Origin of the sequence: Proteiniclasticum ruminis (assembly GCF_900115135.1) — a bacterium.
In the GTDB taxonomy this organism is placed as follows: domain Bacteria; phylum Bacillota; class Clostridia; order Clostridiales; family Clostridiaceae; genus Proteiniclasticum; species Proteiniclasticum ruminis_A.
The window spans coordinates 62,974-178,316 of the sequence record NZ_FOVK01000002.1 but is presented as its reverse complement, the minus strand read 5'-3'; the positions used below and the strand labels follow the sequence as shown (position 1 = coordinate 178,316).

The window sequence follows — 115,343 nt, the reverse complement described above, 5'->3', positions numbered from 1 at the left end:
GCACAGTGGTCTGGTGATATAATGCATGCAGATTCATGGGCAAAAAATCTCCTTTTTTCTGTCTGTACGGTTCGTGATGCTTACAAAAAAAGGGCCATAGACATTGCTACGGCACCTTATACATTCTACTTGGCCTCTCCCTCCGTGGACTGTCTTTTGACAATCTCATAGGGGATGATAAGCTTTCTGCCCTTTACCCCCTCATTGATGGCTTTTGCCAGAAGATCCACGGAATAGTATCCAAGATCAAAGGAATTGATGTCCACACTGGTCAGTGGAATATCAGAGTACCTGGAAAGGATACTGTTGTTGAAGCTGGCGATGGCCAGATCCTTGGGAATGGAGATTCCGGCGGTCTTGAAGACCTTGGTGGCACCAAAAGCAATGAGATCATCGGTGATGATGAGAGCGTCCGGCATGGGCGTAAGGTTCAGGATATCCACCCCATAGGTGTACCCTGTTTCCTCATCAAACTTCCCTGTATAGAGCAGCGTCTCATCAAAGGGAAGGTTACTTTCCTGCAGAGCTTTCTTGTACCCTTCTATTCTTTTCATGGTCACCATCTGTCCCACTTCACCGGCGATGAGGGCAATGCGTTTTCTGCCGATCATACTGAGATAAGTGGTGAGTTCATAAGCTGCCATATAGTTGTCGTTGTCCACATGATTGACCTTTTCCTTATGGTCATAGGGAGATCCGATGAGCGAGAAGGGAAACTCAATGCTTGAAAGATACTCCTGGCACTCGTCATTGACTTTACTGCTCATGAGGATGATGCCATCCACTTTGGAGCTTCTGATGAAGGTTTTGACGATTTCCAGTTCACTTTTCCCTTCGGTGGAGCTGGAGAGGAGCACATCATAGGAAGCGGATGCCGCGCCTTTGATGATGCCTCTCAGGGCTTCTGGGAAAAAGGGATTCAGAAGAAGGTCCTCAGAACGGTTCGGCAGAATCACCCCTAAAGTACCTGTTTTTTTGGATGCCAAAGAACGGGCGATGGCATTGGGATAATATCCCAGATCGTCCATGACTTTCAATACTCTTTTTCTCGTCTCCTCACTGATTTTCGGATGATTGGAAATCACCCGGGATACCGTGGAAGGCGAAACCTTTGCCTTTAGGGCCACATCTTTGACCGTGGTCTGATTCGTCTTAATCAAGGTCTTCTCCTCTCCCTTTCCTCTAGCTGTTACATATTGATTCTGTTTCCTGTCTCTGTATCAAAGAAGTGCAGGGATCCATGGTCGATGCCAAAGGTGTAGCTGACACCTTCATGGAACTCCAAATGCCCTGGAACAGAAATGACGACTTCATCTCCCGATGGCAGGTTGGTGTAAAGAATCTTCTCTTTACCCAGCATTTCCATCACATCCACTTTCACTTCGATCTTTTCGTCTGCTTCCCCGGTGAGGAATCTTTCCGAACGGATTCCAAGGGATACCTTCTTTCCTTCAAAAGCCTTCACATTGGCCTCATCCTGGGCACTTGGGGAAGCTTTGATGGATCCATCGTTGGAGATGAATCTTCCCCCTTCAATCTTCCCTTCAAAGACGTTCATGGTTGGGGAACCGATGAATCTTGCCACAAAAAGATTGGCAGGCTTATTGTAGAACTCATCAGGCTTACCCGCCTGCTGAATCTTTCCTTCGTTCATAAGAACGATCTTTGTAGCCATGGTCATGGCTTCTGTCTGGTCATGGGTCACATAGATGGACGTGGTCTCCAGGGATTTATGAAGACGCACCAGCTCCACTCTCATATGTTCACGAAGCTTCGCATCGAGGTTTGACAAAGGCTCATCCATGAGGAACACTCTTGGTTTTCTCACCATGGCACGGCCCAGGGCAACTCTCTGTCTCTGACCGCCGGAAATATCCGATGGTTTGGAGTGGAGATAATTGGTGATCTGAAGAAGCTCTGCCGCTTCTCTTACGCGTTCATCAATGACAGTCTTTCTCTCTTTTCTCATGGCGAGGGAAAAGGCCATATTGTCATAGACAGTCATATGAGGATAGAGGGCATAGCTCTGGAACACCATGGCAATGTCTCTGTCCTTGGATGGCACTTTATTCATTCTCTTGTCATTGAAAAGAAGATCTCCCTCTGTGATGGAGTTGAGGCCTGCAATCATTCTCAACAGGGTGGTCTTTCCGCAGCCTGAGGGTCCCAGGATAACGCAGAAATCTTTATCTTCTATTTCCAGGTCGATATTTCTTAAGGTAAACTCTTCCCGGCCTTCATATTTCTTGCCGATATTTTTTAACGATACTTTCATTTACTTCTACCTCCATGTTCCTTTTATTAACCCTTCACTGAGCCCTGGGCCAGTCCTGAAATCAGCTGCTTCTGGAGCACTGCAAACAGGATGACGATCGGTACAGCGGTGAGGAGCCCTCCAGCGGCAAAAGCCGGCTGGTTCAGTGTTTCTCTATTGTTCATGAGTGTGTAGAGCCCCTGGGCCAGCGTATAGTCATTGGCATTTGTCAGGAGCACCCTTGGCAGCAGATAGTCCATGAAAGGTCCGATGAAAGACCAGAGGGCAATGATCGAAAGCATTGGCCGCACAATGGGCATAATGATGAGTCTGTACACTTTCATGTTGGAACATCCGTCGATTTTCGCCGCATCATCCAGCTCCGTGGAGATGGAATCCATATATCCTTTCAGGATAAAGGTGTTGGCGGCAATACCACCACCGGCGTAAATGAGGATCAGCATCATCTGCCTGGTAAACACTGGGGCCACCGAAGAGATGATGGAGTGCATGGTGTAGTAAGCAGTGATTCCTGCGAAGGAAGGAATGGTTTGAATCAGCATGATGGCCATGAGGCTCGCTTTTCTTCCCTTGAATCGGAATCTGGAGTAAGCGTATCCTGTGAAGGAAACGATGAGGATGGTCAGAACCGCTGTCGCGATGGCGATGACCAGTGTATTTTTCACCCATAAAAGATACTTGGTTTCTGTGAACAGGAACTCAAAGTGCTTTAGGGAGAACATATAGCTATCATCTGTGATTTTATTGAGGATCAGATATCTGCCCTGATTGCCGTTAAAAGCTGAGATGATCATCTGGGACAGAGGCCACACAATGACAAAGGCCCATCCAATCAAAATAGCGTAGCTGACAAATAGAAGCAGTTTCCCCACCACGGTGAGAGGCTGTCTGTCTGACAGATACAGTTCTTGTTTTTTCTTGAAAATGCTCATTACAGTCTCTCCTCCTTAAAGGCTTTTGAATTCTTGAATCCAATGAATGCGAAGACCATAAGTCCTAGGGAGATGGCAATGGAGATCGAGGCACCGATGGCCTGATACTGGTTGTCCATGGTCAGCTTGTAGATATAGGAAATGAGGATATCCGAAGATCCCGCCAGGTTTCCGTACTTCGATGGATTAAAGGGTCCTCCACCATTAAAGAGATAGATGATGGAGAAGTTATTGAAGTTAAAGGTATACTGGTTCACCAGCAGCGGTGCTGTCTGGAAAAGCACCATGGGTAGGGTGATTCTTCTGATCTTCTGCCAGGTGTTGGCACCGTCGATGTCCGCCGCTTCATAAAGGTCTTCTGGGATTGCCTGAAGAACCCCCGTGGAGAGAAGGAACACATAAGAGCTTCCCAGCCACCCTTGCAGCATCACCAGAATGAATCTGGACCAGAAGGTGCTGTTCTTGAAGTCAATGGCAACGCCAAAGACATTCTGCACCACCTCCGTCAGAGCTCCCTGGGTTGAGAACATGATACTGAAGAACATGATGGTGATAAAAGCAGGTACTGCCCAAGGCAGAAGATAGATCATACGAAGAATGCCTTTTCCCTTGATTCTTGGATTGTTGGCAAGAAGCGCCAGTCCAAATCCGATGAAAATGGCTAAGGTGGTGGAGGTTAACGTCCAAATCACCGTCCATCCGAAGATCTGCCAGAAAACTGACCCGGCAAGTCCTTCTCCCAGAGCGATGAGCTTATAGTTCTGGATGCCCACCCAAGGGAACTTGCTCTGATTCTTTGGATCCATTCCAGTAAAGGAAAGGAGAATCGCTGTGAAAATCGGCACCAGAACGATGAAGGAAATGACAATAAGGGCAGGTATGGACACAAGATATGGGAATCCATCCTCTTCAATGGTCTGGGTGGTCTCAAACCAGTTTCTCTCCCGGATGCCTTTCATGACGCCTTTTTCCACGCCATAAACATCTCTGAAGTTCGCCACCATGATGCCCGCTGCAAAAAGAAGGAACACGATGGCCACTATGCCCTCAATCATGAAGATGAGAGACTTGTCAATTCTTCTGGCTCCTTCCGCAAGGCTTATGAGACCCGCGATGCCTTCGCCCTGGTAGTTTCCATAGCCTAAGGCGTACGGAATGGCCACCACATAGACAAAAATGAGACCAAGAAAGAACAGAGCTGCCTTCACCGGCTGTTTGTTCAAGAGCTGTCCAAGTCCCGGAATCAGTGCACCAGCGGCTGTGTTGACATGCAGCGTTTTCATGGTTTCAGAAGGTGTGTTTCTTCTGGCATCGGCCACGTCCGCATTGAGGACTCTTTTCTGAACCTTGATGTAGTCTTTCAGTTCAAACTTCTTGCTCTTAATGAGCTCTCGTTTCATTTTGTCCGGATCTTCGTATTCTTTTACACGGACGGCATACTGATAGTTTTTCTTCAGTTCCTTCTTTCCGTTCTTCAGTGCTTTATCAGAAATCAGGCCTTCTTTTCTTTTTTCTTTCAGTTCTGAAAGTCTTTTCTCGTAGACCGCATTCTGTTCACTCTTGAACCGGGCAATTTCCCTGCCGATGGCTTCCTTGTTTTCTTCTCCATGGTAGTTCTCGGCTTTTCGCAGGTCCTCTTCCAGTTTCTTGATGTTATAGATGATGTTTGGTATGAGCTTCTGATGAATGGACGCTTCTTTATAGAAATACTCCGCATCATAAGTCAGTCCTGTGTAGTCCTTGTAGAACTCCATTTTCGCCTTGCTTTCAAAATGCAGATGCTCCAGATGCTCCACATCTTTTGACAGTCCCTTTTCAAGAGATGCTTTATGCTGCACAGCTTTCTTTTTGAGATCCTCCAGGAATCTCTTTTCTTTGTGCTGGTATTCCTTCAGTTCCTTGAGATAAGGATGATCATTTTTCTTGCTTATCAATTCTTTCAGCTGAGTTTTCAAGGATTCTTTCTCTTTTGGAGAGCCTTCCCGGATTTTATCCTGGAGCAAGGCGACTTCCTTGAGATACAGGTTCTTTCTTTCATAGGTTCGTCCAATATAGTCATAAAGGACTTTACTGTATTTCGCCACGATCTCTTCCCACCTTTACAATTTTTTACTCTTGTTCAGCTCTTCAAATAGAGAGAGAACCGTCAGTATGAGGATCAGGTATCCTGCTATCACCAGATAGTAGAACACCGAATAAAAATTCAGTTCAAAGAATGTATAAGCCAGGCCTCCCACAAGAAGCACAGACCAGATGAAAATATAGATTTTGGTCAAGGTCAGTTTCTGATAGGTCAGAAACGTCAGAAGCGCAAACCCGACTGGGATGGCAATCTTAAAAAGATATCTGAACAGCTCCACCCCTACATAATCATTGAGGGTCGGAGGATTCTCTTTTGAAAAGGTCCCAAATGCTATGGCACTTTCTTTCCATGCTTCAAAAAGTGATGCGTCTTTTACCCGCATCAGCACATCCAGTGAACTGGCAAAGATGACCAGCGCCGCTGCGGCCAGGATGATATACAACTGTTTTTTGGGAAACTTCTGATAGGTGTTCATGCTTCTTCCTTTCTATGTTCTTCACATCTGTCTTGTTTCGGACTTCTCTTTTTGTCTTTGGTTTTTTGTCCATTCACTCTTATATCATTCTACCATCAAAACATCTTATAAGGTATAGAAAGAGAGGCCTAAGCCTCTCTTTCCCCCAAAAATCTATTCTGTCTATTCTAGAAGTTCAGCATCATTGCATCGAATGCTGCCTTGATTTCCTTATAAGCTGCCTCAGCATCTGCAGGCTTTACAGATGACCAGGACAGTACTGCGTTCTTCCATGTATCCCATACAGATCCCCATTCCTGGAACAGAGGTCTTGCAGGTGCATCCTGGTAGGAAGCAAGTACGTTCTCAATGATAGCCTTTTCCTGATCGGAAAGGTCAGAGCTCAGGTATACATCAGCAGGAACGTTTTCCATGATCTTGCCAGTACCCTTGAAGAAGTCTACAGCGTAGTCTGTGTTCATCAGTTCTACGATGAATGCTTCAGCAAGCGCCATTTTTTCGTCGTCGCCTTCATTTCTGGAGTTGATGGCAAGTCCCCATCCGCCCTTCCAGTGCTTCATTGGCTTTCCAGCAACAGTAACAGTTCCGATTGGCATGATTTCCAGGTTTTCTCCAGCCTGGGTTGTGAATGTGCCAGCATCCCATGGACCGGAAATTCTAGCTACGCCTGTTCCACCAGTGGTGAATTCGGTATCCAGGATACCCCAAGCAGCTTCAGCATCCCAAAGGGAAGCGTTGGTTTCCTGTGTCTTCTTCCAGTATTCAAAAATCGCTGTAACTGTAGCCTGCTTTTCTGGAGCAAGGTCAGCCCATTCAGCGGTGAAATCGGAGAAGAGTGTGCCGTCGTCGTTCTTTCCAAGAAGCTCGATGTCGGAGGAGTTCAGAACACCTACGCCAAACCAAGCATCAAACATTGGAATCAGAAGGTTCAGACCAGCTTCGTTCATTTCGATGCTCTTGGTCAGATCAATGCCTTCTGCTTCTGCGTTTGCCTTGTTTGCATAAACAACCAGTGTTTCAATGTTCATTGGGAATGCGAGGTAGTCGCCGTCCACGTTGAAGTTTCCGCCTAGACCTGCATCATAGTTTGCAAATCCGCCGATTTTCTCTGCCATTGCCTTTGCATCCATTGGTGCAAGAGCTTCGTTCTGGTTAAGACCAGCAAGTCTGTCCGCAGGGATAGCATATACGTCAGCGATGTCTTCATTGGATGGGTCTGTGCTGTCCAGAATGTCCAGCATATCAAATGCTCCAGTAATCTTCAGCTCAACGGAAGCGTCTGGGTTCTTTTCTAGGAATCTAGCAACAGCAGCTTCATAGTAAGCCTTCCAACCTTCTTCAGCCTGAACAGTAATGGAACCTGTAAGTCCTTCTTCGCCAGGCTCTTCACCTGGGGTCTCTACAGGAGTTTCTCCTGGGGTCTCTGGGGTTTCTGGTTCATCCTTGGATCCGCATGCAGCTACTGAAAGTGACAGCATCAGCGCAAGTACGAGTGAAGTGATTTTCTTCATTTTTTATCCTCCTAATACAGTTGTATTTTGATATATTGAATCAAACCGTAACCGTTTTCTTTCAAGTGAAAAGTAAAAGGTATATCCCGGAACACAGCCTGCTTGAATGGACACAGCCGCTCTGTCTCGGTGCATACGCTTGCACAAAAACTCAAATGAAAACGCTTTACTCTTTGATTATACCCTCTTATTTTGGAAAAATCTACCCTATTTTGTGAAAAAAGAGCAGATTTTGGCAAAATCTTCGTGCTAGCGGTTGCACAGCATATATCACTTTGCCAAAATCCTTGATTCCCATAAGAAATCCACTCTTGTCACATCTCTTTGATTTTCCCTTGTTTTGTTCTAGAACACGTTAGACTTCACGGGTTGTGATGCTCTCAATATTCCAGATTTCCTTGGCATATTCCTCAATGGTTCTGTCTGAGGAGAACTTTCCTGCAGAAGCCATATTGATGAATGCTTTTCTATAGAACTCCAGCTCATTTTTAAAATCTTCGCCAACTTTCTCCTGGGCTTCCACATAAGCATCAAAGTCCTTGATGACAAAGTAGTTGTCTGGAGTATGCCAGGAAGCACCCTTCAGAAGTGAGTTCTTCAGCTCTTCAAAGGTCTCTTGAGGCTTCAGGTCAAAGGTGCCGTCGGTGAGGGCATCCACTACCTTCTGCAGTCTCTTGTTCTTCTTCAGTTCCTTCACAGGATCATAACTGTCCTTGATTTCTTCAATCTGCTCTACTGTGAGCCCGAAGATATAGTTGTTCTCAAGTCCTGCTTCTTCTACGATCTCCACATTGGCTCCATCAAAGGTACCGATGGTGGGTGCACCGTTCAGCATGAACTTCATGTTTCCAGTACCGGAAGCTTCCTTGCCAGCTGTAGAAATCTGCTCGGAGATGTCCGCTGCGGGGAAGAGCCTCTGAGCGTAAGAAACGCCGTAGTTTTCCACAAAGACCACCTTGATTTTGCCCTTAATGCTCTCATCATTGTTCACAAGTTCTGCAATGGCATTGATGAACTTGATGATGGCTTTCGCTCTGTCATATCCTGGAGCTGCTTTAGCGCCAAAGATGAAGGTTCTTGGGGTGATGTCAAAGGTCTCGTCTTCCTTCAGCCTGTTGTAGAGATACAGGATATGGAAGGCATTTAAAATCTGTCTCTTGTATTCATGAAGACGCTTGATCTGGATGTCGAAAATCGAATTCTCATCAATGTCCACGCCTTCTTTTGCAAGGATATACTCCTTCAGCTCTTTCTTCTTGCTCTTTTTGATCTCAATGAATCTTCCGATGATTTCATCATCTGATGCAAACTTCTTCAGCTCTTTCAGATTGTCAAGGTTTGTGATCCACTCCTCATTTCCAAGAAGGTCTGTGATGAACTCTGCAAGACGAGGGTTCGCTTCCACAAGCCATCTTCTCTGGGTGATTCCATTGGTCTTGTTGTTGAACCGCTCTGGGTAAAGAAGATACCATTCACGAAGCTCGGTCTCCTTCAGGATGTTTGTATGAAGCTGAGCCACTCCGTTGGTGGAATGGGTGCCATAAATGGACAGCCACGCCATCTTGATGTTGCCGTCTGCGATGATGGCAAATTCAGAAAGCTTTTCTTCGGAAACCCCTTTCTCCAGAAGCTCCTTCTTCATCATGTTGTCGATCTTCACAATGATCTTGTACACATCCGGAAGAATCTTCTTGTAAAGCTTCACGGACCACTGCTCCAGAGCTTCCTTCAGAATGGTGTGGTTGGTGTATGCGAAGGTATCCACCGCAATGGACATGGCCTTCTTGAAGCTCACGCCTTCCAGTCCCAGAAGTCTTACAAGCTCAGGTACTGCCACCGCTGGATGGGTGTCATTCAGCTGCACTGCATGAAGCTTTGCAAAGTTCTTGAAATCATTATGGTTTTTCTTATGCTCCCGGATGAGGTCCTGCAGAGAAGCGGATACAAAGAAGTACTGCTGCTTCAGTCTCAGGATCTTTCCTTTTTCCATGGAGTCATTAGGATAAAGAACCTTGGAGATGTTCTCCGCATCGTTCTTCTCCTTTACCGCTTTATCGTAGTCCTGATTGTTGAAGGCACCAAAATCAAATACATTCACTGCTTCTGACTGCCAGAGTCTTAAAGTGTTGATGGTGTCTCCCCCAAATCCGATGATGGGTGTGTCGTAAGGCACTGCCACCACAGTCTGATCCTTGAAAGTCACAAGCACTTTTTTGTCCTCTCTTCTGACAGACCAGGAATCTCCCTGGGAAAGCCATTCATCGCCTTTTTCCACCTGATATCCGTTGATGAACTGCTGCTCAAAGATACCATAGTTATAGCGGATCCCATACCCTGTGAGGGAATAGTTCAAGGTCGCAGCAGAATCCAGGAAGCAGGCAGCCAGTCTTCCAAGACCGCCATTTCCAAGTCCTGCATCACTTTCCGCCTCTTCCAGAGCATTGTAGTCGATGCCCAGACCTTCCAGCATTTCCTTCATCTCTTCGAGCTTTCTCAGATTGATGAGGTTGTTGGAAAGAGCACGCCCCATGAGAAATTCTGCAGAAAGATAGTACGCCTTTTTCTTTCCGTCAAACTTCTTCAGAGATGCCTGCCACTGGGGCAGGATGTCTTCCATGATGGCCTTGGAAAATACAGTGTACTTTTCCTTGTTGCCAAGATCTTCAAAGTTCATTCCAAATGTTGTGAGGGCATATCCCTGCATTCTCGATGTAATCAATTCTCTATTCATTCTTATCTCCCGTATAATCTAGTAAGTCCAGCGATTTTTTCCGCCAGTCCTTCCGTCAGTGCGTCTTCTTTCATTCTCCAGGTCCAGTTGTTTCCAAGGGTGGATGGAATATTCATTCTTGCTTCTTCTCCAAGGCCCAGGAAATCCTGCATCGGGATGATGCACATATCTGCCACAGAGCTGAACGCTCCACGGATGAATCCCCAGTTTATGCCTTCTTCAAAGCTCAGCTTGAGATAATTTCCGGCATGCATGAGATCTTCCGACTTCACATTTTTCACCCATCCCATGATGGTGTCATTGTCGTGGGTTCCCGTATAGACCACACAGTTGTTCTTATAGGTGTGCGGCAGATAGTCGGACTCTTCTCTAGGATCGAAGGCAAACTGCAGAATTTTCATCCCAGGATACCCCGTCTCTTCGATGAGTTCATGCACTTCCTCTGTGAGGAATCCCAAGTCCTCTGCAATGATATCAAGATCTCCCAGCTCTTCCTTGACTTTTTTAAAGAGCTTGAAGTTTGGTCCTTTGGTCCATTTTCCTTTTACTGCGTTTTCAGAACCGTTTTTGATCTCCCAGTAGGCTTCAAATCCTCTGAAATGATCAATGCGCACCACATCATAGATGAGGAAGCTTGCACGGATTCTTTCCACCCACCACTGGTATCCATCCTTTTCCATGGCTTCCCAGTCATAAATGGGATTTCCCCAAAGCTGCCCTGTTTCTGAGAAAGCATCTGGAGGACATCCAGCCACAGTCAGGGGCACAAATTTCTCATCTACCTTGAAAAGCTCTTTATGGCCCCATAGATCTGAGCTGTCTTCCGCCACATAGATGGGAATATCTCCGATGATCCGGATGTTCTTGTCGTTGGCATAGCTCTTCAGGGCTTTCCACTGCTTGAAGAAGTAATACTGGACGAACACATGGAAGTACATTTCTTTCTCATGGTTTTTTTCAAACTCCAGCACTGCTTTTGATTTGTTGTCTTTATACTCTTTCGGCCATCTGAGCCAGGAAATCCCCTGATGCTCTGCTTTAATAGCCATAAAGAGGGCAAAATCACGAAGCCAGGACGCTTCTTCCTGATAGAAGGCATCCAGTTCTTTTTTGATGCTTCTTCGGGCTCTTTTATAAGCTCTTCTTAAAAGCTCCATTTTGTTTTTGTAGAGGATCCCATAATCCACCTTCTCTGGATTGTCTCCAAGAGGAAGCAGTCCTATTTCCTCTTCTTCCAGAAAACCTTCTTTCAAAAATTCATGAAGGTCAATGAAGTAAGGATTTCCAGCAAAGGCGGAGAAGTTCTGGTAAGGGGAATCCCCGTATCCCGTGATCCCCAAGGGCAGGATCTGCCATTCCTTCTGATTGGCTCTGTCTAAAAAGTCTACGAAGTCATAGGCACCTTTTCCAAAATCTCCAATCCCATAGGGACCTGGTAAGCTGGAAATGTGCATCAGTATACCGCTGCTGCGTCTTTTCATGCCTGTTCTCATTCAGCGAAGGGTTAACCCCGCTGAACTTTTACCTCCTCGTTCCATATTTCACCTGTGCCGTCCATGAGGGTGAAATTCACCGTCTGAAGGTCTGGATGATTGCTCTTTGCTTCCACTTTCATACCGCCGGTCTCCAGTTTTCTTGCATAGAGTGTTGTTTTGTAAATCTTACCTTGTTCATATCCGAAGCTTTCGCCATCGTCGTCATAAAGCACATAGACCGCTTCTGTATCCACATAACCAAGAACCTTCAGTATTGAAAGATCCTGGTCCTTCACCGTCTGGGAAGGCATGGTGTAAGGCATCAGCCTGTTCCTTCTTAAGAAGAACTTCAGATCCTCCAGTGAATAGGATACATAATGCACCCCATCTTTCAGAAGCGTAAGGGAGGAGTCATATTTTTTGAAGTCCACCAGCACCATGTCCTCAGGAAGATACACATATCTGCCCTTGGCATTTTGCGAAACCACCGGGGCGAGCATCAGCTCTTCTCCCAGCAGCATCTGATCTTCCGCCTGCTGAGCTTCTTCTCCGAAGAACTCGAAGGCTAGAGGGGTAAACATCATCCCGCCCGTTTCATAGGTCTTCAGCATCTCAGAGTACAGATAAGGAATCAGCATGTAGCGTCTTTCGATGTGCTTCTTGTTCGCTCTTGTGAGAACATCCCCAAAGGCATAGGGTTCCTGAACCCTGGTGCCGATGGCGGAGTGGTTTCGCAGAAGCGGTGTGAACACCGACAGCTGAAGCCATCTTGTGAGAAGCTCTCCGCTGACATGACCGCCAAATCCTCCTGTGTCCGCGCCCACATAGTAGAAACCGGACATATTGAGAGAAGGCAGCATACGAAGATTTAAGGAGAGGTGACTCCACCAGGAGCTGTTGTCTCCGGTCCAGAGGCCGCCGTATCGGTGCATCCCGATGGAGGAAGCTCTTGAAATGAGGACATGTCTCTTGCCCAGGTGCTTCTTGAGTCCTAAGGATGCAGACTTTGTCATCATGTATCCGTAAAGATTATGCACTTCCTCATTGGTGAGCCTTCTGTCCCCAATTTCATGGAAGAATCTTCTGTAGTATTCCAGCTTGTTGCCGATGTTCATGAACTTGTCCCGTAAGGAGAAGAACGCATTGACATTCAGGTTCCCGCCCTGGGCAAGGATGGCTGCTTCCACCCCTTCTTGTAGAGATGTCTCATCATAGAAGATGGCGGGTTCATTCATATCGTTCCAGACCCCTTCGATGCCTGCATCTGTAAGAATCTTATATTGGTCTCCAAACCACCTTTGGGTTTCTTCTTTCAGAAAATCCGGGAAGTGCACTTTTCCTGGCCATACGGCTGCCACATAAGGCTTGCCATCTTTATCCTTCACGAAGTGGTCTCCCTTAATGCCTTCTTCATAGACAGGGTATCCTTCTTCGATCTTCACCCCTGCATCAATGATGGGAATGAGCCTTACCCCTTCTTCCTTCATCTTCAAGGCCATATCCTTGAAATTCGGGAACCTTTCCTCAGAAAGGGTGAAGTCTTTAAAGTCCTCCATGTAATCCAGATCCAGATAAATACCATCCAGGGGAATCTCTTCTTCTTTGAAGGTTTCATAAACCTTCTTCACGTCCTCTTCTGTCTGATATCCCCATCTAGACTGGAAATACCCGAGACCCCACTTAGGCGGCATATAAGGCTTACCCGCAAGCTTATGGAAACTTGCTACAATCTCTTTGATGGATGCACCTTCCAGCAGATAAATATCAAAGTCTTGTCCATGGATCTCCACCTGAAGCTCCTCCAGGGTGGTGAATCCCACATCGTACTTTACTCTTCCAGGAAAATCGATGAAAAAGCCCGTGGCCACATCATCATCTTCCAGCACAAAAAAGTTATGAGCGCCATAAAGGGTTGTCTTATCCTCATGATGCAGCGGATCGTCGGTACAGTAGGACTCGTAGATCCTTCCTCTCTTATTGATCCCTCCAAGGTTTGGTCCAAGACCGTAGACCCGGTCATTTTCTGTCAGCTTCAGTGTGAATGAGATTCTTCCGCCCTCTTCCCGCAGTTCAATGGGAAGGTTCACTTCTACTTGTGTCTTCTCTCCCTGGATAACCCCAGTCTCCACAGGGTTTCCAAATCGAAAGCCTATGACGTTGTCTGTCATCTTAAATGCTTCCATTTTGACCTCCATCTGATTCAGTGCAACCGCTTGCACTAATTTCTTAAGTCCATTATATTATAAAATCGGCGATTGTAAAGGTTATTATGAAATTTTTATAGTCTCGTATTCTCACGTGGTATTTCAACCCAGTGATATCACCACTTTTTGAAGATCTTTCTTTGTTTCCTTTGAAAAATGTTATAATGGGAAGAACAAGGAATCTGAGAAGTCATCAAAATAACATCAGACCCAAAAAGGAGCACATAGATGTATAATTTTCTGGAAATCATCGCAAAGTCAAGAAGTATCGAATCCCTGCCCTCCCTGAAGTCCATCTATAAAAAAGTGAACAAAAAAATTACAGAAGGTGCCTATGCCCAAGAGGAACTCCAAGCTGTGGATCAGGCCTTCCAGGAAGGTATCACATTCACAATTGAGGATGGTACCGAGGTTCAGCTCATCAGCGGCATCATCTGTGCCGGCCATTCCTACTATGAACAGAAGGAGACCTTCGCCTACAGAATCGGAGAGAACAAATACCAGTGTCTCACCTGCCACAGAACCTTGCGAAAGTATGAGGAGATTGAGGAAAACATCATGTTTCCCTTGGACTGGAACCTTTCTGATGCAGAGTTTTTCACAAGCAACACCTACCCCTGGAAATTTGCAAAGATCATATCTGACGCCAAAAATGTCAGTGAGCTGCCGACACTGCCAAAGCTTTTAGACGAGCTCCGTGAGATGGAGCTCCTCAATGAGTGCATTTTCGACCAGGAGAAGAAGGCACTGGAAAGCAGCTGGCAAGAAGGCATCACCATCACCATCGGGGATGGCACCAAAGTGAAGCTGGTCTTTGGAAAAAGATGTGTTCTTCACCGGTTTAATACCCCACACATCAAGTATGCCTACGCCATCGGAGACAACGAGTATCTCTGCGGCAACTGCCTCTCTAAGGGAGCAGAGCATCCGGATATGATGGCTCTTCATCCTCTGGTGGAGGAGGAGCTGCTCTTCCCCATGGACTGGACGCGCTCTGGCATCGATCTTTGGCTGGAGAATGTGGAGCGAAGAATCGATGCTCTGTCCGAGGTGAAGAAGATTTAAATACAGCAGAACTTTTCTACATAACAAGAAATACGCTGAGAGACAAATTCCATGGGGACTTGTTTCTCAGCGTATTCATTTTATACTTGTATCAATCTAGAATTTGAAAGTGACGGCTTTTTCCGTCCATGGTCCATCTCTTTCCTTTCACCAAATCTATCCCTAGAAGACCTGAGATGGATCCCGGAACACTTCCAGGAATCTCGTAGTTCATGATTTCGATATGTTCCAGAGTCACTTCCTGCCCATATACAAAGAAGGTCAGCCTGTCCGCGATGTGCACCTCTTCCTCCGACCGGGAACCAATACCTTGTACTACTGTACTGGAAGAATGAAGGCCTTGGATCCGGTTCAGCCAGGAATCATCCAGCATGGTTTCAGTATGCCCCGTATCAAAACCCATGGGGTACTTCTCCCCTTGGTAGTCTATCTGAATTTCAGGAAACCTGTCCCATTTCAGAGAATCCTCCTGAGGGCTTACACCACCAGGTTTCACCAGGACCTCTCTCTTCCTCATATCAAAAGCGAACCTTAAATTTCCAATGACATCCCATCCTAAGATGAGATCTGCTGGAAATGCATTACCTTCCGAGTCATGTCCCAAATCCAGGGACTCGTCTGGCACCACGCCTGCAGATAGATTCTCCATCCGCTCCTGCCCTAGAACCAGACTGCCTACCTCGACAGTTCTGAAATCCATCTCCTTTCCTTGGTTGTTTCCTCCCCGAAGCTGAGACTGCTCCTTAAGACCCATTTCTTTTGCAAGAGAGGATCTGATGAAAGTTATTCCGGCCCCAGTATCAAAGAATGCAATGATTCCTCGTCCATTGAGGATCACCGGCAGAAAGATCAGCCCTGCGAACTGTTCCTTGGAGAAGCCCAGCTTACAGCCACTCTTGTCTTCCTCCTCTACCTTGTTATCTCTCTCAACATGATACTTTTCCACCGTTACTCCACCCCCAGCCTGAAATATTCTTTGCTGATGAGAAGATCCGTCAGCATGATCCCTGTCCGCTCCATTTTCTTCACATTGACATTCTTCAGCGTATCTTTCTTTGTACCCATGGCATTTCTGTAGGCATTACCTACACCAATGGCGATATGGGCATTGGCTCTGAACTCTAGTATTGAAGGCGAGGTGGTATCCAGGACTCCCCTGCTTTGTAAAGCACCTTCTGTAGGCAGCAGGTTCTGGGTCCTCAGGTAAGGCACCTTTTCCTCTTTCAAGATCTTTTCCATCTGCAGAATGCTTCTAAAGGAATTCTCCTTATCCAGCTGACCGAAATAGGCCACAAGATCCACCACTTTATTTCCTTTGAGACCAGTACCCATGAGCTCCAGGTAGGAATATCCGCCATTGGCAGAAAGTTCCGTACGCCTCATATAATAATTCCCGCTGCCTTTGGTGTAGGCAGATAAAAGTGGATCGATTTCTTTATCAAAGAATAAAAACAGGATGGGTTTCTCGTAGGTTCTGCCTCCCTCCGTTATGGCCCTTGCCAGTTCCAGCGCCATGGCTACAGGAACAGTGCTCTCTACAGAAGATCCGCCATCTTTTTGATACACCCCGTCATAGGGCACCCCAATGATGAGAATCTCTCCCTGGTCTTCCATGCTTCTGCCTTCAGGAAGCAGCCATGCTTCCATGGTTCTTCCAGAATGCTTTGTATAACTTGGGATGGTGTATTCGATGATCACCTTTTGATTTCCCTTAGAAAGCTTCTCGGAAAGCTCCCCAAAGGGCATGATTTTCAGCTGATATCCGCTGTAGGTGTTGGACCTGGCTTCATGACCAGTGACGTTCTGAAATGTCGCTACAGCTTCTATTCCATCAGGGAGACCCCCTCCCTCTACGCCAAACCCGTAGGAAAAAAGCACCGTCTCATCGAGACCGGAGGTCACCACAGGCATCAGGCTCTTGTCTTCCCCCTCATAGCCTTCCTCTTGAATGAAGGTTGTCCCTTCTACCGTGACTTTCTCCCCTGGAAGACGATCCTCCATGGGCAGTGAAAGAATACTGAAATCCTCATGAACCTGATACACTTCCTTCTGTCCCTTCTCATCGGTGACAGTCACAGTGGCCTCTTTCAAAATGAGTGGGGTTCCCTCTGTGAGCACATAGTCCTTCTCCATGCCAGGCAGCACCACCGGCTCTTCCCCTTCGTAATTGTACTCCGTATTTCCCAGAAGCTCCTGTTTCTTATACGCATACCGGAGGGGCAGCTCTTCTATGCTGAACCCCAAGGACTTCATCTGGTCTTTGATATACTCTCCAGCTAGGCGGTGCCCCTCACTGCCGGAGACTCTCCCCTCATACTTTGCCGATGAGAGCTCCTCCAAATGCGCCATGGCTTTTTCCACCTGGAAATCTCCCAGGGGCTGATATCTTGGCAAAAAGAAAAGAAGAAGAGCTGAAGCTACCACAGTGAACTTTAAAACCACAGGTTTCCAGTATTTTTTAAACTGCTTCATCTCAAGAAACAGCACTCTAGGTGAAAGGACATAATAGGCTTTTCTCATATAGCTGACAAACCTGGAGTTTCTTTTCATAAACTCCAGCCGAAGCCCCTCGCCCAAGAGATTCAGTGAAAGCACTGCGAAAGAGAACACCGCCACAGGGAAGACCACCAGCCACCACTGCGCCTCCATTCTCTGCATATCTTTGGTAAGGTTCATGAGCATGGACCCCCATTCCGGCTCCAAGCTCATCTCGTACCCAGAACGGAAGGCCATGGCCTTCACCTCCCGGATGGTGCCCACAAAAATCCCAAGGACCGCCAGCTGGGCAATGAGAAAGAGTCCCTGGGCTGCTTCTTTAAAGAAGGTGCTGATGGCCACAGGCATCACATGGGGAAAGATGTTCTGCCGGATGATCTCTGGCCAGGTTTTTCCAATGGCCACCTGACCTTCGATGAACTCTTCATTCATGATCCGCTTCACCGCATCAGAAATGATCACCGCCGCTTTGGAAAAACCAAGAAGAGCGAGGATCACAGAAAACCATAGGATGGACGTATCCATCTGAAGGCTTCTGAAAAAGTTCAGCCTGAAGATCAGATAGGAGAGAATGAGGATGGGTACGGCACTGAAATAAGTGCTGAAAAAAAGAAGAAGCCTTTGAAAAAACTTCTTGCCCATGCCAGACAAGATCCCCACGGGCAGTGCCAGAAGAAGCCTGAAAAAAGCAATCATGAATCCAAGCTTCAGGGTGTTTCGGGTGCCATATACGAGTCTGGTGTACACATCCCGGCCCGCATCATCGGTGCCCATGAGATTCTCCTTATTGGGGAAAATGGGATGCATGGTGAACACATCTTTCATTTCCCCTTCCACTAGGATTTCCATGTTTTTATGGGGTTCTTCAAACATCGGATCTTTTCCTGTAAAAGTCTCCGGGGAAACATACGCAAACATCAGGATCAAAAAAAGGAGTCCACCGAGGATCAGCGGATAATTGAGCTTTTTCATATCTTCCTCCATTTCATCTATACTGCACATTCATAATTATATGCAGTATACCACTTTATACTATTAAAAAAAAGAACAATGAAATGACAATTCTCCCGATGACTCAAAAGAAAACTCCCCAGGTCTTCCAAACAGTTTTGGAGACCCAGGGAGTTTTCCTATACGATACTTAATTTGCTGAGGTGATCTCTGTCCAGATTCTGTCATAGATGCTGAGAACATCAGAAGGATCTCTGAAGATCTCTGTGTTTTCCAGCACTTCGTCAGAAGGATACGCAATGGGGCTGTTCCTGATTTCTTCAGGGAGCATTTCCACTGCTTCTGTGATCGGAGTAGAGTAGCCGATGTAATCCACATTCTGGATGGCGATGTCCGGTCTTAGCATGAAGTTTATGAACTTCTCTGCGCCGTCTTTGTTTGCGACACTCTTTGGGATCACCATATTGTCAAACCAGATGTTGGTGCCTTCCTCCGGAATGGCGTAGTCCAGGTTCGGATTTTCTTCAATCATATACATGGCATCACCAGACCATACCACCCCCAGGGCTGCATCTTCTGCAATGAGGGCATCCTTGATGTCGTCTCCCAGGTACGCATAGACGATGGATTTCTGCTTGATGAGTTCATCTCTTGCTTCTTCCAGCTCCTTCACGTCTCTTGTGTTCATGGAGTAGCCCAGTCTCAGAAGAGATACCCCGATGGTGTCTCTTTGGCTGTTCAGCATGAGGATATTGTCCTTGTACTTCTCATCCCACAGGATGTTCCAGGAAGTCACAGGATCACTCACCATGGTTTTGTTGTAAAGAATCCCGAAGGTTCCCCACATATAAGGAGCAGAGTATTCATTGCCTGGATCAAAGACAAGATCCATAAAATCCGGATCCACTTTTTCTCTGTTTGGCACATTGTCCCAGTTGATGGTGGTGAGAAGATCTTCCTTGATGGCACGCTCGATGGCGTAGTCGGAGAGGAAAATCACATCATAAGAGCTTCCACCCTGCTTCAGCTTCGTGTAGATGTCCTCGTTGTTTGCATAGGTGTCATAGTTCACCTTGATGCCGGTCTCTTCCTCAAACTGCTCCAGCACATCAAAGTTGATGTAGTCGCCAAAGTTATAGACATTGATGGTTTCCTTCTTCTCACCGCAGGCGGCAAGGGAAAGGACGGATGCGCCCACAAGGGCTGCAGCCAGTAGCTTCTTTATATTTTTCATACATGTTTCCTCCCGTAGTTTTAGAGTTTCGTCACGGCTATAAGCGTCAAATTATTAGTATTCTTCCTGCTCGTCCTCTTTCTTGCTGATTTTATTGATGATGAGAAGCAGCGCGAAAAATCCGATGAGCATGAACGTGGACAGGGCGTTGATCACAGGGTTGATGCCTCTTCTGGCCATGGAGAAGATGAGAATGCTGAGATTCTGAACCCCATGTCCTGTGGTGAAGAAGCTGATGACAAAATCATCCACAGAAAGGGTAAAGGCCAATAGAGCGCCAGTGACGATGCCTGGCATGATCTCCGGAATCACCACTTTTCTTAGTGCATACATGGGTTTCGCCCCCAAGTCCATGGCAGCTTCCGCCAGATGGATGTTCATCTGCTTCAGTTTCGGCAGCACCGCCAGCACCACGTAAGGCGTGCAGAAGGTGATGTGGGAAAGAAGAATGGTGGCAAGACCAAAATCCAGTCCCATGAAACGGTACAGCGCAATGAGAGACACCGCAATGACCACGTCAGGATTTAAGATCGGCAGATAATTAAGGTTCATCACCATCTGCTTGAAAGGCCCTTTCTTGGAAAAATGAATGCCGATGGCGGCAAAGGTGCCAAGAAGGGTAGCGACGATGGTGGTGAGCACCGCAATGATCATGGTATTGGACAGAGCCTTCATGACCTCACGGTTCCTGAAGAGATCCTCATACCACTTCAGGGTAAACCCTGAAAAGACACCTCTTGATTTGGACTCGTTAAAAGAGTACACAATGAGGATGATGATGGGCGCATAGAGAAAGAGGAAAATCAGTGCTGTATAAAGTTTTTTCAGTCCTTTTCCTACCATAGGGCACCCCTTCCTCCTTCCAGGTCTCCGCCGCTCTTATTGGAGATGGCCATGACGATGAGGATGATGATCATCAAAATGATGGACATGGCAGAACCAAAATGCCAGTCTCCGGTATAAATAAACTGCTGCTCGATGACATTACCAATGAGGGTGGTTTTGTTTCCGCCCAAAAGATTGGAAATGATAAATGTGGAGACCGCTGGTGTGAATACCATGGTGAACCCGGTCATGACACCTGGAACAGACAGCGGGAATATCACTCGCTTGAAAATGGTTCTTTTATTGGCACCCAGATCCTCTGCTGCTTCAATAAGCTTCTTGTCCATCTTCACCAGCACGGAATAGATGGGCAGAACCATGAATGGAAGGAAATTATAGACCATACCAAGAATCACCGCGCCATCGTTATAAAGGAGCTCCAGAGACTGGAATCCTAGAAAGTTCAGGAAAGTGTTGATGATGCCGTTTTTACCTAAGATGGTCAGCCAGGCGTAGGTTCTAAGAAGAAAGTTCATCCACATGGGAATGACAAAGAGAAGAATCATATTGTTTCTGGTCTTTGCTTTCTTCTGAGTGGCAATGATATAAGCAATGGGATACCCCAAGAGAAAACAGATGAAGGTGGAGACCACAGAAAGCATCAGAGATCTTCGGAGCACTCCTAGGTAGATGGGATCCAGAAATCTTCTGAAGTTTTCTAAACTTAAGGTGAAGGTTTCATAGTCATTGCTGTTGCCTGTGGTGAACGCAAAATACACCACAAGGAACAGAGGCACCAGGATGAAGATCAGCATCCACAGCACATAGGGAAAGGATACTTTCCGCATTTTCAAGAGTGATCCCCCCTCTTCATGATATGGATGGCATCCGGGAGAATCTTCATGCCGATTTCTTCTCCCACAGGCGCCATGGCAGTGCTCTGAATGAGGTAATGGAATCCTTGGCAGTTCACCACCATCTCATAATGGACACCCTTGAAGGTCACTTCTTCCACGGTTCCCGTGAGCTGTCCATCTTCTTTCTTTGTCATGATGATGTCTTCCGGACGGATGACCACTTCCACAGGTTCCATAGGACCAAAACCACCATCCACGCAAGGGAAGGTGACCCCCTGGAACTCCACTTCCAGATCCTTATGCATGATGCCGTCCACAATGTTGGATTCCCCGATGAACTTTGCCACAAAAGCATTCTTGGGTTCATTATAAATATCTACAGGAGTGCCGATCTGCTGAATGAGACCTTCGTTCATCACCACGATGGTATCGCTCATGGTGAGGGCTTCCTCCTGGTCATGGGTCACATAGATGAACGTGATGCCCACTCTCTTCTGTATATTTTTCAGTTCGATCTGCATTTCTTTGCGAAGCTTTAAATCCAGCGCTCCCAGAGGTTCGTCGAGAAGAAGCACCTTAGGTTCATTTACAAGGGCTCTTGCAATGGCGATTCTCTGCTGCTGTCCGCCAGAAAGTGAATCGATGTCTCTTTTCTCAAAGCCTGACAGGTTCACAAGCTTCAGTACTTCTGTCACTTTCTTCTCGATGACATCTTTGGGAAGCTTTTTGATTTTGAGGCCAAAAGCGATGTTCTCAAAGACATTCAGGTGGGGAAACAGGGCATACTTCTGGAATACGGTGTTCACCGCTCTCTGATAAGGCGGCACTTCAGTGATGTCTTTTCCGCTGAAAAGAACCTTCCCTTCTGTGGGGGTTTCAAAACCCGCGATGATTCTAAGGGTCGTGGTCTTGCCGCATCCCGATGGACCAAGCAGCGTCAGGAACTCATTCTCCCTGATGTAGAGGTTCATATTGTCCAGCACCGTATTTGTGCCAAACCGCTTGGTGATGTTTTTCAGATCAATCATAATATTGCTTGTCATAATTCCTGTCCCCTTTCTAGAATATCGGTGGTGTGCTCACCCAGATTACGGTGGCAGTGGTTTTCCCCTCATTGGAGAGATAATGACTTTTTCCCGGTTTCAGATAAAAGGATTCCCCTTTTTTCACTTTGTGCTTCTCCAGCCCCACGTGAAGAAGGATGCTTCCGTTCATCACATAACCGAACTCTTCCCCTTCGTGTGGGGGTACATCTTTGGTTCGTCCACCGGGTTTGATCTCCACATGGATGGGTTCCATGGCATTTTTCTGAGCATTGGGGATGATCCAGTTGACGATATTCTGAAGTTCCTCGTTTTCTTTCTCAAAGGCGTCTTCCTTGCTGAACACAATCTTCTCATCAGTGGTTTCATTGAAGAAATCCTTGAGATTGGTGCCCAGTCCTTCCAAGATGTCCACCAGGGTTGCAATGGAAGGAGAAGTGAGATCTCTCTCCAGCTGAGAGATGAATCCCTTGGTCAGTTCGCAGCGGTTTGCCAGTTCTTCCTGGGTCAGCGCGTTCTTGATTCTCAGATTTTTAATTTTTTCACCAATCTTCATAACAACCTCCAATGCAGTTTCTTGAAAAGAGATAAAACTAAACTTTTTGTTTAGTCAAGTTAAACTACCTAGACCATTATATAGAAAACTTTTTTCAAAATCAACGAGTTTTCATGAAAAACTCTGCGCAAAATTCAAAAATCTCCACACACTTCAGATACGCCTTGATATGACTCACTTCCGCAGTTGTTAATATTTCTGGAACAGCAGAGATTTTTGTTGGATTTCAGACAAATGTATCAAATAAACATACCCTGAGTTTACAATGACTAAACTAGCGCATCATTTCCAAACAGCAATTTGTCAAAAAATTTCCAGAATGATAAAATACTGTATATCAGTATATTTTGGAGGTTTTTCCCATGAAGAAAGTGAAAACCAATGCCATGCGCCTTCTGGAGGAAGCGGGCATCCCCTATACACTCCATACCTACAATATGAAGCATCCTGTCCTGACTCCTGAACTTCTTGCAAAGGATATTGACCGGGATGTCCATCTCATCTATAAAACCCTGGTGACCACAAGCCACAGTGGTCAGCACTATGTTTTCTGCCTGCCTCTCACGGAAGAGCTGGACTTAAAAAAAGCAGCCAAAGCTTCCGGAGAAAAAAGCGTGGCGCTCATTGACCAGAAAGATCTTTTGAAGCTTACAGGCTATGAGCGTGGCGGTGTAAGCCCTGTGGGTATGAAAAAACAGCTGCCTACCTTCCTCGAAGAAGGCTGTCTTCATCTTCCCTCTATCATTGTGTCTGCCGGTAAACGGGGTTTTCAGGTAGAAGTGGATCCTAAGGGCATCCTTTCTCTCATCACAGCAGAAACGGCAGATCTTCTGGCAGAAACCAAAAGCATCTTCAAATAACGTCATCGTTTCCTACTGGGAGAAAACGCTGAAAGGACATGTGGAATGAAATCTCTTCTTTCCACATGTCCTTTTTTTCTTTATTCTTACTATGAACTATATCTCTAAAGCTCGATGGATTTTTTATCACTTTTTATGCTTTCAAGAATCTGGTGGAAGACGGTCTTTGGCTGGGCACCGCTGACACCATATTTCCCATCCACCACAAAGAACGGTACTCCGGTGATGCCGAGACTGGAAGCCATCGCTCGATCTTCAGCAATATTCTCCTCATACCGGTCACTTTCAAGAACCTCCAGCACCTCTTCCTCTTTCAGTCCAACATTTTCTGTAATCTTCAGCACCTCATCTCTTTCATTCAGGGCGATGCCATCCACAAAATGAGCCCTATAGAACGCTTCCAGAAGTGCACTGTCTTTCCCTGTTTCCTTGGCAAGATAGATCAGGCGGTGAAGATCGTGGGTACTGGCACCGATGGCAGAAAAGATATTCATCGGAAGGTTTTCTCTCTTTGCCATGTCTTCCACACCACTCATACGGTTTTTTGCTTCTTCCTTTGTAAAGCCATACTTCTTTGCCAGAGCTTCCACAGAGTTCATGGACTCGGTTCTGCTGCTGTTAGGATCCAGCTCATAGCTTCGGTGGATGACTTCAATCTCCTCCCTGGCTTCTTCCTGGAACTTGGCAAAAATGTTCTTTCCTATATAACAGAATGGACAGACGATGTCTGCATAAATTTCAACTTTCATGTTCATACCTCCATGGTTTTTCTCTATTATACCCACTAATTAGATTTTACTCAATTATATTTTATGATAGAGCATAAAGTTCCTGTTAAAATTTCATAATATTCCATCATCAGAAGCAATACCTCATAGAAATATGCTACAATTGTCTTATAGAAACTCAATATTTTGAGTACCTTAGGAGGTTTTTTGATGATCAATATCGTTCTTTTCTGTTCCACCGGTCTCTCCACCACTCTTCTGGTGAAGAAAATGGAGCAAGCAGCAAAAAAGAAAGACCTGATGATCCAGGTGGCATCCTATCCTGAATCTGCTATGAAAAAGTACATCAAAGAGGCGGATGTGGTGCTGGTAGGCCCGCAGGTACGCCATGCTCTTCTGGAGATCAAAGAGGTGTGCGATGCGCACAAGGTACCTCTGGAAGCCATCTCCACCAGAGACTACGGAAGCATGGACGGGGAAAAGATCCTCTCACAGGCACTGCGTCTTTTCAGTCTCCATCATCCAGTGGAGGTTTCTGAAGATCTTCAGTGAACCAAAAGACCTCTGGGAAAAAAGCAGCTGCTTTCTTCCCAGAGGTCTTTTCTTTTTTACACTTTCTGAATGCCTTTCCATTTGGCATCTCCATGAAGAATCCCCATCAAGATGGCAATGGCATAAACAATCCTTCCACTCATAAGATAGCTGTCCATGAGCCCCACATAAAGAAGCACCGCCATGGACACAAACACACCCACATAGAGGACCTTCAGCTGAGGCTGTGCCTTATAGCTTTTTGTATAGTTATGGATCCCTCTCATCTTGAAATAAAGAATCACTGCACCTAGAAACAGTCCAAGAAGCCCCAGCTCCAGGATCACCTGAAGCACTGCATTATAAGGCTTGTTCACCTGATCCAGGTTCAGAAGCTCTGGTCTTCCTGCCATGAAGCGTCCCAAGGTATAGTCAATGGTATGAAACCCTCTGCCCAAAAAGATGGATTTCGCATTGGCCTTCAGAATCTCCAGATAAAAGGAAAACCTTCCCATCTCCTTCGACAGAAGAAAAAAGCTCCAATGTCTTCTGGTGAAAAGTGGAATCAAGGCAAAAAAGATGCCCGCAGGGACCAGTGCAATGAGGAACCGGACAGAGTACAGAAGAGACAAAAGAAGAAGTCCAAGGAACACCCCGACAATGGCAATGCGTGACCCTGTCATAAAAATGGAGATGAGAGAAACGCCCACCACAAAAAGGTAAAACCGTGACTCTTTGTTCTTGTCTTTAAAAATATAAAGGGTCAACGCAGGGAAAAGAGCCAGAAGCATGAAATACGCAAGAATCGGTCCATTCTCCATGAAGGAGGTATTGGTCTGAGGATCAAAAGGAATCCCCCGGACAATCTCGTCATAGACCACCTGGCCCACATGATAAAACCCCACAAGGAAAGCGGAGAAGAAATAGGCTCGTGTCAGCGGCACCACATGGTTTGGGCGGTTGATCTCATACTTCAGCACAAAAAACACAATAAATGCGGATAAGTAAAGAAGAATTCCAGAGAGTGTGTCTTCTGGGCTCTCAGAATAGATCAAGGAGACCATCTGAAGCACAAGGAACAAGAACGTGGAAAGACCATAGGCCAGCTTCGTATGCCGTCTGCTTCTTCGGATCTTGTCAAAAACATCTCGATTCTTATATAAATACGCAAGAAAATATCCTCCTAGCGCAATGCCTAGATAAGGAAGATACTCTATGGGAATCAGCGGGTAAAGGACAATGACAGCAAGAACAGCCTTAAAAAGCTGGCCCCGCTCAAATAGCTCCATAATAAACCTCCAGCAGTTCTAAATGACAATTATATATCTATCATACACGATTTCTGCGCATAACAAAAGAGACCTTTCGGTCTCTTTTATATTCACAATTATTCTACTGTGATAGCAGCTACTGGACAGCTTTCTACAGCTTCCTGAGCTAAATCCTCTTCACCTGCTGGAACTTCGTCCACGATAGCGTAAGCCTTTCCATCGTCATTCATATCGAACATTGATGGTGCAACACTTGGGCAAACTCCACAACCGATGCAAAGATCCTGATCTACTGATGGCTTCATATACAACACCCCTTTTATACTTTATAACCTAATTATAATTAAGATTATCACAAAGTCTATGAACAAATTGTAAACTTTTTGTACAACTTGTTAGTATTTAATACGTACAGCTCCGGAAACCGTTGACACATCTACTGTTGGTGAATTGTTAATATTTCTCTTCAAAGATCGGGTGCTCTGGTTTATTCCTTCACGATTCTCCACCGTCAGGCTTCCACTGACGCTTTCCAGGTCATAACTAAGATCCTCCAGCCCTATAAAGTCCAGTTCCACAGATCCGGAGATGGTCTCCACTTCCACTTCTTTCGTGCTGTCCAGAAACTTCAAACTGACACTGCCAGATACACTCTCCACATCCGCGCTGCTTCTTATTCCTGTGGCAGTGATTTTCCCGGATATGCTGTTTCCGGAAAGACGTCCAATGTCTCCATAGCTGATGAACTGCCCGGATACCACATCAAAGTCCACATCCTCTATGGTACCGCTCTCTACAATAAGATCTCCTGAAATATTCTCCAGTGACACCTTTTTCAGATTCAGTCCATCCACAAGGATGTCCCCAGACACATTGGAAACATCAAGGTCCCCCTGATATCCCACAGGCACTTCCAGGGAAAGGGAGATGTCATACCGGTTGAAAAAATTCAGGTTGATGTTTCCCATCCCCTTGTAAAGAGAAATCTTGAGGCTGTCCTTTTCTTCTGTGATCTCCAGGTAGCGGTTGAGATAATTCTCAGGCACCTTTCCTTCCACCAGAAGTTTTATTTCGTCCCCCTCATAGGCTTTGATCTTTACATCTCCGATGGGTACTGAAATCTCGATGTTTCTTTTATCCTCATAGGAAAAGCTCTGCTCTTCCCGCACTTCTTTCGTTTCACCAAGATTGACGTTGATGTCTCCACGCTCCAGGAGCTTGTTTATGGTTTCAGCCAGTTCACCGGTACCCACACCGGACTCATAGACGATATAGGCACCAATGCCGATGGAAACAGATGCAATGATCAGTGTGGCTACCACCACTTTTTTAAATCCGCTCATGATAAAATCCTCCAATTTCTTTATGGAAGCAGTCTTCTCAGAAGCATCAGGGCCGTCTTAAAGACCCACCGGACAATCCTGAAAAAGAGTGCTGTAAACAGTACAAAGATCGAAAGCATGGCAATGCCAAAGAAAAACAGGGCCAAAAGTGGGATCCCGAGGCCCAGGGAAGACGGAAACACAATCATCAGTATGGGGGAAGCCAAAAGAAAGAGAGCCCCCACCAGTAGGACAATGAGAAATCCTGCGAGTCCCACTACTACTGACACTAAAATGCCAAGAGCGGTGGGTCCGATGAAAATAACAAGCAGAATCAGAAGAATCAGCTTCGCTAAAGGTCCTCTGTCATTGCCTCTATAGTTTTGTCCCATGGTCTCCCTCCTTTCCTTTTCTTAAACTATACCTGTCCTGAATTAAAGACAAATTAAAAATCCATCCTCGGCACATCTTCTTTTCGTAAGACTCTCCCAGCTTTCTCCAGAGCAGTTGGAAGGAATGTAAAGGTTTTGTAGAGTATTTCCTTCAAATCATCTATAATTTTAGATAGAAACAATGGGGGGAGAATTTTATGCAAGCAACGGCAAAAACAGTACTCTACGAGATGAAAAAAGCGCTGACACTTTCCAGCTTTCAAAAGAAAGTGACGTATTTGAAGAAAGACCTTCTTCTCTTTTTAGAAGACAAGAAGTTCATCACAGGACTCCAGAAGCTTCTAGCAAAAAAAGACTATCATGGGGGGGCCCTTCTGACGCTGTTGAAGGAAACCTTTCATACGGATAGTACTGTATCAGTGGATTTATCTGCCGTCTATGACTATATGGTAGTACTGGTGGATGAGGATGCCAGAGAAAGGTCCTTCACCAAGGAGGAAGAGAACTTCATTCAGCTGTATATCGCTCTTTATGAGGCGCTTCTTAAGTTTGAAGCTCAGGACCATCCGGAGGAGTTCTATCTGAAACACAGCTTTCAGTTCCTCACAAAAAAAGAGCTGGAGGTACTGGAAGATGATGAGTACAGACGCTTTATGAAAGCGTTCAAAGAGGACCACATCTACGCCCTCATGAAGCTCTCCAGAGACCTCTATGGGTTCAACACCCTGGACCATGTGGCGGGAGTCCATGAGGTGGGCATGTTCATTGGAAGGCAGCTGAAAAACCTGGGCCTTCCCCTGGATCTGGGACGCGTTTCTGGTGCTCTTGCCGGTCATGACATCGGCAAGTACGGGGTGAAACTCTCCGAGATGAGAAGAGTTCCGTATCTTCATTACTACTACTCGGATCTCTGGTTTAAGAAACATGGCATTGACTACATCCGTAACATCGCCGTCAATCACAGCACCTGGGATCTGGAGCTTGAAAACCTCTCTTTGGAGGCTCTTATTCTCATCTACTCGGACTTCCGGGTAAAAAACAAAAACACAGACGGCGTGGAGACCATGCACATCTATCCACTGGATGAATCCTTCCATGTGATTCTTGAAAAGCTGGACAATGTGGATGATGCCAAGAAAAGACGCTATGAAAGGGTCTACGCAAAGCTTCAGGATTTTGAAAAGTACCTCACAGGCCTTGGGGTGGAAGTGGCTCTGGGAAGCCGAGAGGAAAACAGAAAAATCATCGACCAGAAAAAAGCCATCCGGGTTCTGAAAAAACCGGCCATCTGCTTTGGAGACGAAATAGTGGGCAGGCTGAAATACCATGCCATTGATCACAATATTAAGGTGATGCACCTTCTGAGAAACGAGTTCAGTATGGACACACTGCTGGAGGAAGCCCGTTCTTTAAGAGACTGGCGGGACCTTCGGGAGTATATCAGAATTCTGGAAGAGTACTCCACCTATCTCACCCAAGGTCAGAAGCTTCAGGTGGTGAGCTTTCTTCTGGAGTGTCTCATCCATCCGGAAGACGACATCCGTTTCCACAGTGCGGAGCTCCTTGGCAGCATCATGGGACTTTATGATGAGGACTACAGAAAGGAGATTCCTCTAGAGGAAGTGGCACCCTCTTCTAAAGTGTCAGGACTTCGCCTTCTTCAGGAAACCTTGAAAAAAATCCTTTATCCAGGACATAAGGTCATCGACAGCCATAAGATGCAGCTGGGCTACGCCTTTGCCAGCGTAGCCAGGACCCTCTTCAAAAACCTTCCTGAAACAAGAATTCCGGATTATACCAAAGTGGTGTCTGGTTTTTATGAAGAGGTGAATCCTAAAAAAGAAACCAGCATCTTCCTCACAGAAGCCATCCGGTACATCCCTTTCCCTCTGGAAATGAAGGAAGCTTTTTTCCGGACCATCCTCTCGGGAAACCTGGTGGGACGTCTCAGTGTTCTTGAACTTCTCAGTGCCAGCCTCACAGAGGAAACCTACAGTGAGGAGTTCACCAGCGAGCTGAAGGACCGGATCCGTAAAGTCACAAAACGGACGGATCTTACTGAAACCTTTCTTTATATGAAGCTGGCTGGACAGCTCACCATGGAGAAGGAACGGGCGCAGCTTTCAGAAAACCTCAAATCCCGGAAGAAAGAGCGGGAGGAGGTTTTCTTGTCAAACCTTAAAACAGCCACCCACTGGATCGTGAAGAGAAACAGCATCAAACTTCTTTCTTTCTATACCCTGGATGGAGATCTCATCTCCCCCATCAACACCGCACTGCACCTTTGCAACCTCCTGAAGGTTTCAGCCATGGAATCCGTTCGAAGGACCGCTGGGTCCTCCCTTCTGAATCTCATGAGAGAGCTTTCCTCCTACGAGCGCAATGAAGTGGCGGTGGAGCTTCTGCGAGCTCTGGAGATTGAAGGACACCGCTTTACCGAATACATCCCAAAACCTCTGGGCAAGGTGCTTTTGTTTCTGGAGCTGAAAGAATTTGATGAGATCATCGATGATCTTCTGATCAAAGTGAAAACTGCAAATCCTTCGGTAAAGACGCTGGTCATCAAAACTCTGGGCACCACATTAGAGTCTTTCATCCAGTTTGGCATGCGTAAAGTGAAACTCACAGAAGAAGAAAAGGTGGAAAGAATCAAAAACATGCTGAGCGTTCTTCTCTACGGTATGGCAGATTATGAGGATCTTACAGTAAGAGCCGCCTTCACCACCATCGGCAAGGTCCTCTTCGCTTCAGAGGTTCTGACCTTGGAAAGCAAGAAAGAGGTCTTCCTCTTCATCCATAAGAAACTTATTACGCTCCTGACCAACGAAGAGAACAATCTTCTTTTCCTCTGTCAGAGTGTAGGCCTCAACAACATCTACCGATTCATGAACGATTATCTCCATGAAGAAGGAGCTTTCCATCATCAGAAGCCTCAGCGCTATGCTTTTTTCCCAGGCACCTTTGATCCCTTTACCCTCTCCCACCTGTCCATTGCAAAGCTCATCCGGGATGAGGGCTATGAAGTGTATCTGGCCATTGATGAGTTCTCCTGGTCCAAAAAGACCCTTCCGAACAATGTCCGGAGAAGAATCCTTGAAATGAGTACGGCAGGAGAGCTGGGACTATATCTGTTCCCGGAGGATCTGCCCATCAACATCGCCAATGAGGAGGACATCAAAAGCCTGAAGGACATCTTCGGCGACGAGATCTACATGGTCTGCGGCTCTGATGTGGTTATGAATGCCTCCAGCTATAAGAAAGAACGCACCAAGAACAGCATCCATCGTATGAACCATCTGGTCTTTGATCGCACCAGAGTCCGCGGGGCAAGAAAGACCATCGAAGGACTGGTGGACCATGTGGTGTTCATGGATCTTCCAAAAGATCTGAAAGAAGTGAGCTCCACCAAAATCAGAACCAACATCGATGAGAACCGGGATATCTCAACGCTCATCGATCCCATGGCTCAGAACTATATTTACCTCAACGGCTTTTACCAGAAGGCGCCTGTGGAGAAATCCATGGTGAGTCTTACGTTCCTGGAGAAAAAAATCTATAGAGATCTGGAACCAGATCTCATCCACTGCGTAGAAGTGCTCTTTCCCGGCACGAAGAACCAGATGCTGAAAATGCTTCAGGAACTCTTCCAAAAGCCTTCCGGCAGGGTCCTGACCCTCACAGACCGGACGGAGAACGCGCCCATTGGTCTTAGCATTTTCCATTGGGCACGAAGTGAGCATCTAATGGAAGAGCTGAAGTCCCAGGAGTTTGCGGATAAGGTCAGAACGCTGAACCTTGGCAGAATCATGGTGCTGGATGGCCTTTATGTGAAGGCGCCAGACAAATTAAGGAACTATCACCAGATTCTACTCACTGAGACTTTATCCTTCGGCGTTTCCAGAGACTACGAGTGTGCCCTTTTCATGACCAAGAACAAATCATTAAAGGATGACCGCTTCCTGTCTCTTCTAAAGCTGTATAACTTTAAGACCCTCGATGAGCAGGAGACAGTCTATTACACCGACATGAGCACTCCACTGGCCCTGAATCTTGATATGGAAAACATCCTGAAGGATCCTTTTAGAAACAACCAGCGGGTGAAAAATGTCATCCAGGAGACCAGAGAGCGTCTTATGAGAGCCATTGGGGAGCTCTATCCAGGAAACCTCATTCTGCCCTTTGAGCCTCTTATGCTGCAGCAGGGCATCATCGGCCTTGTGCTCCAAGAGAATGGCGTTTCCATGGAGGAGTCTAAGCCCAAGGTCCTGGGACCTCATATGTGTGTTCCGTACGGGGATGTGCTGGACAGGTCTGTGGTGCCCAATACGGTGACCAAAGCTCTCCATACAGAAAAATACTTCAACAGCGATATGAAAGGCTTCAGCATCAAAGAAGTGCCCTTTTATCTCAGCTTAGAGAACCAGGTGAAAACCCTGGCTTCCTTCAAGCGGCCTGTAATTTTAGTGGACACCATCCTTCATAAGGGCTACCGGATGAATGCGCTCAGCCCCCTCTTTAAGACCCATGGTCTTGAAGTACGGAAAATCATCACCGGCATTGTTTCTGCAAAGGGCCTCGACCGGATGTCTTCCAAGGAATACGCAGTGGATGGGGTCTACTATATCCCACGGCTGAAAGCCTGGTTCAATGAGAAGGATCTTTATCCCTTCATGGGGGGAGACGCCCTCTGGAGAGGAAGCTTCCCCAAACGAAACCTCATCGACTCCATCAATCTCATCCTACCCTACACCACTCCGGTGTTCATCATGGATGCAGGAGCAAGGAATGTGTATACACTCTCCAGAATCTCACTGGAGAATGCACTCAAGGTGCTCAAGGTCATTGAGGAGGAGTTCCATAAGGTTTATGAGAGAAAGCTGACCCTATCTTCCTTAGGCCAGGTATTCACCATGCCAAGGGTACCAGACAAGGGGAAGGATGTTTCCTATGATCTTTACAAAGCTCCCTCCCATTACCTGGAGTTTGATCTGGAGGAGCTGAAGCGTCTGGAAAGACTGATACTATAAGGAGTGACTTTATTTGTTTAAAAAAGCAGAACTCATGGCAATCCTCGCACAGCAAATGCCCGCTTCTGAAATGGAAAAAAACGCATTTCTGAAGCTCCTTCCAGAGGGTCTTCTGAAGGAAACAAAAGAAATCCTCGAGGATTCCGCTAAAACAACCGAGCTTGTAGAAACCCTGAACGCAACCCTTCAGGAGAAAAAGCCTGTGTTCATGATCCTTGAAAAGGAAATGAGCCCCGGCAGATTCATTGCTTCCACTTTAGAGGAGCTTCTAGAAAGAGACACCACTGATCTTATTGTAAAGGGCAGCACTTCCCTGCCCTTTCCCGTCTACCTTCTGAAAGAAAACGACTGGAATTTCATGGAAGAGCTCATGAAGAAAGAAAAACCCTTCACCGTCTCCATTCTGGGGCTGGGTGATGTGGGTGGCACTCTTCTCATGGGTCTGCGCCTCCTGGGTCGTGATGTGCTGAAGGAGATCCGGATCTTTGATCTGGATGCGAAGAAAAGACGCAGATATTATCTGGAAATCAACGAAGTCAGTGATGGCACAGACCTTCCTCCAGTAAAAGAGGTTGGTATCGAGGAAGTTTTTGATACTGACGTCTTAGTATTCACAGTATCAGTCTATATTCCGCCTCTGGATACAACGCTTCAGGACGTACGTCTGGTGCAGTTTGACAAAAACAGGAAAATCCTCTTAAGCTATGCCAAGCAAGCGGAGCAGCACGGTTTTAAAGGCTACTACTTTATTGTTTCTGACCCCGTGGATCTGTTATGCATGAACCTTATGGAAGAAGGCGGCATTGGAAGCCATCGAATCAGAGGATTCGGTCTTGGCGTCATGGAAGCCAGAGCCCGGTTCATCGCCAGTGAAAAAGACCAGCTGAAAGAGGATCTCAGAACCTATGGTCCTCATGGAAGAGGGCTCATTGTGGTCAATTCACTGAAATACTATGATGAAGAGATTTCAAAGGAACTGACCCATCTGACAGAGCGTGAGAACTTCCGGGTGCGGGAAACAGGATTCAAGCCTTATATCGCCCCTGCCCTCTCCTCGGGCGCCATTTCCATTGTGAAGGCATTAAAGGGCGAAGAACACCTTTCTACCTTCTATAACGGAAAAGTCTTCATGGGCGCTAGAAACAGGCTCATGGGCAGCTTTACTCTGACAGAGAAAGTATCCTTCGAGCCGCTCAGACCCCTCTTGAAAGAAACAGAAGAACTGCTTCTTTCATTTTATGTAAAAAAAGGTTCCATCGAATAAGAAGGTGAACCTGAAAGGACCCCGGACATCATGTCCGGGGTCCTTGCTCTATGTAAGATTTATGAAACTTTTTTCTTGTCTTTTCTGGAAATATATCCACCTGCTATGAGGGAAATCAGTCCAAGACCATAGAAGGCACCTGAACTTGCTGCACCTGTTGCAGGTAGCGTTGGCTTTTCAGGTTTAGGTTCTTCTGGCTTAGGCTCTTCTGGCTTAGGCTCTTCTGGTGTTGGATTCTCAGATGTTGTATCTTCACCAATGTGCAGGTGTTCCAGGAAGGTATGGGAAATTTCTTCTTCTTCTCGGATCATATCTGCAATCAGATCTCTAACTGGGATATATGTATCTACAACGTCTGTCGCCTTACTGAAGTCGTAGTTGTCTCCACCAGTCAGAAGGAAGTCCAGTGTGGATACGGTATAGGTTGCATCGTCCTTCACCAGGGTTCCATCCAGAAGTCTGATGCTGGAAATTCTTTCGCCTGCTGGCTGATCTTTGTCATACCAAACTTCCACGCCATAGAACTGTCCAGGTCTGAAACTGTCCGGATGCAGACCATGCTCCAGAAGCTTCTTCAGTTCTGCACCTGTAACCTTCATGGTCACAAGAGTATTGTCGAATGGCAGAAGCTCGTACATGAGACCCATGGTGATTTCTCCTGCCTCGAAGCCTCTTCTGATTCCTCCGCCGTTGACGATGGCGATCTGAGTGTTTCCAAGCTCAGCCAGGGATTTTGCAATAAACTGTCCCATTGGGCTTAGCTGCATTGTGTCGGTGTCATGAGGCAGATCATTCTTTAAGGTTCCAAGAACTTCACCAAGAATTGGCTGAAGCTCAGTGTAGTAATTTTTAATGATAGCCGCCACAGCTTCATCTTCGGTAAGACTTGGAATCAGTTCAGTAAGGTTCGTTACAGAAGCGGTAACATCTTCCAGTACTACGTCCTCGTCGATGACGAAGTGCAGTGACACATTAGAGATGCTTCTTCCGTTATATCCGCCTTGAACGATGTCAATTCCATTGACTTCGCCGTTCACAACCTGATGGGTGTGTCCGGTAAATATCGCATCTACACCTTCTATGCCGTTTGCGTACTCTACAATTTCACCGCTGATGACGCCGTCTTTCTGGAAGGATCCCAGATGGGTTAGCGCGATGACTGCATCTACGCCCTTCACTTCACGGAGATATTTGCTCCATTTATTGGTGGCTTCTACAGGATCGGTGAAGGTGAATCCTTCTACATTGGCTGCAGAGGTCTTGAACTTGGTTTCAGGTGTTGCGATACCAATGAATCCAACCTTAACGGTCTGTCCATTGATGATCTGATCCTGAATGATGTATGGTCTCACATAGTCATCCCATTCCACTGGTTTTGCAGAGGTCAGGACATCAATGTTGGATGCCAGATAATAGTATTCTCCGTCCTTCGCCCACTGAGGAATCAGATCACTGCCCCAGTCAAACTCATGATTTCCGATGGCAGAAGCCATCAGGTTCATTTCTTTCAGGACATCGTTCACCACCGCACCATGGGTGAGGTTGGAGATTGCTGTTCCTTGGAAGTGGTCACCGGAAGACAGGAAGTAGGTCAGCGGGTTGGTAGCCATCTTGTTTTTCAGGAAGGTAGCCATTCTAGCCAGACCAGGGTTCTTGCTGCTGCCAGTACTGTCGACGTTTCCATGGAAATCATTGATGGAGAAGTAATCGAGCTTCTTATGGATATCATAAATATTCTCCGCAAAAGTGAAGTCTATTTTTTCCATAGTTCTCAACTCATCTGCAATGAGATCTCTGAGAGGAAGATATGTATCTACAACGTCTGTTGCTCCAGAGAAATTGTACTTGTCTCCACCAGTATAGACAAAGTCAAGTGTTGATACACTATAAACGGTATCATCTTCTATTGGAGTTCCGTCAAGCAAGGTCATTCTTGTAACTCTGCTCTTGTATGGAGCAGTTCCGTCATACCAGACATTAATGCCATAGAACTGTCCTGATCTGAAGTCAGGGGAATTTATTCCATGGTCGATGAGCTCTTTGAGTTTTGCGCCAGTAACTTTTAATGTAACCAAGGTATTGTCAAATGGCAATATTGAATACATATCACCCATGGTTATGGGTCCTGCTTCAAAACCTCCTCGGATTCCACCACCATTAATGATGGCAATCTGAGTCTCTCCAAGATGTGCCATGGTTTTAGCGATGAACTGGCCCATAGGAGACACCTGTCTGTTGGTGAGATCATGAGAAATCTCATTCTCTGTCACAGTAAGTTCCTCGCTGAGGATTGGTTCAAGATCTTCCTTGTATTCATTCAAGATTGCGAGAACACCGGGATCTTCTGCTAAAGAAGCCTTCATATTACGGATATTTGCTGTGGATCCAGTTACAGAAGCCAATGTTACAGTATCGTCAGCTTCTACGTTGAAGGACAAGGAAAGCTTGCTGAGGCTTCTTCCATTATACTGTCCCTGGACAATTGGAATGTTGTTAACTATGCCATTTACCACCTGATGGGTATGTCCACTGAAAATTCCATCTACAGAAACACCATTGGCGTATTCCACGATTTCTCCAGAGATGACACCATCCTTCTGGAAAGAGCCCAGATGGGTAAGTGCAATTACTGCATCTACTTTTTCAACATCTCTTAAATGTGTTGTCCATGTATTTGTTGCTTCCACTGGATCTGTAAATTCGAATCCAACCACATTCTCAGCAGCAACTTTGTAAGAGGTTTCAGGAGTAGCAATACCAATGAAGCCAACCTTAATGGTCTTGCCGTCCACAGTGACATTGTGCACATAGTAAGGCTCTACATAGTCATCCCATTCGGCTGGCTTTTTGTCCGCCTCCACTTCAATGTTAGACGCAACAAATGGGAAACCGCCGCTTTTCGCCCATAGTGGAATCCGCTCTGCACCCCAGTCAAACTCATGGTTACCCACTGCTGAAGTCAGCATCTCCATGTGTGCCAGGATATCATTGACAACTTCTCCATAAGTCAGGTTGGAAATTGGAGATCCTTGGTACTGATCTCCTGCTGACACAAAGAATGTGTTTGGATTCTTTGCTTTCTCTCCAAGCAGATAGGTTTGAATTCTTGCAATGCCAGGATTGCTGCTGCTTGCAGAATCATCCACAGTTCCATGGAAATCGTTGATAGAGATATAATCTAGAACGATGGGTTCATCTACAGCTGACACCTTCTGCATAGGTAGAACAGCAAATGAGAAAAGAAGGAGTAAGCTAACGGACAGGAATTTGGTAAAATTGCGTTTTCTCAAAAAAACACCTCCAAAATTTTTGCTAAGTTTTAGCATCTAATGCTATTATAACCTTAGAAACCGCCTGCGTTAACCGGTAAACAGCCATTTAAAGCAGGTTTAACGCATCGGTTACAAAGTGTTCTGTTTGTCGTTTACATAATAATTAATTTAGTGGATACGATTACACTTCCTCGTGTCCCTAGTTGCTTTAAGCGTTTCATGTCGATAATATTATGTCAACATATTCATGAACAACTTGTTTCTAAATTATGAACAGAGGTGAAATAGATTGAAAATAGAATTACACTGTCATACCACTTGTTCCGATGGAAGACTCACTCCGGAAGAGCTTTATCATCTGGCAAAGAAAGAAACCCTCAGCTACATGGCACTAACAGACCATGATACGGTGGATGGACACTTCCGGATGGAGGAACTCCTGAAAGAAGGATCCTTCCACTACATCCCTGGAATAGAGCTTACCACCTCCCAAAATGGAGAGAGCATCCACATCTTAGGCTATTTCAACAGTGACAGCTACAAAAACCCGGAGTTTCTTAAAGTGCTCCGAGATCTGCACGAAGCAAGAAACGAAAGAATCCGAAAATTCATCGACAATCTTAAAAAGCATTTTGATCTCACAGTGGATTATGACCATATGAGAAGGACGAACCAAGGGGTTCTCACAAGAGCAAACCTCGCCAGGGAAGTGCACCCTCTGGTACCCCATATGACCTACAACGAAGCCTTTGAGACCTATCTGGACAAGAAAAGTCCTTCCTACATCCCAAACATCAAGCTTTCTGTGGAAGACGGTATCTCTCTTCTTAAAAAGCATGGTGCAAAGGTGGTCCTTGCCCATCCTGTCATCTACAAGAAAAACACCTTGGAAGATCTTCTTTCCCATGACTTTGACGGGCTGGAGTGTTACTACTATCTGAATGACAAAGCACTGACTGAAAGGTCACTAAAGCTAGCTGAGGAGAAAAACCTGCTCATCACGGCAGGTTCTGACTACCACGGCATTCCTGGTGATGTGAAGCACGGATACCTGGGATCCATGTCCTATGATGAAAATCATCTGGCTCCATTTCTTTCCTGGTACCAGGATGGCCCCCTCTATAAGAAATAATCGAGTACGCAAAAAAACGCTCAGAGCATTTTAGCCATAGGCTGCATCTTTGAGCGTTTTAATCTATTCTTTTCTACCGTTTACTTCTCTTATAGAAGACTTGCTGCTTCCTGGTCAAGGACCACGGTAACATTAGGATGAAGTTTTAAAAGGGTTGCAGGAATCTTTGTGGTAATCACATCGCTGGCCATCTGCTGCACAGCCCAGGCCTTGTTCTTTCCAGATGCGATGAGGATGATTTTCTTGGACTTCAGAATTGCACCAACTCCCATGGTCACAGCCTTGGTTGGCACTTCTTCCTTAGATTCAAAGAATCTTGCATTGGCTTCAATGGTCTCTTCTTTCAGATCTGCCACATGGGTGTGCACCAGGAGCTCTTCTCCAGGCTCATTAAATCCGATATGCCCATTGGGTCCGATTCCCAGTACCTGAACATCCACAGAGCCCATGGAATCGATGAGTTCATCATATGCTTTCGCACCTTCTAGAAGATCTTCTGCAATACCGTTGGGTACATGGGTATTCTTCTTGTCAATGTTCACATGGTTAAAGAGGTTCACATCCATGAAGTATCGGTAGCTCTGATGATGGCTTCCATCCAGACCCACATACTCATCCAGATTAACGCTCTTCACTTCACTGAAATCAATCTCACCCTTCTTATAGAGTGCGATGAGTTCCTTGTACATGCCTTCTGGGCTGGAACCGGTGGCCAGTCCTAGAACTGCATCTTTCTTCTCTTTCAGAACATCTGCCACAAGATCTGCACTATACTTGCTGGCCTCTTCATAGGTGTCGAAAATTTTAAATTCCATATGCTTACCTCACTTTACTTTTGTTCACCTACCATCCTATCATACTTTCCGGGTAAAGTTAATGACACTCAGCGGAATTAAGAGAATGCTTGTTTTATTGAAGAAAGTATAACAAAAGGACATTTTGAAGTGAAATTAGGAAATAATTTTCAAAAATTATTAATTTCTTCATCGTTTTTGGAAATTATTTCCATATTATCTTTACTGCTTTTGGGATTGCAAAATAAATACTTCCTCATTTCTAAACTTTCTATGAAGCAGTCTCTTCCAAAGATTCTTCCACTTCCTTTTTCTCTGGGAGAATGATGGCGGTGAAAATCACCAGCGCTCCTAAGATCATCCGGAAAGTCACCACTTCTTTCAGAATCAGAATGGAGAACACCATGGCAAAAAGACTCTCCGTGGACATGATCACGGCCGCCCTGGAAGGCTTTGTGTGTTTCTGGGAGATGGTCATCATAAGGAAACAGATGGTGGTGCTGAAAACACCTAGATAAAGCACCGCCAGATATCCTCTGGGATCATGGCCCAGAATGTGGTCTCCCCGGTACAGGACACTGGCAAAGGAAAGGACAAAGGAAGTCCCCATCTGCACAAAGGTCAGTGCAATGGCATCATCCTCTTTCGCATAGGTTCCAGTGTAAAAAATATGTAAAGCAAAGGTGAAGGCACAGAGAAAACTTAGGACATCGCCGAAATTCACTGCACCAGACCACTGGAAGGAGATGAGTCCTACTCCGACCATGGCGATGGATGCCCGGACCACATCTTTTTTATTCAGCACATGCCCATGAAAAAGCACCCCAATGAAAGGGACCACCGCCACATTCACTGCTGTGAGAAAAGCATTTTTCGATGGAGTGGTCAGCTCCAGCCCCAAGGTCTGGAGAAGAAAGGATGCATACAGGAACACGCCCAGAAGCACACCATTTTTCAGTGTACGGAAAGGAATCCTCCGCATCATTTTAAAGGTCATAACCCCCAGAAGAAGTGTTGCCACAAAAAATCTTCCTGCTAAAGTCTCATAAGTTGTCAGATAGCCAAGGCCAATGGCACTGGCAATGAATCCGGATCCCCATATGATGGAGACCAATAGGAGCCCTACTTCTCCCTTCACGTTTCTCAATTCGCTCACCTTACTTTCTCGTTCTAAACTAAAGTATAGTGTATCATTTTTTCTTTCGGTTTGTCAGTGGTCTTTTGAATTTATCCAAAAGAAAAGTCTCTGAAATCCTTTAGATTCCAGAGACCTGAATTATATTTCAATTTTTACAGATTCTCATTTTTCAGTGCATCCACCGGATTGTCTTTGTGCACCTTTTCCATGGCATACCGACTGGTGGCAAACACCACAACAAACACACTGCCCACGGCAATGAAAAGGGCTGTCCAGGGCAAGAAGAACGTAAACTCAATGCCATTGCTCATGGACAGATAAATGAGGTACGTCACTCCAATGGCTACAGGAATGCCATAGAGGATGCTTTTCACACCATACAGCATGCTTTCAAAGCGCATCATCTTATCAAAGGCTTTCCTGGTCATGCCCACGGCTTTCAGCATGGCAAACTCCCGGCGTCTCAGCTGGATGTTTGTGGAAATGGTATTGAACACATTGGCGGCTGCAATGAGGGATATGAGGATGATAAATCCATAGGAGAAGATGTTCACCACAGTGATCATGGAACGTTCCTGCTCCAGGTAAGCACCATGGTTTGTAAGTCTCTGGGTGGGAAGGGAAAGACCTTCCAAAGTCTCTACCATCTCCTCGTAAGCCTCCTTATGGTTTTCAGTCTTAAAGAACAGCTCCATGGGTCTCTTTTCCTCTTCTGTCATGATGGAGCCCATCATATGGAGTGGGAAGAACAGCTTCAGCTCATGGGAATCATTGAAGTAGGCCATGGGGAGGGTTTCGATACGGTCTCCCACAGAAATCTCTTTTACCGTCAGAGCTTCAGTAAGACTCTTCAGCACTTCCTTTTCCTCCTGGTCTCTGTAGACAAGCTGTCCGTCCTTCCTCTCGCCCGTGTAGTAGATGCTGTCTCCAAAGTTCTTCAGTTCATAGAGCTCCATCATAAAGCTGCCCGATTTCAACGGTTCGAAGGTCACATATTTATTGGTGTTGTAATCATAAAAGCTTCCTTCTCCATAATAAAGTGCAGGCACTTCTCCCTCTTTGAGGTACTTCTTCTCATCGAGACCATTGTCTTTAATGAGCGCTTCATAGTTCTCCGGATCGAGGAAAGTGAGATTCACATACATCATGGACTTTCCGCTTTCTGACGTATAAGGCTTGAGCTCCATATCTTTTGTCACGTCAAAATAGCGGTCTGTTACCACTTCTTTAGGAAGAGATGCTTCGATAAAGGATTGGCTGTAGACCAGAGCTTCTTTCTCCACACCTTCCGATGTCCCGAGAAGCTCCCGGAGATCTTCCGCATTGTAATCCTCTGAGAAGATGGTATAGGTAATGTCATAGCCTTTCTCCCTCATCACCTCGCTCATGCCCCGTTCGATATAAGCCGTGAAGCTGGAGGCAGAAATGAAGAGAACGATGCTCATGAAGAGGGAGACCACCGTTGCCCGGTATTTCCGTCTGTTTCTTTTGAAGTTCTTTGCCGCCAGAAGGCCGCTGAATCCAAAAAGTCTATAGGTGACTTTTGATGTCTTCACTTTTTTCGGGTCAATGCGGATGTCATTGGAAAGCCGGATGGCATCGATGGCAGAAACACCCGCTGCTTTCTTTGCAGGGATATAGGCTGAAATCAGAACCGTCATAAGCCCCAGAAGTGATGCCACAAGAAGAGGCATCCATCCGATTCTTAGAACCAGTTCGGTTTTTACGCCAGCCTGCCAAAGATTCAAAAAGAGATGCTTCGAAAAGAAGAAGGTGAGCCCAATCCCCACAATACCAAGAAGGAGCCCCAGAGGGATACCTACAGCGCTTAACACCAGCGCTTCGAAAAACACGCTGTTCATGATCTGTTTCCGGGTTGCTCCCATGGATTTTAACAGACCATACTGCTTTGTCCGCTCGCTGATGGAAATGGAGAAGGCATTATAGATAAGAGACACAGACCCGAACATGATGATGACAGAAAGCACCGCCACCATACTGTAGAGAACAGCGTTCAGCGTGTTCTCATTGGAACTTCCGCTGTATCTTAAAAGATCATTGTTGTAGGTGATGGTCTTAGAAGGAAAGGAGGCTTCCATGAACGTATAGGTGTCTTTCATAGGGTCAATCTGAAAATACGCCTGGAAGGAATCAGGCCCTGCTCCGTCGGGCAGAGTCAGCGCCGTATACCCTGGCGCATCCTGCCGCTCAAAGGAAGGTCTTTCGTAAAACCCTACCACCTTATAAGTTCTCACTTGAAGGTCTGTAAGCTCTTCTCCCACAAGCAGCGCCATGTTCTGATAGGCCTGTTCTCCTTCATACACTCTCTGTCCTAAAGAGAGGGAAAGCACTTCCCCTTCCTTGAATCGGAGACCGCCATTATCGCCCAGATGCTCTGGAAGGAGAATCTCCTTGCTGTTTTCTGGGAGCCTGCCACTGGTCAGATGCACAGGCATGGTTTGAGAAAATCCATCTCCCATGGCCCCTACATAGATATAGGGCTTATACTCATTCCGGATCCCCTCCACCTTGGCATAACCAAGGTTCTGAAGCATCACCGTGTTCTTCACTTTTTCATGGGGTACCACTTTTTCCAGATCTTTGGCGCTGGCTTCATAGACACCGCCATGATAATCCCCCTCCTGTTCCTTCACCACCTCCAAAATATAGGTCTGAAGGCTGTACACAGAGCTTGTGACCGCTGTAAAAAGGGAAACGGATAAAATGATGCCGATGATGGTCACAAAGGTTCGGACTTTATTTTTCTTGAGATTTTCCAGGGTCACCCGGTGAAGGATATTCATTTTCTCACCACCTCATCCCGGACAATCTTTCCATCCTCGATGCTGAGGATTCTGTTGGCCTGCAGCGCGATGTTCTCATCATGGGTGATGAGGATCAGCGTCTGATTGTATTTTTTATTGGATTCCTTCAAGAGAGAGATAATCTCCTGGCTGTTCTTGGAATCCAGATTTCCAGTAGGCTCATCAGCCAGCACCACAGCCGGCGCATTCATCAGAGCTCGACCGATGGACACTCTTTGCTGCTGTCCGCCGGAAAGCTGGTTTGGCAGATGATTCTCACGCCCCTTTAGTCCCAGGGTCTCTGTAAGCTCTGTGAGCCTCTCACCGCTCACCTCTCTCCCATCCATGAGAACGGGAAGCGTCATATTCTCCGTCACATTCAACACAGGAATGAGGTTATAGAACTGGTAGATCAGCCCTACCTGTCTTCTTCGGAAGATGGCAAGCTTCTCGTCGTTCTGGGCATAGACATCCGCCCCATCCATATAGACCGTTCCGGAAGTAGGCTGGTCCACGCCACCCAGAATATGCAAAAGGGTGGATTTACCGGAGCCAGAGGGTCCGATGATGGCGACAAAGTCCCCTTTCTCCACCGAAAATGATACGTCGTCCAGGGCTTTTACCATATTGTTTCCCTCACCATAGGTTTTGGTAAGATGTTCCACTTTTAAAATTTCCATAGGTTCCTCCACTTTTCTTGATACTACCAGTATACAAACTGAACCTTACAGCTTCATGACCCGAAAGTGACACTTCTGTCACTTTCGGGTCATCTCAAGATTTATAAATTCTCAGGGTGAACTTTGCTCCACCCTCCAACGCATTCTCCGCCTTCAGGGTTCCTTTCTGCTTGGTGAGAATCATGCGGGACAGAGCAAGTCCAATGCCCACACTGTTCTCCTTGGCATTCTTCCCTTTATAGAACCGCTCAAAAAGATGCGGCAGGTCTTCTTCCGGAATACCAGGCCCCTCATCTTTTTGAACCACCTCAGTGAACAGCACATTTTCCCGGGCTTCCACAATGATCTTCTTCCCGGGCTCCATATGCTCCATGGCATTTTTGAGAAGGTTTGTCACAGCCTCTGCACTCCAGGAAAGATCGCCCAGGAAAGATGCTCCTGGCTCAAGATGAAGAACCACTTCCTGATTCCTCAGCTCCAAGGGAATCCTAAGTGGATCCAGTGCCTTTAAGAGAAGCTCCTCCACCTGGACGTTTTTTTCCTCAAAAACTGCTGTATCCGCATCCAGCTTAGCCATTTTAAGAAGAGACCCGATGAGCCAGTCAATCTGTCGAAGGTGACGCACCTCTTCCTGCAGAAGACTCCGCCTTCTATGCGCTGGAAGATCCTCTTCTTTCAGCCGCTCTGCCAGGAGAAAAAGAGTCGTCAGCGGTGTCCGCACCTGATGGGAGATGTCCTGGAGAGATTCCACCAGATGGACCTTCTCCTTTTGAAGGGCGCTCTGGTTTTCCTGAAGCTTCAGATTCATTTTGTGGATCTGAGTCCTTAAGATGGAGAGCTCTCCTTCCTCATACTGGGAGATAGGGGTGAACTGGTCCTGAAAAAGCACCTGGTCCACTTCCTTTGTGAGAAGATCGATCTTCTGATATCTTCGCTTCGTGAAGTAGAGATAAAACATCATGGAAGCAGCTCCATAGAGGGCAAGGATCAGAACGGTGTTTTCCTCGAAGAGCACATGAAAGGACAGAAATGCCAGAAGAAGGACACTTTGAAAAAGAAAAAGAAGACGGATTTCTTTGTTCCGAAAAATCCTCATCATTCTTCTCCCACCTTATAGCCAAGGCCCCGCACCGTTTTGATGATTTCCGGATTCTGAGGGTCCTCTTCTATCTTCTCCCGAAGCCTCTTGATGTACACGGTCAGGGTGTTGTCACTGACAAAGTCCCCTGCCGCATCCCAAATCTCCTCCAGAAGTTTTGTCCTTGATAAAATCATGCCTTTGTGGGACAGAAACACCAGAAGAAGACGATACTCCAAAGCCGACAAAAACACATCTTCTCCGCTCTTCTTCACCACACCTTTCACTGTATCCACAGAAAGATGCCGGATCTCCACCACACTTTGGGCTTTCCCGCTTCTTCGGAGCACATTTTTGATTCGGGAGAGAAGCTCCATGGGCCGGAAGGGCTTTTTCACATAGTCATCTGCTCCCATGTCAAAACCAGCCACCACACTGTATTCGTCACCGGATGCCGTAAGAAAGATCACCGGAAGGTCTGGCTCCTTGTCTTTGATGGCTCTGCATAAAGCAAAACCATTGCCTTCTGAAAGGGAAATATCCAGAAGACACAGATCAAAGGAATGAAGCGGCAGAAGATTCAGTGCTTCCTGCTGCCCTTTGGCATTCTCCACCCGGTAACCTTCTCTTTTCAGTATTTCTACGAGGTTCTCTACAATAGCCTTATCATCTTCCACCAGTAGAATTGTATTCATATCTGTCACCTGCGTTTCTTATGATTTTTACACTTTCTCTTACTGTACCACAGGAAGTGGTACTTCCAGCTGAAAAAGTTCTTAGAAAGTCCTGAATTTATAATTTATAAGCAATAAAAACGCCCCCTTCTTTCATTGGGAACGTAAAAAAGCAGAGGAAAAATCTCCTCTGCTTTCACCTTGACTACATGACCTTTTCTTCTTCTGTCTCCAGCGCCATACATTCTTTGCAGGTGCCCCGAAAATTGTAGATTTCCTGATCCACTTTGAACCCATGAAGATCATCAGACAGCTCATCCACATTGACCTTGATGTTCACATCAAAGATCTTGCCGCAGACATCACATTTGAAATGCCCGTGCTCCTTGGGATTATAGACATCATATCTGGCTTCATTGCTGTCAATGGGCAGCACTTCAATGAGTTTATGCTCCAGGAATAGATTCATGGTATTGTACACTGTGGCTTTGCTCAGCGTAGGAATCTCATGAATCAGCGCTTCATAAATGTCGTTTACGGATGGATGATTGTGGTGATGCATCATATATTCAAAAATTCTCTTTCGCTGATAAGAAGGCTTCACACCCTTCTCGCGAAGGTAAACATCTATGTTGTTTACAATCATCTTTTTCACCTCTATTTATAATGAATTTAATTTAGTTTAATTATAGATTAAATTCAGCACAATTACAAGTCTTCCATGACATTCAAGGTCTTAAGAGAGTCTTATTTTTCTTCCTGCTCTGCCATGAGCCTCTGGCTCACTTCTCTCATACGCTCGTCAATGACCTCAGCCGGGGAAACTTTGGAGATTCTGGAGTAGCGGTAGTTGGCCGCTGCCGCTTCGATGATGATGGAGATGTTTCTTCCGCTTCTCACAGGAACCACCAGTTTCTTCACCTTGACCCCTAGAATTTCCTCAAACTCATCCATGCCCAAACGGTCATAATCTCCGTCATCTCTCCAGTGTTCCAGATGGAGAATGAAATCAATCCTCTTGTTGGGAATCATGGTGGAAAGACCATACAGGGCGGACACATCAATGATGCCAAGTCCTCTCACCTCCATCATGCCGAAGGTGATTTCAGGACATCTGCCCCGAAGGACCCCGTCCACTGCGCGGATATCCACCGCATCATCTGCCACCAGCCTATGGCCTCTTTTCAGAAGCTCCAGGGTTGCCTCACTTTTACCGATGCCGCTGACCCCTGTGATAAAGACCCCCATACCATATATGTCTACTAAAGTGCCATGAAGCCTGGTCTCTGGTGCAATCTCGTTGGAGAGATACATGGTCAGTCTGGAAATAAAGATGGTGGAAGAAAGCTTCGTTCTAAGCACCCATCTTTTGTTTCGTCTGGCTGCGGATAAAAGCTCCTCATGGGGCTCCAGATTCCTGGTCATGATGATGCAGGGAATCTCATGGGCCATGAACTTCTCCAGTCTTTTCTCCCGGAGCGCAGGAATCAGTTCATCCAGAAAGCTCCACTCTCCCATGCCGATGACCTGAACACGGTCTTTGGAAAAATAATTGTAGAACCCTGCCAGCTGAAGACCTGGTCGGTTGATGTCATTGATGGTCATTTCACTGTTGATGGTTCCTTCCTGAAGCACCTCCAGGTCAAACTCCTTGATGAGATTTTTCACTTTAACAGACATAACGGCCTCCTACTTCTTTCCTTTGTAATAAACCCCCTGAAGACTGCCTCGCATACTCTGGCGGATCCTCTTCAGATATTCTTCGCGGTACGCCGCGCGTTCTTTCTCTTCTTCTTCTGTCAGGTCTCTTTCTCTTGTCATTGCTGTAAATTCATTGATTTTTGCCACGAGCTCGTCGTGGGGTATCTCATTGTACATTTTATTCCTCCACATATGAAAATTGCTCTGCAGTGAAGCAGAGCAATCATAATCATTTAAGTTCCCGACATGCCGTTCACCTATGAATCCATACCTGCCCTCAGCAGGTGGGTTCGCCTCAAGAAAATTATCTATCTTCTTACGTTCCTAGGAAAAGGTAGCTACCATTTAAGCCTGATATCATTCTCTCTGTTAGCAATCCCGGATCTATAATGTAGGTTGAATATATAGGCTACACGAACACTTCAGGATTTCTTGATTAACTTTATTATAGCACAAATCCTGTATTTTTCAATAAAAGCCCCGGGCCATTTTCTTAATATTCAAATAACATTAAAGCTTTACATCTCCAGTTCGTCCAGAATATCTTCCAGATCCTTATCCAGATCTCCCTTGGAGAACAGCATTGCCACTTGGATGGTGTCTGGCTCTTCCGGATCCATTTCATAGGTCAGGTACTGTGCGTCAATGCCCTCTTCATCGATGAGCTCCTCAAAGACTTCGCCAAGATTATCCACGGCAAGATCCACCAGATAGTTCATCAAATACTCTTCAGAAGCTTCTTCGTCTTCCTCATCTGTGATCTGTCCTTCTGCGTAAGCCTTGGCAGCTTCCATCTCTTCGTCGTCAAAATCATAGAAGGCTGTAGCCACGATGAGCCCTTCTTCTTCTCTGATGATGTCTACGTCTGTGAGTCCGTTGTTTTCCAGATATTCTAAAATATTGTCCTTATTCATTCTTACCACCCTCATTGTACAGTAGATTTTTGTATTCCTTCTTGACCTTCATGAACTCCTCGTCACTTTCAATGGCATTGAGTTCTTCCTGTCCTTCTTTATTCACATCCACACGGTATACATATTCATCGGCACTCTCGTCATCCAGTGGTGCCAGAATAAGATACTTCTGCTCTTCCAGATAGATTTCCGCCACGGCTTCCAGTTCTACAACGTTGCCTTCTACGTCTTTGAATTTTAATATGGTTTTATCTTCCAAGTTCAATCAACTCCTATCACATTTAGATGATACCATTTAGAGCCTCTACTATTCAAGAAATATTTGAAGAACGAAGCTTTCATACAGTCGTGCTTTCTTCCAGTCATGCTCTCTTCCTCTTCTTCTTTTCTTGCATAGGAAAAGAGGAAACTTAGAGAAAAGTTTTCTCTCATCAGTTTCCTCTTTCCTATAAAGCTTACGCCTTCTGGATGATATCCTTCACCTTCATGAGTCTTGTGATGGTACCACGTTCGTTCTCATCCAGCTTCATGCGGATGAACTTGATGGTTTCCTTCAGCTCAGGAATGGTTCTGTATTCCAGGGCATTTACTCTTCTTCTTGTCTTTTCAATTTCGTCTGCCATGAGCTGACAGGACTTTTCCACTTCCGCCAGTTCCAGAAGCTGGGGCATGATGGCATAGAGCCTGGAGATGGCATCGTCAAGCTCTGAAGACGTCTGGGCATATCCGTAAGGATAGATGCTGCCAGGATCATCCTGAAGCTTTCGGACGAAGTTCATCACAGGCACATTGACGCTCATGACGTTCTTCTGACGGATGTCCACGGTGATCTCCTCTTTGGGGATGGCCACCGCTTCTTCCAGAAACTCTGGACTCATGATGGCGGAAGAGACGAGAAACTCTTTGAACACTTCAATAAGCTCCTTCTCCACGTTCTCACGGAGCGCTTTGTTTCTTCGGATCATCTCAATGAATCTTCTCATAAGCTCATCCTGCTTGTCCTTGAGAAGCTTATGACCTCTGGAAGCAGTAACCAGTCTGGCTTTCAGCTTGGTGAGCTCCATACGGGTTGGATTCACGTTCAGTGTAGCCATGATTACTCAACTCCTTCAGCGGCCTTTGGCATATACCTCTCAATATATTCATCACGGATTCTCTTCAGCTCGTTCTTTGGCAGAATGGTGAGAAGTTCCCACCCAAGCTCTAAGGTATCGGTGATTTCTCTGTTGGTTTCATATCCTTGGCTGACATATCTCTTTTCAAAAGCGTCCGCAAAGTTCGCAAAAGCCTTGTCAGATTCAGACAGGGCAGATTCTCCAAGAATAACAGAAAGCTCTTTCGCTTCCTTACCGGTTGCGTAAGCCGCAAACAGCTGATTCATGGTGTCCGCATGGTCTTCTCTGGTCTTGCCGCGGCCGATACCCTTATCCTTCAGACGGGACAGGGATGGGAGCACGTCAATGGGTGGCTCGATGCCTCTCTTGTAGAGATCTCTTGACAGGATGATCTGACCTTCGGTGATATATCCGGTCAGGTCAGGAATCGGATGGGTCTTGTCATCTTCAGGCATGGTAAGAATTGGGATCTGGGTGATGGACCCGGCTCTTCCCTTGATTCTTCCAGCTCTTTCATAGATGGTGGAAAGGTCTGTATAAAGGTATCCAGGATATCCACGTCTTCCTGGTACTTCTTTTCTGGCAGCAGAAGTCTCACGGAGCGCTTCTGCGTAGTTTGTCAGGTCAGTCAGAATAACAAGAACCTGCATGCCCTGCTCAAAAGCAAGATACTCTGCACAGGTCAGCGCCATTCTTGGGGTTGCGATTCTTTCGATGGCAGGGTCATTGGCAAGATTCATAAAGAGCACAGCACGGTCGATGGCGCCGGTCTTTTTAAAGTCGTCAATGAAGAACTCTGCTTCTTCGAAGGTGATACCGATGGCACCAAAGACCACCGCAAACTTATCTCCCTTACCAAGCACTCTCGCCTGTCTTGCAATCTGCGCTGCAAGCTCTGCGTGAGGAAGTCCTGAACCGGAGAAAATTGGCAGCTTCTGTCCTCTTACCAGGGTATTCAGACCATCGATGGCTGAGATACCAGTCTGGATAAACTCAGACGGATAGTCTCTGGAAACTGGGTTAATAGGCACACCATTGATGTCCATACGGGCTTCCGGAATGATCTCTGGTCCACCATCTTTTGGACGGCCAAGACCGTCGAAAATACGGCCGATCATACTCTCGGAAACACCCAGTTCAAGGGGCTTTCCAAGGAATCTTACTTTTGTGCCTTTGAGGTTGATACCGGTGGAGCCTTCAAAGAGCTGAACCATGGCTTTGTCTCCATTGATTTCAAGAACTCTTCCTCTTCTTTTCTCTCCGGTCTGAAGCTCGATTTCCACAAGCTCCTCGTACTTGACGCCTTCAACGCCTTCTACAACCATCAGGGGTCCTACAACTTCTGTAACGGATCTGTATTCTTTAAGCATTTAGGATCCCTCCTTCTGCAATGAGATCATCAATAACCTTGGTCAGTTCCACTTTGATGTCCTTAATCTTTTCAATGTCTTTCTCTTCCAGATACTTGGCTCTTGCAATACGGTCTCTTACTTCAAGATTGATGAGATCATTGAGGTAAATGCCGTTCTTCAAAGCTCTCTGGCCTTCATGGTAGAAATGCAGCACAAGATCCAGCATGAGGTTCTGCTTGTCCAAAGAAGAATAGGTATCCACTTCGTGGAACGCATTCTGCTGAAGGAAGTCTTCTCGGATGGATTTTGCCGCTTCCAGCTTCAGCTGGTCTGCTTCAGAAAGAGAATCACGTCCTACCAGTCTTACGATTTCCTGGAGAGAGGATTCTTCCTGTAGAAGGGCCATGGCCTTGGTTCTGTTTGCAGAGAACTCATTATCCACATTCTTGTCCATCCAACCGTCTACTTTACTCTGATACAAGGAGTAAGAGTTCATCCAGTTGATGGCTGGGAAGTGTCTTCTGTACGCAAGGCTTGCGTCCAGTCCCCAGAACACCTTAACAATTCTTAGGGTTGCCTGGGATACAGGCTCAGAAATATCTCCTCCTGGAGGGGATACAGCACCGATGATGGTGAGGGCACCGATTCTTTCATCAGAACCGTAACACTTCACCTTACCTGCTCTTTCGTAGAATTCCGCTGCACGGGAACCAAGATACGCTGGGTATCCTTCGTCACCAGGCATTTCTTCCAGTCTTCCGGACATTTCTCTTAAAGCTTCTGCCCATCTGGAAGTGGAGTCTGCCATGATGGCTACACTGTAGCCCATGTCTCTGAAATACTCCGCAATGGTGATTCCTGTATAGATGGAAGCTTCTCTCGCTGCCACAGGCATATTGGAAGTGTTTGCAATAAGCACGGTTCTCTTCATGAGAGACTCTCCTGTCTTTGGATCCTTGATTTCAGGGAATTCCAGAAGTACGTCGGTCATCTCATTTCCACGTTCTCCGCAGCCTACATACACTACGATCTCAGAATCTGCCCACTTAGCCAGCTGATGCTGCACAACAGTCTTACCGGAACCAAAAGGTCCTGGAACTGCCGCAGTTCCTCCCTTTGTGATGGGGAAGAAGGTATCGATGACTCTCTGCCCGGTGATGAGCGGAGCATCTGGGTTGATTTTGTTCTGATATCCACGTCCACGTCTTACAGGCCACTTCTGAAGCATGGTGATTTCCTCACCGGACTCCAGTACACAGACTGTATCTAATATTGTGAACTCACCTTCCTTGATTTCCTTCACCACACCACTCTTGCCATAAGGCACCATGATCTTGTGAAGCACAACGGAAGTCTCCTGCACAGTACCCAGCACATCTCCCTGGGAGACAGCATCTCCAGGCTTCACTGCAGGTGTGAAATTCCAAAGTTTTTCTCTGTTCAGGGATGGTACAACCACTCCCTTTTCTAGGAAGTCACCCACTTGTTCCATAATCGCATTAAGAGGTCTCTGGATTCCGTCAAACATGGACTCGATAAGTCCAGGTCCCAGTTCCACTGAAAGTGGCTCTCCTGTGGTGTACACAGGTTCTCCAGGTCCGATTCCGGTGGTTTCTTCGTAAACCTGAATCGAAGCACGGTCTCCTCTCATTTCGATGATTTCACCAATGAGCTTTCTATCTGAAACTTGAACCACGTCATAGACGTTGGCTTCATCCATCCCCTCTGCTACAACAAGGGGGCCGGACACTTTAATTATTTTTCCGACTTTCATTAGAGCGCTCCTTCTATAAAATATTTGAACCGACGGCCTTCTCCACGTTCTCATTGATTCTGTTCAGGCCAATATTAAGACTACCCTGATTGCTGGGGATTAAAATCACCGCAGGCACAGGTTCTCTGTTGTACCGCTCAATGGACTCTGGGATGAGTTCAGCCGACTGTTCAGTGATAAAGACAATACCATATTTATTCTTGGCGAGAGTATCCAAGGTTTTCCTTGTTTCCTCCGCACCGATGACCGGATACACATCCACTCCAAGTGCCTTGAATGGCAGAATGGAGTCTTTGTCTCCGATGACGCCGATTTTATACATACAAATCACGCAACCTTTCCCGGATGGTCTCTGGAGAAAGCTTATTGATCTTGGAGACCATGATGATTCTAAGAGCCTTCACTTCTGCTTCCTTCGCATGAAGGTAAGAGAAGAGAGGTTCCGGTCCGAAGATCACATTTTTGGATCCTTTGTTGAGATTCATCAGCTCATTGTCTGCGATCTTTTCAAACTCACTGAGTCTTCCGGTTTTTCTGAAGGCTTCCAGACCTAGAAGAATGGGCTTTGCAAGCTTTTCATTCTTCAGCTTCACCATGATGGTGTCCAAAGAGTCATGGATGGCATAAAGCAAGGTCTCCCGCTCAATGTTTCCCCCTGGAAGAAGCACTTCCTCCAGGAACTTCAGATCCTTATCCATCTTCTTCACACGGATGAGGGTTCTGACATTGGCAAAATCCACCTGGTTTTTCACATACTCCTCAAAGAGAGGTATCTTTGTATCCTTGGCGATCTGTCCGAGATGCTCATAGTAGGATCTGTCCAGAAGGATATCAATCCTCTGGGGATCTTCAGTTTTTTCATAATCAGAAAGAACCTGAAGCAGCGCTTCTCTTATCGGTTCTTCCAGTTCCCGGTAGTCCCCGGTAGCCAAAGCTGTTTTCACTTTGCCCATGTCCCGCACTCCGTAAGGAACCAGAAGATGGGAAAGTGGTTTTCCTGAGATTTTTTCTTTGACCAGCACTTTCAGATTATGATAGTCATACTTCATGGCCAGAAGATCTTTGATGACGTTCTCCCCGGTGAGTTCATCCATCAGGTGATACACCCTTTTCATCTCAAGGGCCAGGACCTGTTCGTAGTCCTCCACTCTCTTGAGGTTTCCAAGATGCTGCTGATATTCGGTCTCACCAAGGATCTTCATCACTTCTTCCAGATCTTGGGCATCTGCCATTCTTTCCAGTCTTGCACGGGTCAGGAGCCGCTTTTCAAGAACCTTGATTCTGATCACAGCTTGGGAAAAATCCATTCTGTTCATGAAATCCCTCCTATTCCCTGAATAATGTGCTTGCTACATCTTTGACCAATTCTTCTCTGTAAAAATCCACCATATCGTTAAAGTTGTAATTGAGGGAGATTTTCTCATCCTGGATCTCAAACCCGGAAGTTACGGCGTCTTCAGACACCTTCAGGGGCAGACCCAGATTTTTCACGGCTTCTTTATATTCTTCCTTGACCTTCAGAGTTTCAGTACCCTTCAGGTGTAAGGAAGCTACGGTGTTCGTCAGAAAAGCGATGTACTCTTCCTGTGGAAGATGGGCAAGCTTTTCCTTTGCCTTTTCAAACACCTGGTCGATGACCTTTTGTTTTCCATTCAACAGTTCATTCCGGCGGTTCACTTCCGCATTCGAAACGATTCTTTCTTTCAGAAGATTGGCCTCAAATTTGGCCTTATCCAGCATCTTCTCCTTCTTCTCTTCAGCCTCTCTTACTTTCTTGGCAATGACATCTTCCTCAAAAGCCTTGGCGTCACGGAGCTGGAGGTCCGCCTGGATCTTTGCTTCTTCCAGAATCTTTTCTGTCAAATTTTCCAGATTGGACATGAACTCACTTCCTTTTTCTGTTATTTCGCTTTGACAGGCTTTCTTAGAATGTTACAGAAGAAAGCAGAATCAGAGACATAACGAATGCAAGAAGTGCGTAGGTCTCAACCATTACCGCATAGATGATACCCTTTGTGGAGTGCTCTTCGTTCTTTGCAAGAATCGCAAGACCAGCAGCTGCTACCTTCGCCTGGAACACTGCAGAGTAGTATCCTACAAATGCGATGGGAAGACATGCAAAGAGAATGTACATACCATTGGCAAAAGACATACCTGCAGAAAGGCTGCCAAGGGACATCAGACCGATAACGAATCCATACAGACCCTGGGTACCAGGAAGCAGCTGAAGCACAAGGGACTTACCGAATTTTTCTGGTTCTTCAATAACCAGTCCAGTAGCCGCTTCACCCACGATACCAACACCCTTTGCAGACCCCATACCGGATAGGATAACTGCTAAAGCAACCCCAATTACCGCAAAAATAACTCCACCATTTTCAATTAACGCTTGTCCAAAATTCATTTTGATTTCCTCCTAAAATTATTCAACATTAATATATTTTGATTTGTTTCTAAATAGTTTGAAGGGTTTTCCGCCACCATCATAGAACTTTCCGAAGAATTCCACGTAGGTCAGTCTGGATGTGTGCACATAGGCACTTAAGGCAGATAGGAACAGGTTGAAGGCTTGTCCGCCAAGAAAGACGATGACACCAGCAATCATGCCAGGAATTCCCATATCAAAGAGCATTCCTACCATCATGTTGATGGCTGTGGCGATAAATCCTCCGGATAGGCCAAGCGCCATAAGTCTTGAATAAGACACAAAATCTCCAATATAGCCGGATATGCCGTAAAGGCTGTACATGCCTCCAGCAAGCTTACCCACTGCAGTTTCATTCTCCCGTCCTCCGGTGAGAATGATGCCCACCATACCGATGACCATAACCACCAGAGAAACAGTGCCTAATACTTCAGGCAGATTTCCAAGGACCATAGTCAGAAGGAATACGATGGCTCCCATAAGGGCCATATACCAGAATCCCACATCATAGAGCGCATCCAGTGGCTTTCCATCTCTGATGGCCAGATAGGCTTTGATGCCCAGGGCATAGAACAGATGGATTCCTCCAAAGGCGATGGAGACAATAAGAAGCTTCTGATATTCCGTTGACGGATTGATCAGGGCGAATCCTGGGAAGGCAGCTCCGAAGAACGTACCGAACATCAGTCCCCAGGCAATGGTCGAGAAGCTTAGATAGAAGAGGAACCTCATCATGAGTCTCTGTCCCTTTTCAAGGTTTGCAATCTTCAGCGCCACACCTGTCAGCACCATCAGTATGATGCCATAACCCCAGTCTCCAATCATCATGCCGAAGAAGGCAAAGAAGAACGGAGCAAATAAAGGGGTTGGGTCAATACCGTCATAGGTTGGCAGAGAGTACATGGTGGTCAGAGATTCAAAAGCTTCTGCAAACTTTCCGTTCTTCAGGAGAATCGGAACGCTCACATCCTCTTTCTTGGCTTCTGCCAGCTCCAGGTAGTACGCGCCTTCCTGGGTCTTCTCCACCGCTTTTCTGAAAGCATCGGTTTTGTCTGTGGGGATATACCCTTCAATGACATTGACGCTTCCGGTTCTTAAGAAGTTGTTCTCTGCTTGGTAGCGGAGACGGAGATTCAGAAGATACTCATAGACTTCCTCAAATCTTGCCAGATGTCCTGCCATGGATTTGATTTCCGCCTGAAGCTTTTTCTTCTCTTCCTTCATCTTCTCAAGGGATTCTTTTCTCTTTTTCATATCCTCTTCCGGTGTACCGGAAACGGACAGGTTCACTGTGGTAAAGCTATGGTTCCTGAGGATTTCATTGAAGTCCTCTTTCTCCCTTTTACTGGTGAGACCTACCACATAAGCCTCATCTTTCCCTTCGCTGAGGGTTTCCAAATAAGTCTCTTCTAAAGTGCCAAGGGCTTCTTTCAGAGGCTCCATCAGTTTCTTGGGGATGGTGCCTGTGAACACCTCACTGAACTGAAAATCTCTAAAGAGTCTCACATCATAATTGAGATTTCTCCAAGGTCTCAGCTCTTCCATGGCGGCCTTTTCTTTCAACTCCTCCTGACTGATGAGATCAATCTTTCGGGTCAGTTCCCTGAACTTGTCTATGACAGGCTCATAATCAAACTGGGCGACTTTCTTTTCCAGCTCTTCAAAGGTGAAGGAGTTCTTCCCCTTGATCATGGCTTTCATTCCAGTTTCCCGGTCATCGTAGCGTTTCAGAAGATCCATGGCGAACTTGACGCTTTGGATCCTTTCCTCAACTTCACTGACTTCATAAGGAATTTCCAGGGTCTCCAGTCCTTCTTCCAGATACGCGGACTGCTCTTTCAGATCCGTGAAATGAACATATCCGAACTTCTGAAGTTCATGAAGGAGCTTCTCCCTGTCCGAGTCGAAAGTGAAGAGGCCAAAATTTGACATCTTAACGATTGCCATCTGCCTTCACAATCCTCTCTAAAATAATATTGACTGCATCTTCCAGCACTTTGCCATCCAGGGCAGACAGTTCCTCTGCCTTCGCCTTTCCACTTTCAAGGATTGGCTTGGCAACCTGCTCCCCTTCCAGTCTGGCTTTTTCACGTAAAGCCTCTGTTTCTTTCGCAGCCATGTTCATAATCTCTTTGTAACGTTCATCGGCCCGTGCTTCTGCATCACGCCGGATGTCTCTTGCTTTCTGACTTGCCTCTTTGGTGATCTCACGCGCTTTTTCTTCCGCCTGTCTCACTTTTTCCAATGCTTCTTTTGCCATTCTTTCACCCCCATTCTCTGCATGACCTGTATGCAAATCGTTCTCATACTTTATAATTTTACCATGGTATTTCTAAAACATAAAGGAACTGAATTTTGTAACAATTATCCCTTAATAGGTTATGCAATACCACATAAGAATCAGTGTACGACAATTCCCTTATTTTATCAACTGATTTTTGATGATTTTCCCAAGATTTAAATCATAAAATACGGGAGTATCACCTCTCTTCAGCTCTCCTTCCTTGATATAGAGCGGAACATCCAGACTGAAAATTTCCACATGTATTTTCATTCCCTTTTCCTTCTCCATATTCTTTTTATATGCATGATTCTTCTCGTGATTTCGATCTAGAAACTCCGGTACATACTGCTTCTTGTTGTGAAGCAGCCAGTCGTATTTGAGAAGCTCATTGAGTACAAAGGAATCTTTAGCATCCCCGCCATAAATCTTAGAAAAATCCAGAAGAATCTTGTACTGGTCCTTGAGACCGATGGATCTTCCCTGATACTCGGTGCTGATGTATTCTCCCAGAGCTTCATAGAATCTGAAGTAATCGCTTTCCCCCTCCAGCAGATACTGTAGGGTGGTTTCAAATCTTCCAGAGTTATAATACCTTTCCAGAGCGTCCTCTGTCCGATGAAGAGATCTCAGCTCCTCATAGGTCATCCAGCGGGTTTTCAGCACTTCATAGGGTGGAAATGGGCTGTAGACCATTCCAAAGGCTTCTGCATCCCTCTCCATGGGGGTGCCTTTGATGATCTTAAGAAAGCCCATCTGCAGCATATCCGGCAAAAGCGGATACACGTCATTGAAACTGTCCTTGAAGGTCTTCACCGTATCATAAGGAAGACCTGCAATCAGGTCCAAATGACTGTGGATGTTCCGGATCGCAAGGAGGTCTTCCAGTTTCGGGAGCACTTTCCGGAAGCCGATGTATCTGGAGATGGACCGGAGCACCTCATCCTCTGTGCTCTGGATCCCCACTTCAAACTGGATCCTTCCTCTCGGTGCCGTCCGTAGAAGATCCAGATGCTCTTCTTTTATAAGATCTGGAGAAATTTCAAAATGGAAGGTCACATCGGTCTCCAATGATAGGAGAAAGCGCCAGATCTCCAGCGCATCCGGATGGATGTTGAAGGTGCGGTCTATGAACTTCACGACTTGGGTCCCGGTTTCCATCACCAGAAGCACTCTTCTTTTCACTTCTTCCAGGGGCATAAAGCGAAGATCCCGTTCCGAGGAAGAGAGGCAGTAGCTGCACTGATAAGGGCAGCCTCTAGAGGCTTCCAGATACGAAAGCTTTCCCCTGAGATCCTCTTTTTCCTCATAGGGATAGGGCACCTTTGAGAGATCCATTTTTTCTCTGGACGGATTCTCAAAAATATCACCCTCCTCTTTATAGGTCAGCCCCCGGACTTCACTAAGGTTACGTCCAGATAAAAGCGCCTGAAGAAGAGAACGGTAGGTTTCCTCCCCCTCTCCTCGAATGATAAAATCCCCTTTGAACTCCTCCAGATGTTCTTGGCTCTTGTAGGAGACTTCCGGTCCACCATAGAGTATTTTCACAAAAGGCAGCACTTTTTTGAGAAGCACAGACAGATCCCGAACCATTTCCACATTCCAAATATAAACAGAGAAAGCCACGATGTCGGGCTTTCTCTGGATGATTTCTTCGAGAATGGTTTCTTTCTGCTCATTTATGGAAAATTCTGCCCGCATGGTAGTAATCGGTAGATCTTTGGTGTAGTTCTCCAAATATCTCAGACTGATGTTGGTGTGGACATATTTTGAATTGATGGCTGTCAAAAGTATTCTCATTATTCTATTTTCCTTACAAGTTTTTATAATACAGTTCGTAATAATCCAGAAGAAGACCTGCGGTTGTATTTTGGGCCACTTCGATCATTTTTCTGGAAAGAGCTTCATACATGGCATCCCGGTTTTCTATGTCCTTGAACTTCTCTGCATAGAAGTTTGCCACAATAGCATTCTCCCGGATATAATCATCCAAAGCTTCAAACCTTAGGATTCCGTGATCCACAGCGTAGTCGATCTCTGCAAAAATCTTTTTCTTGATCCAGGTCTCATAGGACTTATGGCTGTCCAGGAGCCTGTTTGTCACATGCTGAGGGACGGTCATGTCCTGGGACAGATGACAGAAGACCCCTAAATAGAACACGGATCTTTGGATATTCCCTTTTTCCAGATAGAAGAGGGATTTATCCATATATCTTCTCGCTTCTGTGAGCCCGTCAGAAAACCCATAGAGACCTTTTTTCTTCTCATTATGATAAAAGTGATTGATGGACTTGAAATCCTGGTCCGCCCAGGTGGCTCCCTCATTCAGAGCTTTGATATAGGCTTTATAAAAGTTTGCCGCATCCTCATAGCCCTCATTCTCCAGAATCACCACTGACTGGATATTGATAAAACGGTGCACCATGCATGGCGTCTTAAAGGCCATTTTCTTGAATGGGTTGGCTGCCAGCATCATGCCAGTGAGCACCTTCCCATAGGTATTCTCAAATCCTTTTTTTCTTTTTTCTTCAAAAGTTCCTTCCATTTCTATACCAACTCCTAACCTTCCAATTCTTCCGTACTGCATGGAAAAAACGACTTACTCTAATTGATAATGATTTTCAATCATCTTACTCTTATTATAAGGGTTTTCCTTAAGAAAAACAAAAAAATTAGAAGGAGCAGTCTCTATGAAATTAAGGCCTCATTCTTCGTCTCAAGCCTGAAGGTATGATTCTATAGAGTCTTGGACTGATGTCTGTGACATCCTTTTTGGTGATGCCCCCGATGAGAATCATGGCAACGCCGTAGACCGCAATACCCGCTAAGACCATGATGAGGGTCGATAGAGCTGAGTGCGCAAAGGGCAGATGCACTAGTTTAAACATCAGCGTCATGAGATAGAGCACAACGCCCATGGCAAGAGAGGATAAAGCCGGTCTCCAACCGTTCTTCAGAATCGGCATCTGGAATCCCAACACTCTTGTGAGCAGATAGTGGTTGATGACAAAGGGGATAAAAAAGTTCGCAAAATGGGAGAAGATTCCACCAAAGACATTGATTTCAGGAATCCCCACCAATAGATAATTGATGAGAATTCTGGCTCCGATACCAAAGCTCATGGCAATGGTCCCCCAGTAGAATTTACCGATTCCCTGATAAAGACTGTTCTGTATCTGGATAAAGCCCAGAAAAATCACCGTGATGGAGCCATACTTCAGTAGATGCACGCCACCGGATTCTGGATAGAGAAAAGCGAAGATTGGTTCCGCCAGCACCGTCATCCCCACAAAAGCCGGAATGGAAATCATCAGCACCATCTTGGTGGCAAAGGAGGCTTTCCGGTCGATGTCATCCTGATTCTTCAGCGCATTGGCTGAGGCGATACCCGGAAGCATCACTGCCGCCAAAGAGACAATGATGGTATTGGGCACAACCAGAAGGCTCTTGAACACCACCAGATCGCTGAACACCGCATCCAAAGCGTCCCCAAAGAATCCTGCCACCACCAAGCGGTTCTTCACGATGAACGTATCGATGATGCCGCCGATGTGCATGAGTCCTGCGGTTAGGGTAATGGGAAACGCATAGGTCCAAAGCTTTCTTAAAAGCTCTTTGCTGGTATGATGATAGGCTTCTGGAGACTGTTCACTTTTTCTTACTCTATGGAACTTTCCTTTTCTGAACTCATGGATCAGCAGAAGTACAGAAACCAGAGCGCCCACACTGGTACCTAACGTACCGCCGGCGACGCCCATGGCAGTTCCTGCCTTCATGAGAAGAAATGCACCAAGAAGAGATACCGCCACATTCACAACCTGCTCCACAATCTTAGAGAGGGCATTGGCGGTGATGAAGCTTCTTCCCAGGAAATAACCCCGGTATGCTGACAGCACTGCTGTGATGAGCACCGTTGGCGCCAAAGCCTGAATGGAAAGGGCCGCCTGAGGCGACTTTGCTATCACTGCAATGAAAGGCGCCATGAAGTAAAGAAGAAGAGATGCAAATAATCCACCCAGAATCAGAATGGTTCTGGAGAGCCTGAAGGCTTTTAACGCATCCCTGGGATTGTCCTCGGCGTAGAGCTCTGCCACAAGCTTCGCCACACCTCTTTGAATCCCTTCATTGGTCAGCACATAAATCAGGGTGAACGCTTCATAGGCAACCGCATAAATGCCATGGCCCACCTTCCCGATGATTCTGTACAAAAGAGGCATATAGACCACAGACATGATTTTCACAAGAAGCTCTGCCATGGAAAGGTAGGCAAAGCCTCTACCAGTGGATTGTTTCTTCATAAGATCCTCCGACTACAAGTCAAACTTGAACAGGTCATTCTTCACTTTCTTTAAGATTGGCGGCAGTTTTTCCGCCACCACCTTGTTGCCCAGATATTCAAGAACACCGTCCGGATTCTTGAATGTCACCTTAAAGGCATACAGGTACTGGAAATTGAGATCATATTTGTTGGAAAGGAAGTTGTTGATTTCCTTCACCCCATATTTTTTGTCTCCAATGATGGGATTTCCAAGAGACGCCAGATGAGCCCTCAGCTGATGGCTTCTGCCTGTAAGAAGATTCAGCTCCACCAAAGAGTACTGTCCAGTAGATTCCATGGTCTTCACCGTCATGGCGATTTCCTTCTTCATGGGTCCTGGAGTATCTGAGACACTGCTGACATTATTGTCTTCACGCTTCTCGATATAGGCGCGGTACTCCCCGTCAGCGATTCTTCCTTTCACGATGGCAATATAGTTCTTCACAATTCTGCCGTCCCTCATCATTTCATTGAGGGTTTTCAAGGCCTCATAATTCTTCGCATAGATGACGATCCCAGAAGTGTTTCTGTCCAGTCTGTTCACCGGAGAAGGGGAAAACGTCTTTTCCACCTTCGGGTCATAAGCACCTTTACGGAAGAGATAAGAGAGCACCTGATCGGTTAAGGTCGGGTCTTTTCCTTCCTGGTCCTTATGCACCAGGATGCCAGGCCACTTCTCCACCATGAGGATGTTGTCATCCTCAAAGGTCACTTTAAACTCCGGCTCCACATCAAAGACAACCTTCTTCTCCTCTGGAGATTTGGAGTAGAGATATTTGATTTCCAGAACATCTCCTTCCTGAAGAAACATCTTCTCTTTTCCCTTGGCGCCATTCACCCGGACATCTCCTTTCCGGAGGGCTTTGAAGATGGCGGACAGCGGCACATCTTTCAGGTATTTTCGAAGGAACTTGTCCAATCGTTGTCCTTGTTCGTTCGGTCCTATTTCTATTCTCATAATTTACTCCTAAATGTTCTATTTTTTCTTTACCCTTTATTATAGTACGAATCTGCTTCTTTTTCTCTCTTTTCCATGAATAAATCTTGGGCTGTAAATGGTCAGTTCCTCTTTTGCTCTGGTGATGGCCACGTAGAAGATTCGGCGCTCCTCTTCCAGATTCCCAAGAGATGCACTGTGCGGCATAAATCCTTCCACAGCATTGATCACATACACCTTGTCAAACTCCAGCCCCTTGACCCCATGTATGGTGGATAAGCTCACCTTGGCCTCTTTGACCTCTGGCTCTTTTTCTGAGGCGAAGAGAAGATCCAGAGGATTGTCATAATAAGCTGCCACTTCCTTCATCTCTTCCAGTTCTTCCAGAAGCGCTTCCTCATCCCGTCCCGTCTTTTCCGCGTAGCTGGACAGATACTCTCCGTAGCCCAGCACCTGCTCGATGTAGGAGATCATTCTCGTTGTCTTCATCCCTTTTAGTTTACTGAGGTCTTTCAGGAACTCTCCATGCTTCTGGAGGGTATAGTTTTTCTTCTTGGGATCCAGAAGCACTTTCTCCCGATCTTCCCCCAGGGAGATTTTTCTCAGCTCCTCCTTGGAGATATATCGGAAGGGTTTATTGGCGATCCGAAGAAATGCTTCCCGGTCTCCCTGGCAGGAGGCTCTTATAAAGTCGAGCACATCCTTGGCGATGAATCCCTTAAAGAAATTATAGGCATCTCGGGACATGAACGGAATCTTCTCTTTCCGAAGATACTCCTTTACTCTCAGGCCCTCCTGATTGGTCCTGTAAAGCACCGCGTAGCTGCCATAAGCATTTTTCTTTATTTCTGAGACCATATGCTGCAGCATGAGCTCCTGATTTTCCGGAAACACCTTCAGGATCTTCGTCTCCTCTTTCCGGCTGGAAAGAAGCTCTTTATTGTTTCTCTGGGCGTTGTGCCGGATGACTTCTCCTGCGTACTGCACGATATTCTCTTTGCTTCTGTAATTGTATTTAAGATAGAGCTTCTTCCCTTGAAACATGGGTTCAAAATCTATCATGCCTCGGGGATCTGATCCCCGGAAGGCATAGATGCACTGATCCTCATCCCCCACACAGAAAAGGCTCTGGTCTTTACTCATGAGTTCCACGATCTTCAGCTGCACCGGATCCAGATCCTGAAACTCATCGATGAGGATGTGGCTGTGCACCGCCTGAAAGCTTCTTAAAAACTTCTCTTCCGAAAGAAGCTTCAGCACTTCAATCTGCAGGTCATCAAAGTCGAGAAGATTCTTCTTTTGCCGCTCTTCCTCATACAGCTCAAAAGCTTTATGGAAGAGCTCTTCCCGGACCCCAAGATCCGGTAGAGGCAAAGACAGAAAGTTCATGACTTTATACTTGGAAATGCCTCTCAGGATGGACTCCACCACTTCATCCTCTATTTTCAGCTGTTTTTTCAGCTTGTTTTTTAGAATAAACTCCTCTTTCCCATAAATGAGATTCAGTTCTCCCCTCTGGCCTCTCAGAATTCTGTAGCAGAGTCCATGGATGGTGCCAAAGAAAGGCTTCACCGGACCTTTGGCGGAAAACCTCGTCTCCATCTCCACGGCAGAAGCCTTAGAAAAGGTCAGCACAATGATTTTTCTTGGAGCAATCTTCTCCTCTTCCAGAAGCAGTTTCAGTCTTTTCAGCATCACAGTGGTCTTCCCCGAACCGGGAGGCGCCACCACCAGCACTTTCTTCTCCTTGGTGAGGTATGCATTTTTCTGATAGGTATCCAGTTCCATCTATATCGTATTCTCCTTTACTTCACACATCCATAAACTCCTATTGTACGACAAAGCGCTTCTCTTTTCAAAAAGACTTTCCCATATCCTATTGTGTGGAGAAAAAGAAAGGTCATTCAAAGAAAAAGATCCACGAAGGATCTCTTTGTCTTTCCACTTCTTAAGTTCAGATTATAAGACCAGGAGAATTTCTTTAGCCAGCTCTGTGAGCCCAACGCGGATGTCCCCTCTGTCCCTCCAGTTTCTCGAATCCCATTTTTCTTTGGACACGTCGTCTCCACCATAAAGAATGGCACCGTATTCCACCTCTCTATAAGCTGCCACGGCCATCAGGGCAGACTGCTCCATCTCCACAAACAGGCAGCCCTCTTCCCGGCGCTTTTTAATCTTTGCTGGTGTTTCCCGATAAAATGCATCGGTGGTCCAGGTCTTCCCCGTGAGGTAGTCGATGCCGCTTTTCTTGAGATACTCAGTGATTTTTGATGCGACGTCAAGATTCGCCTCCACTTCCCTTGCCGGTGGCAGGTAATGGTAGCTGAAGCCTTCATCTCTTACCGCTGAGGTAGGGACCAGAAACTTCCCCACAGCCAGATCTTTTCTCAAAACGCCTGCGCCGCCCACAAAAAGAATCTTCTTTGCTCCCAGGGCAATGAGATCCTCCAGATACCCTCCTGCAGCAGGAGCTCCTAGGCGGCCTTCCACAAGAGTCATGTCCTGATCTTGAAATCTGTAGATTTTCAAGGGATTCTCCCCTCGGAGCACAAAGTGCAGGGAAATTTCCTCTCGCTCCAGAAGTTTTTCAATGGTTTCATGGAAAAAGCAGATGAGAAGCCTCTCAGAGATGGGCTCATATCTGTTTTTCAGAAACTCCGGACGGATCAGAGCTTCTTTGTTTTCATCAAATTCAAGGATTGGATAGTCAGAACTCAGCATAGCTACCTCCAGATGTTTTTGTTTTTTTCGTGGTTTACTCCCTCTGCTAAAAACTTAGCGGTACAGACTCGAGATGATTACCCCTGTGCCGAAAAGAAACACAGGAATGGCCCAGGCACCTTTGGGAGACTTCATTCCAAGAAAGCTGAGGATCACAGACAGAAACCCCAGAGGCACCGGAGCCACAAAAATACCGGCTATGGCAGAAAGAAGTCCAGCCACTATGAGATACAGTCCAGTATCGCTCTTCAGCTTGATTGGCTTGATTATTTCATCAAAACGGATCATCGTCAGTTCATTCCTTTCCTACATTTTCTCTATCATAGCAAAGAATTCCAAATTAATCCTGAAAAACTTCTGAAACCCTTCGTGCACCTTCTGAAAGCGGGCTGAACCCATGAAATATGCCACCTCCGGTTCTTTGTGGGTTCTTTCTCCAAAAATCTGATATAATAGGTATCATCTTATTAATATTGTTAGGGAACGGTGATTATATGGAACGGATAATCGATGTAAGAAATGGCAGAAATCTGACCATGCTGTCTGATTTCTACGAACTTACCATGGGAAATGGCTATTTTGAGAATGGCGTGCAAGATACCATTGCCTACTTTGACATGTACTTCAGAAAAATTCCAGATGGAGGAGGATTCGCTGTCATGGCTGGTGTGGACCAGCTTATTGAGTACCTCGAGAATCTCACCTTCAGCAAGGAAGACATAGAATACTTAAGAAGAAAAAACACCTTCAGTGAAGGGTTCCTATCCTATTTGGAGAACTTCAAGTTTGAGTGTGACGTCTGGGCAGTTCCAGAGGGAACCCCAGTATTTCCAAATGAGCCTTTGGTCACCGTACGGGGACCCATCATCCAGGCGCAGTTTGTGGAAACCATGGTGCTTCTCACTGTGAACCATCAGACCCTCATCGCCACCAAATCAAACCGTATTGTACGTGCAGCCGGTGGACGTAATGTTCTGGAGTTTGGTTCCAGACGTGCCCAAGGCTATGACGGAGCCATCTATGGCGCAAGGGCCGCCATTGTGGGAGGATGCACCAGCTCCTCCAACACCTTGGCGGAAATCATGTTCAATGTCCCCGCCACCGGAACCATGGCCCACAGCTGGGTACAGCTTTTTGATTCCGAGTTTGAAGCCTTCAGAAAATGGGCAGAGATCTATCCGGACAACTGCTCCCTTCTGGTGGATACCTACAATGTGCTGAAATCTGGTATTCCCAACGCCATCAAAATATTCAACGAATATGTGCTGCCCAAGGGCAAAAGGCCAAAGTCCATCCGGATCGATTCTGGAGACATTGCCTATCTAACCAAAGAATCCAGAAAAATGCTGGATGCCGCAGGATTCCATGATGTGAAAATCATTGTTTCCAATTCACTGGACGAATACATCATAAGAGATGTGCTCTCCCAGGGTGCCCCCATTGATATCTTCGGTGTGGGCGAACGACTCATCACTGCCCGAAGCGAACCCGTCTTTGGCGGTGTCTACAAACTGGTGGCTGTAGAAAAAGACGGCGTGGTGCAGCCAAAGATTAAAGTCAGTGAAAACCAGGAGAAGATCACAACCCCGCACTTCAAGAAAATTTACCGTGTTTTCTCTAAAAAGAGCAACTTAGCTGTGGCAGATCTCATCTGCGAACATGATGAAGTCCTCAATGAGGATGAACCACTGACGCTCTTTGACCCTACTTATACCTGGAAAAGAAGAACCTTCACCGAGTATTACCTGAAGCCTCTTCAGGAACAGATTTTCAAATCCGGAGAACTGATCTACAAAAGCCCCTCGGTTCTTGAAATCAGAGCCTATTCCAAGAAGGAAATTGAAAAGCTCTGGCCGGAGGTCCTCCGTCTGGAGTATCCTCATAACTACTATGTGGATCTCTCCCAAAAACTATGGGACACCAGGCAGAACCTTCTCATCGAGCAGTCCCAGCAGTACGCTGAAGATAAATACTAAAGCCAAGTACCGCATTACCCGGACCCTCCGGGTGAGCGGTACTTTTTTTTGCCTATTGCCTTCCACCTGTGCTATAATAATCCAGGTTTTATACTATTTTTAATGATTTATGGAGGATCTTACATTGAACACAAATAAAAACAACTATCAGGAGCTTCTGGTGAAATCCGCGCTCATCGCCGCTCTTTACGCAGCGCTTACCATGCTTCTTCCTTTCAGCTACCTCGGTGTGCAGTTTCGTGTGGCTGAAGTGCTGACACTTCTCGTTTTCATTGACAGACGGTATGTCTATGGGCTCACTTTTGGATGCCTCATTGCGAATCTTGGCAGTCCCCTTGGACCCATTGATGTGATTTTTGGGACCTTGGCAACACTCATCGCACTGCAGCTCATCGCAAGGACCAAGAACCTTCTTCTGGCCACCCTATGGCCAGCCATTGTGAACGGACTCATCATCGGTGCCATTTTATATTATCTCTTGGATCTTCCTTATCTTCTGTCCGCAGCTCAGGTGTTCTTTGGAGAATTTGTGGTGGTCACCCTCATCGGGTACTTCCTCTTCAAAAGAATCCTTCGGGACGAGAAGCTGGTGTCCATGCTGAAGTTCAGTTAATAGAAACCCCGGGAACCATTTTTGGTCTCCGGGGTTTTTCTATGAAATGGATACTTCTTTTCAGTTTACGAGAAGCCAGATACCGAATCCTGCAGAAGCCAGAGCAAAGAGATAGAAAAAAATCTCAGTTCCCCGATCCCCCAGCAGTTTCCGGAATACCCGGATCTTTGCCATATTCCAGATGGCTTCCGGTTTCTTCAGTGTGATGTACACCACAGCTCCTGCATAAACCAGAAGAATTAGACCTAAAAGTGCCAAACCGTCCATTATTAAACCTCCCTTCTATTATCGAAGTCCCCTTCGGATTTTCTTTTTCATGAAGAGCAGCAATGCTGCTGCAATCACAAGTATCATCCCCAAGCTTAAAAAGATATCTCCCCAAACCGCCTCTTTCAGTATGATCTCATTGATGGATTTGAAAGCCCAGTAGAAAGGAGACCAGTAGAGAAGCACATGAAGAGATTCTCTTAAGTAAATGGCCCCAAATACAGAACCTAATATGGGGAGAAAGATCATCTTCATACCGGAAATGGCTGCTAGAATATTCTCACTGTTGACGCCTATGGCAAACCCAATGATCACAGAAATCACCGCAATGGACAACGTCACTGCAGCTGCCATGAGATAATTGATGTCACCATAATCAAGGATGAGAAGAATCCCCATGACATGAATGAGTGGAATGAGAAACCCAAGAAGCGCTTTACCGGTGAGATACTGTGGCCTTGTCACAGGAGACACATTCATGGCGAGCAGTGTGTTCTCCTGCTTTTCCTCCACCAGATTGATCATAATGATCATACCGCCAAACACAGAGATAAATACAGCTAAAAGTCCACCACCAAACTGTTTGATGGGAGAAAGCTTCCATCCCACATCCGTGACAGATACTTCCACCGGTGCTTCCAGATTGCTGTTTTTTAGTCCATCCAGAAGAAGACTCACCGTCTCCTGGAGATTGATCTTTTCATTGCCTTGGGCGACGACTACAAAGTCATCTCCCTTCTTTAAAACTCCATACACATCATCCAGATCCAGCACACGTTCTACCACAGCATCCTCTGTGTCCAGCACAGTGACCTTGGCAAAACGCTCCAGATACTCCATTTCCTCGGAAGCCAGGCTTTCTGGCACAAGAAGGGTCAGTCCGCTTTCGGAGACGGATCCTGTCACAGCGTTGAGAACCACCGCAATGAGAAACGGCACCACCAGGATATAGAGGATCATAGAATCTCTCGTTCCAGACTTCAGATCTCTTTTTAGTATCTCAAAAATCTTTTTCATATCCGTCCTCCTTACACTGTGATGGTTTTCTGGTAGCGCTTCACTGAAACGAGAAATACAAGAGTCCCTATGCCCAGAAACAGCAGAGAGTTCTGAAGCACAAACCCTGTATCCGCGTCCTTAAGAAACACTTCCCGAAAGGCAAAAAGCAGCGGATATGAGGGAAGAATTCTCATAAAGAGCGGAGAGAAACTCGGCATAAAGTATGAAACTGCCCCAAAAGCAAGAATCATGATGGCTACATAAAGTGCTCCCATGGCTTTGATCACCGAATCATAAAAGCTTGCAATGAAAAGCCCCACTGCGGTACCAAAGAAGTTGGAAGCGGTCAGCAGAATCAGAAGAAGTCCATAGTGTACCTGTCCTCCTGCCACCAGCACCGTCGTAAGGAGTCCCGTGAGTAGACCCGTAAAAAGCATCACGCCTGATTTTGCAAGAAGATAGTCCCGTATGGATACCGGCGTCACCGTAAGCGCACGGATGGTCCCTTCTTCCTTGTCCATGAAAATATACGCCGCTACGATGAACAGTCCCATGAAAGCAGAGTTCAGAAGAAGAAGGATGGGCATATAGGAGATTCTGTCAGAAAGGCGTTCCGAGTTTTCCTCCAAAGTTCTCACCGCAGTGCCTGGTTCAAAGGAAGGATCCTCTTTCAGAAGCTCCAGCTTCAACACTTCCTCCAGAAGGTTTCTTACTTTGTCGCTCTCATATCCCTGAAGCACCATGTCATACTGTATTTTCCCACCGTTCAGGGTAATGGATGCCCCTTGGGCTGTCCGGTCTTCCGAAAGGGAGGCTTTCACTTCCTCGAGACTCTCCACCATCGTCACCAGGGTGGATTCATCCTTAGAAAGAGCCTCTTCGATGCCACTATTGGAAAGAGCCGGATCCAGATAAAGATAAAGCTTTCCTTGTCCATTGAAGTTCTCAGGCACCACAAAGAGCAGCACCGCTACGATGATGAGCGCCATGATGAACTCAATATAGATGTAAAAGGAGCGGTATGAAACTTTGAGATCTCTTAAAAAGGTGGCTAAGAGCTTCATACACTCAGCTCCCTTCCCGTGATCTTAATAAAGATTTCTTCCAAGGTTGCCTCTTTCGTATGCATCATCTCAATGTCCTTTCTCAGGATGATGTCATTCAGAAGCAGTCTTTCTGGCTCCTTGGAAAGATCCAAAAGTTTTTTCACTGTATCCCCATTTTCTCTGTACTCCACCTGAACCATCTTGTTTCCATGAAGAAGCTTCAGGTTTCTTGGGGAGTCCATGGCTTTGATTTCGCCATCCACAATAAACGCAACTCTGTCGCAGAGCTCATCTGCGATGAACATATTGTGGGTGGTGAGGAAAACCGTCGTCCCCTCCTGGTTCTTTTCTTTCACAATATCTTTGATGGTTCCTGCAATGGCAGGATCCAAGCCCGTGGTGGGCTCATCCAGAAACCATAAGGATGGCTGGTTGATCATGCTTCTTGCAAAGGTGAGCCGGTGCTTCATGCCCTTGGAGAATGTGCCCGCCTTCTTGTTTTTTACTTCAGAAAGCCCCACCAGCTTTAGAAGCTCTTCCGGTTCCATGGTTTCCACATCAAAGAGTTTTCTGTAGAAATCAAGATTTTCCAGCGCTGTCAGCTTCCCATACACATTGGACTGCTCGAAGGAAACACCGATGCGGTTGAACATCTTTCGGTCCGGATGATGAAGATCATAGCCAGCTACCGTCACTTTTCCTTTCTGAAGAGGCAGGAGCCCCGTGAGGACACCCTGGGTGGTGGATTTTCCGGCACCGGAAGGACCCAGAAATCCAAAGACTTCTCCTTCCTTCACCTCAAAAGAAACATCTTTCACCGCGTACTGCTCGTCTTTTGTATAAGAATAAAACAAATTTTCTACACTAATCATGGTCTCCCTCCTATCTTATGCCTTTCTCCACCATTTCAATAAACACATTCAGTTCTAATAGTATTTCCTTGCTGTACCCTGCTTCCTGATGCTTCTCGAAGAAGTACTCCACAACGGTCATCTGCATGTTCATCAGAAGCCTTGCCACAAGTGGCACGTCGATGTCAGGCCTGATTTCTCCTCTTTCTATGCCTTTCTGAAGAAGCATGCTGAAAAGCGCATCGCTTTGTCCACCGAATTTTTCCTGAAGTTTTCTTACAATACTTCCGCCATCTCGCATCATCCGATTCCCTATGGTGAGATAATCCGGATGCTCCAGGGCGAACTCAATGCCTGCCTCATAGATTTTTCTCAGCGCTTCATAAAATCCGATGTCCATGATCCTTGATATGGTGGGACCCAGATACTGAAGCTTTTTTTCTCCAATGATCTGAAGAAGATAGAAATACACATCCTCCTTATCCTCAAAATACTGGTAAAAACTGCCTTTAGATATACCGCTTCTATCCACGATGCGGTTGATGCTGGCCAAATCATAGGCATTGTCCCGAAATTCCACCATCACCTCCTGCAGGATTTTCTCCCTTTTTTCGTCGGGCAGATTGAAAAACGTCTGTTTGGGCAAGTTCATCCCTCCTTTATGACCACTCGGTCATGTGACTTCTTGGTCACATTATAGCACTGCAGATATTTCACTGTCAACTGACTTTTTCCATCCAGAACTCAAGAAAGCGAGAACAAGCACTGAAGGTTGAAAAAACCGTACAGGAAGACCGTTCCCCCTATGGTTTTCCAAGATGGAATACTGTAAAATACAATCCATAACGATGAAATGCTGGAGAAAACGGATATGAAGAAGAAACTGGAGTTTATGCTCTTCCAAAACAATCAGAACATCAAGTATTATGCGCTAAACGGAATACTGTTCACCATGGTGACGGTTTTAAGCAAAGGCTATGCCATCAAATTTCTGGACAGACTGGGAGGACAGGAGATACATTACAGCCTGTTCAATGCTCTGCCTGGTTTTGTTGCCATCTTTACGACAATACCCGGGATTCTGCTCATCCAAAGAGGACGGTCGAAACGTAAAACTCTGGGGATCTTTTTCTATATCTCAAGAATCATGCCCCTGTTTCTGGCTGCAGTTCCTTTTCTCCCCAAAAATGTGCAGCCTCTTGTTTTTGTGCTCCTTTATGGTCTCATGAATTTTCCAGAGTCCATCTCCGCCACCTCGCTTCAGGATTATACGGGAGACGTGTTTTCCCCATCAGAGCGGGCAGATGCTCTTTCCGTAAGAAACCAGCTGTCTCAGGTCTCTCAAATCACCGTGTCGATTCTCGTGGGCTTTGTCTTATCTCTTTCTTCCGTGAACCAGACGGTGATCCTTATGTACCAGGTGTTCATTGTGATGAGCTTTCTCATTGGACTCAAAGAGATTCACTACATGTACAAAATGGAGCCCAAAGAACCGGAGACAAAATCCGGCCCCATAAAGCACAGTTCTCTGAAAGAAAGCATTCAGGGTGTTTTTTCCCATAAGGAGTATGTTAGATTTCTCCTCTGCTCCCTGGTGTTCCACTTCGGCTGGCAGATGGGCTGGCCCCTTTTCAATGTCTATCAGATTAAAAATCTTGAGGCTACAGAACTGTGGCTGACCATCATCAATGTTCTGTCCAGTCTCTTTATGGTCATTTCCTTCAGCCTCTGGAACAGGCTTATCAAAAAATATGACTATAAGCTGGCCATAACCCTGGCAACTTTCGGTATGGGACTGACCCCCATTTTATATGCCTTATCCAAGAACCTCTTCGTCCTCACACTGATGCAGCCCATCACAGGATTTTTCACAGCAGGGACCACCGTGGCCATTTTAGGCTCACTGCTTCAATCATCCAGTGACAAGTTCCGGACCATGAGTGTGGCCATCCATGCCACTTTAACAAGCATCACTTTGGCGGTGGCTCCTCTTCTCGGCGCCTATATCGTCACAAGAACCAGCATCATTACCGCCCTCATCATCACATCTTTATTAAGACTCCTTGGCAGCAGTGTCTTTTTCCTGCGGTACAGAAAGGATCAGAAGAAGTCCTGATTTATTTTGAATCTCACGGATTCTTATGATATTATTAAGAACAGAATGATTGTTAAGAAAAAGGAGAACTCCATGAGCAGTATTACAAAAACCTTCAAGGACAAAGGATTAAAGCTGACGCCACAAAGAATTGCCGTCTATGAATATCTTCTTGGCACCAAAGAGCATCCGTCCGCAGAGACCATCTATTCTGCGCTCATTGACCGGTTCCCTACCATGAGTCTGGCCACTGTGTATAAATCTCTGAAGACCCTTTGTGAGGTGGATCTCATCAAAGAGCTGAACCTTGGGGAAGGAAACTTCCGCTATGACGCGCTTATGAAAGATCACGCCCATTTCCAGTGCACCAGCTGTGCCAGAGTCTTCGATCTGATGCATATTTCGGCTCACAGCCTGGAAGCTGCCGTGGAAAAAGACGAGGATTTTGATGTGTCCTCCAGCAAGCTCTATTTCTTTGGGCTGTGCAAAACCTGCAAAGAATCAAAACTATAAATTGATCTATAGAAAAAGCGTGAGAGAAGTTTTAAACTTTCCTCACGCTTTTCCATGTAAATGGGTCGGGTTATCTCGTATCAGCATTATTATAGGTGCTGATTCTTTTTTTATGCTTCTTCTGGCAAAAGATCCTTGAACACCAGATCTATGACTTGCTGCAGATTTTCTTTCGAGGTGGAGGAGTAGAGATAAAGAGGCTCTTCTTTCTCCATCTGAAGGGTTTCTCTGATGAGCTTCTCACTCTTTTTTATGTCATTTCTTTTCAGCTTGTCCAGCTTGGTGCCAATGACCACCACATCTTTCTCATAATATCTGAGATAATCCATCATGGCGATGTCATCCTGGGTGGGTTTGTGCCTGGAATCCACAAGAAGCACAAACCTCTTGAGATTCGGACTGTTCACAATATAGTCCTCAATGATTTTCCCCCAGGCGGCTTTGTCTGATTTGGAGATTTTTGCATAGCCATAGCCCGGAAGATCCACCAGCATGGCCTGTCCATTGATCAGAAAAAAGTTCACAAGCCTTGTTCGTCCAGGAGTATTGGACACCTTCGCCAGCTTTCTTCTGTTGGTCAGCGCATTGATGATGGTGGACTTTCCAACATTGGAACGCCCCACAAAGGCCACCTCCGGATGCACTGATTCCGGATACTGGTTCTGCTTCACCGCTGAGGTGATAAACTCCGCATTCTTGATTCTAATCATGAGTTTTCTCCTTTAAGGAGGGCTTTCTCCAGCACTTCATCCACCGTCTTCACCGGTATAAAGGTGAGCTTGGACAAAATGGAGGAAGGCAGCTTCTCCAGGTCGAACTTGTTCTTATCTGGGATGATGATGGTGTCAATGCCTGCTCTTGCAGCAGCCAGAGACTTCTCTTTCAGCCCGCCGATGGGAAGCACTCTGCCCGTCAAAGTCACTTCGCCGGTCATGGCAACATTATGCTTTGCTTTCTTTCCGGTCAGGGCTGAGGTCAGGGCGGTGGTCATGGTGATGCCTGCGGATGGACCGTCTTTAGGAACCGCTCCTTCAGGCACATGGATATGGATGTCCTGATCCTTGTAGAACTTGGATTCAATGCCAAGCTCTTCCCTATGGGCACGGATGTAGGAATAAGCAGCTTTCGCAGACTCTTTCATCACATCTCCCAGCTGGCCTGTGAGTTCCAGCTTTCCTGTTCCTTCCATGACAGTGACCTCTATGGGCAGAATGTCTCCGCCGAACATGGTCCAGGCGAGGCCTGTGACAACACCTACGCGGTCTTCTTTTTCTGCTCTGTCATACATGTGCTTGGGATGACCCAAGAATTTTTCCACCATCTGGGGTGTTAAGCTCACCGCATCCTTTTTCTTTTCCAGCATGTAAGCCACAGACTTTCTTGTTAAAGATGCCAGTGTTCTTTCCAGAGTTCTCACGCCAGATTCCACTGTATAACCTTCAATGATGAACTTCAGAGCGTTGTCTGAAATCTTCAGCTGGTCTTCTGTGAGATTATGCTCTTTCAGCACCTTTGGAAGCAGATGACGCCTTGCGATGTTCAGCTTCTCCTCATAGGTGTAGCCGTTGATCTCAATGACTTCCATTCTGTCCAGAAGCGGTCTTGGAATGGTGTCCAGTGTATTGGCTGTGGTGATGAACATCACCTTGGAAAGATCCATCTCCACTTCCAGATAGTGGTCACGGAAAGTACCGTTCTGCTCCGCATCCAGCACTTCCAGCAGAGCATCCGCTGGGTCTCCTCTAAAATCGTTGGCCATTTTATCAATCTCATCCAAAAGGAAGAGTGGATTCTTGCTCTTGGCCTGGCGCATGCCATAGATGATCCGTCCTGGAATACTGCCCACATAGGTTCTTCTATGTCCTCTGATTTCCGCTTCATCCCGGACTCCGCCAAGGGACATGCGGACAAAGTTTCTGTTCACTGCTCTTGCCACAGATTTGGCGATGGATGTTTTTCCCACTCCAGGTGGGCCCACGAGGCAAAGGATCGGTCCTTTCAGGGTCTGAGCCGTATTTTTCACCGCCAGATACTCAATGATGCGGTCCTTCACATCCTTCAGCCCATAATGGTCCGCTTCCAGAATCTCTCTTGCCTTTACGATATCCAGATTATCCTTGGTCTCTTTCTTCCAGGGCAAACTGATGAGCCAGTCAAGATAGGTCTTGATGATGCCGCCTTCCTGGCTGTAGCTGCCGGAGTTTCTCAGGCGGTCCAGCTCATAGAGGGCTTTCTCTTTGGCTTCTTTGGGCATTTTGGCTTTTTCAATCTTGTCCTTGTAGGCAAAGTATTCCTTGGCATCCTCATCATACTCTCCCAGCTCATCCTGAATGGCTTTCAGCTGTTCACGCAGATAATACTCTTTCTGCACCTTATCGATATTGCTCTTTACTTTGGTGCCAATTTTCTTTTCAATTTTTGCAATCTCCAGTTCCTTGTTGACAATAACCAGAAGCTTCTCCAGACGCTCTGTGACATCCAGGGCCAGCAGAAGGCTTTGCTTGTCTTCTGGTTTCAGCATCAGGTAGGAAGCTACAGTGTCCGCAAACCGTCCAGGCTCCACGATATCATCCAGGGACATCACCGCTTCCTGCGGCATATATCCTGTGTGTCTCACATAGGCATGGAGGCTTTCCTTGACACTTCTTACCAAGGCTTCCTCCTCAACACTGGAAGGCTCTTTTGCCGTTTCTTCCAGAATTTCGATGGTTGCTTTGTAAAAAGGCTCCTCTTTCAGGGTCACCAGTCTGCCACGGGAAATCCCCTCCACAAGAACCCTCACGGTATTGCCGGGAAGCTTCAAGAGCTGACGGATGACACAGAGGGTACCGATGGATAACAGATCCTCCTTGGCAGGATTCTCCAATTTACTCTCTTTTTGAGGAACCAGGAAAATCTCCTGATCTTTCATCATCGCCTCGTCTAAAGATGCAATGGATTTTTCTCTGCCCACATCAAAATGCAGGACCATATAGGGAAATATGGTGATTCCACGCAGGGGAATCATTGGAAGAGTTCTTCTCTTTCTTGCCATAATAAATTACCTCTCTCTCAAAAATGGACAAACCTTTCGGTCTGTCCACTTACTTATGCTGTTTCTTCCGTTTCCTTACGGTAGATGATTTCTGGAGCTTTTGTCTTGATGGTGTCTCCATGGATCACTACCTTTTCGATGGTCTCATCGGAAGGCACATCAAACATCACTTCTTTCATGATGTCTTCCAGAATGGAACGAAGACCTCTGGCTCCTGTATTTCTCTTAATGGCTTCTTCTGCGATGGCAAGAAGAGAAGCCTCTGTAAACTCAAGCTTCACCTGGTCCATCTCAAACAGCTTCTGATACTGCTTCACCAGGGAGTTCTTTGGCTTCAGAAGAATCTCTACGAGCGCTTCCTTATCCAAGCTGTTCAGGGTTACCACGATGGGCACTCTGCCCACAAACTCAGGGATAAGTCCAAACTTCAGAAGGTCTCCAGGGAGAATGTCCTTCAAAAGCTGTCCAACATTTTTCTCATGCTTGGACTGTATCTCTGCACCGAAACCAATGGAGGATTTCTGGGTTCTCTTTTCAATGATCTTGTCGATGCCGTCAAAGGCACCGCCGACGATGAAAAGAATATTGGTGGTATTGATCTGCAGAAGCTCCTGATGAGGATGCTTACGTCCACCCTGGGGTGGCACAGAAGCAACAGTACCTTCCAGAATCTTCAAAAGAGCCTGCTGAACCCCTTCTCCGGACACATCACGGGTGATAGACGGATTCTCGGATTTTCTGGCAATCTTGTCAATCTCATCAATATAGACGATACCACGCTCTGCCTTTTCCACATCATAGTCCGCATTCTGGATGAGCTTTAAAAGAATGTTCTCCACATCCTCACCCACATATCCGGCTTCTGTCAGGGTCGTTGCATCCGCGATGGCGAAAGGCACTTCCAGGAACCTTGCCAGGGTCTGGGCCAGAAGAGTCTTACCGGACCCCGTAGGTCCGAGAAGGAGAATATTGGACTTGGAAAGCTCCACATCACTCTTCTTCGGATAGTTGATTCTTTTGTAGTGGTTATACACCGCCACAGCCATGGATTTCTTGGCATCATCCTGACCAATGACATACTGGTCCAGATGCGCCTTGATTTCATGGGGCTTTGGGACTTTTGTAAAGTCCATTTCATTTTTTTCTGTCAGCTCTTCCTGAACGATCTCGGAGCACAGCTCGATACATTCATCACAGATATATACACCAGGTCCAGCGATGAGTCTTTTCACCTGATCCTGGCTCTTTCCGCAGAAAGAACATTTCAGTAGATTTTTATCTTCAAATTTTGCCATATGATTTCACCTCTTTAAGCTTGAACATACCAGAAAGAATTCTCTTCCCGGAGACTTCCGAAAAACATCCGGAAACCTGTCCCATATCTTTGTCTCACGCATCTACAAAATACAATGGGCGCTTTATCATGGGCTGTTCTTACCCTATTCTACCATTTCCCGGCAAAAAGCACTATTCTTTATTGGCTGCGTGCTTTTCCAGGATGCTGTCGATGAGACCATATGCGATGGCAGCTTCTGCTCCCATGAAATTGTCTCTTTCCACGTCGTTCTTAATGACCTCCAAAGGCTGTCCTGTCTTCTCTGACATGATTCTGTTCATCTTATCCTTGATCTGAAGAATTCTTCTTGCATGGATTTCGATGTCTGTAGCCTGACCCTGATATCCGCCCAAAGGCTGATGGATCATGATCTCACTGTTTGGCAGTGCAAAACGCTTTCCTTTGGCTCCTGCAGTGAGCAGGAATGCACCCATGGATGCTGCCATTCCAACACAGATGGTGGCCACATCCGGTTTGATGTAGTTCATGGTGTCAAAAATCGCCATACCGGAAGTGATGGATCCTCCTGGGCTGTTGATGTACAGATAAATGTCCTTGTCCGGATCTTCACTCTCCAGGAAAAGAAGCTGCGCCACCACAAGGTTTGCAGTGACATCATTGATTTCTCCTGACAGCATGATGATTCTGTCCTTTAACAGTCTTGAGAAAATATCGTAGGATCTTTCTCCTCTATTGGTTTGTTCTACTACCATTGGTACTAAACTCATTTCATTCCCTCCAATTTATACATTCATTTTCTTCTATTGTTATTGTAGCATACAAAAAATCCATTAAAATCAACTTAAATACAAAATTAATTAATTTGAAACAATTTAATTGTATCTCTAATTCTACAACACGTCACTGAAAAAGAAAAGAGAGATTTTGCTTTTCTCCAGAAAGAATCATTGCCAGAGAAGATTTTCCCTGGCAATGCGTCTTCTATTATCTACCGTAGATTCATGGGCGCTTTATTTATAGATTAAAGTACCCCATCCAGTCTTCTTCTTATTCGTGGTCATGCCCTTCGTGGTCATGGTCCTCGTGGTCGTGTCCGTGGTTATGGGCTGTGCTCTTTTCCACTTCAGTAAGAACAGCATGCTCTTCTAAGAGGGCAAACACCTTCGCTGTGGTCACTTCCATTTCCAGTTCTTTCTTGTTGCTGTTTAGAAGCATTTCCTTCAGCTCTTCCATCTGAGCGCCGTACATCTTAGCGATTTCTTCCGCCTTTGCTACAAGCTCTTCTTCTGTGGCTGTGATGCCTTCCTTTTCCATGATGGCTTCGATGAGCAGGTCATTCTTCACAACGTTCATGGCATTGTCTCTGAACATATCACGGATTGTGGTCTTATCCTGACCAGTCATCTGAAGATACATATCCATGGAGATGCCTTGTTGCTGGATTCTCTGTTCGAAATCTCTTACCATTCTGTCAATGCTGGTTTCCACCATGGCATTTGGCACATCAATTTCAGCCTTTTCAGCCAGTGCCTTGATGAGGTTGGAGTTCAGTTCGTTCTTTCCTCTGTTTTCCGCATCCTGGGTAAGTCCTTCACGGATGCTTGCCTTCAGCTCTTCCAGAGTTTCAAACTCAGATACTTCTGATGCGAACTCATCGTCCACTTCTGGGTATTCCTTGGACTTGATGTCCAGGATTTCCACATCAAACTCTGCATCCTTGCCCTTTACTTCTTCTGCCTGATAGTCTTCTGGGAAGGTAACCTTAACAACCTTCTTGTCTCCAGCCTTCAGACCGATGAGCTGATCTTCAAAGTCTCCGATGAACATCTTTGCACCGATGGTCAGTTCAAAGTTTTCACCCTGTCCGCCTTCAAACTGCACGCCATCCACTTTACCGTCAAAGTTGATCACAGCGATGTCATCCATTTCAACCACAGCGCCTTCACCCTTGGATTCGATTCTTCCGTTTCTTTCTACCAGGTGCTCCAGTTCATGGTCCACTTCGTTCTCTGTTACAACGTATACTGGCTTTTCAACTGCAAGACCCTTGTATTCAGGAAGGTCAAACTCTGGATATACTTCCACTTCTGCAGTGTAGATGAATTCCTTGCCTTCTTCCATCTGCTTGATGTCGATCTGTGGATAGTCAATGGCCTTCACATCCGCTTCAGCCAGTGCCTTTGGATAGCTTTCGTTCAGAAGGAAATCTGTGGCATCATCAAAAAGAACCTCCACACCATAGAACTGCTTGATCAGCGCCAGTGGAGCCTTTCCTTTTCTGAATCCCTGAACATTCAGGTTCTTCACATTCTTCTTGTAGGACTTCTGGATGGCTTCGGTAAGCTTTGCAGCCTCGAGGGTCACTTCCAGTTTCACCTTTTTAGCATCTAACTTTTCAACTGTTACGTTCATCGTATTAATATCCTCCTATACCCCGAAGGGTTTCATTTCAAACTTATAATATTATAATGGAAAAACTTCTCTATTTCAATGATTCTGAAAGTATTCTTTCAAGATCCGCTTTACTTTTTGACAAGTCCTTGATGCTGGTATAATTCTCCCGATACACTTCAATGATTCCAGGACCCTTGTAGCCCAGTTCTTCCACTTTGTTTCGAAGGGATCTGAAATCAAAATGTCCATCTCCAGGTAATAGACAGGGACTGTTCTCGTCGTGGTCATTCAGATGCAGGTTCGCCAGGTCCTCTCCATAGATCTCCAGATACTCATAGGGACTGCGCCCTGCTTTCACCGCCTGCTTCACATCCAGGGTAAACTTCAAGGGGCCCTTCACACGCTCCTTGAGCCTCTTCAGGTACTCCAGATTCCCCGACAGGCACCAGGATACATTCTCCTGAGCCAGGGAAATGCCCCGAAGCCCCGCTTCATAGACCATCTTCTCATAGACATAGACCACATCGTCAAAGGTCATCTTCGGATGTGGTTTCTTGATCAGGCCATGGAAGGTATAGACCTTTGCTCCTACTCTTTGGCCAAAATCAAGAAAATCCTGATAAATTCTGAAAAAATCATCCCGTCTCCGCTCATAGGCATCAAAGAGGTACGGCTCAAAGGCAGAACTCACGGTATGTATGGAGTTGATCCGGACATTTTCTTCATCAGCAATCTCCCGAAGAGTTTCACCATAGTCCTTTGTGAATTCAAAAAAACTGTTGGCAAAAACTTCCATGACCCGGAACCCTTCCCTGGCAAGAAGTCTCACCGCATCCTCTGTTCGTTCTTCGGGGTAGAAAATCGCTGTGGATATTCCTATTTCCAAAGGTTCATCACTTCACTTCACTCGCTTTATTATCCGATGAAAAAGAGGCAAAAGAACAATTCTTCTACTGCCCCTCTTTCTTATGGACTCACTACTTTATAATCAGGCGTCAGCACTTCTTCCACTTCTTTGATTCTGAACTTCAGCCCATTCTCTGTTCTTTCCAGAAGCTCCACATCGGTGCCCCCTACTCTTTGGAAGTTTCGATGAGATAAGGGATTCAGTTCCACAATATAGAGGAATCTTCTCTCATCAAACCAGGGGAGCTGAGACATGTAGACCACCGTATCCTCATCCAGGAATTTCGGCTGGCTTGCCCAGTCAAAACCAGGAATCTGCTCGAGGATACTCTCTTTGGATGCCGTATATCCTCTGGTGTTCTTATAGGTTCTGTAGGTGATGTCTGTGACAGCGCCTTCTGTGTCCACCAGATAGAGGTCTTGGGTGGATTCTTCCAGTACCACCAGCATTTTTCTGGAAGGTGAAAGATCCGCCTCCAGGGAAATGGTTCCATCCAGCTCCTCAAAAAGCTTTTCTCCGTTCTCTTCGATGATCTCAGCCGAAAACATCTCTCCCCCAGGCAGGGTCACCGTCACATACACAGGCTCCGGTTCCGCTGGCTCTTCAGGTTCCTCCTCTGCTGGAGTTTCCACCGGAGTGGGAACCTGCTCCAGAATCTCTTCTCTTTGTTTCTCTTCTTCAGCGATATTCTGCCGAACCCGCTCCACCATATTGGTGAGGGGTGTTCTGAACAAAAGGAACAGCGCTGCAAGAATCAGCACCAGAAGCGCTGTCCTTCTGATGAACTTTTTCCGTTTCTGTCTTTTGTGATATTTGCTGCTGAAAATGCTTGTCTTTGCCATTCCTCTTGCTCCTTATTTCTTGATCAGAATGCCGCCTTGGCCACAGCCGCAGCCGCCTTTGCTCCCGTCTTTCCTGTCTTTGCAGCAGGACTTCTTCTCTTCCTCTTGAAAATTCTCCGTGTAGTCTTCGTAGTCATAGCCGTCTTTCAGTAGATCCTCCATCAAAGCTCAAATACCTCCGTTCCTTCCACCGCACGGGCAACGAGCGCATCACTGTCCAGGGCTTTCTCGTGTTCCAGAATATACTTCAGTTTGGGCTTGGTCACAGGGTGCTTCGGCACAAAAATTGTGCAGCAGTCCTCGTAAGGGAGAATAGAGGTTTCATAGGTGCCGATCCACTCGGAGATCTCCATGATATCCACTTTGTCCATGGCCACCAGAGGTCTGAAGACAGGACGGTCTCCTGCATCATCCGAAACCACCAGGGCTTCCATGGTCTGGGAAGCCACCTGCCCGATGCTCTCCCCGGTGGTGACGCTCTGGATGTTGTATTTGTCTGCCAGAGCACAGGCACACTTCATCATGAATCTCCTCATAATGATGGTCAGCTCATTCTCCGGACACTTATCCATGATTTCCATCTGAATCTCAGTGAAAGGCATCACATGGAGATACATCTTGCCAGTGTATCCCGCCAGAATGGAGGCCAGCTCCTTCACCTTGTCTTTCGCTCTTTCCGAGGTGTAGGGATGGCTGTGGTAATACACACTGTGGATCTCTATGCCTCTTTTGGCCATGAGGAATCCTGCCACAGGAGAGTCAATTCCGCCTGAAAGCATCAGCATGGTGCTGCCGTTGATGCCATAGGGCATACCGCCGATGGCTTTTTCCTTGGACACATAGATATACGCTTCTTCACGGATCTCCACTTCCAGTGGAAAATCCGGATGCTTGATGTCCACGGTGATTCCTTCTGTATTTCTTAAGATATGCGCACCCAGAAGACCTGAAAACTCCATGGAATTCATTGGAAACTTCTTGTCCGCCCTCTTGGTGATGACTTTAAAAGTTGTGCCAGAAGCTTTTTCCAGCATGATGGAAAGGGCTGCTTCTTTGATCTTCTCAATGTCTCTTTCCGTCTTCTTCACCACGCAGACTTCATATACACCAAAGACCTTCTTCACCTTCTCCTTCACAGAAGAAAGGTTCTCTGTCTCGATGAACCATCTGTTCTGGTCTGTCTTAAAAGTATACTCTTCACCTTTTAAAACATTCTTGATATTTTCTTTTAATTTCTTCTCAAATCTTCCACGGTTCTGTCCCTTCAAAAAGATTTCAGATGCATATTTGATCAGTAGTAACTCCACGATTATGGCCTCCTCAGAAATTTCACTGCATCCCGTATTTTCTCCGCTCCATAGCGGATCTCCTCCAGGGAGGTCTCTTCCTCAAAACTCAGACGGATGCTTCCCTGAATTTCTTTTTTCTTCATCCCCATGGCCAGAAGCACATGGGAGTCCTTGGTGTCTTTGGCAGTGCAGGCAGATCCTGTGGACACATACACGCCCTGATCGCTGAGATAGTGAAGAGTCACTTCACCACGCATTCCTGGAATGGAAATCCCAAGGATATAAGGAGAACTCAGGTCCTTCTGGGAATTGAACAGGATTCCATCCACCGATGAAAGCTCTTTCACCATTTCCTCCTTCAGATTCTGCACCCTTACAAAATCTGAGAGAATGGCGTCTTTTGTTTTCAGCGCTTCAGAAAAACCCACCACACCCGGCACATTTACCGTTCCGGCCCGAAATCCCCGTTCCTGTTCTCCCCCAAGAAGAAGCCCCTGGGGTTTCTGGCCTTTTTTCACAAATACTGCCCCTACTCCTTTGGGTCCATGGACCTTATGGGAGGAAACTGTCAGATAATCCACATCAAATTCACGGACATCCACAGGATACTTCATGAATCCCTGGACAGCGTCCACATGGAACTTGGCTCTTGAAGACTTTTCCCGGATGACCTTGGAGATTTCTTTGGGATCATGATACGCCCCCATCTCATTGTTCACCATCATGATGGAGACCAGAGCTGTATTTTTAGTCAGCTTCTCTTGAAGCTCTCTAAGATCAATTTGGCCGTAGCGGCTCACCTTAAGATAATCCACCTTCACACCCATCTTCTCTGCATAGGCCATGGCCTGGAGAACACTGGGATGTTCCATGGCAGTGGTGATAAAATGCGCCCCTTCTTTTATATAGGAACGGATAATGTAGTTGTTTCCTTCCGTTGCCCCGGAGGTGAAGACCACTTCCTCAGTCCTGGCCCCCATGGACTCCGCTATTTTTTTTCTTGCGCTCTCCAGGACATCCTCCGCTTTCCGCCCGATGCCATGAATACTGTTTGGATTTCCATAAACCATCTCCATGGCTTCAGATACCGCCAAAATAGAGGATTTACGCATTTTCGTTGTGGCTGCATTATCCAAATATGCTTCCAAAGATATCACCTGTCTTTCAATTTACCTGATATACTTTATCACAATACTCATTAAAGCTCAAGGGAAAGAAGCCTATCGTAGAGTTTTGATACGAAGGGTTTTCTTTCTTCTGCCAGTTCAATAAAGCCCTGGACCATGGTATCTCCCCCGCCGCCTCTGAATCTGAATTCTTCTTTCAGACCCGACAGAAGAAGTTTTGCACTGGTTCTCTTTCCAGTGAAGACGAAAACCCGTCCGTCCTCCCGGTAAAAAACGCCGATCTTGTTTTTCTTCATCATCTCAGCACCAAGGGTTTTCAGAAAATCATCCTCTTCCTCCAGCGCCAGCACCACCACATCTTCCTGGTAGCCTTTCACCATCTCTTCCGCCAGTCTCCTGCTGAAAACTTCAGCTGTTTTTTTGTACTCTTCTTTCTCTTCCTTCAGTCTCCTGACATGAAAGGGCAGTGCATCCAAGTTCACTTCCAGCTCTTCCTTCAGCAGCGACAGAATCTCCTCCTCTTCGTCCAGGTGTCTGAAGGCTCTGTCTCCGGCCTTATAATAGATTCTGCTTCCACCCTTATAGTTCTCCACCTGAATCACTTTAAACAGCCTCAGGTCTTTTAAAGATTCCACATGTGTCCCGCCGCAGCCGCAGTAGTCCAGCTGTCCGATCTGGATGATCCGGATGTCCTCTTCCACAGAAACTGCTTTTCGAAGGGGCAGATCTTTCAGACTGTAGGCATCCCGGTAATAAGCAAGCACTTTCAGGTCCTCACGGATGAGATCGTTGACTTTTCCTTCCACTTCCTTCAATGTCTCCCAAGTGACGGAACGGTCCGTATCGATGGTGGCATGGACAGCGCCCATATGAAAGCTCACCGTATTGACCCCATGCTGATCGGAAAGAACCGCGGTAAGCACATGCTGGGCTGTGTGCTGCACACTGTAATCCCAACGCACCTTCTCCTCGATGACACAGTCCACCGGCATATGGAGTGTCAGTCCGGAATAAGCGCTGAGCTTATGATACATCTCTCCTTCTTCTACAAACACATCCAGAACCTTCTTTCCATTGATGGTTCCCTCATCGTGAGGCTGTCCGCCCCCTTCTGGATAAAACCAGGATTCCTCCAGGGTCACAAGATCGCAGTCTTCCTTCTCCCTGACACTTTTCACACGGCTCGTAAAGCGAACCTTCTCCGGATTTTTCTGATACAGTTTCAAGTTCTTCACTCCAATCACATTCTTCTTTCTCATTGTACCAAAAAAGCCCAGGGATGTTCTGAAAAATATGTGAACCCCCTGGCTCTTTCGATATCGATATGTAAGATGGGTTCTTCTTTCATTGAGGCTCCTCCTTTCAGAGCTCCTTTTAAGAAACTCTTGAAAGATGAGGAAGAAAAAAGAAATTATTAATTCGTTTTTAATGAATCCTTTTTATAATAGGACCATAGACAAAGAAGAAGATTCGTATTGAAGAAGAAAGGGGAAATTATCATGGAAAAAAGATTATATAAAAATACAGAGAGGAAGATGATCTCCGGTGTCCTGGCAGGATTTTCTGATTATCTTGGCGTAGATGTGACCATCCTCCGAGTGATCTATGTTCTGCTGAGTGTATTCACCGACGGCTTCCCAGGACTTGTCTTATACATCATCCTAGCCATTGTCATGCCAGAACGGAAAGAACAGGACAGCCACACCTACAGAAATAAGGACAATGCGTACAAGAGCTACGAGAAAAACAGCGAAAGCAAGACCTATCAGGATGTGGAGTACAAAGAGAATCCTCAGCCCGAGGACATTCAGTCCAGCTACAAAAAATCTGGTGGTGCCTACACCCCTGAAGACCGCGACCGCTAAATGATACTCTGTCTACGAAAGAACCAGGACCTCCTTTGGATGGTGCCGGTTCTTTTTTTGCGGCTTGGAAACTTTGAACCCTTAATATATTTTTCACATTGTTTTAAGATTCTGACGGTATAATGATGAATAAACAGAATATTCCAAAATACAATCTTTAGGAGGAATTCCCATGGAAGAAATGAAAAAACTGCTGCTCTCCACCATAGGCGCCGCTGCCATCAGCATCGAAAAAGCCGATGTCATGCTGCAGGAACTCATCGAGAAAGGAAAACTCAGTGTGAAAGAAGGCAAGGAGCTCCGGGAAGAGCTGCTTCGGAAAAAGAAAGAGAATGAATCTGCTCCCGTTAAGAAAGACGAGCTGCATGAGATCCTCGAAACCATGAACTATGCAGGGCAACGGGAACTGGCGGCTTTGGAGGAGCGGGTAAGAAAGCTGGAGGAGCGCCTCGACGCTATGACCAAAGAATAGAGGCTACATTTCGGACAAAAGGTGGTGCGTCAGATGGCGGAAAAGAAAAGACCTTATACCAAAAAGCGGTTCAGAGAGATCGTCCGGGTCCTTGCAACCTATGGCTTTGGACATATCCTCCATGCCAAACTGGGCAGTGAAAAACTGAAAAAGGACCCGGAGAATCTGAGGCTTGTTTTTGAGGAGCTGGGTCCAACCTTTATTAAAATCGGTCAGATTCTTTCCACAAGACCAGACATTCTACCGGTGGAATATATCACAGAACTGGCAAAGCTTCAGGACAAAGCACCGCCTTTCCCCTACGAAACCCTGTGGGAGATTTTGAAAACTGAGCTTGGTGATCCGACTGAACTCTTTCAGTCCATTGAAAAAGTTCCTTTGGCCTGCGCCTCTGTAGCCCAGGTCCATCGGGGCATCTTAAAGGACGGTACCCGGTGCATCATTAAAGTGCAGCGTCCCGATATCGAAGAAAGGCTCCTGGAAGACATCCATATTCTTATACGCATCGTGGAAACAGCCCCCAACACCCTGCGGGATGTGCTTCTTGATCCCGTGGAAGCCCTGGAGGAGATTCTGGAAACCACCAAGGTGGAACTGGACTTTCTTCATGAAATGCGGGCCATTCACAGATTTGAGAAGGAAAACGCCTCCATTTTATGCGTTGCCATTCCCAAGGTCTATGACCATCTATGCACCAAAAGAGTCATTGTGCAGGAAGAAGTCGAAGGCATCAAGATCACAGAGAAGGATACACTCCTTAAGGAAGGCTATGACCTGGAGGATATTGGCAAAAAGCTTGTGCTGTCTTATCTTTATCAGCTGTTCAACAATGGTTTTTTCCACGGAGATCCCCATCCGGGAAATCTTCTGATCCTGGAGGGAAAAATTTATTATATTGATTTTGGCATCATGGGAGCGCTATCCAAAAGAACGCAGAACGCCATCAATGACCTTCTCTTGGCCATGGTGAAAAAAGACATCTCTGCTCTCACGAATCTTGTGGTGGAGGTGGCCGATCAGAAAGGCCCCTTGAATAAAAATGTTCTCTACGAAGACATCGAATATATTGTTCATTACTATTTGCAGTCCAGTTTAAAAAACATACAGGTCTCAAGGCTTTTCATGGACCTTTTTGAAGCGGCAAGAAAAAATAATCTGAAACTGCCGAAGGAATACACCACCCTTCTGAAGTCCCTTCTGATTCTGGAAGGGGTGCTCAGTGACCTTGCACCGGATCTCAGCATCATGGAGATCGCAAAGGACTATCTCAAAGAAGACCACAAAATCAGTCTCTGGCCGGACTTCAGCCTGGATACTCTGGCCCTCAACGGATATACCCTTGTAAAAGACAGTCTGAAGATTCCCATCAGCATCCAGACCATCTTAGACAATTTCATCAGTGGACGGGGCAAAGTAAAGGTGGACATTGTGAATCTCAGCGACAAATGGGTGGACTTCAACAAGATGGTGAACCGTATGGTCTTTGCGCTCATTGTCTCTGCCATCATCATCGCATCTGCCCTCATCATCAGAACCGGTGCGGGACCAGACATCAACGGCATCAGCATTGTCGGTATGCTGGGGTTTGCACTGGCTGGCTTCTTCGGCTTATGGCTTCTCATCTCCATTCTGAAATCCGGCAATATCTGAAATGTATTTATTTCAGGAATCATCTCTCATAAAAAAGCTTCCGGGAGCCTTCCCTTCACAGGGAATCTCTCGGAAGCTTCTTGTTTATTTAAATATGTCCTTCAATTTGGATACTGAGGGCAAAGTAGCGGATGGCTTCTTCTTTCTTGTCCATCTTGTAATACACCTCAGCAAGGTTATGGTATCTCTTCGCAAGCTCCTGGGTTTTCCCTCTCTTTAACAGCATATCCAGGGAAACGCTGAGATAGGTTTCTGCCATGTTGAAATTGCCGTTTTCCGCCAGCAGGAGACCCTTGAAATAATAGGCCTTCTCCACGCATTGGGCATTTTGGTTTTCAATGGCCGCATTCACCACCAGGTCGATGTACTTGGAGGCTTCCTTGATATGTCCCTTGGTCACAAAGGTATCCATGGCATGCAGCACCAGTTCAATGTTCTCAGCCATGTTCTCTGGTCCAAGCATACGGACCGCCTCTTCCATTTCCTGATAAGAAGCGTCAATTTCTCCTCTGTTCAGAAGACGAATGGACAGCATATACTTGGCTTTTGCATGGAGAACCGGATAATCCGCCATGAAGTCTTTGATTTTCAGACTGCATTCCTTGAGATCATCTTTTGCATTGGCCATGCACATATAAAGCATGATCTGTCCTTTGAGACTTTCATCTTCAGTGACTGTAAGAAGCTCTTCCAGATAATGCAGATATTTTTTAGCCTCTTCAAACTCCTCCAGATACAGGTGGCATTTCACTGTATAGTATGGAATGAGAAGACGCTGCTCCTTTGTGATCTGATCCGGAAGCGTATAGTAGTGGCTCATGAGAAAATTCAGGAACACCAGAGCATTGTCATACTCACTCATGACATCCAGATACTTCGCCATGGTGATGCAGTACAGGTACTGTGTCTCCTGGTTGACGATATTGATGTAGGTCTTGTAGAGCTGAGAGACCTCTATGTTGAGCTCTTCCTGTTTGTTCTTCTCAATGAAATGTTCCACCAGCTGAATTCTGCCGATAAAGGCCTGATAGATGAGATGATTCTCCTCTGACACCTTAATGAGGCTTCTGATGTCCCGTTCATAGTTTTTCGTAAACATATTCTGGGCGAGACGGTGAAGCTCTTCCGTCACTTCTTCCACCAGATCCTTCTTGAGGCTCTCTTTTTCAATACCCAGTCTTTTTGCCACAAGCTCCAGGATCCACTCCTCTGCCTGCACTTTATCATTCTCAATGGTGCTCATCTTGGAAACGGAAATTTCCGATCCGCAGAGGGCTTTCAGGGTCATTCCTTTTTGTACTCTCGCTCGTCTGATCTTTTCACCAGTACTTAAAATCTCCATTAAGCTTCCACCTCTCCCTCTTTCATCATGGACATGGATTTTTCAAGAAGCTTGAAGGAGTCCACTGTCTTGCCTTTGTCCAGATAGAACTTGGCCATGAGGAGCATAATTTCCGCTTCTTCTTTCTTCAGTTTCTTTTCCTTCGCGGTATTGAGGGCGAGGATCAGATTGTTCACCGCACCTCTTGTGTTTTTAAAGAGAGACTCCACTTTGGATTTCACCCGGTACAGCTCAATGTTGCCAAGAAAATCTTCTTCCAGGATCATGCGGTCCAGTCTCTGCAGCATCTCATAAGTGGCTTCCTTCCGATTGAGATTGGCCAGGCATAACGCAAGATGAAGATAGACTTCTGTGATTTTCTTCGGATCCTTTGAGTAGATGGTTTCTGCTTTTCGGTAATGCTCCAGGGCATCTTCATAATTCTCGAAATCCTCATAAAGCTTCCCGAGGTTCAGCTCAATCTCACCCATCTCACTTTCTCCGAGAATATCATGGAAGATCTCCAGAGACATGGCGGAGTACTTGAAGGCTTCCTCAAAATTCCCTTCCACCTCATTTTTCTCTGCCAGGCGGGTGAGAAACTGTCCATAGGCTTTCTTGTCGGACATGATCTCGAATTTCTCAGTGGATTTCAACGTGTACTCTTTGCTCTTTTCCAGATTGCCGCTCTTTTTGTAGGCAATGGCCAGATAAAAATAGACCTTCGCCAGCATGATTTCATCTGTGAGCACCCCTTCCTCAAAAAGCGCTTCCGATTTATGGAAGTAGCTGATGGCCATGGGCAGAGATTCGTCCTGCATGCAGGTTTTTGCCACCAGCATGAAGTTGTCTATATAGGAGCCTTTGAAGTTGTGGGTGGAATAGATGATGTTGCACTGAAAAAGATAGTCGAATGCTTTGGTGAAGTTCTTCTTTCTGATCTCCAGCATCCCTTTCAGATAAAGGTTTTTCGCTTCTGGAAGAATCAGGTTGTACTTCTCAATGTAGCGGTCCCCTTTTTCAATGTATTTGGCTGCCTTGTCCAGTTCTTCCAGCTCGATATGCACTTCTGCCATCTGGGCAAAATACTTGCAGATTCTATCGGCCTGTGTGCTTTCTGATTCCATGAAATACTCCACAGAAACGTCCAGTGTTTCTGCAAGATAATCAAGTAGATCCATGGAAGGATTGGATTTGCTGGATTCCACAAGACTGATCTGACCTGGTGTCACACGATTCCCAGCCACATCTTTCAATGTCATGTTCAGTTCTTTTCGCCGTTTTTTGACCTTTTCCCCTAGGGATAATACTTCCATAAACATCTCTCCCACAACAAATTTTAATATTTTTATTATAACATATAATCACGCTAGAAAAAATCCAGAATATTCATTTGTGACATATTTTTTAGGAGTTTCTCAACAAAAAATGAGTGAGAGTTAACTATTAAGATAAATCACCTTGTAAATTTTCTAGGATGCCGTCCTCTGATCAAGGCATTTAGTAAAAAAAAGAAGGAACCTGTCTAATCACAGGCCCTTCCAAGGATATTCACGTCCATCCCTTTTTCTATATTTATTTAATGACAACTCGTTCCCATCCGTGTATTTCTAGAAGTTTCAAGAATGAAAAGCACTTTTCGCCAGCTCATCCGCGCGGTCATTGAACCGATCTCCACTGTGACCTTTAACCTTCATAAACTTTACAGTGATATCTTTCTTCATGTTCTGATAAAACTCATGATATCCCTGGGTCAACGTATTGTTTCTTTTCCAGGTCCCCAGAGCCCAACTTTCAATGCCCTGATAATCAAAATAAAGGATGAGCTTCTGATATCCATGTTCCTTGGCATAGCTCATGGCCTTCATAGCCCCGAGAACTTCTCCGGCGACATTTCTCATGGCGCTGTATTCTCCCTGCCTTGCTTCTTTGAAAGAGGCCACTTCCTCCCCCTGCTCCACCACCACCATGCCATAGGCATAGCGGCCCGTAGACAGCTCATAGCTCCCGTCCACGTAAATGGTTGCTTCCGAAATGGGAGAGCTTTCCAAAGAGACTTCCGCTGGTTTCTCCTGATTTTTTTCTTTGATTCTATCTGCCTGCTTCAAAGGCACCTCTTTGCCATGAAGTCTCAGAAATTCTCTGGCTTCTTCCTGGGTAGGAAAGCTTTTGAAAATGACTCCTTTTGCACCTGTAACTTCTTTTTTGCAGGCATCCCAGGAGGTGAGAATTCCTTCCTGAATAGTATGACCGTTGATCACTGCGTAATATTTCGCCACGACTCTTCCTCCGACAAAAAGGGACGGCCCGCGTCCCTTTTACTTCTTCTAATTTTATTTTGTAACTGGATCAAAAATAGGGTTCAGATCCATGGGGATGGGCGCTTCCACAAGATAAGCCTCATCCTTCAGATATGATGGTTTTCTTTTCTCTAGATTTTCATCCACAAAGCCATAGACCTGATTTAAGGTCTTGCCCGGGGTGAAGTTCAGAATGGTCTCTATGTTGTCCTTCACAAGCTTCAGTGTGGCAAGATCTCCCTGCCAGTGCTTCACGAGGATTGGCACGGGGATCTTCTTCATGATGTAGTTGGTTCCGAAGAAGAAGATGGCAATGTCATCCACTTTTCCAAGAACAGGCACTTTACTCGGGATGAAATCCACAGGCACCAAAGGATACATAAACGTGAAAGCGATGATGGCTTTATCTCTCTTAGTCACCCGCTGGTCTTTCATGAGCCGCAGTGCAAGGGCATACATATCCGGAAGGATGAATCCGTATTTTGCAAGATTCTTCCGGTCATAGGGAACCTTCTGCATGATCTTGTTTCTGAACTCCGAGTAAGAATCTTCTGTTCTCCTGATCTCCTGAAGCTTCTCATTGAAGATGCGGATCTTCTCCGCTTCCATCTCCTGCTGCTTTCTTTCCTCTGCTTCCTTGTCTTTATTGGCTTCTTTCTGCATGGCCTCGATATCTGCTTCTATGCCTTTCAGCCTCAGAGAAAGCACACCGTTCTCCATGAGAAAATGATCCACTTCCAGATGCACATGAGGCACTTTCTGAAGGGCTTTGTCTATGTTCACCAGGATGGTTTTATTCTCATACCCAAGCCCCATCTCCAGCGCTTTTTTCGCGGCCATTTTGGACGCCATATTGAGTATGAACTTTGGTATACCGATTTTCAGCACTTTCACTCTTTCAATACGCAAAGACATAATGTTCTGGAACACACTGACAATACGGATTCTGGCAAGAAAGGGAATATCCACTATTTTATGGAATGTGCCCGCTACCTCAATATAATTGTCCTCCAGAGTGAGCTTTGTAAAGGTAAGCTCAGGCACCTGAGGCTCCACCAGGGTTTTCAGATCGTACATGATATCTTCTGCACTCATGGTTGTGGTAAAAGATGTAACTCTCATAAAAGGTCTCCTTCCAAGTATTCAATCGCTTTTGAAATCTTAGTCTTATTATATCAATTTCCACAACCAAATGGCTCCAGGTCTCAAAAGATTTCAATTAACTTAACATTTATCATTAGAGAAACGGTGGTCTGTCTTCTTCTGTTTTTTCAGAGAAGAACTGCAAGATGGTAAAGGACACGAGAATTCCCGCAAGAAGCCCGCCGATATGTCCAAAGTTGTCGATGGACGAGGCGGAGAATCCTGAAAAGAGATTGATGAAAAGAAGAAGAAGAATCCTTGGAAACATTCTTCTGTTCACACCGGACTTTCCGAGAAGCGCCATCATCATCACTGCTCCCAGCAGACCAAATATGGCTCCGGATGCACCCACAGAAACATTAGGTGTGAAGAGAAAACTCATGACTCCTCCGCCCAGGGCAGAGATAAAATACACCAGCAGAAACCGCCACGTCCCCATGGCTTCCTCCACTATTTTTCCAAGTGCGAACAGCGCATACATGTTGAAAAGAATATGGGTGAAGTCCCCATGAAGGAATGCAGAGGTCAAGAGCCGGTAAAGCTCCCCCTCCACAATGAGCTCGTTGACCTTGGCCCCATACCGGATGAGCACATCAATGCGGATGTCAAAGCTTCCTGATGCCAGAGCCGTGAGAAGATACACCACCACATTGAGGCCTACCAGGGTCAAGGTCGCCTTCATGGCTTTGGCGCTGAATTTTTTTACTGTGACATTCTTCTTGGAAAGCACGGACAGGGACACATCGTCATGGCCAAAAAACTCTCCATCCCCATTGACATAGACTTCCGAGTAGTTGGGTATGTGATTTTTCAGCGGCACCGGCAAATCCTCTGTAAAGATGATGTTCAGGATATAGACCGGCATATTCTTCCCCCGGGCATGGTTCAGAAAGGCCAGATGGTTCTTCTCTTCTTCTCCGAGCCTAGAAAAAATCACCGCCAGGTATCCATTCCGGATGGTGGTATATAGGTAAAACTGCAGATCCTCTTCTGTGGAAGGAAACTCTTCCAGAAAGAATCCTTTTCCGTCAATGAGAAGATCCATGGTTTCTTTGATGACTTTCTGGATCATGACAGATCCCTCCTTCCCTGTTGAAACTTATCCTCATTCTACTAGAAAAACCATAAATTGAATATAAAAAAGACCCTTCCGAAGAAAGGTCTTTACTAATACTACTGATTGAGGTACTCCTCCAGCATGTCCAGAAGCACATTGAATCTTCTCACGGTTGCTTCCAGAGGTTCTTTGCTGGTCATGTCTACGCCTGCCACCTGTAGGGTTTCTACAGGATAGTTGCTGCCACCGGTCTTCAGGAAGCCCAGGTATCTTTCCACCGCAGGCTCTCCTTCTTTTAGGATGTGCTCCGCGAAGGCACTGGCCGCAGCATACCCTGTGGCATACTGATACACATAGAAATCTCTGTAGAAATGAGGAATCCTCGCCCATTCCATTTCGATTTCCTGATCCAGCACAATGTTTTCTCCAAAGTACTTTTTATTAAGGTCCATCCAAAGGCTGCAGAAGTCTTCTCCTGTCATAGGGGTCCCTTTCTGAATGGTCTCATGGGTGACTTTTTCAAACTCCGCAAACATCAGCTGACGGAACACTGTGGTTCGGATCTGCTCCAGTTCCTGGTTCACCAGGTACAGCTTCTTGATTGGATCCTGTTCCTTTTCGATCTGATGATGGATCAGGAGCTTCTCATTGGTGGTGGATGCTACCTCCGCCACGAACAGTGTGTAGTCTCCATACACAAAAGGCTGATGCTTTCTGGAATAATAGGAGTGGATGGAGTGACCCATCTCATGGACCAGGGTGGACACATCCCGAAGGTCCTCATGATAGTTCAGAAGGATATAGGGCTCTGTGTCATAGGCTCCAGAGGAGTATGCGCCGCTTCTCTTTCCTTTGTTCTCATAAATATCAATCCAACCATTTTCCACACCTTCTTTGAAAATGGAAAGATACTCTTCCCCTAGTGGTTTCAGTCCTTCCAGTGACAGGGCAATCCCTTCTTCAAAAGGAATCTTCTCCTCCGGCACGTCGATGACAGGCACATAAAGATCATACATATGGATCTCATCCAGCTTCAGAAGCTTCTTCTTCAGCTCCACATAACGGTGAAGAGAAGAGACGCTCTCTGAAATGGTCTCCAGAGCGTTGTCATATACCGCCACTGGAATGTTGTTGGGGCTTAAGGAAGCCTCAATGGGTCCACTGTAGTTTCGCACTTTCGCTTTCAGGTTGAACGTCTTCATATTGGAGGAAAGCATGGTGCCGATGGCATTCCTATACTTCCCATAGGTGCCGAACAGCTCCATGAACGCATTCTTTCTCAGCACTCTGTCCTTGGACTGGATGAACATGCTGTAGCTGCCTTCTGTCATAGGATGTTTGGTTCCTTCTCCATCCTCCACATCAGAAAACGTCATGTCCGCATTGGTGAACATGGAGTAGATATCATCCGGTGCGTTCAAGGAATCGGACATCGTTGCCATGAGCTCTTCTTTTTCCTTACTGAGTACATGGGGTTTCTCTTTGACGATGGACTCAATGTAGAACTTGTAGAGGGAAAGATCCTCGTCAGCCAGGTAGCCTTCGATGACGCTTTCAGGCAGTGATAACAGTTCTGGCACAAAGTAGCTCACCATGGCGCTGTACTCTGCAGCGTACTGGGCCACTTTTGATAGAATCACCTGCTGAGCCGTATTGGTGGTATCCTCGTCGCTCTTCATGTGGGCATAGGCATAGAGCTTTTCCAGAACTCTTGTGTACTTTTCAAAGTCCTTCAGATAAGAAAGAAGGCTCTCTTTTTCATGAAGCTTTTCTTTGTAGTTCATGAGCACAGGTGCTTCTTCCTTCAGTTTAGAAAGCTCTTCTTCAAAAGCCTCATTGGACGCGTAGATCTTCTCCAGCTTCCATTTGAATTTAGGGTCGATTTCATTTCTTGGTTTTACAATAGCCATAAAGTACCTCCCGAAATTAACATTCTTCCTCTATTATAAAGGAGAATATTGAGAATTTATACTGATTCCGAAAGGAACTATGAGAAACTCCAAAGATTCTGTACTGCTAAAAAAAAGAAAACTCTGGAAAAAGAAGCTTCTTTCTCCAGAGCCTGTTCTTATGAATCAGCCTTCAAAACTTTCCAGCACTTTTTTGTAGATGTCCTCCAGATTGAGAAGAAGATCTCCTTCTGCTTCCAAAGCATTGATGGTTACGGTCTTTCCTCCGGTCTCTCTTGCCAAAGTTTCAGACACCTTCGGTGAGGCTGCCTCCTCGAGGAAAATGGTGGTGATGTTCTCCGCCTTCACAAAATCAATGAGATCCTGCAGCTTCTTTGGGGTAGGCTCTCCTTCCTGGAAAGGACCCTCGATGGCCTTCTGCTGAAGTCCCATTTCTCTTGTCATATAGCCAAATGCCGCATGTCCTGTGACAAAGGCTTTTCCTTCATGCGCCTTGAATTTCTCCTGATAGGTCTCTTTCAATGTCACAGCCTCTTTCTTAAAAGCCTCAAGATTCGCCTCAAAGGTTTCTGCACCTTCCGGAACAAGCACGGTCAGCTCTTCCTTCACATGTTCTGCCATGGTGATGAGAGCATCAATGGACAGCCAGATATGAGGATCAAACTCTCCATGGTCGTGGCTGTGGTCTTCTTCTTCATGATCGTGGTCATGATCATCGCCTTCGATGGTGATGAGAGAAACGCCTTCTGAAAGATCAATGACAGAGAGATCTTTATTCCCAGAATTCTCTACCGCTTTCTCTACCCAAGGCTCCATGCCAAGGCCATTCATGAAAAGAAACTTCACTGTGGAAAGTTCTCCCATATCTTTGATGGTGGGTTCAAAATCGTGGGCTTCCGCTCCTTCTGGCACAATCTTCCAGGTGTCCACATAGTCTCCGCCGACGATTCGCACCACTTCATTGACAGGATGTATGGTGGTTGCTACTTTAAGCTTCTCGATGGTTGGTTCCTCAGGGTTCTCCACGGCTGGACCTTCTTCTGCTGGTGTTTCAGTTTTGGGCTCTGCCTGGCATCCAGCCATAAAAGCCATGACAGAAACTGCCGCAATCAGTCCGATTAATCTTTTTTTCATCTATTTATCCTCCAGTTGTTGCAAATGATTCGCATCCATGAGTATAATATACTAAGAAATATACATTGTCAACGGCTTTTTTTTGTACTATATTAAGTTGTGAACAAAAACTGGAGTGAATGAAAATGATTGAAATTAGTAACTTATCCTTCTCCTACACCGGAGAAGAGCCTTATCTCATCAAAGACCTCAATATGACTATCCCCGGTGGGCAGCTGATCTCAGTCATCGGAGAAAACGGATCCGCAAAATCCACCATGATCAAGCTGGTGGTGGGTCTTTTAAAGCCCCTGAAAGGTCAGGTGAAGATCCATGCAAAATCCGTAGGCTATGTGCCCCAGAAGATGGAGACTTTCAACAAGCAGTTTCCCATCACCGTGGAAGAGGTCTACAAAACCCACCTTCGTGCCTTAGGAATCAAAGACAACAAAAGAATTGACGAATGCCTGGAGGAAGTCTCCATGCTGGAATACAAAAAATCTCTGGTGGGGAATCTTTCTGGAGGGCAGACCCAAAGAGTGTTCATTGGACGTGCTCTTTTAGGAAACCCCGAGCTTCTCATTCTCGATGAGCCCTCCACTGGGATGGACATCAGAAGCCAGAAAGAAGTGCGGAAGATCCTCAAAGGGCTCCGGGAGAAAGGGGTCACCATTCTCACTGTTGAGCACAACATCTCCGCTGCCATCCACAACTCCGACTTCATCATCCGTATGGGGGACAATATCGGTGTCCTTTATGACATCAAAACCTACAAGAGAAATATTCAGCACGAAGACGTGGACAATATGCTGGTCTTCCGGAAGGAGGAGTTCTGATGCTTTCTTATCCATTTATGCAAAATGCCCTCATGGCAGGCGCCCTGGTGGCCATCTTAAGTCCCATCATCGGCATTTTCCTGGTGCTCCGCCGCTACTCCATGATGGGAGACACCCTGGCCCACTCGTCTCTGGCAGGAGTTGCCATCGGGATTGTAGCTGGCTTAAGCCCCACCCTCTCCTCAGTGATCTTCACAGCTCTGGCTGCTTTACTCATTGAGTTCTTAAGGGACCGCTTCAAGCGGTATGCAGAGATCCTCATGTCTGTGGTGCTGACCTTATCTGTTGGTATTGCCATTGTTCTGGTTTCCAGCGGTCAGGCAAACACCAACATCAACCAGTACCTTTTTGGCAGCATCCTCACGGTCACCCGCCAGGATCTTTATCTTGTGCTTCTTGTGGCTCTAGTCACCGTGGGAACCGTATATTATTACTATCATGAACTGATTTATACCACTTTTGATGAGGACGGTGCTCACATCATCAACATCAAGGTGAAACGGGTCAATTATATTTTTGCCCTTCTCATGGGACTGTCCATTGCGGTGTCCATCCGCATCACCGGTGTGCTCGTAATCTCTTCCCTCATTGTACTGCCCGTGGCCACCGCCATGCAGTTCAAAAAAGGCTTTAAGCATACGCTTTTTCTCAGCATTGCTGTGGGACTCATTGATGTGCTTTTAGGTCTGATTCTTTCTTATACCTTGGACAGTGCTCCCGGAGGAACCATTGCTCTTCTTTCTGTGATCACCATGGTGATTTCATTACTCATCAATCCATTCAATAAATAAAACCATGCAGCCTCCATCTAGAGTATAAAAGCTCAGATGGAGGCTATTTATATAATTCCCATCCTCTGCCCTCTGATAACTTTCTTTACACCGAAAGAAAGATTCCATATAATAGATTTACAATTTAGTAAACTGACTATATTTTAAACACTTTTATCTATGATTATACATAGCATTATTCTAACAAATGGGAGGATTTTCATGAAAAAATATTGGATCATACCTCTGGTTCTACTGATACTTTTCACACTGGTTGGATGCTCTGCCAAGAAGGCTTCCATTGAAACTGATCCTCAAACTTCCTTGTCCTCTGAACAGCAAAAAGCAGTAGAAAACAGTATAGCGTATATAAAAAACTCTGAGCTTGCCTCAAAAGACAGGATCGATAAAAGCCTGATCAAAATAGATACTGCAGAGGAAAACACCTGGCAATCTGTGTATACTGACAGCGGCAAAGCAGAAGAGAGTGCGGTGGACACTACAGACTGGATCATCACCCTTGGGGACAGATCCGGCTTTGACTTTGCAGTAATTGTTTGTGACAGCACCACCTCCGAAGTCATCGGATACATGCCCATGGAGTAGCAGGCCATTTTCTGAATTCATGACCAGAGTCACTATAGGAAAGGATGGACGTCTTTATGACATTACTGAAACAGCTGGCACCTTGGATCAATCTCTTCAGCCTTTTCTGTCTTTTTGACTGGATCAGGCTCTATCAAAGGAGAAGTGTTCCGCCCTTAGCTGAAAAATATCTGTCCGGGGAAACACTGGAAAACTTCATCAAAAGAAGAATGGCCGTACAACTGATCTTTGCGGCTGGGTTTTATTGCACTAACCTATCAAATAATCTGCCGATTTCTGATTTGTATCAGCTCATTGTCAGTCTTTCTGGATCGCTACTTCTTTTCATTGCGATATTTTTCAACATCCAGAACAACCGACGGTATTTGAATCGGTGGACCGCCAGTTTCTAAAACGGAAATGAAAAAGCACAGAACTCAAGAAAACTGAAGTTCTGTGCTTTTGTGTTTTTCTTTATTTATGCTGACGGTGAAGAACCTTATACTCAGGCAGGTCTCCCACTAAAGGTCTGAAATAGCTGAGCGCTTCTTCAGTGATATTCATGCCGTCTTCTGTCACCATGGTCAGTGGCATGTATTTCACGTGGTTTGCGATATTGGATGCATCGGTCTTGGTGTACTCCACTTCATAAGGCACATCAGAGACTCTCTTCAAGATGGAAACCACACCGGTTTCTCCTTCTTTGGCAAGGACGAGAGCTCTTTCTCCCAGGGTAAAGGCTTCTTCCACATCCACAGAAGATGCCAAGTGGAAAGCGGATCTCTGCAGGGTAGACAGTTCCAGCACCTTCACTCTGGATGTGATGCCGCTGTCCTTGATGATATTTTTCAAGGCATTACCCGCACCACCCAGCTGAGCATGACCAAAGGAGTCATGAGCATGGGCTTTGGTCGCAGCCAGGAAGGAACCATCCTTCAGTCGCACACCTTCAGAAGCCACAATATACACATGATTCTTTTCTTTATAGATTTCTTCCACTTTCTTCAGGAACTTCTCCTCATCAAAAGGCACTTCTGGAAGAAGAACGATATCGGCACATCTTTTCCCTTCATGGGTGGCCACAGCCCCAGAAGCTGCCAGCCAGCCAGCATCTCTGCCCATGGTCTCTGTGATGAAGACGCCATTATTGGAGTAGACAAGAGAATCCAGATAACTCTCCAGAACACTCACTGCAATGTATCTTGCTGCAGAACCGAAGCCTGGCGCATGGTCGATGACCTGTAAATCATTATCCACAGTCTTTGGAATGCCAATGAACTGAACTTCATGGCCTCTTTCTCTTGCGTAGGCAGAAAGCTTTCTTACGGTATCTTGGGAGTCGTTGCCCCCTGCATAGAAGAACGCCTTGATTTCATGCTTCTTGAAGATCTCAAAAAGCTTTTCGTACTCCTCTTTGCTGTCCTCATAGTTTTTCAGTTTGTATCTGCAGGACCCCAGTGCTGCAGAGGGGGTATGCTTCACCTTGTCGATGTCTTCTTGGGACAGTTCTGAAAGGTTTATGAAATCCTCTTTCAGAATGCCTTCAATGCCATGAAGCCCACCATACACATGGTCAAAATATCCCACTTCATTATTCTTTGATAACAGTCCCATCACCGATGCATTGATGACGGAAGTTGGCCCGCCGGACTGAGCCACCACACAGTTTCTCATAGTTTTCCCTCACTTTTCTACATGATATACACATATCTTAGCATAGAAACAGCGTGAAATGAACCAAGAGGGCGCCTCCCTCTAAATATTTTGATGTCCAAAGAGCTTCAAAGGGGTTCATTGAATTCTTTTGAAATCCATACTATAATGAGGACAGCCCAAACGATGAAGGAGCGATTTTTAATGAATACCATAGAAATCCTCAAGAAGCATGCCATCAAAGTCACCAAGCCCCGTATGGCCATCTATGAGCTCCTGGAGAAGGAGCATACCGGCATCGGCGCTGACTATATCTACAGCACCTTGCTGAAGGAGAACCTCTCCATCAATCTCAGCACGGTGTATCGTACGCTGGAGCTTTTTGAAGAAAAAAATCTGATACAGAAATATGATCTGGGAGAGAAGAAGTACAACTTCAGCCTCATCCGTCATGGACACCATCACATTGTGGAGTGTGACAGCTGCCATAAAGTGATCAATTTGGATTGTCCCATGAAGCAGATTGAAGATCTTATCACCAAAGAAACAGGCTTTCATCTCACCGAGCATCATCTGGAACTGAAAGGCATCTGCAGGGACTGCCTGGAGAAAAAAAAGCACTGACCCGGTTCTTTCCAAGAGACATTTTGGAAAGAGCCTTTTTTTAATGGTAATGCCTTCTGACTTATTTTTCTTAAGTGGGAGCGAGAAAAACCTTGACCATCCCCCTATAGAAACTTTAAAATAGTAACATATTAGAAAAGGCAGGTGAAGAGGCAATGGGGATACACCTCCAAGCCCGTACCATGGATCATATTGATAAAAAACTTCTGGAACTGCTGCAGGAAAACGGACGGTGCTCTCTGAAAGCTCTGGCCGATGCGGTCTATCTTTCTACGCCCGCAGTTTCCACAAGAATCAGCCGCATGGAAGAGGAAGGCATCATCACCGGGTACTCCTGCTCTGTGAATCCCCATAAACTGGGGTACAACATCAAAGCCTATATCAACCTGGAAATGACCCCAAAACAAAAAGGAGAGTTTTATCCTTTTATCGAAGCCTGCCCCAATGTGCTGGAGTGCGACTGTGTCACTGGGAAATATTCTATGCTGATTAAAGTGGCCTTCCACACCACCATGGAACTGGATGCCTTCATTGGCGCACTCCAGAGGTTTGGAAACACAGATACTCAAATTGTATTCTCCACCCCTGTGGAGCACCGCGGCATCCTCAAATACGAATAGAAGCCAGCTGCCTGAAAGGATTTTGAAGAGAATCCTTTCTTTTTTTATTTACAGGCAGTTCAATGAGCGTCAACAGAGAGGTCAATTTTTACGAGTACAATAAAAGCAGATCGTTGAATGCTTACAAAAAAAAATGGCCAACCAACCTGTTCAAGAAAGGAATGAATACACAAAATTTCTCGTGATGATTCTCACATCCACCTTCATCATGTACTGGCTCATGTATCTCAATCTCTATGAGGCCTCTCATGTGGAAATCAGCCAGACCAGACTGTTCATGGCATTGAACATGGGCTCTTTGATGGCAGTGGTCATGCTGCTGTTCATGTGGAAGATGTACGACGACAAGAAGAAAAACACCATGATCCTTGGAATCAGTGCTGTGGTCTTCTTTCTTTCTCTTTTTTTGTGAGAAGTCAGGCCACGGTGGATGAGATCAGCTGGATGAAAGCCATGATCCCCCATCACTCCAGCGCCATTCTCACCAGCGAACGTGCTGACATCAAGGATGAAAGGGTGAAAGAACTGGCAGAGGAAATCATCCGTGCCCAGGAAAGAGAAATCAAAGAAATGCAGAAACTCATCGAAGATCTTGAATAAGATCTTGCCAGAAGGACTGGTCTTCTCATCGTCTATGAGGGGACTTCTCCACAATACAATAAAAAAGGAGCAAGCCTTTTAGTAGGTTTGCTCCTTTTTTGCTGCTGCCACTCTCTTACAGATCGATTCTTCCTTTTTGCACAAACTGCTCCAGCAGAAGATTCACCATTTCTCCGTAGCTCCGCACACCAGAAACCTGTCCATTGCTTTTAAGGTAGTTGTCATTGACCTTGGTGGCCTGCTCCTGTACCTTCCCTTCATAGGGTTTATAAAAGGCACTGTAGGCTGAAAGATCCCTTTTCACGCCTTCGCTGTAGGTATCATAAAGAGTCCGGTAGGCTTCTTTATCCACCCGGTAAAGAGCATTCATGGAACTGATGAGTGCAAGCATGGTACCGGAGTAGCGGATCTCTTCCTCTTCAGAGTACAGGCTCGTGACATACGCCATATAGTTCGCCTCGTCCTCATAGGCCACTCCCCGCTGATGAGCCATTTCATGAAGCACCGTGGCTGGAAAAAGAAGATCCGGTCCTTTGGTGTTCACATTGGCTTCCCCCGTAAAAGGAAAGAAAATCCCCGTAATTCCTGTATAATTCATATATTCAGAAAGGAGGATCCCTTTTGCAGGTCCATAGGTTCCAGCATAGACTGGATGTTCCCAGGAAAAGGCCTCATAGGTTTCCAGTGCTTTCTCATATAGGATTCCTTCTTCCATACTCAGGGTGAATACGCCTTCCTCATCTTGAGGCACCCGCTCTCTCAGGCTGTTTGCCCGTTCGATAAGGGCTTGATTCATTGTTTCGAGCACTTCTTTCTCATAAAGCGTTTTCTCCAAGGAAAGGTGCGCTCTCACCGAAGGCCTCTGATAGTTGAGTCCAAAGACCATCATAAACACGATGTAGAGAATAGACAGGTAGGCTATAGTTCTTGAAAGAAGGGTCCATGCCCCTCCCTTAAAAAGCCTCACAAGAAAAAGAACAAGAAGAACTGCACCCAAGAACACATGAAAATAAACAAATGCTTCTCCTAAAGAAAAGGGAAACGGTCCTGTGATTCTGCTCAGGAGCCGGATGAGTGCGCGGTTCCATTCTGCGGGATAGACCCGCTCCAGAAGTTCGGGGTTTTTTCTTGCACCCAAGGAGGCGCCATAAATTAGAAGAGCCAGAAGGATCCATAAATATCCTTCACTGAGCAGTCCTTTTTTCTTTTTTCCTAATTTCAATGGCCTTCCTCCTTTCTTTCTTCATAATTTTAATCATTATCACACAGATATTTTAAAAATCCTTTAAAAGTCCCAAGAGAAGCACAGCTCCTCTTGGGACTTTTTTCTACTTCAGCAGGAAATCTTTTTTCAGCTCCTCTATGGCAGCCTTCAGAAACTCCTCATTGACTTTATAGATGTACCGCCCCTCCACCTGATCCAGATACGCTATTTTTGCTGTAACCAGGTTGTTCAGATGGTAGGAGATGGTTGCCGGAGACACATGAAGATTCTTTGCGATAACCTTGGTGGAAGTGACCCCTTTGGCCAGGTTCATGACCACTTCATAGCGGGTTTTGTCCCCCAGGTTCTTAAAGAGGAGGACCCGCTCCTGGATTTTATTCTCTTCCTGCTCCTTGATGGCTTCAAAAATATCATCCAGATACACCCCCCAGGAAATGAATGGATGCACATTTCCCGTATTCAGCATCAGCTGCATGGGATTGGACATGGAAATGAGTATGGGATATTCCTTCCACTCTAAAAGGCTTTCTTTCATGATGCCCCTCGATATCTCCGCCAGTCCGTCCCCTTTTGATTTTAGAAGCTTTTGGGTCAGCTCCTCTCCCTTTTTGATGATCAACGGTTTTTTCGTCTCATACAGTTCCTCAAAAATCGGATGAATTTCCAGAAGAATGTCCACCAGCTTTTCCACCATCATCCGAGGCTGGGTGGAAAAGTGAAGCAGATTCCATCTGGCATCATTGCCGATGGTGAGGTTCTGAAGAAAACCCATGACCTCTTCCGGATGGTCCACAAGCCTTGATGCCACTTCTCTGGACTTCTCCTTATTTTCTTCCGTATCGCTGTCATAATAGTCCAGTGCGAAATAGATACTGAAGAGAAGCTCCATCTCCGTGAGCTTACGTAAATGCTCCAGATACTCCTCCACCTTCTCAAAACCAATGATGGGCTGGGTCATGGAAAGGAGCGCGATGAAATCATGATCCTCCATAGATTCATAGTAGTACGGAAGAAGTCTTTCCTTATAAGGCATAAGAATCTTATGGAACTCCCGGACATTCACCTTGGCCTCTTCCGGTATGAGCTCATCATAGTTCTCATCCATCTTCTGATACACATCTTCTTTATAGTGGATGTGCTGAGGCAAGGTCAAAAGATCAAAAATATAACTTTCTTTTTCATGGAACTGATATTTCAAGAGCATCTCCTCCTGCCGCTACGCAGCGGTCTTCACTTCTTCTTTCGCAAGGAAAGGTTTCTTATAGTATAACACGCCAAGGGCCATGATGGCACCGGCAAGAAGAATGGGATACTGAGGCTTCAAGGTGTCCATTCCGATGCCCATGAGCACCTGCCCCACAGGCTGGATGATGGTCATCATGAGCCCCATCACCGTGCCCACTCTCCCCATGGCCTGTTTGGGCACCAGGGTATCAAAGAGGGTTCCTAAAGAGATGTTCGCCATGGAAACAAAGATCCCGATGATGAAGGACAGGCCAATCAGAAGCACAAAAACCATGTTTCTGTCAAAGAGTCCATCGGAAACGATCATGCCCATGGAAAGGATCACAAAGGATACCGCAAAGAAGCTGTAAATGAGAAGCTTCCCCAGGTCCACTTTCTTGGCAAATCCAGCCAATAAAAGTGGGGTCAGCACCATGGACAAGGAAAGAAGAGACGAGAACATCCCCAGCTCCACATCGCTGGCGGATAGGACTTCTCTCAGAATATAGAAGAGTCCTACGCTGAAGAGTGCCCCCAGGGAAAAATTGAGGATCATGCCCAGTCCAATGATGTTTCGCACAATTTTGAGATCTTTCATAATGGTCAAGCCCTCTTTAAAATCCTGCCAGAAAAACTCCAGACTGATTTTCTGAGGCTTCTTATGAAGTGCAGGCACTTCTATGAAGGTCTCACTGAAAGCAGAAAGGAAAAAGCTTACTGAATTTATCACAAGAATCCCCTGCATCCCAAGTACTCCATAGAGCCCCGCTGCAATCATGGGAGACAGCATGGAGAACAGATTGCTCACGATGCTTTTGAGGCTGTTGGCATCAAAGAGCTCTTCCTTCTTCACGATGCTTGGGGTCACCGCCGCCATGGCGGATCCAAAGAAAATCTCTGTGATCTCTAGAAGCACCACCAGAAGATAGATGCTGGGGACACTGAGACTGCCATTCATAAAAAAGTAGAAGGCATAGGCCCCGATGAGAAGACCATTGATGGTGTCCATGAGAACGATACTTTTTTTCCGGTCAAACCAGTCTCCAAAGACCCCAGCAAAAGGAGTCATGAGGATTCTGGGCAAGATGGAAATGGAAAGCATGGTGGAGAAAATCGTTGCAGATCCAGTCACCGCCAGCACATAAAGAGATAAAGCAAACTGCTGCATATTGCTGCCAAGAAGGGAGACGGCGTTTCCAGCCAGAAGCAGGGTGAAATTTTTATTCTTTAACAAATCTCGTTTCATGGGACCCTCCTAAATTAGTTAGATTGTTTCTTGATTACATAATACTCGCCAAATTTATTAATGTCAATAAAATAATTAGATAATCATCTAATTATTTTATGAATGTTCTATGACATGAATCAAGTCCCTCTTCTCGCTGGTTTTGCCTGTGGAAAACATTCCTTTACACCCTTTCCGCCTTTCCCGTATAATAGTGCTATTGACAAGAGGTGAATAAAAATGATTGTACTGTCTACAAGAGACATAAAACTCAGCTACGGCATCGACGTGATTTTAAAATCCGTCAGCTTCAGCATTCAGGAAGGAGACAAAGTTGCGCTCATCGGCGCCAACGGTGCTGGCAAGTCCAGCCTCTTCAAGATCCTGACCAAAGAAATCACAGAGTATGAGGGAGAGGTCTTTCTGGACCGTCAGAAGTCATTAGGATACCTTTCTCAGAACATCAATCTGGATACAGAAAAGACCATCCATGAGGAAGCACTCAGCGTTTTTCAGCATCTGATGGATATGGAAGACAGAATGCTCCATCTGGAAGAGGAAATGAAAAAACCCTATGAGGAAGCTCAGCACGAAGCCCATGAAGCGGCCATCACAGATTATGTGCACCTTCAGGAAAAGTATGATCTTCTGGGAGGCCGAACCTACAAGGGAGAGGTGCACAAAGTGCTCCGGGGCTTAGGTTTTGAAGAAGAGGAATTCTCGAAAAGAGTTTCCATTCTCTCAGGAGGACAGAAAACACGAGTGGCCCTAGCAAAACTTCTTCTCTCCAATCCGGACATCATCCTACTGGACGAACCCACAAACCATCTGGACCTTCAAGCCATCGAGTGGCTGGAGGAGTATCTGAAGAGCTATAAAGGGACGCTTCTCATCATCTCCCATGACCGATTTTTCTTAGACTCCATCACTTCTCATACCTTTGAGATGATCAGTGGTGAGATCTACACCTACAATGCTCCCTATACGAAATATCTGGAGCTGAAGGAAAAAGATTATGAAATCAAAATGAAGGCCTACCGCCACCAGCAGGAGGAAATCGCCAGACAGGAGAAAATCATCGAGCGCTACAAATCCTTCAACCGGGAGAAAAGCATCAAAGCCGCAGAGTCCAGACAGAAGATGCTGGATAAGATCGAACGGATCGAAGCCCCCCCAAAGGCCAGAAGCCCCTATAAGATCTCCTTTGACAATGAGATTGAAAGCGGCACGGACGTCCTCATTGTAGAGAATCTCAGTAAAGCCTTCGAGGACACCAAGCTTTTTGAAAACCTCTCCTTTCACATCCGAAAAGCAGAGCGCATTGCCCTCATCGGAGAAAACGGCAGAGGAAAAACCACCCTCTTCAAGATGCTGCTGGACCGGGTAAAACCAGACCAGGGAGACATCATTCTTGGAAAGAACGTGACCCTTGGCTACTATGATCAGGAGCAGAGCGATCTTCATCCGGAGAAAACCGTCATGTCGGAGCTCCATGATGAGTTTCCTCATCTCACGGAGCGTGAAGTAAGAACTTATCTTGGCAGTTTCCTCTTCCGGGGAGACGAGGTCTTTAAAGAAGTGAAAAACCTCTCCGGTGGAGAGAAATGCAGAGTGAACCTTTTAAAACTCATGCTGAAAAAATCCAATTTTCTTATCCTGGATGAACCCACAAACCATCTGGACATTCCATCAAGAGAAGCTCTGGAAGATGCTCTTCTTGATTATGACGGAACACTATTTGTCATCTCCCATGACCGTTACTTCCTGAATAAAGTGGTGCACAAGATCTTTGAACTGAAAGAAGACGGGATTGTGGAATATCTTGGCAACTACAGCTACTATACGGAAAAGAAACTGAACCCCAACCGGTTCCAGGGCATTGAGGAGAAAGAAACCAGAAACAAGACCCAATACCAGGAGGAAAAGAAAAAGAAAAAAGGACGGGAAAAGGAAGAACGGGAAAAGAAGAAGCGTCTGAAAACGCTGGAAGAGACCATTGAGAAAATGGAAGCAGAAAAAGAAGATCTCACCTTATCCTTGACCACAGAAGAAGTCTATAAAGACATCAAAAAGTCCATGGAGATTTCCAATAAAATCAAAGAAGTGGACGATAAAATCAAAGATCATTATGAGGAGTGGGAACTGCTTCTCATGGAGGAAGAGGAAGCCTAGGCTTCCCTTTTTTTGCACGAAAACTAAAACTGAAACATCATGGAGGACCCCTTATGAAGCTCATAAAAATCATCGGAAAAACCCTGCTCTTTGTCTTGTCTCTCGTCCTTGCCGTAGTATTGACCCTTCTCTTCCTGCTTCTCCTATCCTATCTGCAACAGAAAATCCTCATGCCAAAGCAGCACCTGTACTGGATCATGAAATCCCCCTACAGCTTTCTGTTCCTGTTCTTTGAAGTGGAGCTCATTGCCATTATGGGGTATATTCTGTCGAAGGACATCAAAGCTGCCTGGCATTACCTTCAGAATAAATTCGAAAGAGTCCTTCCTCACTGGAAGAGGTGGAGAAACGGCTCTCTCCTTTTAGTGAATGTTGTACTTCTCTATCTTCTTTTCATCCATGTCAGTGTGCTGACAGAGGAAGGCATCATAGACCACAGCGCCTTGAACCCCCAAGGGACTTTTCATCCTTATGAGTCCCTCTCTGCCATCGATACCGGCATCCAAGGGGAAAAGAAAAAATCCTTCACTTTCCAAGGAGAGTTCTACTACAAGGTCACCTTGGAAAACGGCAGTGTCCTCAACCTCGCAGACATGGGCGGATCCGCCACAGAAGAAGACTTCCGGTTTGTGCTGAGCCGCCTGGACAAAAGACTTCTTGATCTTGGAATTCCTAAAACTGCTTCTACTGATAATCTGTCTTATCTCTATGAAACACTAGATCCCATCTATGTGGAAGCCATTGAAGAGATGCTTACAAGAAGTGAATAACAACACAAAGCGCCTTATCAGCGCTTTTTTAATGTGATTTTTATTGACATTTCTTCCTGTTCTTTGTATTATTGTATTAATCACTTAGTACAATAATACATGTAAAGGAGGATTTCCTGTGCCATGGAATTTTGACAACAGCATTCCCATCTACCTTCAGATCATGAATGAGATCCAGCGGAAGATTTTCAGCAGTGAGCTTCATCCAGGAGATAAACTGCCATCCATCCGGGACTTAGCCAAAGAAGCGAACGTCAACCCCAATACCATGCAGAAAGCGCTTCAGGAGCTGGAAGCCCTGGGTCTTATCCAAACAGAACGGACATCCGGCAAGTTTGTCACCGAGGAAGAGGCAAAGATCCTGCAGCTGAAAGAAAGCTACATCGAAGACAAACTGAAACCCTTTCTCACAGAAATGAAGAAACTGGGCCTCGCTAAAGCCGATGTCATCGACAGAATCACAAGATGCAAGGAGGAAACCACATGAATGAACCCATGATTGAACTGAAAAATCTTACCAAGTCCTTCGGCAAAAAAAACGCCATAGATAACTTGACGTTGACCCTCCCAAAAGGGAAGATCATTGGCCTCTTGGGACCCAATGGCAGTGGTAAGTCCACCCTCTTCAAGATCCTCAACGGTCTTCTGGAGCCCACAGAAGGAGAAGTCACCATAGAAGGCACGAAGCCTTCCACCGCTACAAAAAATGTCATCTCCTACCTTCCAGAGAGAACCTATCTCAATGAGTGGATGAAAGTGTATGAGATCATGGACTTCTTCGCAGACTTTTATGAGGACTTCCAAAAAGAAAAAGCGTACAGCATGCTGGAAAAGCTCTCCATTGATCCTAAGGCTTCTCTGAAGACCTTATCCAAAGGAAACAAAGAAAAGGTTCAGCTGATCCTTGTTATGAGCAGACGTGCAAAGCTCTACTTATTGGACGAACCCATCGGTGGTGTGGATCCTGCTGCCAGGGACTTCATCTTGTCCACGATCTTAAACAACTATGAAGAAGGCTCTACCCTCATCATCTCCACCCATCTCATCAGTGACATTGAAAAAATCTTTGATGAGGTGATTCTCCTGAAAGATGGTCAGCTGTATGACTATGCTCCTGTGGAGGATTTAAGAGAAAGAAGCGGTAAATCCATTGACGAACTGTTCCGGGAGGTGTTCCGATGCTAAAAAAGCTTATGAAATACGAACTGAAGGCCACAGGCCGATATTTTCTGCCCTTGTATCTGGCCATTCTCATCCTCTCCCTCTTCATGGGGCTTCGAGGATTCGGGGGAAGCTTTCTGCCCATCCTGGATGTGCTGCTCCCAGCGGTTTTAGGCATTACCTTTGTGGGACTCATGGTCATGACTTTTATCCTGATTGTCACACGATTTGATAAGAACCTACTCGGAGACGAAGGGTATCTCATGTTCACGCTGCCTGCTAAAGCCAGCACCCTCATCTCTGCAAAGCTTCTTACCGCCATGCTGTGGCTCTTTGCCACCTTTCTGGTGTTTCTCCTGTCCATCACCTTCATCACCATCAGAGAGCTGAATCTGCCTGAACTCTTTGAAGTTTTCAGATTCATCGATGTGGATCCCCTGCTTGTAGTGCTGTTTCTGCTTGTGATGATCGTTTCGGTGGTGCAGTCGATCCTTCATATTTATGCTTCTTTAAGCATTGCACAGTCCAGAAGCATCACGAAAAACAGAATCCTGGGCGGCATCATCATCTTTATCCTCATTTCTATGGTCTTCAATGTGCTGGAAACTGCAGTGACCTTCAGCGGAGGTTTTCTTCTGCAAAACACCACCTGGTTCCAGATTCTCATAGAAGAAAACTATATGCAGGATTTCCCCGCCATGATGGAAGCATTCAAATCCATGTTCACGGTTCTTCTAGTCTATACAGGAGCCAAAGCAGTGCTCTTTTATTTCCTGACGAAGTACCATCTGGAAAAGAAACTGAATCTGGATTAAGTATAAAAACAAAAGAAAACACCGGCATCCCCTATGACAGGAAAAAGATGCACCGGTGTTTTCTTTTGTTGTCCAATGCTTTTCATCACCTCTTCACCCGAAATTTGACCTGTATCAAATTCTGAAACTTTGTTCAAATTTGATACAGGTCAAATTAATCCCCTCCTATGGGGTGTATGCTTAGCCCATAGAAACACCCCATGTTTTATAAAAGTCTTAGGAGGAAACAGATATGAGAGAAATTACAAAGAACGTATATTGGGTCGGCAAAGTGGACGACAGAAAGGTTCCCTTCCACAGACTGGTCCTGGAAAAAGGAACCAGTTACAATGCCTACCTCATCAAAGATGAGAAAACAGCCCTCATTGATACTGTGGACATACTCTTCGGAAAAGAGTTCACTGACAAAATGGCAGAGGCTATGGACCTTGCCGCTCTCGATTACATTGTCATCAATCACACAGAGCCTGACCACTCTGGCGCACTGGGCTCCATCGCAAGAAAAGCGGTGAACGCCAAGATCCTCTGCACCGCCCCCGCGGTGTATGAACTCATGGAAATGTACAAGATCGGCAAAGAACGCTTCCAGGTGGTGACAAACGGAGAAGAAATCTCCTTGGGAGAAAAGACGCTGGTCTTCTATGAGACCCCCTATCTTCATACTGAAGAAACCATGGTCACTTATCTGAAGGAAGACGAGGTGCTCTTTACCTGTGACATCTTCTCTACTCATGTGGCAGACAAGGAACATCTTCTTGTGTCTGAACTGCCTGAGGATGTTTCCATCATGGAGGACTATGACACCTATTACCAGCTCATCATGGATCCACACAGACGGTACGTGCTGCCCATGATCGACGTGGTGAAACCTCTTTCTTTGAAAATCATTGCTCCCTCCCATGGATATGTGCTGGATCAGAACCTTCCTTCTTACATCAGCGTCTATGAGAACCACGCCCTGGAATCCAAGAAAGACCTGTCTGCCCTCATCCTCTTCAACACCATGAGCGGGAACACCAAAAAAATGGCCCGAATGCTGGAAAACGAACTGGTGAAGGAAGGCATCAAAGTAGAAGCCATCAACACCGAAAAAGCGGATCTTGATGAGATCTACACGAAGATCCAGAAAGCTGACGGTATCCTCTTCGGAACCTCCACCAGATATGCAGATATCCCAGGTAATCTGGAAGTGATCCTCAAAGAGCTGAAGGATCTGGAAGTGGAAGGAAAGCCAGCTGCCGCCTTCGGTTCCTATGGATGGTCCGGAGAAGCGGTGGAAGTGGTGGAAGACTATCTAAGAGCCGCAGACTTAAGAACCCTCCGCTCTTCCGATATCATCAAATCCACAGGGATGTCTGACATTGAGTTCCCATTAAGAGTCCGTTTTAACCCTGAAAACAGTGAAAAAGAGATCAAGAAAGCTGCCGCCGTCTTTATCGACGTTCTACGATACTAGGAGGAACCCATGAACATAACCGATATGAAAATCAACGCCCTGGTGAAAGAAGACATCCGTCTCTCCAGCTTTTTCCAGGAAGAAAAAATTGACTTCTGCTGTAATGGTCACCGAATTCTTTCCGAGGTCCTCTCGGAAAAGAATCTGGACCCGAAAGAATTTACCCTAAGGCTTGAAGCCTTCCAGAAAGCACTGGACGAAAAGGGCCAGAAGGATGATTTTTTCAATCACATGGACAATGAGGAGCTCATCCACTACATCGTATCCACCCATCACAGCTTCACAAGAAGTGTTTTAAGAGAACTGGATGTTTTTACTTCAGCCATCCTGAGAGCCCATTACAGAGAGGACCCGGAACTTCTTCTTGCGGTCAATGACCTGTATGGAAGTCTCAGAAAAGAGCTTCTGGAACACCTGATCAAAGAAGAGGCAGACCTCTTTCCCCTCATCCTGGAAGGACGCTTTGAGGAAGCGAAGAAGGAAATCGAGATCACAGAAGATGAGCATGATGCCGCAGGAAACCTTCTGGCAAAACTTCGCCAGGTGACCAAGGACTATGCCCTGCCAAGCTATGCCTGCAGCACTTTTGAAGCCTGCTATCATCATCTGGAGGCCCTGGAAAGTGATCTCTTCAGACACATCTTTTTAGAAAACTCTATTCTGTTTGAACGGTTCTGACCTTTGACACCCCGAATCTCTGAATACAAGGAAAGAAGCCCTGGCAATGATGCCGGGGCTTCTTCCTTTCACCGAACTTGTTTTTCTCTGTTTAGGGGAAAACAGAATATGTCAATATAGTCAGTTTCTTTCTCTCAGGGTGAGTTTCAGGTCAATATACTCCCCATCTCTGTAGATCTTCAGTACGACTTCATCACCAGCTTCTTTGGTGTTTTTCACCTTATTGAGCTCTTCCACGGAAGTGACCTTCTGTCCGTCAAACTCGGTGATGATGTCGCCCACCATGATGGCTGCGATATAGGCTGGTGTATTGTTCTGGACTTCCATGACAAGGACACCAGGTACGATGTCATTGGCACTGGCGGTTTCCTCATCCACGCCTCGACCTGCGATACCAATGATGAGCTGTGCTTTGGAAAGGGCATCCAGACCATCGATAAGAGTATTGATCGGAATAGCAAAGCCGATGCCTTCCACGGATTCTGTGGCAATTTTTGCAGAGTTGATTCCGATGACTTCTCCACGGGCATTGATCAGTGGACCGCCGGAGTTTCCGCCGTTGATGGCTGCATCAGTCTGGATATAGGTGTACTCATTTCTTCCGATGGTCACAGCCCGCTCTGTGGCGGAGATGATACCGGAAGTGACGGTTCCTGCAAATTCCTTGGAAAGAGGGTTTCCTATGGCGATGACAGATTCCCCCACTTTCAGGCTGGAGGAGTCTCCTAAAGTCACAACACCAGGCACTTTCACATTCTCATCCATTTGAAGGACAGCCAAATCATTGCTTGCATCATAGTTCACAAGTTTTGCGGACACTTCCTGTCCATCATATAAAGTAACCTTGATTTCTTCCCCATTTTCCACCACATGATAGTTGGTGGCGATGAGTCCCTCTTCATTGAGGATAAATCCGGTACCGATGCTTTCCGAATAGCTTCCCTGTGGATTGAACCATCCAGTGGTGCCAGGCACCTGGACAGATACGGTGACCACGGCTGGCTGCACCATCTCTACAATCTGAGGAATGGTAAGCCCCTCTTCCAGAAGTTCTGGGGTGGCCACAAAGGTTGGTGTCTCATTCTTGTTCTCCAGGACCATCTGTCCCAGTTTGGAGTTCAGGAAAAAATCTGTCTCCGGAAGAATGTTGAAGGCGCCATAGACCCCGAGGCTGGTGCCAAGCAAGGTAAAAATCAGCGCAATGGCAATGAGGGAGAATCCAGAAAACTTCTTTTTTCTTCTTCTCTCTTCTACACCAGGCTCGTAGGAAGACCCGCCTCTATAAACATAGGGATCGGTTTTTTCCTTCGGCTCCACATAGAGCGGTTCTTCCTGGACTTCTTCGCTCCCACTCTTCACTTCTTCCACTTCATTTATCACTTCTTCATTTTCATGAGGTTTTTCATTGAATTCATCTTCACGGTTCATGTTTTCTTCCTCCTTGTTTCATTTGCTAACTTTATGGTACTAAGTCAATGTTACAGATTCGTGACATACAGAAAAATTTTTAACTTAATTGGCGATTCATCCCCCATCCTCTTTATGATATGATGATTGTAAATAAAGCATACGGTGTCAGGAGAATCAAAAATATATCATTCGAGGTGGTAAAATGATTGCGGTAAAAGAA

At 46.0% G+C, this 115,343-nt stretch carries 108 protein-coding genes (2 of these 108 only partly in view); 29 read left to right on the top strand and 79 right to left on the bottom strand.

Annotation, left to right across the window (positions count from 1 at the left end):
• The 10 genes from BM243_RS05485 to BM243_RS05440 form a co-directional block, all read right to left on the bottom strand.
• Nucleotides 1-37: the start of a glycoside hydrolase family 13 protein gene (locus BM243_RS05485; protein WP_074911199.1), read on the bottom strand. 1,697 nt of this gene lie to the left of the window's left edge; the window shows 37 of its 1,734 coding nt (coding positions 1-37); the start codon lies at nt 35-37; its stop codon lies beyond the left edge, outside the window.
• Nucleotides 38-125: 88 nt separating this feature from the next.
• The gene (locus BM243_RS05480) at nt 126-1,160 is read right to left on the bottom strand and encodes a LacI family DNA-binding transcriptional regulator (protein ID WP_083422638.1); all 1,035 of its coding nucleotides are present in this window, start codon (nt 1,158-1,160) and stop codon (nt 126-128) included.
• Between the two features lie 29 nt (nt 1,161-1,189).
• A complete protein-coding gene (locus BM243_RS05475; RefSeq protein WP_074911197.1) occupies nt 1,190-2,275 on the bottom strand; it encodes an ABC transporter ATP-binding protein in 1,086 nt (361 codons plus the stop codon).
• A gap of 26 nt (nt 2,276-2,301) precedes the next feature.
• A complete protein-coding gene (locus BM243_RS05470) occupies nt 2,302-3,207 on the bottom strand; it encodes a sugar ABC transporter permease (protein WP_177213465.1) in 906 nt (301 codons plus the stop codon).
• Nucleotides 3,207-5,291, bottom strand: a complete 2,085-nt coding sequence (locus BM243_RS05465; RefSeq protein ID WP_143093542.1) for an ABC transporter permease subunit — start codon at nt 5,289-5,291, stop codon at nt 3,207-3,209. The genes BM243_RS05470 and BM243_RS05465 overlap by 1 nt, the downstream gene beginning before the upstream one ends.
• 15 nt (nt 5,292-5,306) lie before the next feature.
• A complete protein-coding gene (locus BM243_RS05460) occupies nt 5,307-5,765 on the bottom strand; it encodes a hypothetical protein (RefSeq protein ID WP_074911194.1) in 459 nt (152 codons plus the stop codon).
• A gap of 167 nt (nt 5,766-5,932) precedes the next feature.
• Complete coding sequence (locus BM243_RS05455) at nt 5,933-7,276, bottom strand: sugar ABC transporter substrate-binding protein (RefSeq protein ID WP_074911192.1); 1,344 nt, start codon at nt 7,274-7,276, stop codon at nt 5,933-5,935.
• 355 nt (nt 7,277-7,631) lie between these two features.
• Nucleotides 7,632-10,007: a glycogen/starch/alpha-glucan phosphorylase gene (locus tag BM243_RS05450; protein ID WP_074911191.1), complete on the bottom strand. Its 2,376-nt coding sequence runs from the start codon at nt 10,005-10,007 to the stop codon at nt 7,632-7,634.
• 2 nt (nt 10,008-10,009) lie between these two features.
• Complete coding sequence (gene malQ / locus BM243_RS05445; RefSeq protein ID WP_074911530.1) at nt 10,010-11,488, bottom strand: 4-alpha-glucanotransferase; 1,479 nt, start codon at nt 11,486-11,488, stop codon at nt 10,010-10,012.
• A 23-nt stretch (nt 11,489-11,511) separates the two neighbouring features.
• A complete protein-coding gene (locus tag BM243_RS05440; RefSeq protein ID WP_074911190.1) occupies nt 11,512-13,665 on the bottom strand; it encodes a TIM-barrel domain-containing protein in 2,154 nt (717 codons plus the stop codon).
• Between the two features lie 249 nt (nt 13,666-13,914).
• On the opposite strand from BM243_RS05440, the gene BM243_RS05435 reads away from it, so the two are divergent.
• A complete protein-coding gene (locus tag BM243_RS05435) occupies nt 13,915-14,751 on the top strand; it encodes a hypothetical protein (protein ID WP_074911188.1) in 837 nt (278 codons plus the stop codon).
• A 91-nt stretch (nt 14,752-14,842) separates the two neighbouring features.
• Here the strand turns inward: BM243_RS05435 and BM243_RS05430 are convergent, their stop codons facing one another.
• The 7 genes from BM243_RS05430 to BM243_RS05400 form a co-directional block, all read right to left on the bottom strand.
• Nucleotides 14,843-15,697, bottom strand: coding sequence for a retropepsin-like aspartic protease (locus BM243_RS05430; RefSeq protein ID WP_074911187.1), 855 nt, complete (start codon nt 15,695-15,697; stop codon nt 14,843-14,845).
• 2 nt (nt 15,698-15,699) lie between these two features.
• A complete protein-coding gene (locus BM243_RS05425; protein WP_074911185.1) occupies nt 15,700-18,219 on the bottom strand; it encodes an ABC transporter permease subunit in 2,520 nt (839 codons plus the stop codon).
• 169 nt (nt 18,220-18,388) lie between these two features.
• Nucleotides 18,389-19,432 (bottom strand): ABC transporter substrate-binding protein, encoded by a 1,044-nt coding sequence (locus tag BM243_RS05420; RefSeq protein ID WP_074911183.1) that lies wholly within the window; start codon nt 19,430-19,432, stop codon nt 18,389-18,391.
• A gap of 54 nt (nt 19,433-19,486) precedes the next feature.
• Nucleotides 19,487-20,275, bottom strand: a complete 789-nt coding sequence (locus BM243_RS05415) for an ABC transporter permease (protein WP_074911182.1) — start codon at nt 20,273-20,275, stop codon at nt 19,487-19,489.
• Nucleotides 20,269-21,105 carry an ABC transporter permease gene (locus tag BM243_RS05410; protein ID WP_074911528.1) on the bottom strand — a complete coding sequence of 279 codons (837 nt, stop codon included), beginning with the start codon at nt 21,103-21,105 and terminating at the stop codon, nt 20,269-20,271. The genes BM243_RS05415 and BM243_RS05410 overlap by 7 nt, the downstream gene beginning before the upstream one ends.
• Before the next feature lie 2 nt (nt 21,106-21,107).
• Nucleotides 21,108-22,157 (bottom strand): spermidine/putrescine ABC transporter ATP-binding protein, encoded by a 1,050-nt coding sequence (gene potA, locus BM243_RS05405; protein WP_074911180.1) that lies wholly within the window; start codon nt 22,155-22,157, stop codon nt 21,108-21,110.
• A gap of 16 nt (nt 22,158-22,173) precedes the next feature.
• Nucleotides 22,174-22,713 (bottom strand): cupin domain-containing protein, encoded by a 540-nt coding sequence (locus tag BM243_RS05400; protein WP_074911178.1) that lies wholly within the window; start codon nt 22,711-22,713, stop codon nt 22,174-22,176.
• A gap of 362 nt (nt 22,714-23,075) precedes the next feature.
• On the opposite strand from BM243_RS05400, the gene ybaK reads away from it, so the two are divergent.
• Nucleotides 23,076-23,573, top strand: a complete 498-nt coding sequence (gene ybaK / locus BM243_RS05395) for a Cys-tRNA(Pro) deacylase (RefSeq protein WP_074911176.1) — start codon at nt 23,076-23,078, stop codon at nt 23,571-23,573.
• Between the two features lie 104 nt (nt 23,574-23,677).
• On the opposite strand, the gene BM243_RS05390 is transcribed toward ybaK, so the two are convergent.
• Nucleotides 23,678-24,322 (bottom strand): DsbA family oxidoreductase, encoded by a 645-nt coding sequence (locus BM243_RS05390; RefSeq protein ID WP_074911175.1) that lies wholly within the window; start codon nt 24,320-24,322, stop codon nt 23,678-23,680.
• Nucleotides 24,323-24,511: 189 nt separating this feature from the next.
• Between BM243_RS05390 and BM243_RS05385 the strand changes: the two genes are divergently transcribed.
• Nucleotides 24,512-24,853, top strand: coding sequence for a PTS sugar transporter subunit IIB (locus tag BM243_RS05385; protein WP_074911174.1), 342 nt, complete (start codon nt 24,512-24,514; stop codon nt 24,851-24,853).
• A 56-nt stretch (nt 24,854-24,909) separates the two neighbouring features.
• Here the strand turns inward: BM243_RS05385 and BM243_RS05380 are convergent, their stop codons facing one another.
• The 4 genes from BM243_RS05380 to BM243_RS05365 form a co-directional block, all read right to left on the bottom strand.
• Nucleotides 24,910-26,121: an O-antigen ligase family protein gene (locus BM243_RS05380; RefSeq protein WP_074911172.1), complete on the bottom strand. Its 1,212-nt coding sequence runs from the start codon at nt 26,119-26,121 to the stop codon at nt 24,910-24,912.
• Nucleotides 26,122-26,219: 98 nt separating this feature from the next.
• The gene (locus BM243_RS05375) at nt 26,220-26,408 is read right to left on the bottom strand and encodes a ferredoxin (RefSeq protein ID WP_074911170.1); all 189 of its coding nucleotides are present in this window, start codon (nt 26,406-26,408) and stop codon (nt 26,220-26,222) included.
• A 90-nt stretch (nt 26,409-26,498) separates the two neighbouring features.
• Nucleotides 26,499-27,446 carry a DUF4097 family beta strand repeat-containing protein gene (locus tag BM243_RS05370; protein ID WP_074911169.1) on the bottom strand — a complete coding sequence of 316 codons (948 nt, stop codon included), beginning with the start codon at nt 27,444-27,446 and terminating at the stop codon, nt 26,499-26,501.
• 20 nt (nt 27,447-27,466) lie between these two features.
• Nucleotides 27,467-27,817, bottom strand: coding sequence for a hypothetical protein (locus tag BM243_RS05365; protein ID WP_074911167.1), 351 nt, complete (start codon nt 27,815-27,817; stop codon nt 27,467-27,469).
• 197 nt (nt 27,818-28,014) lie between these two features.
• Between BM243_RS05365 and BM243_RS05360 the strand changes: the two genes are divergently transcribed.
• The gene (locus BM243_RS05360) at nt 28,015-32,844 is read left to right on the top strand and encodes a nucleotidyl transferase family protein (protein WP_074911166.1); all 4,830 of its coding nucleotides are present in this window, start codon (nt 28,015-28,017) and stop codon (nt 32,842-32,844) included.
• Nucleotides 32,845-32,857: 13 nt separating this feature from the next.
• Entirely contained in the window at nt 32,858-34,108 is a 1,251-nt protein-coding gene (locus BM243_RS05355; protein ID WP_074911163.1) for a lactate/malate family dehydrogenase, read from the top strand.
• A 59-nt stretch (nt 34,109-34,167) separates the two neighbouring features.
• Here BM243_RS05355 and BM243_RS05350 read toward each other — a convergent pair whose 3' ends face one another.
• A complete protein-coding gene (locus BM243_RS05350; protein ID WP_074911161.1) occupies nt 34,168-37,398 on the bottom strand; it encodes a 5'-nucleotidase C-terminal domain-containing protein in 3,231 nt (1,076 codons plus the stop codon).
• 271 nt (nt 37,399-37,669) lie between these two features.
• Here BM243_RS05350 and BM243_RS05345 point away from each other — a divergent pair, with 271 nt between their 5' ends.
• On the top strand, nt 37,670-38,512 hold the full coding sequence (locus BM243_RS05345) for a PHP domain-containing protein (RefSeq protein ID WP_074911160.1): 843 nt from the start codon (nt 37,670-37,672) through the stop codon (nt 38,510-38,512).
• An 89-nt stretch (nt 38,513-38,601) separates the two neighbouring features.
• On the opposite strand, the gene nagB is transcribed toward BM243_RS05345, so the two are convergent.
• The 28 genes from nagB to BM243_RS05205 form a co-directional block, all read right to left on the bottom strand.
• Entirely contained in the window at nt 38,602-39,327 is a 726-nt protein-coding gene (gene nagB / locus BM243_RS05340; RefSeq protein ID WP_074911158.1) for a glucosamine-6-phosphate deaminase, read from the bottom strand.
• A gap of 250 nt (nt 39,328-39,577) precedes the next feature.
• On the bottom strand, nt 39,578-40,444 hold the full coding sequence (locus BM243_RS05335; RefSeq protein ID WP_242943520.1) for a DMT family transporter: 867 nt from the start codon (nt 40,442-40,444) through the stop codon (nt 39,578-39,580).
• A 152-nt stretch (nt 40,445-40,596) separates the two neighbouring features.
• Nucleotides 40,597-43,248 (bottom strand): ABC transporter permease, encoded by a 2,652-nt coding sequence (locus BM243_RS05330; protein ID WP_074911155.1) that lies wholly within the window; start codon nt 43,246-43,248, stop codon nt 40,597-40,599.
• Nucleotides 43,245-43,928, bottom strand: a complete 684-nt coding sequence (locus BM243_RS05325) for an ABC transporter ATP-binding protein (RefSeq protein ID WP_074911154.1) — start codon at nt 43,926-43,928, stop codon at nt 43,245-43,247. The genes BM243_RS05330 and BM243_RS05325 overlap by 4 nt, the downstream gene beginning before the upstream one ends.
• A 94-nt stretch (nt 43,929-44,022) precedes the next feature.
• Entirely contained in the window at nt 44,023-45,027 is a 1,005-nt protein-coding gene (locus tag BM243_RS05320) for a sensor histidine kinase (protein ID WP_074911152.1), read from the bottom strand.
• On the bottom strand, nt 45,024-45,701 hold the full coding sequence (locus BM243_RS05315; RefSeq protein WP_074911151.1) for a response regulator transcription factor: 678 nt from the start codon (nt 45,699-45,701) through the stop codon (nt 45,024-45,026). Before BM243_RS05315 ends, BM243_RS05320 begins: the two co-directional genes overlap by 4 nt.
• Nucleotides 45,702-45,885: 184 nt before the next feature.
• The gene (locus tag BM243_RS05310) at nt 45,886-46,326 is read right to left on the bottom strand and encodes a Fur family transcriptional regulator (protein WP_074911149.1); all 441 of its coding nucleotides are present in this window, start codon (nt 46,324-46,326) and stop codon (nt 45,886-45,888) included.
• Nucleotides 46,327-46,427: 101 nt separating this feature from the next.
• A complete protein-coding gene (gene hprK, locus BM243_RS05305) occupies nt 46,428-47,360 on the bottom strand; it encodes an HPr(Ser) kinase/phosphatase (protein ID WP_074911147.1) in 933 nt (310 codons plus the stop codon).
• A gap of 9 nt (nt 47,361-47,369) precedes the next feature.
• A complete protein-coding gene (locus BM243_RS05300) occupies nt 47,370-47,558 on the bottom strand; it encodes a DUF896 domain-containing protein (RefSeq protein WP_074911145.1) in 189 nt (62 codons plus the stop codon).
• A gap of 341 nt (nt 47,559-47,899) precedes the next feature.
• Nucleotides 47,900-48,295: a hypothetical protein gene (locus tag BM243_RS05290; RefSeq protein ID WP_074911144.1), complete on the bottom strand. Its 396-nt coding sequence runs from the start codon at nt 48,293-48,295 to the stop codon at nt 47,900-47,902.
• Complete coding sequence (locus BM243_RS05285) at nt 48,288-48,554, bottom strand: DUF1292 domain-containing protein (protein ID WP_074911142.1); 267 nt, start codon at nt 48,552-48,554, stop codon at nt 48,288-48,290. The genes BM243_RS05290 and BM243_RS05285 overlap by 8 nt, the downstream gene beginning before the upstream one ends.
• Nucleotides 48,555-48,556: 2 nt before the next feature.
• Nucleotides 48,557-48,727, bottom strand: coding sequence for a hypothetical protein (locus BM243_RS15220; protein ID WP_177213464.1), 171 nt, complete (start codon nt 48,725-48,727; stop codon nt 48,557-48,559).
• A gap of 23 nt (nt 48,728-48,750) precedes the next feature.
• Nucleotides 48,751-49,389, bottom strand: a complete 639-nt coding sequence (locus BM243_RS05280; RefSeq protein WP_074911141.1) for a V-type ATP synthase subunit D — start codon at nt 49,387-49,389, stop codon at nt 48,751-48,753.
• 2 nt (nt 49,390-49,391) lie between these two features.
• The gene (locus tag BM243_RS05275; protein WP_031576494.1) at nt 49,392-50,780 is read right to left on the bottom strand and encodes a V-type ATP synthase subunit B; all 1,389 of its coding nucleotides are present in this window, start codon (nt 50,778-50,780) and stop codon (nt 49,392-49,394) included.
• Entirely contained in the window at nt 50,773-52,536 is a 1,764-nt protein-coding gene (locus BM243_RS05270; protein WP_074911139.1) for a V-type ATP synthase subunit A, read from the bottom strand. The genes BM243_RS05275 and BM243_RS05270 overlap by 8 nt, the downstream gene beginning before the upstream one ends.
• Before the next feature lie 13 nt (nt 52,537-52,549).
• Nucleotides 52,550-52,858 (bottom strand): V-type ATP synthase subunit F, encoded by a 309-nt coding sequence (locus BM243_RS05265; protein ID WP_031576492.1) that lies wholly within the window; start codon nt 52,856-52,858, stop codon nt 52,550-52,552.
• Nucleotides 52,851-53,852 (bottom strand): V-type ATP synthase subunit C, encoded by a 1,002-nt coding sequence (locus BM243_RS05260; RefSeq protein WP_074911137.1) that lies wholly within the window; start codon nt 53,850-53,852, stop codon nt 52,851-52,853. The genes BM243_RS05265 and BM243_RS05260 overlap by 8 nt, the downstream gene beginning before the upstream one ends.
• Nucleotides 53,853-53,862: 10 nt before the next feature.
• Nucleotides 53,863-54,417 (bottom strand): V-type ATP synthase subunit E, encoded by a 555-nt coding sequence (locus BM243_RS05255; RefSeq protein ID WP_074911135.1) that lies wholly within the window; start codon nt 54,415-54,417, stop codon nt 53,863-53,865.
• Nucleotides 54,418-54,460: 43 nt separating this feature from the next.
• Nucleotides 54,461-54,940 carry a V-type ATP synthase subunit K gene (locus BM243_RS05250; RefSeq protein WP_074911134.1) on the bottom strand — a complete coding sequence of 160 codons (480 nt, stop codon included), beginning with the start codon at nt 54,938-54,940 and terminating at the stop codon, nt 54,461-54,463.
• An 18-nt stretch (nt 54,941-54,958) separates the two neighbouring features.
• Entirely contained in the window at nt 54,959-56,908 is a 1,950-nt protein-coding gene (locus BM243_RS05245) for a V-type ATP synthase subunit I (protein ID WP_074911132.1), read from the bottom strand.
• Nucleotides 56,895-57,221: a hypothetical protein gene (locus BM243_RS05240; RefSeq protein WP_143093541.1), complete on the bottom strand. Its 327-nt coding sequence runs from the start codon at nt 57,219-57,221 to the stop codon at nt 56,895-56,897. Before BM243_RS05240 ends, BM243_RS05245 begins: the two co-directional genes overlap by 14 nt.
• Nucleotides 57,222-57,380: 159 nt before the next feature.
• Nucleotides 57,381-59,042 (bottom strand): B12-binding domain-containing radical SAM protein, encoded by a 1,662-nt coding sequence (locus BM243_RS05235; protein WP_074911129.1) that lies wholly within the window; start codon nt 59,040-59,042, stop codon nt 57,381-57,383.
• Between the two features lie 13 nt (nt 59,043-59,055).
• Nucleotides 59,056-59,787, bottom strand: coding sequence for a zinc dependent phospholipase C family protein (locus tag BM243_RS05230; RefSeq protein WP_074911128.1), 732 nt, complete (start codon nt 59,785-59,787; stop codon nt 59,056-59,058).
• Between the two features lie 151 nt (nt 59,788-59,938).
• Nucleotides 59,939-61,540, bottom strand: a complete 1,602-nt coding sequence (locus BM243_RS05225; protein WP_074911126.1) for a putative polysaccharide biosynthesis protein — start codon at nt 61,538-61,540, stop codon at nt 59,939-59,941.
• Nucleotides 61,541-61,552: 12 nt separating this feature from the next.
• The gene (locus BM243_RS05220; protein WP_074911124.1) at nt 61,553-62,518 is read right to left on the bottom strand and encodes an RluA family pseudouridine synthase; all 966 of its coding nucleotides are present in this window, start codon (nt 62,516-62,518) and stop codon (nt 61,553-61,555) included.
• 39 nt (nt 62,519-62,557) lie between these two features.
• Nucleotides 62,558-64,285, bottom strand: a complete 1,728-nt coding sequence (locus BM243_RS05215) for an ATP-dependent helicase (RefSeq protein ID WP_074911123.1) — start codon at nt 64,283-64,285, stop codon at nt 62,558-62,560.
• Between the two features lie 171 nt (nt 64,286-64,456).
• Entirely contained in the window at nt 64,457-65,218 is a 762-nt protein-coding gene (locus tag BM243_RS05210; RefSeq protein WP_074911121.1) for a nucleoside phosphorylase, read from the bottom strand.
• A 54-nt stretch (nt 65,219-65,272) separates the two neighbouring features.
• A complete protein-coding gene (locus BM243_RS05205; protein ID WP_074911120.1) occupies nt 65,273-65,506 on the bottom strand; it encodes a hypothetical protein in 234 nt (77 codons plus the stop codon).
• Nucleotides 65,507-65,712: 206 nt separating this feature from the next.
• On the opposite strand from BM243_RS05205, the gene BM243_RS05200 reads away from it, so the two are divergent.
• Both BM243_RS05200 and BM243_RS05195 read left to right on the top strand, forming a co-directional pair.
• Nucleotides 65,713-67,194 carry a nicotinate phosphoribosyltransferase gene (locus BM243_RS05200; protein WP_074911118.1) on the top strand — a complete coding sequence of 494 codons (1,482 nt, stop codon included), beginning with the start codon at nt 65,713-65,715 and terminating at the stop codon, nt 67,192-67,194.
• A 124-nt stretch (nt 67,195-67,318) separates the two neighbouring features.
• Nucleotides 67,319-67,807 (top strand): QueT transporter family protein, encoded by a 489-nt coding sequence (locus BM243_RS05195; protein WP_242943515.1) that lies wholly within the window; start codon nt 67,319-67,321, stop codon nt 67,805-67,807.
• Nucleotides 67,808-67,867: 60 nt separating this feature from the next.
• Here the strand turns inward: BM243_RS05195 and BM243_RS05190 are convergent, their stop codons facing one another.
• Genes BM243_RS05190 through BM243_RS05170 form a run of 5 tightly spaced genes read right to left on the bottom strand, consistent with a single transcriptional unit; the run spans nt 67,868 to nt 71,616 of the window.
• A complete protein-coding gene (locus tag BM243_RS05190) occupies nt 67,868-68,074 on the bottom strand; it encodes a hypothetical protein (RefSeq protein ID WP_074911115.1) in 207 nt (68 codons plus the stop codon).
• A gap of 18 nt (nt 68,075-68,092) precedes the next feature.
• Nucleotides 68,093-69,091 (bottom strand): ABC transporter permease, encoded by a 999-nt coding sequence (locus BM243_RS05185; RefSeq protein WP_074911114.1) that lies wholly within the window; start codon nt 69,089-69,091, stop codon nt 68,093-68,095.
• Between the two features lie 11 nt (nt 69,092-69,102).
• Nucleotides 69,103-70,137: an ABC transporter permease gene (locus BM243_RS05180; protein WP_074911112.1), complete on the bottom strand. Its 1,035-nt coding sequence runs from the start codon at nt 70,135-70,137 to the stop codon at nt 69,103-69,105.
• Nucleotides 70,134-70,991 carry an ABC transporter ATP-binding protein gene (locus tag BM243_RS05175; protein ID WP_074911111.1) on the bottom strand — a complete coding sequence of 286 codons (858 nt, stop codon included), beginning with the start codon at nt 70,989-70,991 and terminating at the stop codon, nt 70,134-70,136. Before BM243_RS05175 ends, BM243_RS05180 begins: the two co-directional genes overlap by 4 nt.
• A gap of 10 nt (nt 70,992-71,001) precedes the next feature.
• Nucleotides 71,002-71,616 (bottom strand): TetR/AcrR family transcriptional regulator, encoded by a 615-nt coding sequence (locus BM243_RS05170; protein WP_074911109.1) that lies wholly within the window; start codon nt 71,614-71,616, stop codon nt 71,002-71,004.
• 225 nt (nt 71,617-71,841) lie between these two features.
• Between BM243_RS05170 and BM243_RS05165 the strand changes: the two genes are divergently transcribed.
• Together BM243_RS05165 and BM243_RS05160 are read left to right on the top strand one after the other, a co-directional pair.
• Entirely contained in the window at nt 71,842-73,086 is a 1,245-nt protein-coding gene (locus BM243_RS05165; RefSeq protein ID WP_074911107.1) for an MFS transporter, read from the top strand.
• 72 nt (nt 73,087-73,158) lie between these two features.
• Nucleotides 73,159-73,578, top strand: a complete 420-nt coding sequence (locus tag BM243_RS05160) for a transcriptional regulator PerR (protein ID WP_074911106.1) — start codon at nt 73,159-73,161, stop codon at nt 73,576-73,578.
• Nucleotides 73,579-73,688: 110 nt separating this feature from the next.
• On the opposite strand, the gene yihA is transcribed toward BM243_RS05160, so the two are convergent.
• The 11 genes from yihA to BM243_RS05110 form a co-directional block, all read right to left on the bottom strand.
• On the bottom strand, nt 73,689-74,285 hold the full coding sequence (gene yihA, locus BM243_RS05155; protein ID WP_074911526.1) for a ribosome biogenesis GTP-binding protein YihA/YsxC: 597 nt from the start codon (nt 74,283-74,285) through the stop codon (nt 73,689-73,691).
• Nucleotides 74,285-76,612, bottom strand: a complete 2,328-nt coding sequence (lon, locus tag BM243_RS05150) for an endopeptidase La (protein ID WP_074911105.1) — start codon at nt 76,610-76,612, stop codon at nt 74,285-74,287. The genes yihA and lon overlap by 1 nt, the downstream gene beginning before the upstream one ends.
• A 53-nt stretch (nt 76,613-76,665) precedes the next feature.
• Complete coding sequence (clpX, locus tag BM243_RS05145) at nt 76,666-77,907, bottom strand: ATP-dependent Clp protease ATP-binding subunit ClpX (protein WP_051651614.1); 1,242 nt, start codon at nt 77,905-77,907, stop codon at nt 76,666-76,668.
• 172 nt (nt 77,908-78,079) lie between these two features.
• On the bottom strand, nt 78,080-78,676 hold the full coding sequence (clpP, locus tag BM243_RS05140; RefSeq protein WP_074911103.1) for an ATP-dependent Clp endopeptidase proteolytic subunit ClpP: 597 nt from the start codon (nt 78,674-78,676) through the stop codon (nt 78,080-78,082).
• Nucleotides 78,677-78,956: 280 nt separating this feature from the next.
• A complete protein-coding gene (gene tig, locus BM243_RS05135; RefSeq protein WP_074911101.1) occupies nt 78,957-80,321 on the bottom strand; it encodes a trigger factor in 1,365 nt (454 codons plus the stop codon).
• Nucleotides 80,322-80,391: 70 nt separating this feature from the next.
• The gene (locus BM243_RS05130; protein ID WP_074911100.1) at nt 80,392-81,189 is read right to left on the bottom strand and encodes a sugar phosphate isomerase/epimerase family protein; all 798 of its coding nucleotides are present in this window, start codon (nt 81,187-81,189) and stop codon (nt 80,392-80,394) included.
• An 80-nt stretch (nt 81,190-81,269) separates the two neighbouring features.
• Nucleotides 81,270-82,052 carry a hypothetical protein gene (locus BM243_RS05125; RefSeq protein ID WP_074911099.1) on the bottom strand — a complete coding sequence of 261 codons (783 nt, stop codon included), beginning with the start codon at nt 82,050-82,052 and terminating at the stop codon, nt 81,270-81,272.
• 12 nt (nt 82,053-82,064) lie between these two features.
• Nucleotides 82,065-82,217: a hypothetical protein gene (locus BM243_RS15215; protein ID WP_177213463.1), complete on the bottom strand. Its 153-nt coding sequence runs from the start codon at nt 82,215-82,217 to the stop codon at nt 82,065-82,067.
• Complete coding sequence (gene thiI, locus BM243_RS05120; protein WP_074911097.1) at nt 82,214-83,362, bottom strand: tRNA uracil 4-sulfurtransferase ThiI; 1,149 nt, start codon at nt 83,360-83,362, stop codon at nt 82,214-82,216. Before thiI ends, BM243_RS15215 begins: the two co-directional genes overlap by 4 nt.
• Nucleotides 83,362-84,489, bottom strand: a complete 1,128-nt coding sequence (locus BM243_RS05115) for a cysteine desulfurase family protein (RefSeq protein WP_074911096.1) — start codon at nt 84,487-84,489, stop codon at nt 83,362-83,364. Before BM243_RS05115 ends, thiI begins: the two co-directional genes overlap by 1 nt.
• Nucleotides 84,490-84,539: 50 nt before the next feature.
• Nucleotides 84,540-85,694 carry an alanyl-tRNA editing protein gene (locus BM243_RS05110; RefSeq protein WP_177213462.1) on the bottom strand — a complete coding sequence of 385 codons (1,155 nt, stop codon included), beginning with the start codon at nt 85,692-85,694 and terminating at the stop codon, nt 84,540-84,542.
• Between the two features lie 273 nt (nt 85,695-85,967).
• Between BM243_RS05110 and BM243_RS05105 the strand changes: the two genes are divergently transcribed.
• From BM243_RS05105 to BM243_RS05095, 3 genes are all read left to right on the top strand, one after another.
• On the top strand, nt 85,968-86,333 hold the full coding sequence (locus BM243_RS05105) for a PspC domain-containing protein (protein ID WP_074911524.1): 366 nt from the start codon (nt 85,968-85,970) through the stop codon (nt 86,331-86,333).
• A gap of 172 nt (nt 86,334-86,505) precedes the next feature.
• Nucleotides 86,506-86,805 (top strand): phasin family protein, encoded by a 300-nt coding sequence (locus tag BM243_RS05100; RefSeq protein WP_074911092.1) that lies wholly within the window; start codon nt 86,506-86,508, stop codon nt 86,803-86,805.
• A gap of 33 nt (nt 86,806-86,838) precedes the next feature.
• Nucleotides 86,839-88,455: an ABC1 kinase family protein gene (locus BM243_RS05095; RefSeq protein ID WP_074911091.1), complete on the top strand. Its 1,617-nt coding sequence runs from the start codon at nt 86,839-86,841 to the stop codon at nt 88,453-88,455.
• Nucleotides 88,456-88,543: 88 nt separating this feature from the next.
• On the opposite strand, the gene BM243_RS05090 is transcribed toward BM243_RS05095, so the two are convergent.
• From BM243_RS05090 to BM243_RS05060, 7 genes are all read right to left on the bottom strand, one after another.
• Nucleotides 88,544-89,797, bottom strand: coding sequence for a helix-turn-helix transcriptional regulator (locus BM243_RS05090; protein WP_074911089.1), 1,254 nt, complete (start codon nt 89,795-89,797; stop codon nt 88,544-88,546).
• A complete protein-coding gene (locus BM243_RS05085; RefSeq protein WP_074911088.1) occupies nt 89,797-91,092 on the bottom strand; it encodes a helix-turn-helix domain-containing protein in 1,296 nt (431 codons plus the stop codon). Before BM243_RS05085 ends, BM243_RS05090 begins: the two co-directional genes overlap by 1 nt.
• Before the next feature lie 303 nt (nt 91,093-91,395).
• Nucleotides 91,396-92,055 (bottom strand): ribonuclease H1 domain-containing protein, encoded by a 660-nt coding sequence (locus BM243_RS05080; RefSeq protein ID WP_074911087.1) that lies wholly within the window; start codon nt 92,053-92,055, stop codon nt 91,396-91,398.
• Between the two features lie 54 nt (nt 92,056-92,109).
• Nucleotides 92,110-93,198 (bottom strand): YkvA family protein, encoded by a 1,089-nt coding sequence (locus BM243_RS05075; protein ID WP_074911085.1) that lies wholly within the window; start codon nt 93,196-93,198, stop codon nt 92,110-92,112.
• 115 nt (nt 93,199-93,313) lie between these two features.
• Nucleotides 93,314-94,291 carry a rhomboid family intramembrane serine protease gene (locus BM243_RS05070; RefSeq protein WP_074911084.1) on the bottom strand — a complete coding sequence of 326 codons (978 nt, stop codon included), beginning with the start codon at nt 94,289-94,291 and terminating at the stop codon, nt 93,314-93,316.
• Between the two features lie 101 nt (nt 94,292-94,392).
• Nucleotides 94,393-96,186, bottom strand: a complete 1,794-nt coding sequence (gene pepF, locus BM243_RS05065) for an oligoendopeptidase F (protein ID WP_074911082.1) — start codon at nt 96,184-96,186, stop codon at nt 94,393-94,395.
• Between the two features lie 165 nt (nt 96,187-96,351).
• Nucleotides 96,352-97,320 carry a metal ABC transporter solute-binding protein, Zn/Mn family gene (locus tag BM243_RS05060; RefSeq protein WP_074911081.1) on the bottom strand — a complete coding sequence of 323 codons (969 nt, stop codon included), beginning with the start codon at nt 97,318-97,320 and terminating at the stop codon, nt 96,352-96,354.
• 125 nt (nt 97,321-97,445) lie between these two features.
• Here BM243_RS05060 and BM243_RS05055 point away from each other — a divergent pair, with 125 nt between their 5' ends.
• The 4 genes from BM243_RS05055 (at nt 97,446) to BM243_RS05040 (ending at nt 99,903) form a co-directional block, all read left to right on the top strand.
• On the top strand, nt 97,446-98,135 hold the full coding sequence (locus BM243_RS05055) for a metal ABC transporter ATP-binding protein (RefSeq protein ID WP_074911079.1): 690 nt from the start codon (nt 97,446-97,448) through the stop codon (nt 98,133-98,135).
• Nucleotides 98,135-98,926, top strand: coding sequence for a metal ABC transporter permease (locus tag BM243_RS05050; RefSeq protein WP_074911077.1), 792 nt, complete (start codon nt 98,135-98,137; stop codon nt 98,924-98,926). The genes BM243_RS05055 and BM243_RS05050 overlap by 1 nt, the downstream gene beginning before the upstream one ends.
• Before the next feature lie 201 nt (nt 98,927-99,127).
• Entirely contained in the window at nt 99,128-99,511 is a 384-nt protein-coding gene (locus BM243_RS05045) for a hypothetical protein (RefSeq protein ID WP_074911075.1), read from the top strand.
• Nucleotides 99,512-99,567: 56 nt separating this feature from the next.
• Nucleotides 99,568-99,903 (top strand): PX domain-containing protein, encoded by a 336-nt coding sequence (locus tag BM243_RS05040; RefSeq protein WP_074911073.1) that lies wholly within the window; start codon nt 99,568-99,570, stop codon nt 99,901-99,903.
• 61 nt (nt 99,904-99,964) lie between these two features.
• On the opposite strand, the gene BM243_RS05035 is transcribed toward BM243_RS05040, so the two are convergent.
• Nucleotides 99,965-101,164: a 6-phosphofructokinase gene (locus BM243_RS05035; RefSeq protein WP_074911072.1), complete on the bottom strand. Its 1,200-nt coding sequence runs from the start codon at nt 101,162-101,164 to the stop codon at nt 99,965-99,967.
• A gap of 183 nt (nt 101,165-101,347) precedes the next feature.
• Here BM243_RS05035 and BM243_RS05030 point away from each other — a divergent pair, with 183 nt between their 5' ends.
• The 4 genes from BM243_RS05030 to BM243_RS15380 all read left to right on the top strand — a co-directional run bounded on the left by BM243_RS05030 (nt 101,348) and on the right by BM243_RS15380 (nt 102,987).
• Nucleotides 101,348-101,767, top strand: coding sequence for a Fur family transcriptional regulator (locus tag BM243_RS05030; RefSeq protein ID WP_074911070.1), 420 nt, complete (start codon nt 101,348-101,350; stop codon nt 101,765-101,767).
• Nucleotides 101,768-101,949: 182 nt separating this feature from the next.
• Entirely contained in the window at nt 101,950-102,387 is a 438-nt protein-coding gene (locus BM243_RS05025; protein WP_031576424.1) for an Lrp/AsnC family transcriptional regulator, read from the top strand.
• Between the two features lie 133 nt (nt 102,388-102,520).
• Nucleotides 102,521-102,799, top strand: coding sequence for a hypothetical protein (locus tag BM243_RS15385; RefSeq protein ID WP_242943514.1), 279 nt, complete (start codon nt 102,521-102,523; stop codon nt 102,797-102,799).
• A 14-nt stretch (nt 102,800-102,813) separates the two neighbouring features.
• Nucleotides 102,814-102,987 carry a DUF305 domain-containing protein gene (locus BM243_RS15380; RefSeq protein ID WP_242943513.1) on the top strand — a complete coding sequence of 58 codons (174 nt, stop codon included), beginning with the start codon at nt 102,814-102,816 and terminating at the stop codon, nt 102,985-102,987.
• A gap of 115 nt (nt 102,988-103,102) precedes the next feature.
• Here the strand turns inward: BM243_RS15380 and BM243_RS05015 are convergent, their stop codons facing one another.
• The 3 genes from BM243_RS05015 to BM243_RS05005 all read right to left on the bottom strand — a co-directional run bounded on the left by BM243_RS05015 (nt 103,103) and on the right by BM243_RS05005 (nt 106,682).
• Nucleotides 103,103-104,209 carry a DUF3810 domain-containing protein gene (locus tag BM243_RS05015; RefSeq protein WP_083422629.1) on the bottom strand — a complete coding sequence of 369 codons (1,107 nt, stop codon included), beginning with the start codon at nt 104,207-104,209 and terminating at the stop codon, nt 103,103-103,105.
• A 106-nt stretch (nt 104,210-104,315) separates the two neighbouring features.
• The gene (locus BM243_RS05010; RefSeq protein ID WP_074911068.1) at nt 104,316-105,410 is read right to left on the bottom strand and encodes an ArsR/SmtB family transcription factor; all 1,095 of its coding nucleotides are present in this window, start codon (nt 105,408-105,410) and stop codon (nt 104,316-104,318) included.
• Nucleotides 105,411-105,428: 18 nt separating this feature from the next.
• Entirely contained in the window at nt 105,429-106,682 is a 1,254-nt protein-coding gene (locus BM243_RS05005; RefSeq protein ID WP_074911066.1) for an MFS transporter, read from the bottom strand.
• Nucleotides 106,683-106,901: 219 nt separating this feature from the next.
• Here BM243_RS05005 and BM243_RS05000 point away from each other — a divergent pair, with 219 nt between their 5' ends.
• From BM243_RS05000 to BM243_RS04970, 7 genes are all read left to right on the top strand, one after another.
• Nucleotides 106,902-108,833, top strand: coding sequence for an ABC-F family ATP-binding cassette domain-containing protein (locus tag BM243_RS05000; protein ID WP_074911065.1), 1,932 nt, complete (start codon nt 106,902-106,904; stop codon nt 108,831-108,833).
• Nucleotides 108,834-108,886: 53 nt separating this feature from the next.
• Nucleotides 108,887-109,603, top strand: coding sequence for a hypothetical protein (locus tag BM243_RS04995; RefSeq protein ID WP_074911063.1), 717 nt, complete (start codon nt 108,887-108,889; stop codon nt 109,601-109,603).
• A gap of 118 nt (nt 109,604-109,721) precedes the next feature.
• Nucleotides 109,722-110,090, top strand: coding sequence for a GntR family transcriptional regulator (locus tag BM243_RS04990; protein WP_074911062.1), 369 nt, complete (start codon nt 109,722-109,724; stop codon nt 110,088-110,090).
• The gene (locus BM243_RS04985) at nt 110,087-110,788 is read left to right on the top strand and encodes an ABC transporter ATP-binding protein (protein WP_074911060.1); all 702 of its coding nucleotides are present in this window, start codon (nt 110,087-110,089) and stop codon (nt 110,786-110,788) included. Before BM243_RS04990 ends, BM243_RS04985 begins: the two co-directional genes overlap by 4 nt.
• Nucleotides 110,782-111,579 carry a hypothetical protein gene (locus BM243_RS04980; RefSeq protein ID WP_074911059.1) on the top strand — a complete coding sequence of 266 codons (798 nt, stop codon included), beginning with the start codon at nt 110,782-110,784 and terminating at the stop codon, nt 111,577-111,579. Before BM243_RS04985 ends, BM243_RS04980 begins: the two co-directional genes overlap by 7 nt.
• 232 nt (nt 111,580-111,811) lie before the next feature.
• The gene (locus BM243_RS04975) at nt 111,812-113,035 is read left to right on the top strand and encodes an FprA family A-type flavoprotein (RefSeq protein WP_074911057.1); all 1,224 of its coding nucleotides are present in this window, start codon (nt 111,812-111,814) and stop codon (nt 113,033-113,035) included.
• 9 nt (nt 113,036-113,044) lie between these two features.
• Nucleotides 113,045-113,713, top strand: coding sequence for a DUF542 domain-containing protein (locus tag BM243_RS04970; protein WP_074911056.1), 669 nt, complete (start codon nt 113,045-113,047; stop codon nt 113,711-113,713).
• 120 nt (nt 113,714-113,833) lie between these two features.
• Here the strand turns inward: BM243_RS04970 and BM243_RS04965 are convergent, their stop codons facing one another.
• Nucleotides 113,834-115,141 carry a S1C family serine protease gene (locus BM243_RS04965; protein WP_083422627.1) on the bottom strand — a complete coding sequence of 436 codons (1,308 nt, stop codon included), beginning with the start codon at nt 115,139-115,141 and terminating at the stop codon, nt 113,834-113,836.
• Between the two features lie 184 nt (nt 115,142-115,325).
• On the opposite strand from BM243_RS04965, the gene BM243_RS04960 reads away from it, so the two are divergent.
• A protein-coding gene (locus BM243_RS04960) for a hypothetical protein (protein WP_074911054.1) crosses the window boundary here: on the top strand, nt 115,326-115,343 show its 5' end (the start). 357 nt of this gene lie beyond the right edge of the window; 18 of the gene's 375 nt are visible here — the first part of the coding sequence; the start codon lies at nt 115,326-115,328; its stop codon lies beyond the right edge, outside the window.

Coding starts and splice junctions, on each gene's coding strand:
- BM243_RS05210 (WP_074911121.1), bottom strand. CDS start 65,218: ATGCTGAGTTCTGACTATCCAATCCTTGAATTTGATGAAAACAAAGAA.
- malQ (WP_074911530.1), bottom strand. CDS start 11,488: ATGAAAAGACGCAGCAGCGGTATACTGATGCACATTTCCAGCTTACCA.
- BM243_RS05310 (WP_074911149.1), bottom strand. CDS start 46,326: ATGATTGTAAACAACATAGATGTTTACCTTCGCGAGAAGGGTGTGAAG.
- BM243_RS05375 (WP_074911170.1), bottom strand. CDS start 26,408: ATGAAGCCATCAGTAGATCAGGATCTTTGCATCGGTTGTGGAGTTTGC.
- BM243_RS05035 (WP_074911072.1), bottom strand. CDS start 101,164: ATGAGAAACTGTGTGGTGGCTCAGTCCGGCGGGCCAACTTCCGTCATC.
- BM243_RS05275 (WP_031576494.1), bottom strand. CDS start 50,780: ATGCTTAAAGAATACAGATCCGTTACAGAAGTTGTAGGACCCCTGATG.
- BM243_RS05235 (WP_074911129.1), bottom strand. CDS start 59,042: ATGAGAATACTTTTGACAGCCATCAATTCAAAATATGTCCACACCAAC.
- BM243_RS05245 (WP_074911132.1), bottom strand. CDS start 56,908: ATGGCAATCGTTAAGATGTCAAATTTTGGCCTCTTCACTTTCGACTCG.
- BM243_RS04965 (WP_083422627.1), bottom strand. CDS start 115,141: ATGAACCGTGAAGATGAATTCAATGAAAAACCTCATGAAAATGAAGAA.
- BM243_RS04985 (WP_074911060.1), top strand. CDS start 110,087: ATGAATGAACCCATGATTGAACTGAAAAATCTTACCAAGTCCTTCGGC.
- hprK (WP_074911147.1), bottom strand. CDS start 47,360: ATGTCTGTTAAAGTGAAAAATCTCATCAAGGAGTTTGACCTGGAGGTG.
- BM243_RS05030 (WP_074911070.1), top strand. CDS start 101,348: ATGAATACCATAGAAATCCTCAAGAAGCATGCCATCAAAGTCACCAAG.
- BM243_RS05000 (WP_074911065.1), top strand. CDS start 106,902: ATGATTGTACTGTCTACAAGAGACATAAAACTCAGCTACGGCATCGAC.
- BM243_RS05050 (WP_074911077.1), top strand. CDS start 98,135: ATGCTTTCTTATCCATTTATGCAAAATGCCCTCATGGCAGGCGCCCTG.
- lon (WP_074911105.1), bottom strand. CDS start 76,612: ATGGCAAGAAAGAGAAGAACTCTTCCAATGATTCCCCTGCGTGGAATC.
- BM243_RS05180 (WP_074911112.1), bottom strand. CDS start 70,137: ATGAAGCTCTTAGCCACCTTTTTAAGAGATCTCAAAGTTTCATACCGC.
- ybaK (WP_074911176.1), top strand. CDS start 23,076: ATGAAGAAAGTGAAAACCAATGCCATGCGCCTTCTGGAGGAAGCGGGC.
- BM243_RS05175 (WP_074911111.1), bottom strand. CDS start 70,991: ATGATTAGTGTAGAAAATTTGTTTTATTCTTATACAAAAGACGAGCAG.
- nagB (WP_074911158.1), bottom strand. CDS start 39,327: ATGGAATTTAAAATTTTCGACACCTATGAAGAGGCCAGCAAGTATAGT.
- BM243_RS05260 (WP_074911137.1), bottom strand. CDS start 53,852: ATGAACAGAATGGATTTTTCCCAAGCTGTGATCAGAATCAAGGTTCTT.
- BM243_RS05085 (WP_074911088.1), bottom strand. CDS start 91,092: ATGGAAGTATTATCCCTAGGGGAAAAGGTCAAAAAACGGCGAAAAGAA.
- BM243_RS05165 (WP_074911107.1), top strand. CDS start 71,842: ATGAAGAAGAAACTGGAGTTTATGCTCTTCCAAAACAATCAGAACATC.
- BM243_RS05025 (WP_031576424.1), top strand. CDS start 101,950: ATGGATCATATTGATAAAAAACTTCTGGAACTGCTGCAGGAAAACGGA.
- BM243_RS05325 (WP_074911154.1), bottom strand. CDS start 43,928: ATGGAAATTTTAAAAGTGGAACATCTTACCAAAACCTATGGTGAGGGA.
- BM243_RS05440 (WP_074911190.1), bottom strand. CDS start 13,665: ATGGAAGCATTTAAGATGACAGACAACGTCATAGGCTTTCGATTTGGA.
- BM243_RS05470 (WP_177213465.1), bottom strand. CDS start 3,207: ATGAGCATTTTCAAGAAAAAACAAGAACTGTATCTGTCAGACAGACAG.
- BM243_RS05385 (WP_074911174.1), top strand. CDS start 24,512: ATGATCAATATCGTTCTTTTCTGTTCCACCGGTCTCTCCACCACTCTT.
- BM243_RS05400 (WP_074911178.1), bottom strand. CDS start 22,713: ATGAAGATTGGTGAAAAAATTAAAAATCTGAGAATCAAGAACGCGCTG.
- BM243_RS05075 (WP_074911085.1), bottom strand. CDS start 93,198: ATGAGAGTTACATCTTTTACCACAACCATGAGTGCAGAAGATATCATG.
- BM243_RS05105 (WP_074911524.1), top strand. CDS start 85,968: ATGGAAAAAAGATTATATAAAAATACAGAGAGGAAGATGATCTCCGGT.
- BM243_RS04995 (WP_074911063.1), top strand. CDS start 108,887: ATGAAGCTCATAAAAATCATCGGAAAAACCCTGCTCTTTGTCTTGTCT.
- BM243_RS05070 (WP_074911084.1), bottom strand. CDS start 94,291: ATGATCCAGAAAGTCATCAAAGAAACCATGGATCTTCTCATTGACGGA.
- BM243_RS05315 (WP_074911151.1), bottom strand. CDS start 45,701: ATGAATACAATTCTACTGGTGGAAGATGATAAGGCTATTGTAGAGAAC.
- pepF (WP_074911082.1), bottom strand. CDS start 96,186: ATGGCTATTGTAAAACCAAGAAATGAAATCGACCCTAAATTCAAATGG.
- BM243_RS05450 (WP_074911191.1), bottom strand. CDS start 10,007: ATGAATAGAGAATTGATTACATCGAGAATGCAGGGATATGCCCTCACA.
- BM243_RS05190 (WP_074911115.1), bottom strand. CDS start 68,074: ATGGACGGTTTGGCACTTTTAGGTCTAATTCTTCTGGTTTATGCAGGA.
- tig (WP_074911101.1), bottom strand. CDS start 80,321: ATGAACGTAACAGTTGAAAAGTTAGATGCTAAAAAGGTGAAACTGGAA.
- BM243_RS15385 (WP_242943514.1), top strand. CDS start 102,521: ATGGCCAACCAACCTGTTCAAGAAAGGAATGAATACACAAAATTTCTC.
- BM243_RS05185 (WP_074911114.1), bottom strand. CDS start 69,091: ATGAAAAAGATTTTTGAGATACTAAAAAGAGATCTGAAGTCTGGAACG.
- BM243_RS05270 (WP_074911139.1), bottom strand. CDS start 52,536: ATGAAAGTCGGAAAAATAATTAAAGTGTCCGGCCCCCTTGTTGTAGCA.
- BM243_RS04980 (WP_074911059.1), top strand. CDS start 110,782: ATGCTAAAAAAGCTTATGAAATACGAACTGAAGGCCACAGGCCGATAT.
- BM243_RS05320 (WP_074911152.1), bottom strand. CDS start 45,027: ATGATGAGGATTTTTCGGAACAAAGAAATCCGTCTTCTTTTTCTTTTT.
- BM243_RS05420 (WP_074911183.1), bottom strand. CDS start 19,432: ATGAAAAATATAAAGAAGCTACTGGCTGCAGCCCTTGTGGGCGCATCC.
- BM243_RS04975 (WP_074911057.1), top strand. CDS start 111,812: ATGAGAGAAATTACAAAGAACGTATATTGGGTCGGCAAAGTGGACGAC.
- BM243_RS05290 (WP_074911144.1), bottom strand. CDS start 48,295: ATGAATAAGGACAATATTTTAGAATATCTGGAAAACAACGGACTCACA.
- BM243_RS05255 (WP_074911135.1), bottom strand. CDS start 54,417: ATGTCCAATCTGGAAAATTTGACAGAAAAGATTCTGGAAGAAGCAAAG.
- BM243_RS05370 (WP_074911169.1), bottom strand. CDS start 27,446: ATGAGCGGATTTAAAAAAGTGGTGGTAGCCACACTGATCATTGCATCT.
- BM243_RS05425 (WP_074911185.1), bottom strand. CDS start 18,219: ATGAAAAAGCTCAATTATCCGCTGATCCTCGGTGGACTCCTTTTTTTG.
- BM243_RS05330 (WP_074911155.1), bottom strand. CDS start 43,248: ATGAATATCCTTCACCGGGTGACCCTGGAAAATCTCAAGAAAAATAAA.
- BM243_RS05265 (WP_031576492.1), bottom strand. CDS start 52,858: ATGTATAAAATCGGCGTCATCGGAGACAAAGACTCCATTCTGCCATTC.
- BM243_RS05125 (WP_074911099.1), bottom strand. CDS start 82,052: ATGGCAAAGACAAGCATTTTCAGCAGCAAATATCACAAAAGACAGAAA.
- BM243_RS05215 (WP_074911123.1), bottom strand. CDS start 64,285: ATGGAACTGGATACCTATCAGAAAAATGCATACCTCACCAAGGAGAAG.
- BM243_RS05435 (WP_074911188.1), top strand. CDS start 13,915: ATGTATAATTTTCTGGAAATCATCGCAAAGTCAAGAAGTATCGAATCC.
- BM243_RS05100 (WP_074911092.1), top strand. CDS start 86,506: ATGGAAGAAATGAAAAAACTGCTGCTCTCCACCATAGGCGCCGCTGCC.
- BM243_RS05365 (WP_074911167.1), bottom strand. CDS start 27,817: ATGGGACAAAACTATAGAGGCAATGACAGAGGACCTTTAGCGAAGCTG.
- BM243_RS05220 (WP_074911124.1), bottom strand. CDS start 62,518: ATGAGAATAGAAATAGGACCGAACGAACAAGGACAACGATTGGACAAG.
- BM243_RS05055 (WP_074911079.1), top strand. CDS start 97,446: ATGATTGAAATTAGTAACTTATCCTTCTCCTACACCGGAGAAGAGCCT.
- BM243_RS04970 (WP_074911056.1), top strand. CDS start 113,045: ATGAACATAACCGATATGAAAATCAACGCCCTGGTGAAAGAAGACATC.
- BM243_RS05360 (WP_074911166.1), top strand. CDS start 28,015: ATGCAAGCAACGGCAAAAACAGTACTCTACGAGATGAAAAAAGCGCTG.
- clpX (WP_051651614.1), bottom strand. CDS start 77,907: ATGGCAAAATTTGAAGATAAAAATCTACTGAAATGTTCTTTCTGCGGA.
- BM243_RS05475 (WP_074911197.1), bottom strand. CDS start 2,275: ATGAAAGTATCGTTAAAAAATATCGGCAAGAAATATGAAGGCCGGGAA.
- BM243_RS05045 (WP_074911075.1), top strand. CDS start 99,128: ATGAAAAAATATTGGATCATACCTCTGGTTCTACTGATACTTTTCACA.
- BM243_RS05390 (WP_074911175.1), bottom strand. CDS start 24,322: ATGAAAGTTGAAATTTATGCAGACATCGTCTGTCCATTCTGTTATATA.
- BM243_RS05240 (WP_143093541.1), bottom strand. CDS start 57,221: ATGGCAAAAGAAGCATTGGAAAAAGTGAGACAGGCGGAAGAAAAAGCG.
- BM243_RS05160 (WP_074911106.1), top strand. CDS start 73,159: ATGAGCAGTATTACAAAAACCTTCAAGGACAAAGGATTAAAGCTGACG.
- clpP (WP_074911103.1), bottom strand. CDS start 78,676: ATGAGTTTAGTACCAATGGTAGTAGAACAAACCAATAGAGGAGAAAGA.
- potA (WP_074911180.1), bottom strand. CDS start 22,157: ATGACAAGCAATATTATGATTGATCTGAAAAACATCACCAAGCGGTTT.
- BM243_RS05060 (WP_074911081.1), bottom strand. CDS start 97,320: ATGAAAAAAAGATTAATCGGACTGATTGCGGCAGTTTCTGTCATGGCT.
- BM243_RS05230 (WP_074911128.1), bottom strand. CDS start 59,787: ATGGAAGGAACTTTTGAAGAAAAAAGAAAAAAAGGATTTGAGAATACC.
- BM243_RS05300 (WP_074911145.1), bottom strand. CDS start 47,558: ATGTACAATGAGATACCCCACGACGAGCTCGTGGCAAAAATCAATGAA.
- BM243_RS05455 (WP_074911192.1), bottom strand. CDS start 7,276: ATGAAGAAAATCACTTCACTCGTACTTGCGCTGATGCTGTCACTTTCA.
- BM243_RS05090 (WP_074911089.1), bottom strand. CDS start 89,797: ATGGAGATTTTAAGTACTGGTGAAAAGATCAGACGAGCGAGAGTACAA.
- BM243_RS05200 (WP_074911118.1), top strand. CDS start 65,713: ATGGAACGGATAATCGATGTAAGAAATGGCAGAAATCTGACCATGCTG.
- BM243_RS05410 (WP_074911528.1), bottom strand. CDS start 21,105: ATGCGGAAAGTATCCTTTCCCTATGTGCTGTGGATGCTGATCTTCATC.
- BM243_RS15220 (WP_177213464.1), bottom strand. CDS start 48,727: ATGAGAGAAAACTTTTCTCTAAGTTTCCTCTTTTCCTATGCAAGAAAA.
- BM243_RS05415 (WP_074911182.1), bottom strand. CDS start 20,275: ATGGTAGGAAAAGGACTGAAAAAACTTTATACAGCACTGATTTTCCTC.
- BM243_RS05095 (WP_074911091.1), top strand. CDS start 86,839: ATGGCGGAAAAGAAAAGACCTTATACCAAAAAGCGGTTCAGAGAGATC.
- BM243_RS05380 (WP_074911172.1), bottom strand. CDS start 26,121: ATGGAGCTATTTGAGCGGGGCCAGCTTTTTAAGGCTGTTCTTGCTGTC.
- BM243_RS05250 (WP_074911134.1), bottom strand. CDS start 54,940: ATGAATTTTGGACAAGCGTTAATTGAAAATGGTGGAGTTATTTTTGCG.
- BM243_RS05460 (WP_074911194.1), bottom strand. CDS start 5,765: ATGAACACCTATCAGAAGTTTCCCAAAAAACAGTTGTATATCATCCTG.
- BM243_RS05225 (WP_074911126.1), bottom strand. CDS start 61,540: ATGAAGAAACAATCCACTGGTAGAGGCTTTGCCTACCTTTCCATGGCA.
- BM243_RS05205 (WP_074911120.1), bottom strand. CDS start 65,506: ATGATCCGTTTTGATGAAATAATCAAGCCAATCAAGCTGAAGAGCGAT.
- BM243_RS05005 (WP_074911066.1), bottom strand. CDS start 106,682: ATGAAACGAGATTTGTTAAAGAATAAAAATTTCACCCTGCTTCTGGCT.
- BM243_RS05040 (WP_074911073.1), top strand. CDS start 99,568: ATGACATTACTGAAACAGCTGGCACCTTGGATCAATCTCTTCAGCCTT.
- BM243_RS05280 (WP_074911141.1), bottom strand. CDS start 49,389: ATGGCTACACTGAACGTGAATCCAACCCGTATGGAGCTCACCAAGCTG.